Here is an 86,058-nt window from a genome sequence, read left to right as displayed (position 1 = left end):
GCCCCACAACCCCCGAACCGTCACCCAAGTCCTGACACATCAACCGTCACCGATGTCCTGACGCAGAACTGTCACCGGAGTCCTGAGACATCACAGGAGTGACGCCTCGGCGACCTTGCTCTGTTCGAACAAATGTTCGATACTCATTGAGTGGGAGTGGTAGCGGGGATCGAACGACACCAGAAGCTGGCTCAGATCGAGCAGCTTCGGTCCAAGGTGCGGCGGCTGGAGCAGAAGCCGGGCATGGGGGCGGAGCTGGCGACGCACGAGGCGCTGGGTGGGGTGGTGCAGCTGCGGGCAGGTGGGACGTACGCGGCCGACTCGCTGTCGCTGGCGATGCTGCTGCTCGCGGGACCGTCGGGGGCGGGGGAGTGGACCGCGGTCGTCGGGATCGAGGACTTCGGCGCCGAGGCGGCGGCCGAGGCGGGGGTCGACCTGGAGCGGACCATCCTGGTGCCGCGACCCCAGGACTCCTGGCTGGAGGCGACCGCGGCGCTGGTCGATGTGACCACGCTGGTGCTGGTCCGGCCGACCGGTCGGGTGACCCCGAGCGTCGCCGAGAAGATCGGCGCCCGGCTGCGCACCCGCGGCGCCGCGCTGGTCGCGCTGGGGGAGTGGCCGAGAGCAGACGTACGTCTCCGGGCGACCGAGCCGCGCTGGGTCGGTCTGGGCAACGGCGACGGCCATCTCCGGGCGAGACGGATGGTGGTCGAGGCGGTGCGCGGGACGGCTCCGCCGCGGCGTACGGCGCTCTGGTTCCCGGCCGAGGACGGCGGTCTGCGGCGCGTCCTGGAGCCCGTCGCGGACCTCGCTGACCTGCGGAAACAGGAGTCCGCATGAGCCGCACGATGGTGGTCTGGTGCGCCGACTGGCCGGTCGCCGCGGCGCTGGGTGAGCAGGGGCTGCCGCGGCACCTGCCGGCGGCCGTGTTCGCGCAGAACCGGGTCCAGGCCTCCAACCAGGCGGCGCGAGAGTTCGGGATCAAGCGCGGGATGCGGCGCCGCGACGCGCAGTCGCGCTGCCCCGAGGTGCAGGTGCTCGCCGCCGACGACGCCCGCGACGCGCGGGTGTTCGAGGAGGTGCTGGCGCGCCTGGAGGAGCTGCGCCCCGGCGTCATGCCGCTGCGCCCCGGGCTGGTCGCGCTGCGCTCGCCGGCACGCTTCTACGGCGGCGAGGCCGAGGCCGGCGCGGCGATCGCCGAGTGCGTGGTCGGGCTGGGGATCTGGGACGTACGGATCGGCATCGCCGACGAGCTCTTCACCGCCGAGCAGGCCGCGCGGAGCGCCGGGCTGCAGGAGACGTACGCCGTCCCGGCCGACGGCGGCTCGACCGCGTTCCTGCGCGCCCTGCCGGTCCACGTCCTCGAGGACGCCAACGCGGTCAGCCTGCTGCAACGTCTCGGCCTGACCACGCTCGGCGGCCTCGCCGACCTGCCCGGCGCCGACGTCAAGGCGCGCTTCGGGGCGCAGGCCGCCTGGGTCCGCCGGGTGATCCACGGTGAGGGTGCGCGGCCGGTGACCGGGCGTACGCCACCGCCCGAGCTCACCACCGAGGTCGCCTTCGAGCCGCCGCTCGACTCCGCCGAGGCCGTCTGCTTCTCGGCACGACAGGCGGCGGAGGGGTTCGTGAAGGGCTTGGCGACGCGTCAGGAGGTCTGCACCGAGGTGCGGATCGAGGTCGCGATGGAGGACGTCGTGGACTCCTGCCGCACCTGGGCGCACCCGCGCTGGTTCTCTGCCGTCGATCTCATCGACCGGCTGCACTGGCAGCTGGTCGGCGCGGTCTCGGGCGGACGCGGAGGAGCGGTGACCCGGGTCCGCTTCGTCCCCGAGGTCGCCGTCCCCGAGGCGGTCCACGCCGACGGCCTCTGGGGCGGCACGGACGAGCGCGTCGACCGCGGCATCGCCCGGGTGCAGGGGCTGCTCGGCCACGAGGCCGTCGTCGCCCCGGTGCTGCAGGGCGGCCGGAGCCCGCGCGACCGGCAGGCGTACGTCCCCTGGGGCGACCGCCCCACCACTCTCCGCGACCGCGCGCTGCCGTGGCCGGGCTCGATCCCGCCGCCGGCCCCGGCCCGGGTGCTCGCCGATCCGTGGCCGGCGGAGGTCTGCGACCAGGCCGGACGGCAGGTGGTGGTGCTCCCGCGCGGTGGAGTCTCCGGTGACCCCGTCCGCTACCGGCCCTCGGCGGGCCAGCCCTGGCAGCGGGTCGCCTCCTGGGCCGGTCCGTGGCCGGTCACCGAGGCATGGTGGGAGCCCGGGGGCGGGCGGCGGGTCGCCCGCTTCCAGCTCGTCGGGGTCGACGGCCGCGCCTGGCTGGCCACCTTCGACACCGATCACTGGCTCACGGAGGCGTCCTATGACTGAGCGGCTGTGTGCTCCTTCATCAAGGTATGCAGGTGAACAAACACATCCCTCGCGGAACTCCGCCGGGGATGTGAGCCTTCGGCTGCATACCTTGATGGAGGTCCGAGGTGCCTGATGGGCTGGAACAACCCCGAGATCCCGTGGAAGGAGCTGGAGCGGCGGCTCTCGGGCCGTCCGCCGAGCGACCCCTACGGTGACGCCCCGATCTCCCGGCGCAAGAAGCGGCTGACCGAGGAGGAGGTGCGCGGGCCGGAGGGCCCGGTGGTGCCGTACGCCGAGCTCCACGCCCACTCCGACTTCTCCTTCCTCGATGGAGCGAGCTCACCCTCGGCACTGGTCGCCGAGGCGATCCGGCAGGGGCTGCGCGGGATCGCGATCACCGACCACGACGGGTTCTACGGTGCCCCGGCCTTCGCCGAGGCGGCTACGACGCTGGGTCCAGTCGGCGAGAGCGACCGGTTGCTGACCGTCTACGGCGCCGAGCTGTCTCTGGGCCTGACCAAGCCGCAGAACGGGATCGCCGACCCCGAGGGCAGCCATCTCCTGGTGCTGGCCCGGGGAGTCGCGGGCTACCGGCAGCTGGCCGGCGCGATCACCGAGGCGCAGTTGCGCGGCGACGAGAAGGGCCGGCCCGCCTACGACCTCGACGAGCTCGCCGACCGGGCTCGGGCCGGCAACTGGCTGATCCTGACCGGGTGTCGCAAAGGCGAGGTGCGCCAGGCTCTCACGACCACCGGCCCGATCGCCGCGGCCCGGGCGCTGCGGGGTCTCGTCGATCGGTTCGGCAAGGACAACGTCGTCGTCGAGCTGACCGACCGCGGCCACCCGACCGACTCCTACGACAACGACCTGCTCGCCGGCATCGCCCGCGAGGCCGGTCTCCCGACGGTCGCCACCAACAACGTCCACTACGCCACGCCCGACCGGCACCGGGTGGCCGACGCGCTCGCGGCGGTCCGCGCGCGCCGCACCCTGAGCGACATCGCCGGCTGGCTCCCGGCCGGGCCGGTGGCGTACGTCAGGTCGGGGGAGGAGATGGAACAGCTCTTCCGGCGCTACCCGGGCGCGGTGGCACGCAGCGTCGAGATCGCCGAGGAGTGCGCCTTCGACCTGCGCAAGGCCACCCCGAAGCTGCCCAAGCGCGGGATCCCCGAGGGCGAGACCGCCGCGAGCCGGCTGCGACACCTGATCGAGGAGGGCTTCGAGGAACGCTATGCGCAGGCGTACGCCACCGACCCGGAGTTCGTCGAGAAGGCCCGTCAGCGCGTGGAGCACGAGCTCGACGTCATCGAGAGCAAGGACTTCCCGGGCTACTTCGTGATCGTGCACGACATCGTCGAGTTCGCTCGTGGGGAGGGGATTCTCTGCCAGGGGCGAGGATCGGCGGCCGCCTCCGCGGTCTGCTACGCGCTCGGGATCACCGCGATCGACCCGGTCTTCTACGAGCTTCCGTTCGAGCGGTTCATCTCCGTGCATCGTGAGGAGGAGCCCGACATCGACGTCGACTTCGACTCCGACAAGCGCGAGAAGGTGATCCAGTGGGTCTACGACACCTACGGCCGCCGTAATGCCGCGCAGGTCGCCAACATCGTCGGCTACCGGCCGAAGATGGCGGTCCGGGACGCCGCCAAGGCGCTCGGCCACAGCCCCGGGCAGCAGGACGCCTGGTCGAAGCACGTCGGCTACTCACGCGTCGAGGCGCCCGACGACGTGGGCATCCCCGCGCCCGTCCTGGCGCTGGCCGCCGAGATCCATGGAGCCCCGCGCCATCTCGGCATCCACTCCGGCGGGATGGTGCTGACCGAGGAGCCGATCGGGGAGGTGGTGCCGATCGAGCGGGCGCGGATGGAGAAGCGCACCGTGATCCAGTGGGACAAGGACGCCGCCGAATACATGGGCCTGGTGAAGTTCGACCTGCTCGGGCTCGGGATGCTGGCGGCCCTCGACCACATGATGCATCTGGCTGCGGAGCACCTGGGGGAGGGCTGGACCCTGGCGACCATCCCCAAGGAGGAGCCGGCGGTCTACGACATGCTCTGCCGGGCCGACTCGATCGGGGTCTTCCAGGTCGAGTCGCGCGCGCAGATCGGCACCCTGCCGCGCCTGCAGCCACGCTGCTTCTACGACCTGGCCATCGAGATCGCGCTCATCCGGCCCGGCCCGGTGCAGGGTGGAGCGGTCCATCCCTACGTACGCCGGGCCACCGGGCGCGAACCCGTCAGCTACTCCCACGAGCTGCTGATCCCGGTGCTGAAGCGGACCCGCGGGGTGCCGCTGTTCCAGGAGCAGCTCATGGAGATGGGCCGGGTGCTCGGCGACTTCTCGCACGACGACGCCGACCTGCTGCGCCGGGCGATGGGCTCCAAGCGCGGCGTCGAGCGCATCGACTCGCTCAAGGAAAAGCTCTACCGGGGCATGCGCGCCAAGGGGATGACCGAGCAGACCGCCAAGGCGGTCTACACCCAGATCCTCTCCTTCGCGAACTTCGGTTTCGCCGAGTCCCACGCGCTCAGCTTCGCCAAGCTCGTCTACGCCTCGTCGTGGTTCAAGCTCCACTACCCGGCCGCGTTCCTGGCCGGCCTGCTCCGCGCCCAGCCGATGGGCTTCTACTCACCGCAGTCGCTGACCCAGGACGCCCGCCGCCACGGAGTGGAGGTACGCCGTCCCGACCTCGTCCGCAGCCAGGCCGCCGCCGACCTGGAGCCGCTCGACGACGACGTGTCACCGACGGGGAAGGACGACTGCCGGCTGGACGGGACCCGGACCGAGTGGGTGCCGGGCACCCCCGACCCCACCCCGGAGCACCGCCGCGACGCCAACTTCGCGGTGCGGCTGGGCCTGGATTCCGTACGCGGCATCGGCAAGGACGTCGCCGAGCGGATCGTGAAGGCCCGGTCCGAGGCGCCGTTCAAGGACTCCCTGGATCTGTCGAGACGTGCCGGTCTGGAACGGGCCCAGCTCGAGGCGTTGGCCACCGCTGGATGTTTGGAGGTGTTCACATCGAGCCGTCGCCAGGCGCTGTGGCAGGCGGGCTGGACCGAGACCGAGGACCAGCTCGAAGGGGTACGGTTCACCGCCGAGACGCCCGCGCTGCCCGGCCTCGACCCGGTCGAGGAGACCCTCGCCGACCTCTGGGCGACCGGGGTGACTCCCGGCAGCCACCCCTTTGCCCACCTCCGGGCCGGCCTGACCGCAGCGGGGCTCCCGAAGATCAGCGACCTCCCCACCGCGGAGCCCGGCCGGCGCATCACCGTCGCCGGCCTGGTCACCCACCGTCAGCGCCCCGGGACCGCGGGCGGCGTCACCTTCATCAACCTCGAGGACGAGACCGGCATGCTCAACGTCGTCTGCTCCGCCGGCCTGTGGAGGAAGCACCGCAAGATCGCCGTCTCCACCTCGGTGATGCTCATCCGCGGCATCCTCGAGCGCAACGACGGCGTGACCAACCTCGTCGCCGACCGGCTCGCCCCGCTCGAGGAGATCCACCCCGAGGCCGCCAAGGCCATCGCCGCCCGCCACCGCTCCCGCGACTTCCACTGAGGCCCCAACCGCCGAGTCCGCAGAAATGGCGGGCCGACTCTGTAGAAGTGGGCGACGAAAGTAGAGACTCGTCGCCCACAACCGCAGACTCGACCGCCAGAACTACAGGTTTCGCGCGACAGAACTGCAGTTTCGCCAGGGTCAGGCGGGAGCGCGGAAGAGTTCGAAGGTCGTACGCCGCCGCTCCTCGAACCCGAGCCCGAGGTAGACCGAGATGGCGCCGGTGTTGGCGACCGAGGCATGCATCAGGGCACGGGAGCCGCGGGCGTGGACGTCGGCGGTGACGGCGCGGACGAGGCGACTGGCCAGGCCGCGGCCGCGGGCCTCGGGGGCGGTGCAGACGGCGCTGATCTCGATCCATCCGCCCGGGTGCATCCGCTGGCCGGCCATCGCGACGAGCCGGCCCTCGTCGCGCAGCCCCAGATACGTACCCATCGTGTAGGTCGACTTCTCGAACGGCCCGGGCTCGGTGCGAGCGACCAGGTCGAGCATCTCCGGCACGTCGGCGACGCCGAGCACGACCGCCTCGGGATCGGGCGCGGCCGCGACCCGCGAGGTCTCGACGAGCTGGACCCCTTCCCCGCCCCCGACGACCGACCACCCGTCCCCGCAGACACCCGCCGCCCCGGTGATCAGCGCCGTGCCACCGGGGCCGACGGTCGCGGCCAGATCCCGCCACGCCTGCGGATCCCGCGGGTCGGAGACCGCGGCGAACGGCGAGACGTCGGGCCGGTAGCGACGCCCGAGTCCCGTGCCTTCGGCGAGCGAGGCGTGCGCATCGGTCAGCGAGTGCCAGACCGGGTTGTCGAGAACATCGTCGAGCACGCCGAAATCTTCGCACCCCGCTCCAGGCACGGTTAACCCTTTTCGACAGGTGGATCCGATAATGGACGGGTGCCTTCCGCTCTGCCTCCCGGCGATCCCGCTCCCACCGACGGGTCGCTTCCGGCCGACTCGCTGAGCACGCTGGGGGAGAAGGGCCTGGGCTTCTACGTCCACGTCCCGTTCTGCACGGTCCGGTGCGGCTACTGCGACTTCAACACCTACACGGCGATCGAGCTCGGCGAAGGCGTGAGCCGGCAGACGTACGCCGACCAGGCCATCGAGGAGGTCAGGCTGGCCCGCCGGGTGCTGACCGAGAGTGACAAGCCGGTCGACACGGTCTTCTTCGGCGGTGGCACCCCGACCCTGCTCCCGGCCCAAGACCTCACCGGGATCCTGACCGCGATCAAGGAAGAGTTCGGTCTCGCCGGCGACGTCGAGGTGACGACCGAGGCCAACCCCGACTCCGTCGACCTGGACTACCTGCGCACGCTGCGCGAGGGCGGCTTCACCCGGCTCAGCTTCGGCATGCAGTCGGCGGTCCCGCACGTGCTGCACACCCTCGACCGCACCCATGATCCCGAGCGCGTCCCGCTGGTCGTCGAATGGGCCAGAAGAGCCGGCTTCGAGCAGGTCTCCCTCGACCTCATCTACGGCACCCCGGGCGAGTCGATCGACGACTGGCGCACCAGCCTCGACACCGCCCTGGCCAGCAACCCCGACCACATCTCGGCCTACTCCCTCATCGTCGAGGACGGCACCGCCCTGGCCCGAAGGGTCAGGAGGGGCGAGCTCGAGATGCCCGACGAGGACGATCTCGCCGACAAGTACGAGCTCGCCGACGCCACCCTGCAGAAACACGGTCTGACCTGGTACGAGGTCTCCAACTGGGCCACCGACGACACCCAGCGCTGCCGCCACAACATGCTCTACTGGCAGGGCGGCGACTGGTGGGGTGTCGGCCCCGGCGCCCACAGCCACGTCGGCGGCACCCGGTGGTGGAACGTCAAGCACCCCAAGGCGTACGCCGACCGCATCAACGCCCACCAGAGCCCCGCCCACGCGCGCGAGATCCTCGCCGCGGAGGACCGTCGGGTCGAGCGGGTCCTCCTCGAGCTGAGGCTCAAGGACGGCCTCCACACCGACACCCTCGACGACGAGGGCCGCGCCGCCCTCCCCGAGCAGGTACGCCGCGGCCTGGTCACCGTCGACGGCGACACGATCGTCCTCACCGATACCGGCAGGCTCCTCGCCGACGCGGTGGTCCGGGACCTGCTCCCCTGAGGAGCCCTGAGTCCGGGATCTTCGTCCTGACCGAAGGATCAGGGGTGATCCTGATTGGTAAAGAGCGCCCGACGGGGGAGAGTGGAGTCATGGCAACCACAACTCTTTCCCGTCCCAGCAACGACAAATGGATCGCCGGCGTCTGCGGCGGTCTCGGCCAGCGTTTCGGCATCAACTCGAACCTGATCCGGCTGGCCTTCGTCATCTCCTGCCTGCTTCCCGGACCGCAGTTCATCATCTACATCGTGCTGTGGATCATCATGCCGAAGAAGTCGTCCTACTGATCCTCGCGTCGTCCCGCCTCGGTGAGAAACCGACTAGGCCGAGGTGGGTCAAGTGTGGTGTCGTTGCGCACCATGCAGGTCATTGCAGCGAGCCTGATCGCGATCCTCGGGACGCTCCTGGGCTCCGGGGCGACGTACGTCATCCAGCGAAGCACCGCCCGCCAACAGCAGCTCCTCGCCCGAACCGAGCAGCTGCGCCAGGAGCGGGTCGATGCGTGCGCCTCCTATGCGAGCGCACTCCTCGAGCTGAGGACCAGCCGGATGGACCGGTATCACGCCTTCGCCGCCGACCGTGAGGATCGCGAGCACGCGCGCCGTCGCTCCTACGAGGTCCGCGCGATCGCGCAGGGCGCCAGGATGAAGGTGCGGCTCCTCATCCCGGACCCGGCGCTCATCGCCCTCGCCGACGACGCGATCGAAGCGGCCCTGGCGATCAAGCCCCAGGAGCCGCACCCCGACTTCCTGAAGCGGATCGACGCGTCCCAGGACGCCGTCGACAGGTTCATCGACGCCTGCCGGGAGAGTGTCGCGCTCGAGTGAGCGGGCGAGGCCTCAGGCCGGCTCGGTGACGAAATCGATCAGCTCCTCGACCCGCCCGAGCAGGGCCGGTTCGAGGTCGCCGAACGAGTTGACCCGTCCCAGGATCGTCTTCCACGCCCGGGCGATGTCGGCCTGGTCACGGTGGGGCCAGCCCAGGTGCTGGCAGATGCCCTTCTTCCACTCGATCGAGCGCGGCACGTTCGGCCAGGCCTCCAGCCCGACCCGGGCCGGCTTGACCGCCTGCCACACGTCGATGAACGGGTGACCGACGATCAGCACGTGCTGGCCGACCGCCGAGCGCCGGATCGACTCCGCGATCCGGGCCTCCTTCGAGCCCTTGACCAGGTGGTCGACGAGCACCCCGACCCGCCGCTCGCGGCTGGGACGGAAGTCGACCAGGTGGTCGGCGAGGTCATCGACCCCGCCCAGGTATTCGACGACGACCCCCTCGATCCGCAGGTCGTCACCCCAGATCTTCTCGACCAGCTCGGCGTCGTGACGCCCCTCGACGAAGATCCGCGACTCGCGCGCCACCCGCGCCTTGACGTCGGAGACGGCCACCGAGCCGGAGGCGGTGCGGGTGGGCTTCGCCGGCGCCGCGCGGGTCACCGGGGGAGTGAGGATGACCGGCTTGCCCTCGAGCCAGAAGCCCGGCCCGAGCGGGAACGTACGCCGCTTGCCCTTCCGGTCCTCCAAGGTCAGCGTGTGCAGGTCGCGGTCGATCCGCACGATCTCGCCGACGAAGTCGGTCTCGACCTCCTCGACCACCGCGCCCAGCTCGGCGGGAGTCTCGACGGCACGCCCGTGCTTGGGCTTCTTCCAGTCGCCGGCCAGGACGTCGGAGCCGTAGCGATCGCTCATCCGGAGAACGTTAATGGAGTCAGCAGCGAGAACCGGTGAGCACGCGCCCGAGCTGCTCGAGAACCTCGTCGGGGGTGGCCGCGGTCTCCGGGAACCGGAAGGTCACGTGGTGGCCGCCGTCGAGGGTGATCCAGGAGACGTCGACGCTCTCCGCGGTGAGGTGGGAGAGGCGTACGCCCACGATGTGACGCGGCCGGAGCCCGAGCCTTGCGGAGAGCGAGCGGCATAGGTCGGCCTGGTGCTCGTCGTTGGCGTGGGTCGCGATGCGGACCAGCAGATCGTCGGCGATCATGGGAATCTCCAGTGGGGCGGGAGCAGAGAGACAATGACTCTAAGGTCAGCCTAACCTAAGGCTGTCTCGATGGCGAGAGAAGTAACCCGTTCCACAGAAGGAAGCGGCCACCGGAAACTGGTTCCTGTGACGCAAACCGGTAGGATTGGCACTCGCACGGAATGAGTGCCAGGCAGCCAGGACGATAGGAGCGCACATGCAGAACGAACGCAGGCTCTCCGTCCTCCGGGCGATCGTCGAGGACTACGTGAAGACCGAGGAGCCGGTCGGCTCCAAGGCCCTCGTGGAGCGTCACGGCCTGGGCGTCTCGCCGGCGACGGTACGCAACGACATGGCCGCGCTGGAGGAGGAGGGCTACATCACCGCCCCCCACACCAGCGCCGGACGGGTGCCCACCGACAAGGGCTACCGGCTCTTCGTCGACCGGCTGACCACGGTCAAGCCGATGACGGCGGCGGAGAAGCGGGCGATCGCCGGTTTCCTCGACGGCGCGGTCGACCTCGACGACGTCGTCAGCCGTTCGACCCGCCTGCTCTCCCAGCTGACCCGCCAGGTCGCGGTGGTGCAATACCCGACCCTGAGCCGCTCGACCGTCCGCCACGTCGAGCTGGTCGCCCTGGCCCCGACCAGGCTCCTCCTCGTGCTCATCCTCAGCACCGGTCGCGTCGAGCAGCGGCTGCTCGAGGTGACCCAGGAGGTCTCCGAGGAGACCCTGGCCGGGCTGCGTACACAGGTCAACGCCGCCGTGGACGGCGTCATCATCGGTGAGGCCTGCCAGGCGCTTCGCGCGATCGCCCAACCCGAGGCCGACGCCTCGAAGGACGACCTCGCCAGCAGCGTCGCCGAGGCCCTGATCGAGGCGATGAGCGACCACCGTTCCGACGAGCGGATCTCCATCGGCGGGACCAGCAACCTGGCCCGTTTCGGAGACAGCTTCGACACCGCCGTACGCCCGCTCCTGGAGGCCCTCGAGGAGCACGTCGTCCTGCTCAAGCTGATGGGTGAGGCGACCGCGGGCGGACTGGTCACGGTGCGGATCGGTGCCGAGGGCCCCTACCAGGAGCTGTCGCAGACCAGCGTGGTGGCGACCGGCTACGGACCTGGTGACGAGGCGCTGGCCACGCTGGGCGTGGTCGGGCCGACCCGGATGGACTACCCCGGATCCATGGCTGCGGTGCGCGCGGTGGCGCGTTACCTCTCCCGGATCCTCGACGAGGCGTAAGAGAGAACGACGAACTCCGATGGCAGGAAGACCGACGTTGGACCCCTATGAGCTCCTCGGTGTCGACAAGGACGCCGACGACGCAACCATCAAGAAGGCGTACCGGAAGCTGGCGCGCCAGTACCACCCTGACGTCAACCCCGACGCCGAGTCGCAGGAGAAGTTCAAGGAGATCTCCCACGCGTACGAGGTGCTGAGCGACCCGCAGAAGCGGGCTGCCTACGACCGCGGCGGTGACCCGTTCGGGGGCGGCTTCGGCGCGCAGGGTGCGGGCTTCTCGTTCACCGACATCATGGACGCCTTCTTCGGCGGCGCCGGTGCGGGCACAGGCGGCGCCGGGCGTGGCCCCCGTCCTCGCGTACGCCGCGGCCAGGACGCCCTCATCCGGCTCGACATCGACCTGGCCGAGGCCGCCTTCGGCGTCACCCGCGACCTCAAGGTCGACACCGCGGTCGTGTGTGACACCTGTGGCGGCGAGGGGGCCGCGGAAGGCTCCCACCCGATCCCCTGCGAGACCTGCCACGGACAGGGTGAGGTCGCGGTCGTGCAGCGCTCCTTCCTGGGCGAGATCCGCACGCTGCGCCCGTGCTCGGCCTGCAACGGCTTCGGCACCGTCATCCCCGACCCCTGCCGCGACTGCGGCGGCGAGGGCCGGGTGCGCTCCCACCGCACCCTGACCGTGAAGATCCCGCCGGGCGTCGACGACGGCACCCGGGTGCAGCTCGCCGAGCAGGGCGAGATCGGTCCCGGCGGCGGCCCTGCGGGCGACCTCTACGTCGAGATCCACGTCGCCAAGCACCCCACCTTCACCCGCCGCGGCAACGACCTGCACTGCACCGCGAAGGTGCCGATGACCGCGGCCGCGCTCGGCACCACGCTCAACCTGCCGACGCTGGAGGCCGACCTCGTCGGCGACGGCGCCGACCAGATCGACCCCGAGGACGCCTCGATCCAGATCGACCTCAAGCCCGGCACCCAGTCCGGCACCGACCACGTCCTGCGTGGCCGCGGTGTCCCCGGGCTGCGTGGCGGTCGCGGTGACCTGATCGTCACCATCAACGTGGAGACCCCCACCAAGCTCGACCTCGAGCAGGAGGCGCTGCTGCGCCAGCTCGCCGAGATGCGGGGTGAGGAGTCCGTCCAGGGCCAGCTCAAGGCGGCCCACAAGGGCGGCGTCTTCTCCTGGTTCAAGGACACCCTCAACGGGCACTGATCCACGATGACCCTTCCCGTTCACCTCGTCGAGTCGCTCGTCGGCACCCGTGTCGGCGACGCCATCGAGGTGAGCGGTGACGAGGGCCACCACGCGGTCGTCGTACGCCGCCTCCGGGTCGGCGAGGAGGTCGTGCTCACCGACGGCGCCGGTGAGGGCGTCACCGGCACGATCACGCAGACCACCAAGAAGTCGATGACCGTACGCGTCGACGAGATCATCCTCGGCGATGCGCCGCCCGAGCCGTCGCTGACGGTGGTCCAGGCGCTGCCCAAGGGCGACCGCGGCGAGCTGGCGGTCGAGATGCTCACCGAGATCGGCGCCGCCAGGATCGTCCCGTGGGCGGCGGCCCGCTCGGTCGCTGTCTGGAAGGGGGAGCGCGCGGTCAAGTCGCTCGCCCGCTGGCGGGCCACCGCCCGTGAGGCCGCGAAGCAGTCTCGCCGGCTGTGGCACCCCGAGGTCGAGCCGCTGGCCACCACCGACGCCGTCATGGCGATGATCGATGCGGCCGACGTCGCCGTCGTGCTCCACGAGGAGGGCACCCTCCCGCTCGGCGCCGTCCCCGTCATCGACGAGGGCACGATCCTCGTCGTGGTCGGCCCCGAGGGCGGTCTGACCGAGGACGAGATCGCCCTCTTCGAGAAGGCCGGTGCCACCACCATCCGCCTCGGTGGCGAGGTCCTGCGCACCTCGACGGCCGGCGTCGCCGCCTGCGCCGCCATGCTGGCCCGCACCCGTCGCTGGGACTAACCCCGAGAAGTCGAAATCTGACGCCGAGAGGTCAGTTTGTGACGTCGAGGAGTCACTTCTCGGCGACGAGTGTTGACCCGGAAACTTGACTTCTCGTCGTCAGGGGTCGACTTCTCGCCGTCAGTTTCTGACCTCTCGCGGTCAGAAACTGACGTCTCGGCGTGGGGGGTTTCTCTGTCGGGGGTCGCGGGTGAGTATGGGGACATGAGGAGCACACGTACGCGCCCGGCGGGCGCCATCATCGCTCTCGCGCTCTGTGGCGTGCTGGCCGCCGGGTGTGGCGACGAGGATGCCGTCGCCGAGGACCCGAAGACCTCGGCCCAGCCTTCCGAGCAGCCGTCGACGCTGCCACGCACCTCCGAGCTGATCATCCTGGCGGCCCCGGCCGAGGGAGCGACGGTGTCGGGCGGCTTCGAGGCCTCCGGCAAGGCCAACTCTCCCGAGGCGAACGTTCCGTGGGAGGTCCGCGACACCACCGGCGAGACGGTGCTCGAGGGTCACGCAACGGCCGAGGGCTGGATGGACAAGCTCTACCCGTGGACGACGACGGTCGACGTCTCCGACCTCGAGCCCGGGACGTACGTCTTCATCGCCCGCACCGACGACACCTCCGACGGGGAGGGGAGGCCTGCTGAGGAGGTCGGCGCCCACATCACCGTCGAGTAGGACATCATCGCTACCGTGATCCTCACCGAACGGCAGCTCAACCGGACCCTCCTGCTCCGCCAGCATCTGCTGTCGCGGGCGTCGCTCACCCCGGCCGAGATGATCGAGCACCTGGTCGGTCTGCAGGCGCAGGACCAGCTGCCGCCGTTCATGGCGCTGGCCGCCCGGCTCGAGGCCTTCGACCCCTACGCGCTCAGCGCCCAGCTGGAGTCGAGCGCGCTGGTCCGGCTCTCCTCGCTGCGCTCCACGATCCACATGCACACCGCCGCCGACGCCGCGCTGATCAGAGCCTGGACCCAGCCGGTCCACGACTTCTACACCCAGCGGATCGAGATCGTCCGCCCGGCGGCGCAGCTGGTGGGGTTCGCGGCGGCCGTCGAGGACGTACTCGCTCTCGGGGCCCTGCCCAACGCCGCTCTCGAGGCAGGTCTGGTCGAGCACTTCCCCGGCATCCCGGCCAAGGCCCTGGGCCTGCGGGCGCGCAACGAGCTTCCGCTGGTCCAGCTGCCGCCGCGAGGCCTGTGGAAGGGCTCCGGCGGGCTCGTCTACGACCTGCTGCCGCGCTGGACGGGCGTGCCCCCGGTGGCCGTGGACGATGTCGTCCCGACGCTGGCGCCGCAGATCGTACGCCGCTACCTGCTCGCCTTCGGGCCGGCGACCGCCGCCGACATCACCACCTGGTCGTCGTTGACCCGGCTGGGCCCGGTGATCAAGCAGATCGAGGGGCTGGTGACCTATCGCGACGAGGCCGGCAAGACCCTCTACGACGTCGCGGACGCACCGCTCGCCACCGGCGAGGAGCACGCGCCGGTGCGGCTGCTGGGGAAGTTCGACAACGTCTGGCTCTCGCACGCCAACCGGGAACGGATCACCGCCAAGGGCACCCGGAAGGAGTGGGGCATCGGGGGCGGCGGCTCGGTGATCATCGCCGGTGGCCACCTCATCGGCCTCTGGAAGCCTGTCGACGGCAAGGTCGAGGTCGTCAAGCTGCTCCGCGACCTCACCCCGGACGAGCACGACGAGCTCGCCGAGGAGACCTCCCGGGTCGAATCGCTGCTCGTGAGCTGAGCCCGGAACTATCCAGTAGGAGCGGGACGGCGCGCCCGCGTACCATGGACATCACCAGCGCCACGACGAGAAAGGGCCCGCCCGGGCATCCATGACCGACCGAGAACCAAGTCCGCATCCGATCGAGACCGCTACGGCTCAGCACATCGTCTCGGGCTCCGCTTCGACCAAACACACCGTGGTCGTGCCGAACAGCGTCGACATGGTGACCGTCCTCGGCCCGGCCGATGAGCACCTCGGGATCATCGAGGCCCACTTCGACGCCGACGTGCACGTGCGCGGCAACCGGATCACCCTCCACGGCGCCCCCAGCGAGATCGCGATGATCGAGCGGGTCCTGGAGGAGCTGGTCCAGATCATCCGCACCGGCCAGGGCGTCAGCGGCGAGACCGTCGAGCGCGTGATCGGCATGCTCCAGGCCGACACGACCGAGAAGCCGGCCGACGTACTGAGCCTCAACATCCTCTCCAACCGCGGCCGGAGCATCCGTCCCAAGACGCTCAACCAGAAGCGCTACGTCGACGCGATCGACAAGCACACGATCACCTTCGGGATCGGCCCGGCCGGCACCGGCAAGACCTACCTGGCGGTCGCCAAGGCGGTCCAGGCGCTGCAGACCAAGCAGGTCACCCGGATCATCCTGAGCCGCCCGGCGGTCGAGGCCGGCGAGAAGCTCGGCTTCCTGCCCGGCACCCTGACCGAGAAGATCGACCCCTACCTGCGCCCCCTCTACGACGCGCTGCACGACATGATGGACCCGGAGCTGATCCCCAAGCTGATGGCGTCTGGGACCATCGAGGTCGCCCCGCTCGCGTTCCTCCGTGGGCGTAGCCTCAACGACTCCTTCATCATCCTCGACGAGGCGCAGAACACCACGCCCGAGCAGATGAAGATGTTCCTGACCCGCCTCGGCTTCGGCTCGAAGATCGTGGTCACCGGCGACGTGACCCAGACCGACCTCCCCAACGGGCAGATGTCCGGGCTCCGGGTCGTGGAGGGCATCCTCGACGACGTCAAGGACATCAGCTTCAACAATCTGACCAGCCACGACGTCGTACGCCACCGACTGGTAGCCAAGATCGTCGCCGCCTACGAGGCGCACGACGTGCAGAGCCAGACTCAGCGCGAGCGGGCCGCAGGGGAGAGCCGGGCATGAGCGAGCGCCAGCGAGCGACCACAAGCCTCAGGCCGCCGCGTCCGTATGATTGCGCTTGCGCTACGGAGGCGGCGGCGTGAGCACGGAGATCATCAACGAGTCCGAGCAGGAGATCGACGTCGAGCACGTCGCCAAGCTCGCTCGCTTCCTGCTCGAGCAGCTGCGCGTGCACCCGCAGGCCGACCTGCGGATCAAGTTCGGCGACGAGGCGACGATCACCGAGCTCAACGAGCGCTACTTCGACACCGAGGGACCGACCGATGTGCTCTCCTTCCCCGGTGACGAGCTCCTCCCCGGCCGCCTCGACGAGGAGCCGGAGGAGGGCGACCTGGGCGATATCATCATCGCCCCGACGATCGCGGCCAAGCAGGGCGAGGCAGCTGGTCACGGCACCGTGGCCGAGATCGAGCTGCTGACCACCCACGGCATCCTCCACCTGCTCGGCTACGACCACGTGGACCCTGATGAGCACGCCGAGATGTTCGGGCTGCAGGCCAAGCTGCTCAAGGCCTGGGGCTCGTCGGCGACACCACCCGAGTAGGAGCTCGACCAACAACGATGGACGATGCGAGGCTGCTGATCGCAGCCGCAGTTCTGGTCCTGATCGCCGGCATCTTCTCCGCCGCCGACGCGGCGCTCAGTGCCTTCTCCCGCGCCCGGGCCGCCGAGCTCGTCTCCGAGGGCCGGGCCGGCGCCAAGCGCCTGGTGGCGGTGGTCGGCGACCCCGCCCGCTACGTCAACACGGTGCTGCTGCTCAGGATGCTGTGCGAGATCGGCGCGACGGTGCTGGTCGCGCTGTGGGCGTACGACCTCTACCAGGGGCGCTGGTGGCCGACCGTGCTCACCACGACCGCGACGATGACCGTGGTCTCCTTCGTCGTCATCGGCGTCGGCCCGCGCACGCTGGGGCGCCAGCACCACGAGGGCATCGCCCTGGCGGTCGCCGGCCCGATCCGCGTGATCACCGCGGTCCTCGGCCCGTTGCCGAGCCTGCTGATCATGCTCGGCAACGCGCTCACTCCCGGCAAGGGCTTCCGCAAGGGCCCGTTCTCGACGGAGACCGAGCTGCGCGAGCTGGTCGACATCGCCGAGGCCTCCGACCTGATCGAGGCCGACGAGCGCCGGATGATCCACTCGGTCTTCGAGCTCGGCGACACCCGCGCCCGCGAGGTGATGGTGCCTCGCGGTGACATCGTCTTCCTCGAGCGCCGCAAGACGCTGCGTCAGGCGCTGTCCATGTTCCTGCGCTCGGGCTACTCCCGGATGCCGGTGATCGACGAGAGCCTCGACGACATCATCGGCATGGTCTACCTCAAGGACGTCGTCGCCCGCGACTTCGAGGCGCCGGAGGTGGAGACCACCCAGCGGGTCGAGTCGCTGATGCGCAAGCCGACCTGGGTGCCCGACTCCAAGCCGGTCGACGAGCTGCTGGCCGAGATGCAGCAGCACCGGCAGCACATCGCGGTCGTCGTCGACGAATACGGCGGCACCGCCGGCCTGATCACCATCGAGGACATCCTCGAGGAGATCGTCGGCGAGATCACCGACGAGTACGACGTCGAGGACCGCGAGCCGCTCCACCTCGGCGACGGCTCCTGGCGGGTGCCTTCCCGCTTCCTGGTCAGCGACCTCGAGGAGCTCATCGGCTTCCCCGTCGAGGAGGACGACGTGGACTCCGTACGCGGTCTGATGGCCAAGCATCTCGGCCTCGTGCCGATCCCCGGCTCCGAGGTCGAGGCCCACGGGCTCCGCTTCGAGGCCGAGGAGGCTGCCGGCCGGCGGAACAGGATCGGTACCGTACGCATCAGCGCCGTCGTCCCGGCCGAGACCGAAGCCGACGATGACGAGCAGAGCGAGAAGGCGGACCGGGTGAAGGCGGAGCGAATCAAGCCGGACCGCGTGAAGACGGACAGGACGAAAGAGGCCCATGCCTGAGCAGAGTGAGCTGTCGGCGGAAGACCGCAAGCTGGTGACCCTGGCCCGCGCGACCCGTGCCCGCACGGGCGCGGCCGAAGGAGCAGCCGTACGCGACCTCGACGGCCGCACCTACGCGGCCGCCACCGTGGACCTGCCCTCGCTCCAGATCTCCGCGATCGGTGTCTGCGTGGCCATGGCGGTTGCGTCGGGATCGAAGGGTCTGGAGGCGGTGGTCGTGCTCGGTGACTCCGAGGTGTCGTCCGCAGACGACCTGGCGGCCGTCAAGGAGTTCGCCGGCGAGGACGTCCCGGTCCTTGTCGGCGACCCGCGCGGCACGCTGGTCGCCTCGGTGCGCTCATAGGCCCGAGGCGGTGCGGCGCGCGGTGAGGGCCGCGTGCAGCAGCGGCAGGTCCTCGGCACGCGTCGCGTCGAGCCCGGTCAGCTCGCTCACCCGCCGGATCCGGTTGTCGACGGTGTTGGGATGGACGTGCAGCGTCGAGGCGGTCCGGCGGCGGTTGAGCCCGCTCGCGAGGAAGACCTGCAAGGTCTCGCCGAGGCCCTCGTGGTCGTCGAGGGGATCGAGCATCGTCTCGAGCAGGTCCCGGCCGGCGCCGGCTCGTGACAGCTGGTGTTCGAGCACCACGTCGGCCAGACGGTAGAGACCGGGCGGCCTGCCCATCAGCAGCGCCACCTCGAGCACCTCGCGCGAGAGACGTGCCGCCTCCGGCACCCCGGACGGTGCCGCGACGGTGACACCGACGTGGATCTCCGCCCCGGCGGCCCGGCGTACGTCGGCCAGGATCCGCTCCAGTCGCGCGATGCCTGCCGAGGAGCTCTCGTCGGCGGCCGTCGTGAGCGGGATCAGCGCCTGACCACCGTCGGTCGCCGGGATCCAGAGCACCGTCTCCCGGTAGTGCCTGCTCAGCTCCTCGTGGATGCGGCGCAGCTTCCAGCGCGCGGCCACGAGCGGGTCGGTGCCCGGGTCGGACTCGTCGGGGTGGGCCCCGGCCGCCAGCGTGGCGACCAGGTAGGACACCGGCAGCGGCACCCCGGCGCGGCCGGCCGCCTCGTGGATGTCGCCACCCTCCACCAGGGTGTTGACCAGGAGCGTTCGTGAGGCCGCCTGCTCGGCCAGCGCCGTCCTGCTGTGCTGGGCATAGCCGCTCGCCACCGCGACCGCGGTGTGCTCGAGGAAGCTCATCGTGGTGCGGAGGACGGCGCGAACCGTGTCGACGTCCTCAGGCTCTGCACCGGCGAGCGCCGTGTCCGCGCACACCCGTGCTCCTCGGTGATAGGCGGCGACCACCATCTCGAACGGGACCCCCTCCTCGGCGCGACGTGCGGCCGACTCGGCGAGGTCCGCCAGCGCCGCGTCGTCGGGCCGCCCGTCGGTGTCGAGGGTCGTCACGAAGAGCCGGATCGCACGCGCGACCACTTTGCGTACGTCCCCGTGGAGCAGGTCCGCGGGCAGGCGGGCGTAGACGGGCAGCTCTGCGGTGAGGACATGGAGGACCTCGTCGGTGAGGTCGGGGATCCGGGTCGACAGGATCTGCGTGACCTCGTGCCCGCCGATGAGCCAGCTGCTGGGACCTGTCACACGCCAATCGTGGCAGACGCCAGCGGCCGCCGGCCCCAACGTTGTGACCTGTCACAGTCGTCGTCGCGAAACTCTGGCTCCGCTCCCACACCCGAGCGCCGGCCCCGTGCCCGAGCATCGTGGAGACGGCTCATCGGCCGTGGCGACGATCTGGGAGGAAGAGATGAGACGGTACGTACGGCGTGGTGCGGCCCTGCTGGGAGCCGGTGCGGCGATGGTCATGCTGGTCATCGGACCAGGACCGGAAGGCGCGGAGCCGGCCTCGGCCGCCGGCTCGCTGAAGATGGTGGCCCTCGGTGACTCCTCGGCCGCGGGCCCGCTGGTGGGGACCCAGAACAGCGTGGACTGTCTGCGCTCCGGCTCGAACTGGCCGGCGATCGCCGCCCGGGCACTCGGCGCGCAGCTGACCGACGTCACCTGCTCGGGGGCGACGACCGCCGACCTGACGGGGAAGCGATTCGGTTATATCGCCCCGCAGCTCGACGCGGTCACCTCCGACACCGACATCGTCACGCTCGCCATCGGCGCCAACGACATCAACATGGGCGGCACCGTGCTGGGCTGCACCCAGCCGCTGCCCGAGCCGCTCGGGGTCTCCTGCAAGTCGTGGATGACGGCGGGCGGCGACACCACCGACTCCCAGCTGGCCGCGGTCCGGCCGAAGATCGTCGACGCGGTGGGACGGATCCACGCCAAGGCGCCCGGGGCCACGGTCCACCTCGTCGGCTACCTGCGTTACTGGGACGAGACCGGCTGCTATCCGACCGACCCGATCTGGGCCGTCGACGCCGAGTGGCTGCAGTCGATCTTCGACCGGACCAACGCGATGATCCGGCAGGCCGCAGCGGAGAGCGGCGCGACCTACATCGACATCGCGACGCCGAGCGCCGGCCACGGCGTCTGCGCGCCCTACGCGAGCAAGTGGGTCGAGGGTCTCGTCCCGACCAGCGTCGCGGCGCCGTACCACCCGAACCAGAGCGGCATGGACGCCGCCGGAGCCGTCATCGCCTCGGCGATCGGCCAGTAGGTCGGTAGGTCCTAGCGAGCGGCTCGGTGCCCGCCTGCTCCGCCGGTCCCGCTGGACTCGGCGAGGAGCGGGAGGGTGCCGAGCTCGATCGTGACGTGGATGCCGTCCTCGTCACGGTAGGCCGTCAGGCCGTTCATGGTGGCCATGTCGACACCCTTCTCACGCATGTGCACGACGATCTGGTCGATCGCCAGGGCGAGCCGGGCCTGAGACACGGACTTGTTGCGCCACTTGACCTGGTTCTCGGTGAAGTAGGGGGTTGCCTTCTCGGCGAGCGTCGACACAGCGTCACGATGAGCAGCACTGGACATGAGGACCCTCCAGGGTGCGCGAGATGGGGGAGCCGACGGGAGCAGTCGACGCTTGGCGACTGTAAGCGAACTAACCAAGAAATCGAAACCCGAGATCCCAACGCGGGAGTAAAGTGCGTCGAGTGACGGGTGAGACTGGTTGGGAACGACACAACGAGGCCGTCGAGCGACTGACGACCTCCTACCGACAGATCCCTGACGGCGCTCCCGTCAGGCTCGCCAAGCGCACCACCAACCTCTTCCGGGCCCGGGCCGCGTCCAGCGCGCCGGGCCTCGACGTCTCCGGCCTGGGCGGCGTGATCGAGGTCGATGCCGCGGCGGGCACTGCCGACGTACAGGGGATGTGCACCTACGAGGACCTCGTCGACGTCACCCTGGCCTACGGGATGATCCCCTACGTCGTCCCGCAGCTGCGCACGATCACGCTCGGTGGCGCGGTGACCGGGATGGGCATCGAGGCCACCTCGTTCCGCAACGGGATGCCGCACGAGTCGGTGCTCGAGATGGACATCCTGACCGGGTCCGGCGAGGTCGTCACGACGAGGCCTGGGGACGATCTCTTCGACACCTTCCCCAACTCCTACGGCTCGCTCGGCTACGCCACCCGGCTCAAGATCAAGCTGGAGAAGGTGCCGGGATACGTCGCGCTGCGCCACGTACGCTTCGACGACCTCGGCCTGCTCACCAAGACGATCGCGCAGATCACCGAGACCAAGACGTACGAAGGGGAGCGGGTCGACGGGCTCGACGGGGTCGCCTTCGAGCCGGGGGAGTACTACCTGACCCTCGCGACCTGGACCGAGAAGGCCGGGCAGACGCCCAGCGACTACGGCGGCCAGCAGATCTACTACCGCTCGATCCAGCAGCGTGACACCGATGTGCTGACGACCTACGACTACCTGTGGCGCTGGGACACCGACTGGTTCTGGTGCTCGGGCGCCTTCGGCGCGCAGAACAAGTACCTGCGCCGCGTCTGGCCCCGCCGGCTGCGCCGCTCCGACGTCTACATGAAGCTCGTCGGCCTGGACCGCAGGTTCGGCATCGCCGACAAGCTCGACGCGCGCGCGGGTCGGCTGCTGCGGGAGCGGGTGATCCAGGACATCGAGGTCCCGGTGGAGAACCTGCCGGCCTTCCTGGAGTGGTTCGACGCCGAGATCGGGATGCGGCCGGTGTGGCTGTGCCCGCTGGTCTCCCAGGGGACGAGCGGGGGCGGGAAGTGGCCGACCTACCCGCTCGAGGCGGGCCGGACGTACGTCAACGTCGGTTTCTGGGGCACGGTCCACGTCGGCCCGAGCGCGGTCAACGCGCCCAAGAACCGCGCGATCGAAACACAGGTCCACGAGCTCGGCGGGCATAAATCGCTCTACTCCGAGGCGTTCTATGACAAGGATGTCTTCAACGCTCTCTACGACGGGGACAACCTCGCTGCCGTGAAGGCGAGGTATGACCCCGGCAACCGGTTGACCGATCTGTACAGCAAGGCGGTGAAGAGACTGTGAACCATATTGCAGAGACCATCAACGAACTCTTCGACGGTGGGCTGCCTATCAAGCTCACCGCATACGACGGCAGCGTCGCCGGCGACAAGGACTCCGACTACGGGATGGAGATCCTCAACCCGCGCGGGCTCGCCTTCCTGCTGACCGCGCCGGGCGACCTCGGCCTCGCCCGCGCCTACGTCAGCGGCGACATGGCCCTCCACGGCATCCATCCGGGCGATCCCTACCCGCTCCTGGACCTGATCCTGGACAAGACCGACTTCAAGCGGCCCAGCCCGCGCGAGACGATCGAGATGGTGCGCGCCCTCGGGGTGAAGAACTTCGTCCCGCCCAAGCCGCCGCCGCAGGAGCACCTGCCCGCGTGGCGTCAGCGGGCCGAGAACGTACGCCACCTCTCCGGCCTCGCGATCGGCGCGCTGCCGTGGACGCGCCACTCGCCCGAGCGCGACGCCGACGCGATCCACCACCACTACGACGTCTCCAACACCTTCTACGAGTACGTCCTCGGTCCGTCGATGACCTACACCTGTGCCCTCTACCCGACCGAGGACGCCACCCTCGAGGAGGCCCAGGCGGCCAAGTACGACCTGATCTGCCGCAAGCTCGGCCTCGAGCCCGGGATGCGGCTGCTCGACATCGGCTGTGGCTGGGGCGGGATGGTGCGCCACGCCGCCCAGCACTACGGGGTCAAGGCGCTCGGTGTCACGCTCTCGCGCGAGCAGGCCAACTGGGCCCAGAAGGCGATCAAGGCCGATCGTCTCGACGATGTCGCCGAGGTGCGCTTCTCCGACTACCGCGACGTGGTCGAGGGGGACTTCGACGCGGTCAGCTCCATCGGGCTCACCGAGCACATCGGCGTGGCCAACTACCCGGCCTACTTCGGTTTCATCAAGGGCAAGCTGCGCGACGGTGGCCGGCTGCTCAACCACTGCATCACCCGCCCCGACAACGTCTCGAAGGCGAACGCCGGGGCTTTCATCGACCGCTACGTCTTCCCCGACGGCGAGCTGATCGGCTCGGGCACGATCGTCTCCGCGATCGAGAACACCGATCTCGAGGTGCAGCACCACGAGAACATCCGGGTCCACTATGCCAAGACGCTCACGGCGTGGAACGACAACCTCCGCGACAACTGGGAAGCCTGCGTCAACGAGGTCGGTCTCGGCACCGCGAAGGTCTGGGGCATCTACATGGCCGGTTCCCGGATCGGCTTCGAGCGCAACAACATCCAGCTCCACCACGTGCTCGCGACCAAGACGGTCGACGGTCGCTCGGGTTACCCGCTGCGGCACACCTTCTGATCAGGATGAAGTTCAAGTGGGCGAAAGTGGCAGGTCAGGCGGCGATCTGACGGCCACTTTCGCCCACTTGCTCATCCGGCAGTCGCCAGATGCGTCGCAACGCGGCGGTCCCGGGCTTCGAGAAGAGTGAGGCCTCCAGGAGCCTCCACCACGGCCGGACGTCGTCGACGGTGAGCTCTCGGCCGAGCGCGTCCGTCGCCGCCCGCAGGATCTGCCAGCCATCGTGACGGACCTGGCTGGCCATCCAGCCGTGGCGTACGTATCCCGCCTTGGCGAGGTCGGCATCTCGGGTGCGGTCGCGGCGGTACTGGCCACGCTCGCGGTGCTGGGCGCCGTCGTACTCCTGCAGCGTTCTGGTCCCGGTCACCACGAGGTCGGCGCGTCCGATGAAGACTCCACGAGCGTCATGGATGTCGACCTGGGGCTCGACCTCGATCCCGCAGGCGGTGTGCAGGATCCGCAGGACCGATTCCCAGGCCGACTCGGCGCGCTGATCGCACGAGCGTGATGCCTCGCGCAGCCGAGGTGAGCCCGGCCGTCCGGTAGCGGCGACGGCCTCGAGGTCGGTGAGGGTGCACTTCTCCAGATGGAGAGCGCCGTCGATCAGCACCACCAGGTCGAGCATGCCGAGGTCCCGGGCGCAGGCCAGGATCGCCTCGGCCACCGGCGCGACCCGCAGACCGTCGATCTCGGTCGCCGCCGGCGCCTGTCGATGCCGAGTGATGCGCAGCTCGGGCCGGCGGATGCGTAGGGACGACTCGAACAGCGCGACGAAGGTCGGGACGTCGTCCGGGAGCGGCGGAAGCCAGAGACCGTGGAGCCGGGCCGCGGTCAGCCCGGTGAATGTAGCCGAAGGCGGAAGCGTCTCGGCCCATGCTGCGAGCCCGGCGCGCCAGCGCTCGTCTCCGTCGAGGCCGGCCGGTACGTATACGCCATGGCCGATCCGCTCCCAGGCCGGCCCCCGGCGCCGCGGCTGCCGAGGCCGCCGCCGCTTTCCCTTCGTGGTCATGCCTCCAGCATTCCCGCGAGCACCGACAACACTGGCCTGACCAGCAAAAATGGGCGAAAGTGGCGGTGAATTCTGCGATCTGGGTGCCGCTTTCGCCCACTTGCTCGTGAAGCGGGTGTCGGAATCGGCGCATCCTGTTCGTGGAGTAGGTGAAACATCCTTTCCAACCGAAGGAGACACCGCCATGGAGATCAACAACCTCGCCGAGATGTACGACGCCCCGCCCATGTCGTGGGCGGAGGTCACTGCTCGCCTCGACCAGGGGTTCAACCAGGGACCCGGGTCGCAGGAGGGCGAGCCCGGGCGCTACACGACGTGGGTGAGCACGATCAACGCCGACGGCGGTCCGCACGTGAACGCCGTCGGTGCGGTCTGGCTCGACGGCAGCTTCTACCTGGTCACCGGGCCGGGGACGCGGCGTGGCCGCAACCTGGCCCGTGATCCCCGCTGTGCGCTGTCGCTCTCGGTGCGCGAATTCGACCTGGTCGCGGAGGGCCGCGTGGCGCGGGTGCTCGGCGACGAGCTCGAGCGCGTGGCCAAGCACTACCACGACGACGAGGGCTGGCCCGCCGAGGTCGACGATTCCGGCGAGGCCGTCACGGCGCCGTACAACGCGCAGAGCGCGGGCCCGGCTCCCTGGCACGTCTTCCGCATCGACGCGACCTCCGCCCACGCGGTCGCGACCGTCGAGCCCTACGGTGCGACCCGCTGGAGGTTCTGAGATGACCGACCTGTTCGCCGGGCTGCCGGTCGCGGACCTGGCCCGAGCGGCCCGCTGGTACGAGGCGCTGCTCGGCGGCCCGCCGGCCTTCTATCCCAACGACGTCGAGGCCGTCTTCGAGGTGGTCGAGCACGGGTACGTCTACATCGAGGTGAGGCCGGAGCTCGCGGGCCGTGGCTTCGTCACGCTCTTCGTCGACGACCTGGACACCCGCCTCGCCGCGATCGCCGAGCGCGGCCTGCGCCCGGAGTCGACCGAGACGTACGACAACGGGGTCCGCAAGATCATCTTCCGCGATCCCGACGGCAACGAGATCGGGCTGGGCGGCGGCCCCGCCGAGGCCAGCGATGCAGGCGGGGGCGCCCAGCGCGGATAACCTTGATCCGATGAGTGTCAAGGCCCAGCAGTACGCCGCGGAGGTGCTGCGGCGCGAGCAGATCACGCCCCACCTGGTTCGTCTGGTGCTCGGCGGTCCCGGCCTGGCCGGGTTCGAGTCGACCGGGATCCCGGACGAGTGGGTCGGGCTGATCGTGCCGGGACAGTTCCAGTCGCGCTACTACACCGTGCGGTCGTGGCAGGGTGGTGAGCTGACCCTCGATGTCGTCGTCCACGACGTCGGGCTGGTGACGGAGTGGGCCACCCGCCTCGACCCGGTGGGGCAGACGGTCACGATCACCGAGCCCAAGGGCTCCTACGCAGCGCCCGACGGCGCGCAGTGGCTGCTGCTGGTCGGCGACCTGACCGCGATGCCGGCCATGGCGCGGATCGCCGAGACCACCACGCTGCCGACGCGGATCTGGGCCGAGACCACCGACGACCTGCCCGGCTACCTTCCCGACACGGCCGAGGTGACCTGGTCCGCGCCGCCCTCGGAGACCGCCTCCGACCTGGCCGCGGCCGTGGAGAAGATCGAGTGGCCCGCGGGCGACGGCTACTTCTGGATGGCCGGTGAGTCCAGCCAGATGCGGGCGATCCGCAAGCATCTGATGCGTGAGCGGAAGCTCGACTCCCACGCCTACGACGTGATGGGCTACTGGCGGGGAGGCGGCCAGAAGCGTCAGCCGCGCGCGGTCGATCCCGGACCGGTGTGGCGCGAGGGCAAGGCCCAGGGGCTCACCGACGAGCAGATCTGGCAGCGATACGACGAGCAACAGGAGCAGCAACAGTGACCGAGCCAAGCCCGGCGCCGCCAGCACAAGAATTTCGGAGCGGCTTCGTGTCGTTCGTCGGACGCCCCAACGCGGGCAAGTCGACCCTGACCAACGCGCTGGTCGGCACCAAGGTGGCGATCACCTCCGACAAGCCGCAGACCACCCGTACCGTGGTCAAGGGCATCGTCCATCGCCCCGACGGCCAGCTGATCCTGGTCGACACCCCGGGCATCCACCGGCCGCGTACGCTGCTCGGCGAGCGGCTCAACGACCTGGTCGAGGCCACCTGGACCGAGGTCGACGTCGTCGCGATCTGCTTCCCGTGCAACGAGAAGATCGGTCCCGGTGACCGCCGGATCGCCGAGAACGCCAACAAGCTCAAGAAGGGCATCAAGCGGGTCGCGGTCGCCACCAAGACCGACCTCGCCACCCCCGAGCAGATCGGCGAGCACCTGATGTCGATCCAGAAGCTCGGCACCGAGCTCGGGATCGAGTGGGCCGAGATCGTCCCCGTCTCCAGCGTCGGCGACGACCAGGTCGATCTCCTTGCCGAGCTGCTGATCAAGCTTCTCCCCGAGGGCCCGCCGCTCTACCCCGACGGCGAGCTCACCGACTCTCCCGAGGAGATCATCGTCGCCGAGCTCATCCGCGAGGCGGCCCTGGAAGGCGTACGCGACGAGCTACCGCACTCCATCGCCGTCGTCGTCGAGGAGATGCGGCTGCGCGAGGACCGTCCGGAGAACAAGCCGCTGATGGACATCCACGCCTTCCTCTACGTCGAGCGCGACTCCCAGAAGGGCATCGTGATCGGCCACAAGGGCTCACGGCTCAAGGACGTCGGGCAGCGCGCGCGCCTGCAGATCAAGGAGCTGCTCGGCATGCCGGTCTACCTCGACCTGCACGTCAAGATCGCCAAGGACTGGCAGCGCGACCCGCGGCAGCTGCGCAAGCTCGGGTTCTGAACTACAGCGCGCTTACGCAGCCTTCCAGAGGTCGTCGCACCTTGCGTCGGGCTTTCGCCGAGTCGGCGCAAACGTCCCACCTCCGCTAGCGCTCCGGCGTGACATTTGCGCCGACTCGGCGTTTCCCGGCTCCGCTTCGCTACGCCGGCGCCCAACAAATCCCGTACGTCTGACCGCTCTGCCACTGCTCGGCGCTGGGGAACTCCCAGGACCACTCGTACTTGAGCGGGTCATCGGCGACCTCGGCGGCAGCGGCCTTGCAGTCCTCGGCGCCGGCGTTGTTGACCTTCGACTCGCCGGGGTACTTGCCGGAGCCGAGGTCGATGACCGACAGCGCCCGCCAGCTGTGCTTGAGGGAGCACGGGACGCGCTTGAAGGAGTCGGACTTCGGCGAGGCGGTGCCGCACATCCGGAACGGCTCTGCCGTCCGGGAGCTGCCCAGGACGCCCTTCATGTTGCCCTTGAGCGTCATCAGGGCCTTCGGGCCGGCGATGCCGATGACGTCGCAGCGGAACCAGTTGGCGCCGGCCTCGGACTCCTTGATCGTCGGCGTGAACCAGACCGGGCGCAGCATCGAGAGACGCAGGTCGTCGGCGTTGCCGCCGAGATACTTGGTCACCTTGTTGGGGCACGCCTCCGCGACCTGGGCCGCGACCTGCTCGGAGTCGACCGCGAGGAGATGGCCGTCGACGACGTTCCGCAGCCGGCCCACGGCGTAGGTCTGGGTGGTGTGCTTGCCCTTGCAGGCCACCGCGGTGCCGCCGGCGGTCGGCGCGAGGGCCTCGTCGTAGGTGAGGTTGTAGCAGGTGCCCTCCTTGGGGGAGGGGGCTGGGGAGGCGGAGGGGGACGGAGGCGCCGACGAGGCCGACGGCGCCGCCTCGGGGTCGCCCCCGCCACAGCCGGCGAGCACGAGGGCTCCGACGACGACAAGAGCCCCCCACAGCTTGTTGGAAACCATGCTCACTCCTCGGTCACCGCCCAGCAGACCGCCCAGCGGTTGCCGGCGTTCCACTCCTTCTCTCCGAACCATGTGTACCCGTAGTCGAAGCTTTCCGGGTAACCCAACCAGGCCTGGACCGAGCCCTTGCAGTACTGCGAGGCCTTCTTCTTGGACTCCGCGACACCGAGGAACTCAGTCTTGTCCTCGCCGAGCTTGATGGTCGTCACCGCGCGCATCTGGTGCGGCTCGGAGCAGGGGACCTTCGCGGAGGCGACGGTCTTGCCCGAGGCGCACACCATCCAGCGGTCCTCGATGTCCTCGACCTTCTTGACCTTGAGCAGGTTGCGGGTCGTGGTCGGCAGGTCGACGTACTCCGCGCCCTGCTGGCCGCCGCCGACCACGTCGCAGCGGATCCAGCGCGCGCCCTCGTCCCAGGCTTTCTCCGAGGGCCCGAAGTAGACGTGGGAGAGCATCGAGCGCATCAGCAGGCTCTGGTCCGAGCCGACGTACTTCTCCAGCAGCTTGCGGCACTGGCTGAAGGCCCACTCGTTGACCTTCTCGTCGCCGTACTCGGCGTCCTTGAACTCGTCCGGGAGCGGTCCGGCGCCGAAGGTCTCGGCGTTGTGCGGCTCGTCGCAGGGGACGTACTTGTCGAAGTTGTAGGCCTCGGCGACATCCTCGTGGGAGAGGTTGCGGCACTTGCCGACCTCGGGCAGCGCGGTCGAGTCCACCTGCTTCGGGTCCTCACCCTTGGCGGCCGCCCGATCACTGCCGCACCCGCTGAGCGCGAGAACGGCGAGCACCACGATCACGAGGGACAACGACGTCGAACGTCTGGGGGTAAGGCCGATCACGGGGGTCGACTCTACTGGCGCATCCATGAGCGGGCCGAAAGCACAGATCAGCCGAGGACGGCCGCCAGGGTGGCTCCCAGCTCGTACGCCGCCTCGACATGTGCGTCCTCGACGTCTCCCAGGACGTCGAGGATGTCGTAGGCCTGGGCCCACCCCAGGGCGCCGACGATGGACTGCACCGAGCGGATCGCGCCGGTCGTGTCGTAGCGGCCGTGGACGTAGAGACCGTAGGGCCGTTTGGCGGTCGCGCCGGCAGACTCACCAGCGCCTCCTGAGGCGTCGAGCGCGCCGCCCACGGCCAGGAAGGTCGAGTCGAAGAAGTGCTTGAGCGCACCCGACATGTAGCCGAAGTTCGCCGAGGTCCCGAGCACATAGCCGTCGGCGGCCAGGACGTCCTCGGCGCTCGCCTCCAAGGCAGGACGGACGACGACCTCCACACCCTCGATCTCGGGATCCCCGGCGCCGGAGACCACCGCATCGGTCAGCCGCTGCAGGGAGCGGGTCGGGGAGTGGTGGACGATCAGCAGCCGAGGCATCAGGCGTCAGCGACCAGTCGACGGCCGGTGACCTCCTTGGGCTGCAGCCGCACCCACAGCGGACGGGGGCCGGCGGGCCAGGAGTGGAGGTCCTTGACGACCTCGGGGATCTGGTCCTCGCGGTAGAGGATCTCGGCGCGCCCCTTGAACTGAACCGACCAGCCCACGTGCGTGTCGGGGTCGAGGTCGTCGACCAGCAGGGCGACGGCGCTCTCGTCGACCTGCTCGGCCATCGAGGAGTGCGCCGAGGTGCGGATCCAGACCGACTCGTCGTGCACGACGTGGTTGACCGGCAGCACGACCGGCCCGCGCGGGCCGTTCCAGCCGATCCGGGAGATCTGGGTGTCGGCCGCGAGTCGCCAGGACTCCTCGACCGTGAGCTCTTCCAGGTGGGCCACGCCCGTTCCTCCGCTTCGTCGTCGCTTCTGTGTCTCAGTCTTGAGGATGAATCGCCTGCGCGGTCAGTCTGCCAGTTCTGTTCTGTTATTGTTACCGAGTCATGATGCGCAGCCTCCTCCTTAGCTGCCGCAGCGGGGTCTGAGAAGCCGGACTCCCTCGCTGCGGAGGTTCGACGTGCGCCGGCACTCGCTCCCATCTGATGAGGAATCCGCATGACCAACCTGAGCAACTCCAGCAACCAGCAGAAGCCGTCGGGGATGCCGTTCGAGCGCTACCGCGCGTTCGTGCCCGTCGACGTCCCCGACCGCACCTGGCCCGCCAAGAAGATCACCAAGGCTCCGCGCTGGCTCTCCACCGACCTGCGTGACGGCAACCAGGCCCTGATCGACCCGATGACGCCGGCCCGCAAGCTGCGGATGTTCGAGCTGCTGGTCGCGATGGGCTACAAGGAGATCGAGGTCGGCTTCCCGAGCGCGAGCCAGACCGACTTCGACTTCGTGCGCAAGCTGATCGAGGAGGACCGGATCCCCGATGACGTACAGATCTCGGTCCTGACCCAGGCCCGCGAGGACCTCATCTCGCGCACCGCCGAGTCGATCGCCGGCGCCCCGCGCGCCACCATCCACCTCTACAACGCCACCGCCGAGCTGTTCCGCCGGGTCGTGTTCAACGTGACCCCGGCCGAGTGCATCGGGATCGCGGTGCGCGGCACCGAGATGGTGATGAAGTACGCCGAGGAGCACGTCCCCGAGCTGATCGGCACCGAGGACTTCGGCTACCAGTACAGCCCGGAGATCTTCACCCAGACCGACACCGACTACGCGCTCGAGGTCTGCGAGCGGGTCTCGGACGTGTGGCAGCCGGAGGCCGGCCGCGAGATCATCCTCAACCTGCCCGCCACCGTGGAGATGTCCACGCCGAACACCTACGCCGACCAGATCGAGTACTTCGGTCGCGGGCTGACCCGCCGTGAGCACTCCGCCATCTCGCTGCACCCGCACAACGACCGCGGCACCGCGGTCGCGGCCACCGAGCTCGGCCTGATGGCCGGCGCGGACCGCGTCGAGGGCTGCCTCTTCGGGCACGGCGAGCGCACCGGCAACGTCGACCTGGTCACCCTGGGCATGAACCTCTTCTCCCAGGGCATCGACCCGCAGATCGACTTCACCGTCGGCGGTGGCATCGACGAGATCCGCCGCACCGTCGAGTACGTCACCAACATCAACGTCCACCCGCGTCACCCCTACGCCGGCGACCTGGTCTACACCGCCTTCTCCGGCTCCCACCAGGACGCCATCAAGAAGGGCCTGGAGGACCTCGACCGGATCGCCGCCGAGGCCGGCAAGGACGTCAGCGAGATCCCGTGGGAGGCGCCCTACCTGCCCATCGACCCCAAGGACGTCGGCCGCACCTACGAGGCCGTCATCCGGGTCAACAGCCAGTCCGGCAAGGGCGGCGTGGCCTACCTGCTCAAGACCGAGCACTCCCTGGACCTGCCGCGTCGTGCGCAGATCGAGTTCTCGCGCGTGGTCCAGCAGCACACCGACACCGAGGGCGGCGAGGTCAGCCCTGAGGAGATCTGGTCGATCTTCTCCGCCGAGTACCTCGAGCGCGAGGAGCCGTACGCCCTGGAGAGCTGGTCCTCGGTGACCGATGCCGAGGGTGGCGACGAGCAGGTCGTCGACCTCCGCGTCCGTGGCGAGAAGCGCACCTACAAGGGCGTCGGCAACGGCCCGGTGGCCGCTTTCGTCGACGCGCTGAAGGAGGCCGGCGCCGAGATCCGGGTCCTCGACTACGCCGAGCACGCGCTCTCGTCGGGCGGCGACGCCAAGGCGGCGGCGTACGTCGAGTGTGAGATCGCCGGCGAGATCGTGTGGGGCATCGGCATCCACGAGAACATCGTCACCGCCTCCCTGCGGGCCGTCGTCTGCGCGGCCAACCGCGCCCAGGCGGTCACGATCCCGCGCGGCTGAGGTTCTGCCGGGACCTGCCGAGTCGGCGCGTTCGAACGCGCCGACTCGGCGTCCCGCGCAGCCCGATCAGCAGGCCCAGCGCGACCACCGCCGTGCCCAGCCACACCATCGGGCCGGGCACGATCCCGTTGAGAGGTACGCCGAGGCCGGCCGCAGCCACGGGCACGACGCCGGTCAGCAGGCCGGCGCGCCCGGAGCCGAGGCGCTTGACGGCGGTGAACCAGAGCAGGAACGCGAGCGTGGTGACGACCGCGGCCAGGTGGAGAGCGGCGAACAGGTCGACGGCGTCGAGCGTGGTCACCGCGGCCGGTCCTTCGGAGACGACGCCTATGACGGCCATGCCGGCGGTCGCCATCCACACCGAGTGGAACGAGACGCCGAAGGCGCCCAGGCGGGGGAGGACCGGCACCGCCAGGAGCGTGAAGCCGGCTTCGCAGACCAGCACCAGGAGGGCGTAGCCGACCCCGGCCGCATCGGTCCTCCCGAAGCCCTCGACGAGCACCGCTCCCGCCGTCACGACCATGGCCCCGATGACCACCGCGCGAGCCGGGAGGGTGCGGGTCGCGATCGCCGGGACGACCGCGAGCAGCATCGGCACGGTCGCGACGGCGACGCCGATCACCGCCGGTTCGGCATGGGCGACGCCGCGGACGACGCCGACGTTGAAGAGCACCAGGCCGGCGGTCGCCACCCCAGCCAGCCAGAGCCACTCGCGACCGCGCGGACGCGGCACCCGCCAGCCGGTGACACGCGCGACCAGCAGCAGGAGCAGGGCGGCGAGGGCGTACCGGACGGTCTGCAGGGTGAAGAGCGGGGCATCGGTGATTGCGGCGGAGACGGCGACGCTGCTGCCGACGCAGACCATCCCGGCCGCGGCGAAGACGATGCCGAACAGAGTGCCGCGGTGGGACGTCGCTCCGCCGGAGGTGGCGGTGTCGGGTCGAGAGAGGGCTTCGGTGGTCATGGCTACGAGACTGGCCGCAGCTTGGTCTGGCTGACAGATCCAAATCAGGCATGACAGAGTGGACCAAATGACGGGAGCGGACTTCCTCCAGCTCGACCCGAACGGGGTGCCGCCGGGCGGGCTGGCGATCTGGCTCACCGGCACCCTGCGCGACGCCGTGGCCGACGGCCGCCTCGCGGTCGGCGCCCGGGTGCCGGCCTCGCGCACGCTCGCCACCCAGCTCGGAGTCTCGCGCGGGGTGGTCGTCGAGGCGTACCAGCGACTCACCGACGAGGGGCTGCTCGCGGCGCGCAGCGGCGGCGGGACCCGGGTGAGCGCGGTCCCCGGAGCCGTACGCCGCCTCGGCGCCGCCACGCGGCTGCCGACCCCCGACCTGGACCTCTCCCCGGGAGTGCCCGACCTCTCGGCGTTTCCACGGGCAGCCTGGGCCAAGGCGTCACGGGAGGTGATCGCCGAGATCGGCAGCGCCGACCTCGGCTACGGCGACCCGCGCGGTGTGCCGGCGCTCCGGGAGGCGCTCGCGGTCTGGCTCGGCCGCACCCGCGGCATCACGGTCTCGCCCGACGAGGTCCTGGTGGTCAACGGCGTCGCCCAGGGTCTCGTGTTGCTCGCGCGCTGGCTGGTGGAGCGCGGCCGGACCACGATCGGTTTCGAAGAGCCGGGGTCCTACGGCGCCCGGGTGCACCTGCAACGGTGGGGCCTGGACACGGTGCCGGTGCCGGTGGACGGTGGCGGTCTGGACGTGGCGGCGCTCGGCGCCACCGGTGTGGATGCCGTCGTGGCCACTCCCGCGCATCAGTTCCCGACAGGAGTTGTGCTCTCCCCGCAGCGGCGACGGGAGCTGGTCGAGTGGGCCAGGGCGGCGCCGCAACGGCTGGTGATCGAGGACGACTATGACGCGGAGCACCGCTACGACCGACCGCCGGTTGCGGCCGTGAAGGTGCTCGTCCCTGATCGGGTCGTCCATCTCGGCAGCGTGTCCAAGACGCTCGCGCCGGCGATGCGGATCGGCTGGCTGATCGCGCCACCCGGCATGCACGAGGAGCTGGTCGAGGCCCGCTACTGGCTCGACCTGGTCAGCCCGGCACTGCCTCAGATCACCTTGGCGCGGATGCTCACCTCTGGCGCCTTCGAGCGGCACCTGAGGCTGGTGCGGCAGCGACACAAGGCTCGACGCGACGCCCTGCTCGAGGCGCTCGCCGAGCATTTGCCGGCCGTTCGGGTCCGAGGCGTTGCGGCCGGACTGCACGTGCTGGCGACCCTCCCCGACGGGACCGATGACACCGCGATCGCTGAGGCCGCGCTCGAGGCGGGCATCGCGGTCCACCCGCTGTCCCGGCACCGGCAGGGCGAGGGCGGCCCTGGCCTGGTGATCGGTTACGCGGCGACGACCCCCGACCGCCTCCGGGAGGCGGTCAGGCGGCTGGCGCCGCTGATCACCCAGCCTGCCTAGGAGCCGACGTCGTACTTGGCGCAGAGGCCGATACGACTGCCGGAGTTCCACGCAGACTCGAACGGCGGCTTGAACATCGTCGCCTCCGTCGGGCAGCCGCCCAGACCCTGGGCGTTCGTCTCGCTCTGGTCCGGATAGCTGTCGCCGGTCATCTCGAAGGTGTCGAAGACGACGTAGTCGTGGGTGGTCCCGCACCGGACGATCTTGTCGACGGTGCTGTCGATGCACGCGCGCAGGTCGCCCGGCGCCGGCACCGGGTCCTCGGGCAGGTCGATCAGCGGCGCCTTCAGGACCGTCACGACGATGTCGCACCTGACGTAGCGATCGCCGTCGTTCCAGGTCGACTCCTTGGGCCAGTACCAGTTGACCAGGTAGGCCGTACGGGCCATCATCTCGGGGCGCAGCCCGAGACCGGTTTCGATGCGGCTGTAGCAGGCTTCGCCGGCCGCGGTGTTGTCGTTGTAGTCCTTGACGTCGGTGGCAACGTGGAAGGTGTAGAGCGTGTGCGGCTCGGCACAGTCGACCGGGGCGGTCTCGTCGACGAACGTGTTGCCCGAGTCGAAGTCGAGGTCACGGCACTCGCCGGCCACCGGGAGGTCGCTTCCGCCGTTGCTCACGACGTAGGCGAGCCCGGCGATCACCCCGATGACCGCGACCGCCGCCACAGCGGCACCGACGAGCAGCCCGGTGCGCTTCTTCTTCGGCGCCGACTGGGTCCCGAGACCGGTGGGCACCTGCGTGGGCTGATCGAAAGGTGATCGGGGCGGCGGTCCGCTGGGAGGCCCACCGACGGGGGCTGCGGACTTCTGCCACGGAGAGGTCGGCGGCGGGGGCTGAGGTGCGGAACGGGCCGGTGGCGTGCGAATGCCCTGGGCCGCGGCGCGAAGGGCATCGCCGAACGAGCGCGCGTCGGGCCAGCGGTCCTCGGCCCGGGGCTCCAGCGCCCGGGAGATCGCCTGGCTGATCGAGGCCGGGAGAGGACGTACGGAGCCTGCCTCGGGCACGCGTGAGGTGAGTCCCAGAGCGGGGGAGGGGGAGCGGCCCGCGAGGAGGGCCCAGGCGACCGCGCCGAGGGCGCGCACGTCGGCGCGATGGTCGATCGGCAGCTCGGGATCGAGCTGCTCGGGCGCCATGTAGGACGGGGTGCCGATGTCGCGGGTGACCTCGTTGAGCGAGTCGAGCGAGCGAGCCACGCCGAGATCGGCGATCATCACGCGGCGGGCGCCGGCGGTGCCGCCGGAGGTCTCGGAGGTGAGCAGCAGGTTGGCCGGCTTGATGTCGCGGTGGATCACGCCGCGGGCCTTCAGGGTCATCAGCCCGTCGGCGGCCTGCGAGACGATGTCGGCGACCTCGCGTACGTCCAGGCCACCCGGCGAGCCCTTGAGCAGGTCGGCGACAGAGCCGCCGTCGGCGTACGACATCACGAAGAACGGGATGCCGGTCGAAGTCTGGCCGATGTCGTAGACACGTACGACATGGGGTGAGTCGACCGAGCGGAGCAGCCGCGCCTCCTGGAGGAAGCGCTTGTGGATCTCCGGGTTCGACACCCACCCGGGGGAGAGCGCCTTGACCGCGACGTGGGAGTCGAGATCGGGGTCGTAGTAGAGCCACACGGATGCGAATGCGCCGGCGCCGATGTGGCGGATCTGCTGCAGCCGTCCCAGATGTGTCGGGAAGGTCGTGCTCATCGCTCCCGTCCCCGAGAGTCGTGCCGGTCAGTCATGCCCGAATCATGCCCTGAATCCGCTGGGACGGGCTGCGGTGACACCTATTTCAGGCGGTTTCGCAAAGAAAACGAGACCTACTTCCCGAACCGCTCCTGGTCACGCTTGACCGCGGCGTACTCCTCCGAGCCGATGTTCTCCCGCAGCTCCTTGGCGGACTCACGGATGGCGTCGGAGATGATCTCGTGGACCCGCGGGTCGGCCAGGCCCTCGTCGACCAGGCGCAGCACGGTGTCGGCCACCAGGCGGACCACGTCGTCGTGGAAGGGGAGGTAGCGCAGCTTCCCGACCGCCTGGTCCTGACGGATGAGGTCGATGATGAGGGTGTCGATCTCGGCCCGGTTCTCCTCGATCGCGCTGGAGATGTGCCGGGTGTAGTTGCCGGTCTGGATCACCGCGATCACCTCATCGAGCACCGCGACCGTGATCGGCTTGCGGATCGCGTTGACGATGGCCCCCGAGAACCTCCCCACCACGTACGCCGAGACGCGGTCGCCGAAGGCACGGTCGGCGGCGCGCATCAGCCTGAGCAGGATGAGCACGATCCGGAGCAGCCGGAAGCTACGGAAGGCCGGGCTGGCGGCGAGTCCGAGCGGGATCATGCCGAGCAGCTCGTACCAGTAGATCAGCGGGAACTTCCAGCCGAGCCCCGAGCGGAGCCAGCGGACCAGGAACTCGATCGCGAAGATGCCGCAGACGATGTAGTCGGCGATGACGACCCGGTCGTACCAGGTCTGCGACACATCCCAGAACGTCACCCACACCACTGCCGCGACCGAGGCGATCGCGAGTGCCAGCATCAGCCAGTCGACGACGGTGACCGGCGGTCCGGCGGCGGTGCCGGTCTCGCGGCCGTCGCGCGCGGGGCGGGTCGGCACGGTGGCGATGCCTGGTGAGCTCATGACCGGCACGATAGGAGACGAGCAGACCGATCACGATCACCCACACGCGTCGTTGCCGTTGTGTGGCCGCGACGTGAGGTCGGCAAGGTCACTGGGTGCAGGTGACCTTGCCGTCCGGGATCGTGCGGAACGACATCACCCTGCCCAGGAACGGGGTGTAGGAGAACTGGGGTTCATATCCGGTGAACTCGCCGTCGACCTTCTCGATGCGACGGATCTGCCCATAACAGCTGCACTCCACGGAGATGTCGTCCTTCTGGCTCAGCGCCCGCTCGAACTCGAACCGGGTCAACGAGTGCCCGGCGTCAGCGATCTCGGCGAGCTCGGGGTCATCGGTCTCGATGATCGTGACCAGGTCGCCCTGATAGTCGCCGAACTGGATGGCCGGGCTGATGAACCAGTGGTTCGTCCGGCCGTCCTCGGTCCACAGGTTGCTGAACATCGTGAACGATGTCTGCGTCTTGAAACCGAGGTAGGGGAGGCTGCCGTTCACCAGGACGAGCAGCGTCACGGCCCACAGCACGGGCGACCCGGTGAACAACGGGTCGGAGACGGCGACGGCACGCGGCCCCTCGCGGCGCACCACCGCAAGCATGGACCGGAAGTAGACGACGACGAGAACCACGAGGCCGAGGAACCACAGACCCACCCGGGCATAGGTGAAGGCGTCGTCGGACCCGAGGGCCCTGGAGGCGACCGTCACCGCGACCACCAGGACACCGACCGCCGCCGCACCGCTCGCGACGGTTGCGATCAGGTGGCGTCGTAGCCGACGGAGGCTGTTGCCGATCAGGTCGCCGGCCGCGGCGGCGACCTCGGGGCTGAGAAAGAGGGCGTACGTCGCGATGGCGGCGTAGCTGAAGGCCTGGATCGCCGCGATCGGGACCATCGCGAGGGAGAGGTGGAACAACAGCCCGATCGGAATGGCGATGAACCGCGTTCTGCGGAAGGCGAGCAGCAGCCCCAGGCCGATCTCGGTGACCAAGGTGCCGGCCGCGGCAGGAGTCGCGAGCCATGCCACGATCGCGCTGTTCTGCTCGGCATGGAGGGCAGTGCCGAGCAGCGTGGCCGCGCAACCCACCATCGGGTCGAAGAAGTCGGTGTTGGCCTTCGCGATCCCCGACCACACGTACACGACGACCAAGGCACCGCGGGCCGGACCCGCGAAGGCCTCGTACGTCGCCGAGCGGATGCCGATGTCTCGACCACGTCTGCGCCGGATCCACGCGATGACCAGCGCGCCGAGCAGGATCAGATTGATGCAGTCCTCGAGCAGATGATGATTGACCTGGTAGGGCAGGTGTGCCCAGGAATAGGCCAGGTTGAGCACGAGCATCGTCGCGAGCGCCGGGGTGCGGTTGGGGAGGACGATCGCCACGAGCGTTGCCACCAGCAGCAGACCGAACAGGGCGTCGTGGGGAAAGTACTCATAGGTGAGGAGCTGGATCAGACCCTGTCCCGCCCAGAGCATGGTGAACAGGCTGAGCCGGTCGAAGGTCAGCTCTCGGATCCGTACGTCGGGCACCGCGGCATTATCATCTGGTTTCTCCACGGCGTGTCGTCGTTCTCTCAGACGAGTGCTGCAGAATGGGACCGTGCCCCTCTACCGCGACGAGGCCATCGTGCTTCGCACCCACAAGCTCGGTGAGGCCGATCGCATCATCACCATGCTCACCCGCCACCACGGCCGGGTGCGTGCGGTGGCGAAGGGCGTGCGGCGCACCACCTCGCGATGGGGCTCACGGCTCGAGCCGTTCACCCACGTCGACCTGCAGTTCGCCGAGGGACGCAACCTCGACACGATCACCCAGGCCGAGACGCTCACCCTGTTCCACGCGGGGATCGGGCTCGACTACGACCGCTACACCGCCGGCACCGCGATGCTCGAGACCGCCGACCGGCTGGTCCACGAGGAGGGCGAGCCCGCGCCGCAGCAGTACCTGCTGCTCGTCGGTGGGCTGCGGGTACTCGCCCAGGGCGATCGACTTCCCCGGCACGTGCTCGACTCCTACCTGCTCCGGTCGCTGGCCGTCGCCGGCTACGCGCCTTCTTTCGAGGCGTGTGCGAGGTGTGGTCTGGAGGGTCCGCACCGGTGGTTCAACGTGTCCATGGGTGGCGCGCTGTGCACGACCTGCCGGGTGCCGGGCTCGGCGACGCCCTCGCCCGAGACGCTCACCCACCTCGGTGCGCTTCTCTCAGGTGACTGGGATACCGTCGGCCGCGCCGAGGACCGGACCAGCAGGCAGGCGAGCGGGTTGGTCGCTGCGTACCTCTCCTGGCATCTGGACCGCAACCTGCGGTCGCTCGAATACGTCGAGAGCTGAGGACACGATGGGCCACTCCCACGGCCACTCGCACGGTCATTCGCACGGCGGGCACGACGCCGAGGTGGAGGTCGAGTCGCTGCCGCGGACGGTGCTGGTCGGCTCGCTGGTGCTCGTCGCCGTCCTCACCGTCGTCGGGGTCGCGATCTGGTGGCCCGACAGCGCTGCCGTCGACAAGCTCCAGGGATCGCAGCAGTTCATCGCCAAGGGCGTCGTCTTCGAGACCGCCGACGTGATCTCGGTCTCCGAGCCGTGCACCGCCGAGGGGAAGCCGGAGGGCTGCGACACCGCGACGGCGAAGCTCACCAGCGGACCCGACACCGGCACCGAGGTGGCGGTCAAGATCTCGACGCCGATGGCCCGCTCCGGGCTGGAGGCCGGTGACCAGGTGGAGCTCTCGCGCACCGAGAAGGAGGGGGAGGCGGCGTACGCCTTCTTCGACGTCAAGCGCGGACCGCCGCTGCTCCTGCTGGTCGGTCTCTTCGTGGTCTGCGTCGTGGCCGTCGCGCGGATGCGCGGGCTGATGGCGGTGCTCGGCCTGGGGTTCGCGGGGGCGGTGGTGTGGCTGTTCCTGCTGCCCGCGCTGCTCTCCGGCGAGCCCGCGGCGTGGGTCGCGCTGGTCTCCTCGGTGCTGATCCTCTACGTGGTGCTCTACACGACCCACGGACTCTCGGTGCGTACGTCGGTGGCGCTCGCCGGCACCCTGGCCGGGGTCACGGTGACCGCGCTGATCGGCACCTTCGCGATCGGCGCGAGCCGGCTGTCCGGCCTGGGCTCGGAGAGCGGTCAGACGCTCTCCTCGCTCGACACCGCGCTCGACCTGCAGAGCCTCCTGGTCGCCGCGGTGATCATCGCCGGTCTCGGTGCGCTCAACGACGTCACCATCACCCAGGCCTCCGCGGTGTGGGAGCTGCGCGCCGCCGGCCCGCACACGTCGCGCTGGGACGTCTTCCGGGGTGCGATGCGGATCGGCCGCGACCATGTCGCCTCGACCATCTACACGATCGTGTTCGCCTACGTCGGCAGCGCACTGACCCTGCTGCTGGTGATCCAGCTCTACGACCGCACTTTCTTCTCGCTGCTGACGACCGAGCAGATGGCCGGCGAGATCGTCGCCACCATGGCCGCGGGCATCGGGGTGGTGCTGGCGATGCCGATCACCACGATCATCGGCGCGATGACCGTCCCCGGCCCGGCCGGACGCCCGGAGGAGATGGAGTACGACGCGCCCCGGCGCCCGCTGCCCCCGCCCAGGCCGCAGCCGCCGAGGCCGCAGCCTCCCGGGCCGCAGCCGCCTCCTGGCTATCGTCCGACTAGGGTTGCACCTCGTGAGCAAGCCGGTCCGTACCCCAACACCCCACCCGTCCGGGGCTACCCCGCCCCCGGTCCCCAAGGACCTCGTCCCGGAGCACGTGGCGATCATCATGGACGGCAACGGCCGATGGGCCAAGGAGCGTGGCCTCCCCCGGACCAGGGGCCACGAAGAGGGTGAGTCCTCGCTCTTCGACGTCGTCGAAGGTGCCATCGAGATCGGCGTGAAGGCCATCTCGGCCTACGCGTTCTCGACCGAGAACTGGTCGCGCTCGCCCGACGAGGTGAAGTTCCTGATGGGCTTCAACCGCGACGTCATCCGCCGCCGCCGCGACGAGATGAACGAGCTCGGCGTCCGGGTGCGCTGGGCCGGCCGCGCGCCACGGCTGTGGAAGTCGGTCATCAACGAGCTCAAGGTCGCCGAGGAGCTGACGCGCCACAACACGGTGTGCACCCTGACGATGTGCGTCAACTACGGCGGCCGTGCCGAGCTCACCGACGCGATGCGCCGGATGGGGGAGGACGTCGCCGCGGGTCGTCTCCGGGCGGACAAGATCACCGAGAAGACGATCGAGAAGTACCTCTACGTCCCCGAGCTCCCCAACGCCGACCTGATCTGGCGCACCTCCGGCGAGCAGCGGCTGTCCAACTACATGCTCTGGCAGGCCGCCTACTCCGAGTTCGTCTTCACCGACGTGCTCTGGCCCGACGTCGACCGCCGCCACCTGTGGCATGCCATCGAGACGTACGCCTCCCGGGACCGCCGCTACGGCGGCGCCCTCCCGAACCCCGTCTGACCCACCCTCCCCGAGGCGTCAGTTCTTGACGCCGAGGAGTCGGTTTTTGACGCCGAGATGTCGGCGTCAAGAACTGACCTTTCGCGCTCAGAAACTGACCTCTCGGCGCCAGAAACTGACCTCTCGGGGAGGAGGGATCAGCGGCAGTCGGTGCAGGTGCCGAAGATCTCCAGGGTGTGGGAGACGTCGGTGAAGCCGTTCTCCTCGGCCATGGTCTTGGTCCAGCGCTCGACGGCGGGGCCCTCGACCTCGACGGTGCGGCCGCACTGGCGGCAGACCAGGTGATGGTGGTGGGTGTCGGAGCAGCGGCGGTAGATGGTCTCGCCGTCCTCGGAGCGCATCGCGTCGACGGCACCGGCCTCGGCCAGCGCGGTCAGCGTCCGGTAGACGGTGGCCAGGCCGACGGTGCCGTCGAGGCGGGAGTGGATCTCCTGGGCGGAGTGGAAGCCGTCGTACGTCTCCAGGGCCTCGGCCACCGCGAGCCGCTGCTTGGTGGGGCGCAAGGTGTTGGGGGGATCAGTCGCCAAAGGGTCAGTGTTCGTCATAGTGCTCTCCCTCCGCGCCGACGTGCGCCGCGTGCCGGTGCCCATCGTGGATGTAGTCGACGTGGTCGCCGTGCTCGACCGCGACGTGGCCGCACTTCTCGCCGTGATGGTGCGGGTGGGCCTCGTCGACGGGCTTCTCCTCGGGCGAGGTCTCCGGGAACGGAGCGACGAGCGCCCGCCGGCGGCGCAGCCAGGCGCCGAGCGGCCAGACCATGAAGAAGCCGGCCAGTGCGACCAGCACGATGCTGGGACCGGGCTGGACGTTGGCGCCGGTGCGGGAGAGCGCAGCGGCCAGCACCAGCCCGCCGACCGAGGCGGCCAGCCCCGCGCCCATCGCGCCGAGCAGCGTCATCCGGAACGACCGGGTCAGCTGCTGCACGATCGCGACCGGCACGACCATGAGCGCGGAGACGAGCAGCAGGCCGACGGTGCGCATCGCGATCACCACGCTCAGGGCCGCGAGCACGGCGACCAGGATCGAGTAGAACCGCACCGGCAGCCCGGCGACCTTGGCGTAGTCGGCGTCCTGGGAGACCGCGAACAGCTGCGGCGAGAGGCCGACGCAGATCACGATCAGTACGACCGCGAGTGCCATCGTCACGAGCAGGTCGTCGACCGAGATCGTCAGGATCGAGCCGAAGAGGAACTCCTGGAGCCGGGAGGCGCCGGTGCCGGCGAGCCCGGTGACGAAGACGCCGCCAGCGAGCCCGCCGTAGAAGAGCATCGCCAGGGCGACGTCGCCCTCGGCGTGGCCGCGCTCGCGCACGACCTCGATGACCACAGCGCCGGCGATCGCGACGATCACCGCGGTCCAGGTCGGGGAGGTCTGGGTCCACAGACCGATCGCGACGCCGGTGACGGCGACGTGGCCGATGCCGTCACCCATCAGGGCCAGTCGGCGTTGGACGATGTAGGTGCCGACGGCGGGCGCGGCGATCCCGACGAGGAACGCCGCGATCAGGGCCCGTTGCATGAACGGGACCGAGAAGAGTTCGAGGAGTGTCATCACAGCTCCTTCAGTGGGGTGGGGACCGCGGGGTTCACCGAGGGCGCCGAGGCGTCGTCGCAGTGGACGTGCCCGGCGTCGAAGCCCTGGGCGTGGACGTCGGCGTCGGAGAGCGGCGGACCGTCGTACGCCTTGCGCCCGTCGCGCATGACGACGGCCCGGTCGACGAGCGGAGCCAGCGGCCCGAGCTCGTGGGCGACCAGCACGATGGTGGCGCCGTCGTCCTTGAGCCGGCTGAGCGCCGCGGCCAGCGCATGCTGGTTGGGCAGGTCGACGCCGGCGGTGGGCTCGTCGAGCAGCAGCAGCTCGGGACGGCCGGCCAGCGCCCGCGCGATCAGCACCCGCTGGTGCTGACCGCCGGAGAGCTGGGCGACTCCGCGGTTGGCGTACGCATCCATCCCGACCACCTCGAGCGCGGCCCGGATCGCGGCCCGGTCGGCGCTGCGCAGCGGCCGCAGCAGCTTGCGGTGGGTGAGCCGACCGGAGGCGACGACCTCCCACACCGAGGCGGGTACGCCACCGGTGGCGGTGCTTCGCTGCGGGACGTAGCCGACCCGGGACCAGTCGTGGAAGCCGCCCAGGGCGCGGCCGAAGAGCTCCAGGCGACCGGCCGAGAGCGGGTTGAGGCCGACCAGGGTGCGTACGAGCGTCGACTTGCCGGAGCCGTTGGCACCCATCAGCGCGACGAACTCACCGCGGTTGACCGTCAGGTCCACCTCGCGCAGGACGGGGCGCCCGGACAGGGCGACATCCCCGTGCAGGAGCTGCACGGGGACATCGGCCGGGACTGTTCTCTTCCCGTTGGGATTCACTGACAACCGTTGGCCGCCTTCAGGGCGTCGAGATTCTGCCGCATGAGGGAAAGGTAGTCCTCTCCCTCGGTGTCTGCCGAGAGCCCCTCGATCGGGTCGAGCACGGCGGTCTTCAGGCCGAGGTCGCCGGCGAGGGTGTCGGCGAGCGCCGGGCTGACCAGACGCTCGGAGAAGATCGTGGTCACGTCGTGCTCCTTGGCGTGCTCGCCGATCTCGGCGAGCTGGGCCGGGTTGGGCTCGGCGTCGGGGGTCAGGCCGGCGATCGGCTCGAACTCCAGGCCGTACTTGTCCAGGTAGGTGAAGGCGTCGTGGGAGACCACCACATCCTTGATCTTGCACTGGGCCAGCCCGGTCTTGAACTCCTCGTCGACCCCGGTGAGGTCCTCGGTCAGGGCCTTGGCGTTGGCCGCGTAGGTCTCGGCGTTGTCCGGGTCGGCCTTGGCCAGCGCGGCTCGTACGGCCTCGGTGTAGTCGGCCATGAGCGCCGGGTCGTGCCAGAAGTGAGGGTCGAACTCGCCGTGGCTGTGCTCCTCCTCGCCCGAGGCGGCCTCCTCCTCGTGACCGTGCTCGTCCCCGCCCTCCTCGGCGGGGCGGAGCTTGACGACCTTCTCGACGTCGACGACGTCACCCTTGACGTCCTGCTCGATCGCGTCGTCGACGGCGGGCTGGAAGCCGTGCTCGGTGAGGATCACGTCGGCGCTCTGCAGCGCCGCGGTCTGGTTGATGCTGAGCTCGAGGTCGTGGGGCTCGACGCCCGGCTTGGTGAGACCGGTGACGTCGGTGAGGTCACCGCCCACGCGTTCCGCGACGAACTGCAACGGGTAGAACGCGGCCGCGACCTGAACCTTCCCCGAGTCCGAGCCGGAGGAACCGGAGTCGTCGGAGAGGGCGGCACAGCCGGAGGTGAGCAGGAGCGCGCCGGCAGCGAAGACACCGGCGTAGCGGATCGTGGGGGCCATGAGAACCATTCTCAGCTTAGTTGAGAATGGTTGTCAATTCCTTCCGGGATGCCGAAGAGCAGGGGTACGCCGGTCACCCGGGGCAGGTCGATGCGGTTGCATCGCTCGGCGAGCCCTGGATCGCCCGGCCAGGAGCCGATGATCAGCCCGTCGGGCTCGTATCCGCGGGCGCGCAGCGCGGCCACGGTCAGCTCGGTGTGGTTGAGGGTGCCCAGGCCGGCCGAGGTGATGACGACGAACGATGTCGGTGTGCCACCCACGAGGAGCGCGTCGGCCAGGTCCAGGAGGGTGCCGCCGTCGGTGTCGAGGCGCACCAGCAGACCGCCGGCGCCCTCGACGAGGACGAGATCGTTGTCCCTGGTCAGGGCCGAGATCGTCGGAGCGTACGCAGCGACCGGCGGGATCTTCACCCCGGCCCGCCGGGCCGCGGTGTCGGGTGCGAGCGGCTCCCCGAGCCGGGTCAGCTCGTGGACCTCGATCCCGGTCAGCCGCTGGATCTCGGCGGCGTCGCAGTCGCCGTCGTCGGTGCCGGTCTGGACCGGCTTGACGACCGTGACCTTCTCGCCGTTCGTCCGCGCCCGGGAGGCCAGCGTCGCCGTCGCGACGGTCTTGCCGACGCCGGTGCTGGTGCCGGTGACGATCACCACCCGCCCGGTCATGCCGTGCCTCGGGATGCCGGCCGAGTTACCTCGGTGTCGATGCACTTCCTTCGTGGAGTTCCGCGAAGGAAGTGAGCGCTGACCGAGTTACCTCGGTGAACATTCCGCCGCTCGCTCACCGGACCTCACCCACGATCGTGTCGATGGCCTTGGCGGCCCGGTCCCAGTCTTCGTCGGTGACGCCCGCCCCGGCGGTGACCCGCAGCCGGGAGACGCCGTCGGGGACCGACGGTGGGCGGAAGCAGCCGACGCGTACGCCCTCGGTGAGCAGCTCCGCCTGCGCCGCGACCGCAGCCTCGGGCGACGCCATCGGCACCGACAGCACCGCGCCGGCAGGGGCCGGGATCCCGAGCGTCTTGGCCAGCCCGGTGACGCGAGCGCGGATGGTGCCGGCCAGGTCCGGGCGCGACCGCGCGACCCGTGCCGCGGCCAGCGCCGCGGCGGCCGAGGCGGGCGCCAGGCCGGTGTCGAAGATGAACGGCCGGGCGGTGTTGACCAGATGGTCGAGGACCGCTCGCGGTCCTAGCACCGCCCCGCCCTGGCTGCCCAGGCTCTTGGAGAGCGTCGCGGTGACGAGCACGTCGGGTCGTCCGGCGAGCCCGTGGCGGTGGACGAGCCCCGGCCCGTGCACGCCGACGCCGTGCGCCTCGTCGACGACCAGCAGGGCGCCGTACGCCGCGCACACCTCGGCCAGCTCGACGAGCGGTGCCTCGTCGCCGAGCACCGAGTAGACGGACTCGGCGAGCACGAGGGTGCGTACGCCCGGCCGGGCGGCCAGCGCCGCGCGCACCGCGGTCACGTTGTTGTGCGGCACGACGGTGAGCTGGGCGCGGGAGAGCCGTACGGCGTCGATCAGCGAGGCGTGGATGTGCGCGTCGGAGACGACGTGAGCGCTCCTGTCGGCCAGGGCGCTGACGATCGAGAGGTTGGCGTGATAGCCGCTCGAGAACGTCAGCGCCCCCGGCTGCCCCAGCCAGTCGGCGAGCTCGGTCTCGAGCTCGCAGTGCAGCGTCAAGGTGCCCGTGACCAGCCGGGACGCACCCGCGCCCCCGCCCCAGAGCATCGCCGCCTCGGCCGCGGCTCGGCGTACGTCGGGATGTCCCGACAACCCCAGGTAGTCGTTGCCGGCCAGGTCGACGACATCGTCATGAGGGCCGCGCGGCCGCAGCCGCCGGGTCAGCCCGGCCTCCTCCCGTGCCGTGGCCGCCGCGTCCAGCCAGGTCTGCCAGCTCATCTCAGGCCACCTCCGCGGCGGCCGCGACGGCGCGGCAGATGCGGGCGAGGTCGTCGGTGCCGGTGACGTAGGGAGGCATGGTGTAGATCAGGTCGCGGAACGGCCGGATCCAGACCCCCTCGCGCAGGGCGGCATCGGTCGCCTTGGCGACGTCGACCGGATGGTCGAGCTGGACCACGCCGACGGCGCCGAGGACGCGGACGTCGCTGACGCCCGGCCGTCCGGCGAGAGGGGAGAGGCCCGCCGAGAGTGCGCCGGAGATCCGGGCGACGTCCTGCTCCCAGCCCCGAGCCGCCAGCAGGTCGAGCGAGGCCAGCGCCACCGCGCAGGCGAGCGGGTTGCCCATGAAGGTCGGGCCGTGCATGAGCACACCGGACTCGCTGCGCGAGATCGCGTGCGCGACCTCGGAGGTGGTCAGCACGGCCGCCAGGGTCATGTAGCCACCGGTGAGCGCCTTGCCGAGACAGAGGATGTCGGGGATGACCTGCGACGATACGAACAGCGATCCGGTGCGGCCGAGCCCGGTGGCGATCTCGTCGAAGATCAGCACCAGCCCGTGCTCGTCTGCGATCTCGCGGAGCACGACCAGGCAGCGGTCGTCGTAGACCCACATCCCGCCCGCGCCCTGGAGCCGTGGCTCGACGATGATCCCGGCGAGCTCGTCGGCGTGGGCCTCCGCGACCAGGCGTACGCCGTCGGCCCAGGCTTCCACGTCGCCACCCGGCGCCGGCGGACGCTCGGCGAAAACCTGCGGGGCGAGCATCTCGGTGAACATCGAGTGCATCCCGCCGACCGGGTCGCAGGTGCTCATGCAGCCGAACGTGTCGCCGTGGTAGCCGCCGCGCACGGTCAGCAGCCGGGTCCGCTCCGGTCGCCCGCGGCCGCGCTGGGACTGCAGCGCCATCTTGATCGCGACCTCGACGCTCACCGACCCGGAGTCGGCGAGGAAGACGTGCTGGAGGGGTTCCGGTGTGATCGAGACGAGCCGCTCGGCGAGGTTGATCGCCGGGGCGTGGGTCAGGCCGCCGAACATCACGTGCGCCATCCGGCCGGCCTGCTCGGCCAGGGCGGCGTCCAGCTCGGGCACCCGGTAGCCGTGGACCGCCGACCACCACGACGACATCGCGTCGACGACCTCGAGGCGCTCGCCGTGGTCATCGAGGTGGAGGCGTACGCCCTCGGCGCCGGTGACGAGCCGCACCGGCGCCGGGTCGGTCATCGAGGTGTAGGGGTGCCAGATGTGCTCGCGGTCGAAGGCGAGCAGATCGGTGCCTCGATCAAGATCAAGCGTTGGCAGCGACATCGGTCCCCGCTCCGCGGCGCCGGATCACCGGGCCGTCCTGCTCGTCGTGACCACCACAGGCCCCGCCAGAGGTCCCGCCGCAGCCGTCGCCGCAGCTGCTGCCGCAACCACCCGCGACCCGGGCGGCGGCCTTGGCGCGGTGCTCCTCGATCAGCTCGCCGAACGCGGTCTCGTCCATGCCGAGGATGATGAAGCCGTTGTCGCGCAGCATCTCCAGGTCGGCCAGCGCGTCCTGTCCCTCCGAGGTCAGGTAGTCGCCGAGGAAGATCGAGTTGGCGATGTGGAGGGCGGTGGCCTGCAGCGAGCGCAGGTGCATCTCGCGGCCGCCGGCGATCCGGATCTCCTTGTCGGGGCAGACGAAGCGCGCCATCGCCAGGATCTTCACGCATCGGGCGGGGGAGAGCTCCCAGGTGTTCTCGTACGGCGTCCCGTCGAACGGCATCAGGAAGTTCACCGGGATGGAGTCGGCATCCAGCTCCTTCAACGCGAAGAGCGCCTCGACGAGCTGCTCGTCGGTCTCGCCGAGCCCGGCGATCAGGCCCGAGCACGGCGAGAGGCCGGCGTCCTTGGCCTTGCCGATGGTGTCGACGCGGTCCTCGTAGGTGTGGGTCTGGACGATGTTGTCGTGGTGGGACTCGGCGGTGTTGATGTTGTGGTTGTACGCATCCACCCCGGCCGCCTTGAGCCGCTCGGCCTGCCCGCCCTTGAGCAGTCCGAGGCAGGCGCACACCTCGACGCCCTCGTGCGCATCCTTCAGCGCCGAGGTCATCTCGACGACCTTGTCGATGTCGCGGTCCGAGGGTCCGCGGCCCGAGGAGACCATGCAGACCCGGGTGGCGCCACCGCGCAGCCCGGCGCCGGCCTGCTCGAGGGTCTCGTCCTTGGAGAGCCAGGAGTACTTCAGCACCGGCGCCTGCGACCCGAGCGCCTGGCTGCAGTAGTTGCAGTTCTCCGGGCACAGCCCCGACTTGAGGTTGACCAGGTAGTTCACCTTCACGGTGTTGCCGAAGTGCTCGCGCCGCAGCCGCCCCGCCGCGGCGACGACGCTCATCAGCTCCGTGTCGGACGTACGAAGCACCGCCACCGCATCCTCGGCGGTCGCGGCCCCGCCGGACAGGATCCGGTCGGCAAGCTGGTCGAAGGCTGTCGTCATGCGGGGAGTCTCCTCGGGATGGCTACCTGAACGTCGTTCAGTTGAACGGTGTTCAGGTTAGGTTGTGTCGGCCGGTACCGCAACGCCGACGTCCATCGGACCGGCACTACGATCGGCCCGTGCGCATCGAGACGATCCCCGGACTGGTCCTGATCGAGCACGAGATCGAGGTGCCGCTGGACCATCTCGGCGGCGGCTCCGAGACGCTGACGGTCTTCGCCCGCGAGGTGCGCCGGCCGGGCGATCGCGACGACCGGGACGCGCTGCTCTTCCTCCAGGGTGGGCCCGGCGGGGAGAGTCCGCGCCCGATCGACCTCCCGATGGTGCCGGGCTGGCTGGAGCGGGCGCTCCAGGACTATCGGGTGATCCTCCTCGACCAGCGGGGGACCGGCCGGTCGACGCCGCTCACCGCGATGACCGGGATGAGTCCGCAGGAGCAGGCCGACCACCTGGCCCACTTCCGCGCCGACTCGATCGTCGAGGACGCCGAGCTCCTCCGGGACCACCTGGGGATCGAGCGGTGGTCGCTGCTGGGCCAGTCCTTCGGCGGCTTCTGCTCGCTGCGCTACCTCTCGACCCATCCCGAGTCGCTGCGCGAGGTGCTGTTCACCGGGGGAGTGCCGCCGGTGGGCCTGCCCGTCGACGACGTCTACGCCGCGACCTTCGCCCGCACCATCGAGCTCACCGAGCGCCACTACGCGCGCTTCCCGGGCGACCGCGACCGGATGCGGGCGCTGGTCGAGCGCTGTGACGCCGGTGAGGTCCGGCTCCCGCACGGCGGGGTGCTCTCGTCCCGTCAGGCCCGCTCCATCGGCAGCCTGCTCGGGATGACGGGCGGCTCCGAGCGGATCCACTACCTCCTCGAGCGCGACCCGGCGGGCCTCGGGTTCGGGCACGAGGTCGCGTCGCTGCTGCCGTTCAGCGGACACTCGCCGCTCTACGTACTCGTCCACGAGGCCTGCTACGCCGATGGCCAGGCGACGCGCTGGGCCTCCGCGCGGGTCCAGCCGGCGGCGTACGAGGATCCGACGCTGTTCACCGCCGAGCACCTCTTCCCGTGGCACCTGAGCGAGGATCCGCTGCTGGCTCCTTTCGCCGAGGCCGCCGACCTGCTCGCCGAGCGCGAGTGGCCCCGCCTCTACGACCCGAGCGCGCTCGCCGCCGTCGACGTGCCGTGCGCCGCAGCGGTCTACTACGACGACCCCTACGTCCTGCGCGAGCACTCCCTCGCCACCGCCGACCTCGTCCCCACCCTGCGCTCGTGGATCACCAACGCCCACCTCCACAACGGCGTCCAGGTCGCCCCCGAGGAGGTCCTGGACCGCCTCATCGGGATGGTCCGCGGGCGCGTCTGATCGTCCGGAGAGGCCTGCGCGCGGGTGGCCGCGGCGGTCAGGTCTTCGGCAGCCAGGCCGTGGTCAGTCGCTGCATCTCGTCGCGGCCGAGGACGATCCCTGCGGCTGCCACGTTGGCGCGAACGTGGCCCGCGCGCGTCGTCCCGGGCAACGGCACCACCTCGAGGCCGTGCAGAGGCCCGCGGCTGTGGACCCACGCGATCGCGAGCTGACCTGCCGACACCCCGTGCGCTGCGGCGATCTCGCGGAGGACCACCTGCTTCTCGTCGGCCGGGGCCGCGTCGTCCGTGGCACCGTGCAGCACACCGTGCGACGTGGGCGAGTGGGCGACGAGCGCGACGCCCAGCTCGGCGGCGGCCGGCACGAGGTCACGTTCGACCGTGCGTTCGGCCAACGACCAATGCTCCTGGAGCGCCGCCACCGGGTGGACGGCATGGGCGCGTCGGAGATCCTCGGCGGTGACGTTCGAGAGCCCGATCGCGCCGACCTTTCCCTGCCGCACGAGTTCCGCCATCGCTCCGACCGTCTCCTCGATGGGGACCGTCTCGCTGCGGTGGTGCAGGTAGTAGAGGTCGATCCGGTCGGTCCGGAGTCGGCGAAGGCTGGCCTCGCAGGAGCGCCGAACCTGCCCGGCGTCCGCTCGCACCTCGAAGCCGTCGGGAGGGCCATCGGGACGGCCGTCGGTCCGGACGACTCCGAACTTGCTGGCCAGCACCACCTCGTCGCGTCGGCCGGCGATCGTGCGGCCGACCAGCTCCTCGTTGCCGTACAGCTCAGCCGTGTCGATCATCGCGACTCCCTCGTCCAGGGCCGTGTTCACGACCCGGAACGGGTCCCGGTCCGGGTCGCCCGACTCGTTGTCGCGCAGCCGCATGGCACCGAACCCCTGCCGGCCGAGCTGGATGGGGCCGGCGGTCGCGATCTGGCTCATGCCGAGATCTTAGAAGCTGAAGCAGGCTTGAGATCCACTCGTCTGCGGCGGTCCGCGGACACCTCGATTGACCAACGAGACATCCATACCTCGCGCCTGCGGCGTCGGGCTCCGGCATCATTGACCCATGAGCCTGCCTGCGATCGCGATCCGCACCGCCTCGTTCGCACTCACCCTGGCGATCTCGTGGCTCGCCTACCCGCTGCTCGCTGCCGTGGTCTACCTCGGCTTCCTGATCGTCGCGGCGTTCGGTGACATGGGGCTGGGCGGACCGCTCGCGGGGCCGGTGCTCGTGCTGCTCGCCGCCCTCGCCGGGGCCATCTGTGTCGCCGTCGCCGCACCCGCAGCGATCGCCGTCCGAGCCGTGCGCGGGATCAAGGGCATCCTCGCCGGCGCCGCCGTCCTGGTGTTCCTCGCCGGAGGTACGACCGGGCTCGCGTGGGTGCTGTTCGACCTCTCCGGGCACCCGCTGGTCGGGGGAGCGGTCCTGGTCGCCGCCGCCACCCCCGCCGTGCTCGTCCTCACGCTCTCGGAGGTCGTCGCCCGCCTCGTTGCCGACCGGGTCACCCACCTGCCCGGACGGGCAGGCGCCCGGACCGCCGTCATCGAAGGCTGAGGCGGACCGTGGGCATCGAGGTCGTGGCGTACGACCCTGCGTGGGCGAGTCGCTTCGAGGAGGTCGCCGAGACGCTGAGGAAGGCGCTGACGGACGGCCCGGAGGCGATCGTCGAGCACGTCGGCTCGACGTCGGTCCCCGGACTTGCGGCCAAGCCCATCCTCGACATCGACGTGATCGTCGCGCCGGAGGACCTGTCCGCGGCGGTCGCGGCGCTCGTACGCATCGGCTACCGCCACCGCGGCGACCTCGGCGTCGCCGGGCGCGAGGCGTTCCATGCCCCCGACGACGATCCACGGCGCCACGTCTACGTCTGCGCGGCCGGCACCATGAACGTACGCAACCACCTCGCCGTGCGCGACATCCTGCGCCGCCGCGACGACCTCCGTGACGAGTACGCCGCCGTCAAGCTCGCCCTCTCCGCCGATCCGGACATGGACATCGACACCTACCTCGCCCGCAAGTCCGACGTCCTCCAGAAGATCCTCGCCGCCTCCGACCTGACCGACGACGAGCGTCGCCAGATCCTCTCCCTCAACGACCCGAGCCGCTGACGACCGTGCTCGGTCAGAGGCGAAGGGCGTGGGCGGCCATCCGGTAGGCCACGGCGGCCGCCTCGGGATCGTGCAAGGAGGTGTCGGCGAGGGTCAGCTCCGCATGTGCCCGGATGCTCGCGGCGGGGTCGCCGGCGAGCAGGTCGGCACACAGACCGGCGACCACGGCTTCGGCGTCATGGGCGTCGAGCTCGTCGAGGACGTTGCCGAGGTCGAGGAGCATCGCGGCCTCGACGAAGATCTCCCGGAGGGTCTCGAGGTCGGCCTCGGTCTCCGGGCGCGCGGCCGCCTCCTCGGCCAGGCCGAGGATCGGGTGGAGGCGGGGGTCGAGGTCCTTCATCGGTCGAGGTCGTCGAGGTCGAGGCCCATCGGCGACTGGCCGGGGATCTCACCGGAGGCGATGACTGCCTTGGTCAGCGGGCGCAGCAGGGTGATCAGCTCCTCGACCTCGGCCGGCTCCAGCGACGCGTACGCAGAGGCAGCGAGCTCATCGGTCCTCGACTCGATCCCGGCCTTGGTCTCCCGCCCGGCATCGGTGAGGGAGCGGCCGTCGTCGGTGACGAGCCCACGGGAGCGCAGGCCGGAGACGAGGGCGGACCACTCGGCCTCGTGGATGTTGCGCGAGGTGGCGTAGACCGACGGGGAGAGGCCGGTGGCGAGGGCGTGGAACACGTGGGACTCGCGGCCACCGATCCCAGCGGTCAGCAGGGCGGCGACGTGGCCGTCGCCGCGATGCTCCCGAAGCAGCGTCGCCGCGCCCCACAGCAGGGTCAGCGGGTCCTCGGCGACGGGGAGCGAGCGCAGCGCGGCGTACAGGGGCCGGCCCTCCAGCGGGGCGCCGAGAGCGGCCCGCGAGGCGAGCGAGGCGGCCCGAGCGACGTCGTCGGAGTCGACGAGCGGCCCGAGCTGACGGCGGAGCGCGGCGACCGAGCCGGAGCGCCGGGCATCGTGAGCGACCTCCGGCGGAGCGAAATCCCAGGCGTCGGGCAGTGCGCGGGAGACGTGTGAGAAGGCGAAGTTGTAGAAGACCGCGTGCACCACCTCCGGCGCAACAGCCCCCAACGGAGCGGACCGGGCGGCGAAGTAGCCCATCCAGTAGCCGCGGTAGCCGGCCTCCTTGAGCAGGGCGATCGGCTCGGGGGAGAAGTAGCCCACCGCATGGATCGGTTCGAGCAGCTTCCACAGGCGACGCGCGTTCGACTCCATGCCCAGCGACGTTATCGGCACAGGTCCGGAACGCCGAGCGAATTGGCCCCGCGGGCGGCGTACATAACAAGATGACGCCACGGATACGATTTACCCGATCCCCCAAGCACAGCCCCTCACCACCAGGCCCGGCAGCCGGCCGGGCTCACCTCGAGCAGAGAGCATTCATCGTGGCAAAGCCGCCAGCATCGACCCTTGACCTCGTCGTCTCCCTCGCCAAGCGGCGCGGATTCGTCTACCCCTGCGGCGAGATCTACGGCGGCACCCGGAGTGCCTGGGACTACGGCCCCCTCGGTGTCGAGCTCAAGGAGAACATCAAGCGCCAGTGGTGGAAGGCGATGGTGCAGCAGCGCGACGACGTCGTCGGCCTCGACTCCTCGGTGATCCTGCCCCGCCAGACCTGGGTGGCGAGCGGCCACGTGGAGACCTTCAACGACCCGCTGGTGGAGTGCCAGAGCTGCCACAAGCGGTTCCGCTTCGACCACCTCCAGGAGGAGTACGCGGAGAAGAAGGGTCTCCCCAACCCTGACGACGTCGACATCAACGAGTCCGTGGCCTGCCCCAACTGTGGCACCCGGGGCGCCTGGACCCCGCCGCGCGAGTTCTCCGGCATGCTCAAGACCCACCTCGGTGTCATCGAGGACGAGTCCGGCCTCCACTACCTGCGTCCCGAGACCGCGCAGGGCATCTTCATCAACTTCGCCAACGTGGTCACGAGCACCCGCCAGAAGCCGCCGTTCGGCATCGCCCAGACCGGTAAGAGCTTCCGCAACGAGATCACGCCGGGCAACTTCATCTTCCGCACCCGCGAGTTCGAGCAGATGGAGATGGAGTTCTTCGTCAAGCCGGGTGAGGACGAGGAGTGGCACCAGTACTGGATCGACGAGCGCACCCGGTGGTACACCGACCTCGGCATCAACCCCGACAACCTGCGCCACTACGAGCACGCCAAGGAGAAGCTGAGCCACTACTCCAAGCGCACCGTCGACATCGAGTACCGCTTCAACTTCCCCGGCAGCGAGTGGGGTGAGCTCGAGGGCATCGCCAACCGCACCGACTTCGACCTCGGCACCCACATGAAGCACTCCGGCGCCGACCTGCAGTACTTCGACCAGGCCAACAACGAGCGCTACCTGCCCTACGTCATCGAGCCCGCGGCCGGCCTGACCCGTGCCCTGATGACCTTCCTCGTCGACGCGTACGCCGAGGAGGAGGCGCCCAACGCCAAGGGCGGTGTCGACAAGCGGGTCGTGCTCCGTCTCGACCACCGCGTCGCGCCGGTCAAGATCGCCGTGCTCCCGCTCAGCCGCAACGAGGCGCTCTCCCCGAAGGCGAAGGCGCTCTCGGCCGAGCTGCGGGCCAACTGGGCCGTCGACTTCGACGACTCCCAGTCGATCGGCAAGCGCTACCGCCGCCAGGACGAGATCGGTACGCCGTACTGCGTGACCGTCGACTTCGACACCCTCGAGGACAACGCGGTCACCATCCGCGAGCGCGACACCATGAAGCAGGAGCGCATCCCGCTCGAGGGTGTGACCCGCTACTTCGCCGAGCGTCTGATCGGCGCCTGAGCAGGACCGTTACCGCGCCGTAAGCGTTGCGTGGGGCATCCTGTCGCACCCTTCCCAGACGGGTGGGGCAGGATGTCCCCATGCAACGAGCGGGGTCCGTACTCGCCGCATCCGTCACCGGTGCGGCCATCGCCATGTCATTGATGGGGTGCAGCGGCACCGCGCCGAGGACGAATCCGCCCAAGGCATCCGAGAGCGCCTCCGCCTCTGCGTCGTCCTCGCCCTCGGCTTCGGTCGAGCCGTCGCCCGGTGCGCTCACCGAGCCGGGCGCCGACCGCAGGCTCGGTGAGACCGCGACGGTCGAGTGGGCGCCCAAGGAAGGTGTCGACGGCAAGCTCTCGATCACCGTCGCGAAGCTCGAGTCGACCTCCTACAAGCAGACCTTCTCCGGCTGGAAGCTCGACGAGGCGACGCTGGAGCGTGCTCCCTACTTCGTACGTGCCACCATCAAGAACGAAGGCGAGACCGACCTCGGGGGCTACGACGTGCCGCTGTGGGGCCTCGATGACGAGGGCAACCTGGTCGAGGCGGCCGCGTTCAAGGAGCCGTTCAAGCCCTGTGACCCCAAGACCTTCCCCAAGCCGTTCGCTCCCGGCGCCAGCGTCAACGTCTGCCTGGTCATGCTCGTCCCCGACCAGGGCAAGCTCGTCGGGGTGAGCTTCCGGCCCTACGAGGAGTTCGACCCGATCACCTGGGAGAGCGAGCCGACGCCGTACGTCGCGCCCAAGCCCTCCCGCTCCCCATCCGAGCCTTCCGAGGGGTGAGGAACGAACCCCGCGGAAACGCGAGGAGGCCGAGCGAGTGCAGCGGGTGAGCTTGCGAACCCGCGAAGCGGGTCGAGACCCAGCCGTGACAAGGAATCACCGATTCGCGCGTCCGTACGCATCCGCCGGACAATGGGAGGCATGTCTCTCCCCGGCCCCCTGAAGCTCGGCAGCCTCACCGTCGACACCCCTGTGGTGCTCGCGCCGATGGCCGGTGTCACGAACGCCGCCTTCCGGCGCCTGTGCGCCGAGCAGGGCGCGGGTCTCTACGTCTGCGAGATGATCACCTCCCGCGGCCTGGTCGAGGGCGACCAGCACACCAAGGACATGCTCGTCTTCGACGAGGCCGAGACCGTACGCAGCGTGCAGCTCTACGGCACCGACCCGGTCTACGTCGGCAAGGCGACCGAGATCCTCTGCGCCGACTACGGGGTGGCGCACGTCGACCTCAACTTCGGCTGCCCGGTGCCCAAGGTGACCCGCAAGGGCGGCGGGGGAGCCCTGCCCTACAAGCGCGGTCTTCTCGGCGAGATCCTCGAGCACGCCGTGCGGGCGGCGGAGCCCTACGACGTACCGGTGACGATGAAGACCCGCAAGGGCATCGACGACGCCCACCTGACCTACATGGATGCCGGGCGGATCGCCCAGGAGAGCGGCGCCGCGGCGATCGCGCTGCACGGGCGTACGGTCGCCCAGGCCTACTCCGGCACCGCCGACTGGGACGCCATCGCCGAGCTCCAGGCCTCCGTCGACATCCCGGTGCTCGGCAACGGCGACATCTGGGAAGCCGGCGACGCGATCCGGATGGTCGAGGAGACCGGTGTGGACGGTGTCGTCATCGGCCGCGGCTGCCTCGGGCGTCCCTGGCTCTTCCGTGATCTGGCGGCTGCATTCGCCGGTGACAGTGTCAAGGTGCTGCCCACGCTGGGTGAAGTGACCGACATCATGCGGCGCCATGCCGAGCTGCTCTGCGAGCACATGGGCGAGGAGCGCGGTTGCAAGGAGATCCGCAAGCACATCGCGTGGTATCTCAAGGGCTTCGGGGCCGGTGGCGAGCTACGCCGGACCCTCGGTCTGGTGAACAGCCTCGCCGACCTCGACACGATGCTCGCCCAGCTCGACCGGAACGAGCCTTTTCCCTCGTCACAGCTGGGTGCGCCGCGTGGGCGGCAGGGTGCGCCGCGCGACAAGGTGGTCCTTCCGGAGGGGTGGCTGGACGACGCCGACGGGCGTGGCTGCGGGTTCGCCGAGAACGTCTCGGAGACCTCCGGCGGCTGAGGCTCCGGGGCCTGTTCGGATGGGTCCGAATGGCCGTTTCAAGGCTTCGGAATCAGTCGCCCGACAGGTACAAAACAACGCAAAAACTCGGTAAGGGAATTGGAATACCCCCTCTCGTGTGTGCTGTACTCATGGGCGTGCCGAGCCCCCACCAGCACAACCCTCGACGAGTTTCATGCGTTGAAACCGTGGGAAACGCTCGGGCACAGACCATGTAGTCGAGCAAAGGAATTGCGTGTGGCCGGCAGCCACAGAGGCGACACTCGGGCCGTCCGTAAGACCAAATCAATAGTTGCCAGCGCAGGGGTCGCGGTCCTCGCGACAGGCGTCGCAGTCGGCGCCGGAGCCGCATTCGCGGAGCCGACCTCCCTGATCGCCAAGAGCGCCGGCGCTTCCCTCTCCTCGACCAAGGCCGATGTGCCGAGCACCCGTGACGACGCCCGCGTCGCCGGAGACCGTCGTGAGACCGTCGTCAGCCGTGACGGAGGCGACCGCGAGTCGGTCTCCTCGGTCGAGACGCTGACCAAGGGTCCCGAGCAGGTCGAGACCGGCACCGCCAAGGCGCTCAAGCGCTGGACCGACGACACGCTCAACCTGTGGTCCGCCTACGGCAAGCACGCCACCCAGGCCGGTGAGATCGAGGCCGGTGAGGTGGTCTACGCCACCGGCCGCACCGAATCGGGCCGTGACGAGATCATCTACGACGGCGAGGTCGCCTGGGTGACCACCGGTCACCTCACCGACGAGAAGCCCGAGACGACCGGCGTCGCGGCGGGTGTCAGCACGGCGGCCTGCGGCGACTCCTCGGTCGAGAGCGGCCTGGTCGCCGACGCCGTCACCGTCTACCGCGCGGTCTGCAACGCCTTCCCCGAGGTCGCCTCCATGACCGTCGGTGGCTGGGACGCCCACGGCGAGCACTCCTCGGGCAAGGCGCTCGACTTCATGACCGGCGACAAGGCGCTCGGTGACGCGATCGCCGCCTACCTGCAGCAGCACGCCGCGGAGCTCAATCTCTACGACATCATCTGGTATCAGCGGATCTGGACGCCGGTGCGTGCCTCGGAGGGATGGCGCTACATGGAGGACCGCGGGTCCACCACCGCCAACCATTACGACCACGTCCACGTCTCCACCAACTGACGAGACTGATTTCGTACGCAGGTCGGCCCGGGCTCCAACAGCTCGGGCCGACCTGCGTTCTTGGCCTTTCGGTCGATCAACAACTTCGCAAAAGTCTCCGGACGATCGTGGGATACCCCCACAGGTGTGTGCTTGACTCGGTGCCCCCCACGTAGTCGAGCGAAGGATTGCGCAGTGGCCACCAGCCACAGAGGCGATTATCGAGCTGTCCGTAGAACCAAGAATGCCGTGGCGACCGCAGGGATCGTGACGTTCGCGACCAGCGGTGCGATGGCCGCCGGGGCGGCCGCGGCCAACCCCGGCACCGTGATCTCCCAGGTGGAGGAGAGGTCCGGGCTCCGGCTGCCCACGCCGGCCGAGCGGCGTATCGAGGCCGAGGCCCAGGCTGTGGCGAAGATCCCGGCGCTCCCGACGACCCGGGAGGACATCCGGATGTCGAACGACCGCCGGGAGATCACGGGCCGGGAGACGACGGTCAGCCGCGGCGGCGACCGTGAGGCCGGGGCGACCACCGACGCGCTGAGCCAGGTCCCGACGATCGAGTCGCTGATCGAGCGGCCGACCTCGGTCAGCGGCGGTGCCCAGAAGGCGGTGCTGCGCTACGTCCAGGAGGATGTCACCGTCTACGCGTCGTACGGAAAGCGCGCCAAGGAGCTCGGTGTGCTGAAGCTCGGTCGTGCGGTCTACTACACCGGGCGCGACGAGGGCGGCCGCCAGGAGATCGTCCTGGAGGGCACCCCGGTCTGGATCCCGGAGGGCAACCTCGGCCGGAGCGAGCCCGAACCACCGCCCGAGCCCACACCCACGCCGACCCCGACGCCCTCGCCGTCACCGTCGGAGGACGCCCCGGCAGGGCTGGACTTCTCCGCCTGCGGCGACGCCTCGGTCGAGGTGGGCCTGGTCCCCGACGCGGTCGACCTCTACCGCGCGGTCTGCAACGCGTTCCCCGCGGTCGCCTCGGGCACCACCTACGGCTACGACCCGCACGGCGAGCACGCCGACGGCAAGGCGCTCGACTTCATGACCGACGACAAGGAGCTCGGCGACGCCATCGCCGCCTTCGTCCAGGAGCACGCCGCGGAGCTGAACATCTACGACATCATCTGGTACCAGCGCATCTGGACGCCGGTCCGCGCCGACGAGGGCTGGCGGCTGATGGAGGACCGCGGCGACCCGACCGCCAACCACTACGACCACGTGCACGTAGCGGTCAACTGAATCGCCGAGCCGGCTCGTCCTGACCGAGTACGCCGCCGAGTCGGCGCGTCATGACGCGCCGACTCGGCGGGATTTGTGGTCAGTTCGAGCCGACTCGGCGGGCAAGGCCTCGAAGAACGTGATCAGCTCGTCGGCGACCGACTCGGGCGCGAGCACCGGTGCTAAGTGCCCGGCCCCAGGCAGCTCCCAAACCTGCGAGTCGGCGACGTGGCGGGCGATGAACTCCGCCGCCGCGGCGAAGAACTGCCGCAGCCGAGTCTGCTGGCCGAGCAGGAGCAGCACCGGCACGGTGATCCGGGCGAGCTGGTCGGGATCGGTGGACCGGGGCCCGACGTACGACCCGTCCTGCTCGACGAACCGGAGCATCGCCGGCACCCTGTCCGCCCACCTCTCGTAGAAGTCCGTACGCTGCAGGGCGGTGATCTCCTCCTCGGTGCAGATCCACGAGGCGAATGCCCGAGTCGCGTCGCGAAGTCGGCCGTCAGCCACCGCCACGCCCATCCCCTCGAGTGTGCTGAGCGTTCGGGAGAGGTCGTCCGGCCCCATCAGCGGGACGATGGTCGGTTCGTAGACCGAGACGGTGACGACGGCGTCGCTGCGCTCGGCCGTACCCAGAACCCACGCCCCGCTGCCCGACCAGCCGACCAGGTGGACCGGCTCGCCGATGCTGTCGACGAACGCCGTCACGTCGTCCCCCAGGCGCGCCGGCGAGTGGTCGGGGTTGTCGTCGGACAGGCCGCGGCCGCGGGTGCTCGGCAGGTAGCAGGTGAACCGGTCGGTGAGGTGGGGCAGCATCGCGTCCCAGGCGATCTCGCCGTCGCCGATGCCGCCGTGGACCAGGACCAGCGCCGGCCCGCCGCCCTGTACTCGTCCGGTGATCTCGGTGCCGTCGGCGGACACCGCTCGGTGAACCCTCGTGTCGGTCATGGTGATCTCGCTCCTCATGCATGCGCCGCGGATCGGCGCGTCTACAGCGATGCTCGGTCGCGCGGCGACCGGCCCGCATCGGCGCGATTGACCAACTTGCGGCGGCGGCTACGCGGTTCTACGTAGCCGCTTCATCGGGTCACGCCGAGTCCGTGGTCGATGGCGTAGCGGGCCGCCTGGGTCCGGGAGGTGACCCCGATCTTGTGGAAGATGTTGGTCAGGTGCCGGGCGACCGTGCGATCGCTGATGAAGAGGCTCTCGCCGATCTCGCGGTTGGAGCGGCCGTCCGCCACCAGGGTCAGCACCTCACACTCGCGCCGACTCAACCCGTCGGGAGGGGTGGGCGACGGCGGAGTCGCACCCAGGCGTGCGAATCCGGCCTCCGCCTGCTCGGTCTCCGCCGCCGCGGACACCTCGTCGCCGAGGGCTCGATAGGTCCGGGCCAGGAGAGCACAGGTGCGGGCGGCGTCGTACGCCGCACCCAGCTCGTGCCAGCGCCGGCAGGCGTCGCGTAGCACCGGGAGGGCTTCCTGGGCACCGCCCTCGGCCAGGAGCACGGCCCCACGCGCCGCGGCCGCCATCGCCTCCAGCCCCGAGGTGGCGTACGTCGTCGCGGTCTCCGCGAGCTCTGACGCGGCCGCCCTCGCGTCATCGAGTCGCCCTGCGGCGAGCGCGATCTCCACCGCGGCGGCGCACAGCGGCGCCCGCCGCAACGGGTCGTCGCCGACCGCGGTCACCGCGGTGAGCACCGCTGTCGCGGCCCCTGCCGCGTCGCCTCCGGAGAGCTGCAGGAGCGCTCGACCCGGCTGGGGATCCCGACCACGGGTGTGCGCCTCGCCGTAGGCCTGGGCGGCGGTCGGGTCGCTTCGCAGCCGGCGAGTCTCGCCGATGACGTACCAGGCCTCGGCGACGTAGTCGACCCGCATCGCAACGTCCGCCACGACCTTCTGCGCAGAGCGCTCGGCCTCTTTCCAGCTGCCGTGGAGGAGGTGGAGCTGCGCCCGGTGGACGGCACACAGCCCGCCGAAGACCCCCACAGCGGCGAGCGTGGACAGCCAGCGCTCGGTCAGATCGGTCCAGCGGGTCATCCGGTGGAGGTCGCCGACCTCGTGACAGGCAGCGATCGTGTGGCAGTAGAGGGTGCCCGTCATGAACGGCGCGAGACCGCTGCCTGGCGCGGCGATCATGGCCTCGTCGAGCAACGCCAGTCCGTCGATGACCTGGCCGGCCCGGATCAGCGCGCGTCCCTCGCAGTTGAGGCCCAGCAGCACCAACCAGCGTTCGGTGAAGCGGTTGCCGAGGTCCTGCATCCGGCGGGCCGCGTCGACCGCGGCCGCCGGCTGCCCTGCCTGCAGCCTCGGCTCGACCTCGGTCACCTGGATCAGCAGACCGTGCGCGGGGCACTCCGGGAGCTCTTTGAGCAGGCGCCCGGCCCGGCCGATCCATCCCATGCCCCCTGGTACGTCGCCCCGGCCCATGTGGAAGATCCCGAGGCGCAGAGCGGCCCACGCGGCGTCGGCCGACCGGGAGTCGCTCACGAAGGCTTCGAACGCCGCGGCCTCCAGCCGCAGATTGTCCTCGACCCGGCCGAGCCACCACAGGGAATCCGCATAGGCGGCGAGGTCGTCGGCGGTGAGCCGCTCGTCCTCGACGGCGTTGAACCGCGCCGCGGCTTCGGCCCAGTCGTGTGCCCTGTGAGCCTGCTGCGCCAGCCCCAGGATGTCCGCCGCTTCGTTCATCGCCCGTCCCATCGACGAACAGCAGTCTATCGATCGCGGACGGGGCCTGACCCTTCCGCACCGACGCGTCGCTCTGAGGCCGGAGGAACTCGTCGACGCTGGTCGGTCAGCGCAGGCCGTGTTCGTACGCGTAGGCGGTGGCGGCGGCTCGGTTGGGGAGGTCCAGCTTCGTGAGGATGTGGCCGACGTGGGTCGCCACGGTCTTCTCGCTGACGACGAGACGCTCGGCGATCTGACGGTTGGTGAGCCCCCTGGCGATGTGGGCCAGGACTTCTTCCTCGCGGTTGGTCAGACCGTTGGACGGCCGGGCTGCGAGGTGCAGCCCCGCCCTGGCAGCGGCTGCGTCGCGGACCGCGCCCAGGCGGTCGAAGACCGGGATGGCACCGGCGAGCTCCATCTCGGCGCCGTCGTCGTCGCCAACCGCTCGGCACGCAGCCGCGATCAGCAGCCGCGTGCGGGCGGCGTCGTAGGCCGCCTCGAGCTCGTGCCAACCGGCCGACGCTTGCCGTAGGGCGGACAGGGCGGGTGCGGGCTGATCCTCCGCCAGCAGCACGGCACCCAGGACCTGTAGGTGCAGCGCGGTCGCCAGGGGCCGTCGGAGCTTGCCTGCCACCGTGCCAAGCTCCTCGACGGCCGATCGCGCGGCGGCGACATCACCGTCGGCGAGGGTGATCTCGACGTAGCCGGCAGCCAGTCGCGCGCGGGACATGGGGTCACCGGCCTCGTGATATGCCCTCCGGATAGACGCGGCGGCCGCCTCGACCTTTCCCGTGGCCAGGCGCAGCAGCGCGAGCCCGGGCTGCGGATCGCGACCGAGTTCGTTGGCCAGTTGGAACTCGGCCTCGGCGGCGCTGTCCTGGCCACGGAGCCGGCACAGTTCGCCCTTCAGGTACGCGGCGGCGCCCCGCGACAGTTGCCCCACCGGACCGGCCAGGCGGCGGTAAGCCTCTTCGATCTGATCGGCTGCGGCGTCCCAGTCGCCGCGGAGGTACAGCATCTCGGCGCGATGGATCAGACACTGACCTCGGTACAGCATGAGCTCTGGCTGGCTGTCGACCCAGCGGCTCAGTGCGGCTGTCCACGTGTGGGCGCGGCGGACATCGAACAGCTCGGTGCAGCCCTCGATGGCGGTGCAGTAGGCATCGCCGATCGCGATCGCCGAGACGTCGTTGGCCTCGAGGGCGACCATCCCCTCGTCGAGCAGGGCGACACCTTCGTCCACTCGGTCGAGCCAGATCAGGCACCTGCCTTCGCCGATCCGTGCCAGCGCTGCGAGTTCGGGGTCCCGGAAGAGGACGCCGGTCTCCGCCGCCGCGTGAAACGCCTCGTGCCCGGCGCGTACGTCACCGGAGAACGCCGCGCGCAGCCCCGCCGCGTAACGCAGGTAACCGCGTTCGACGCAGTCGATCTTGCGGTCGTCCAACAGCCGCTGCGCGCGGTCGACCCAACCGCCTCCGCGCGACAGGTCGCCGGCGTTCAACAGCCCGAAAGCCAGCCAGAAGGCGCACCGAACCGCCCGTGCGACGTCGCCGAGGTGGGCACACTCCTCGTGCGCACTGATCCAGGCGGACCGGCTCTCGTCGCTGAGCCCGGCGAGATACGCGGCGGACGCCAGCCGCTCGAGATCGTCGACCTCCAGCGGCTCCGCGACCGCGGCCGCGGACAGCTCGTCGTACGCCCGCCGCCAGGCCTGTCGGTTGAACGCCTCGCGTGCGCGTCCGATTCCGTCACCCATGGGCTCATTGTCGCGCGAATTGAGAAGAGCGAGGCCTACCCTTCGCGCCGCCTCGCCGTCGTGAGGACGGCGATCCCGTCGAACACCAGCTCCCCGCCCCTGACGAAGGACTGCCATCCGGCCACGACGTCGTGCTCCAGCGCGGCCAGCCTCGCGTCGTCGAGCGGCGCGATCGCGGCGACCAGGGGGGTGCTGTGGACGTACTGCCAGAGAAACTCCGCCGGGGCGGGCAGGGTAACCGTCAAGACCCTCGTCCGGACGTCGATGTCGTCGAACCCGCTGTCGGTCGCCAGCGTCCGGAGCTGCTCCGGGTCGTACAGCGAGAACACCGCGCGCATGAAGCCCGCCACTTCGGGCGACACGTGCCGCGCGAGCGCCTGCTCGAGGACCGCGAACAGTGGCTGAGTCGGGCCGCCGCCCGTTGCGATGGCGACACGCCCGCCGGGTGCGAGGACGCGGTGCATCTCGCGAAACGCCGATTGCTTGTCCTCGACGAACTGCATGCCGAGTGAGCTGACGACGACGTCGAAGGCGCCATCGGGCAGCGGCAGCGCTGCTGCGTCCCCCTCGTGCCAGTCGATCTCGGCAGTGCTCGCGCGCGCGATCTCCAGCATGCCGGGGCTGAGGTCGAGGCCGGCCACCGATCCGGTCCGCCCGACCTGTTCGGCGGCGCGCCGAGCCACGACGCCGGTGCCGCATGCGATGTCGAGCACCCGCTCACCGGCGCGCAGGTCGGCCGTTTCGAGCAGGGCGCTGGCCCAGGCGGTCCCGATCGTCGGGACGAAGAACCGCTCGTAGTTCTCGACGGGGTTGCCGCTGTGCTGCTTCCACAATCCCGTAATCGTGCTGGTCATCTCCATGCACCTCCTGATTGCGCTTTCACGCGACTGATAACACAATCGATTGTGGTGGCCAGGCCGGCCGCCAACCATGACGGTTAAGCCGAAAGACCTGATGAAAACGCCGAGGTTGGTGGGGCGATGAAAGAGGGCGCAAGCGCTCCCGTCGAGCCGCTGAACGACGCGCTCGAGCGAATCCGCCTCGAGGGCGCCATCTTCATGCGCTGCGAGTTCACCGAACGCTGGGCGCTGTCCGACCTGGGTGGCCCGATGTTCGCCGCGATGATGCATCCCGGCGCCGAGCGCCTGGTCCTGTTCCACGTCGTGGCATCGGGGCGCTGTTGGGTGTCGACCCCCGGCGGCGAGCGCACCTGGGCCAACGCCGGCGAAGTGATCGTGTTCCCGTACGGCGACGAATTCCTTGTCGGTGGCGAGGACCCGGTCGAGCCCGTGCCGGTCATGACCGTCGTCCCCCCGCCGCCGTGGCACGAGATGCCGACGCTCCGCCACGGCGAGGGCGGCTCCCGGACGGACATCGTGTGCGGGTGTTTGTACTCCGAGGACCCGCTGTTCGACCCCGACTTGAAGGCATTCCCTCCCGCGTTCGTCGTGCGTGCGACGGAGGGCCCTGCGCGATCGTGGTTCGACGCCAGCATCGCCTACGCCCTCGAGCAGGCTCCCGGTGGCGGGGGGATCCGACGGACGAAGCTGCCCGAGATGCTGATCATCGAGGTACTGCGCCTGTACCTGTCAACCGCGCCCGGGGCTGACCGGGGCTGGCTCGCGGCCGTGCGTGACCCGGTGCTCGCCCCCGCGATGAAGGCCATCCACGGGCACCCTGGCCGCAGGTGGACCGTCGAGGACCTCGCCAGGGAAACGGCGGTCTCGCGGTCATCGCTCGACGCTCGCTTCCGCGAGGTCCTAGGCCTGTCGCCGATCCGCTACGTCAACGAGTGGCGCATGCGCGTCGCTCAGGACCTGCTCGCCACGACCGAGATGACGGTCGCCGCGATCGCGAGGCGCATCGAGTACGAGTCCGAGGAAGCGTTCAGCCGAGCGTTCAAGCAGGCCAACGCACAGTCGCCCAGTGTTTGGCGGACAAGAAGATCGGCTGGCGGGCCGTCCGTGTCCAGCTAGGCCCAGAACGACGCGTCCTCGGCTGGTCCCGCCGCGATGAACCACATCTCGCGGATTCGACCGTCGTTGAACCGGTAGACGAAGGAGTTGTTCATCTCCAACGTCCGCCCGTTGCGGCCGAAGACGGCGTGTTCCCACTCCGCCCCCCACTCGTCCTCAGCCAGGCAGAACAGCTGCTCGAGCTTCACGTCCCCGTCGGTCAGCTCGAAGACGGTGCCAAGGGCCGCCAGCAGGCCGTCGACTCCGTCGTGGTCGCCTGCGAACGGAATCGGACCGCGGCCGTGGAAGACCATGTCGTCGGTGAAGATTCGGCTCAGCGTCTCGCGGTCGTTCTCGACGATCGCCTGGGTCATCCGCTCGATGACCGCAACATTGGGGTGGTTGCTCATGATGTCCTCCATGTCTCGGGCCTGCTCATGAAAGCGACGGTAGGACGTGGGAACGGCTGCCACATCGGGCGGATTGACGATCCTGCCGCGGGGCGGGGTCAGCAATTCCACTGATCTCGGCAGGGCCTGACAGCTCAGAGGACCGCGCCGCGTGGCGCCACCTCCACCGTGGCGACCCCGCGGGCGTACAACAGCAGCAGCCGATCGCCGTGCCTGCAGCGGATGACGCCGGTGTCGCGCGACAGCGCGGCGGCGACGTGATCGACCGTCTCGGCCTCGCTCGCGGTCTCCGTGTCGTCGTAGATGACGTCCATGCTGTCACCGCTGACGAGCCGGACGCGGAGGACGATGCCGGCCATGGTCACAGGCCGATCTCTCGCGACGAGGACTCGGATCGGGGAGTGGGACCGTTCGACGTCGACATGATGTCCGCCTCTCGACCGGGACGAGCGGAGTCCGGATGGAGGCCTCGTCCCCGGTCAGTCACCCCAAATCTACGCTTGGCCACCAAGACGAACTCCTCGCCCATCCACGAAACCGCTGCGTCGTCAACCTTCGGGAGCAGTCGGTTTCCACGGTCCCTCGATCACGGTCGCTTCTTTGTCGCCGGGCCAGCGCGGCATGGAGACGCACAGGAACCGGAGCGGGTCGGGACCGGTGCAGCGATACTGGAACGCCGTCCCAACGGGAATGTCGATGGAAACGCCGCTTTCCAGAACGGTCGTCTCCTCACCGGTAGCGTCTCGTCGCCAGATCTCCCCCTCGCCCGAGAGAACATGCCAGAACTCGCTCACGGTGGCGTGGACGGTCGCTCGATTCACCTGACCTGGCGGGACGGTCGAGTGGATCATGCCGCCGGTCTCGCCTTCGATCAGGTGCCGGATCTCGGCCCCGGCGGGGGAGCGGCCATCCGGGGCAGCGGGGAACGAGCGGGTTTGCATGGAGAACCTCCTCCTACTTCCCAGCAGCATCCACTTTACGACCAGGCTCGGGGCCACTTCAGAAGTCGTACGATGGCGGTCGAGAGGAGATGGACGCGATGGCCGATCCGGTGGGCGACATCCTCGGGGACTATCGGGCGTTCGCCGCGCAGCAGCACGACCGCCTGCTCGCCCGGGGCATCGACATCCGCCCGTACGCCCTCAGCCACCTGGCGTTCCGCGAGCCGGAATGGGACCAGTACGTCCACGTGCGGACCCTGCTCGAGCGGCACGCGAGTGCGAGCGTCGAGAACGTCTGGAACGGACGTCCGATCTCCCTGATCGTGCTCGCCGAGCCGCTCGAGGTCCTCGACGGAATGTCCGTCTCGCTCATCGAGCTCATTCCGCCCGTTCACCAGCGCGTCTACAAGATGGGCCTCGAGCACCTAGGGGTCGTCATCGGCGATGAGGTGGATGCCTTCTCACGGGAGCACCGCGCCGTCTTGACTGGGCAGCAGTTCCAGAGTCCCGACGTCGAGCCGTACTACGTCCTCTTCGAGGACTTCACTCACGTGAAGTTCTACCGACTGTCCTTGCACGACGGTGTCATCCTCCAAGGAGCGCGGTTCGGCGGGTTCGTCCACGTCGATGACTGGGTCCCGCAGCGCCTCGTGACGGCGACCGGTCCAAATCCTCTGCCGCGGTGAGCGACCGGCGCCTCTATGGGCGCGGCAGCATCCCCAAAACCGGCGGTGCGAGACAGCAGCCACGGCGCATACGCTCGACGTGGCTGTCGGGTCGGTCCTTGCGACCACGAGCATCCGGTCCAGCCCCGCTGGGAGGCCTCATGAAGACATCTTTGCTCCAGCGTCGAGCCGTTGTTGCGGCGGCCGCACTCGCGGCATCACTCGCCTTGGCGGTGTCTCCTGCGAGCGCCGAGCGACCGACTCGAGACAACAACTGTGTCCACCCAACATCCGGGGTCAGTTTCAACGAGCTCTTCGGCGTTCCGGAGCAGTTCGTGAACCCGGTCTGTGAGGGTCTCACGGCGGGTGAACACTGGCGGCCGACGAATTCCTACTTCGGGGCCGAGGCCGCCGACGCCGTCTACCCGCCAGGGTATGTGCCACTGCACGCCTACCCCGTTGACGACGTCCTCGCCAAGCTCACGGTCAAAGTGGTGATCGATGGCGGCACCAGCCAGCAGCAGACCTACACATTCTCCCCGGCGGACAAGGATGCGTTCCGCACAGATGTCAGGATCCACGACCTCAACCCGTCGTTCCCCGACATCCCGTCGTTCTTCGTCATCCCCCGCATGGCGCCGCTGAGCGTCGGACACCACACCCATGAGCTCATCTGGGTGCTGACCGCCCAGCACTGCGACGGAATCAGCACTGACCCAGACGTCAGCTGCCTCCCCGCCGGCGAGTTCTCGGCATTCGTGCGACCAGCGGACGTCTCGATCCCCGAGCCTGTTCCCGCTGGCTGAGCCGGCGCAACTGTCCCAACCAGAACCGCCGAGTCGGCGCAACTGCCCCAAGACGCTGGGACAGACACGCCGACTCGACGTCGTGAGGCGGGACAGTTGCGCCGGCTCGATGGGAGGGAGGGTCAGATCAAGGCGCTCAGCGGGGTGGGCTTGCGGCCGCCGATCTGCTCGACGACGTCGGTCAAGGTGGCGAGCTTGCCGAGCCGGGTCGCGGTGCCGAACGAGGTGAGCAGCGGAGCGATGAAGTCCGGGAGGCCCGCGGCGACCAGGCCGGCGGTGTAGGCCTCGTCGTCGACCTGGACGACTTCGACCGGCTTGCCGGACTGCTGGGTGGCGAGCTCGGCCAGGTCGGCCGCGGTGTAGGCCTGCGGGCCGGTGACGTCATACGCCTTGCCCTCGTGACCCTCGCCGGTCAGCACCCCGACGGCGACGGCCGCGCAGTCCTCGCGGGTGACGTAGGCCGCACCGCCGTCGCCGACGTTGGTGACCAGCTGACCGCTCGCGGCGGCCTGGGCGATGGTGTCGACCTGCATGTCGGCGTAGAGGTTGTTGCGCAGCATGGTCCAGGCCAGGCCGCTCTCGCGCAGCGCCTCCTCGGTGGCGGCGTGGTCGGCGACGACGCCGGCGGGGTTGTCCGCGGTCGGCTCGGACACCGAGGTGTAGGCCATGTGGCTCACGCCCGCCTTGACGGCCGCGCCGATGGCGGCGAGGTGGCCCTCGACGCGGGCGCCGACGGCGTCGGTCGAGATCAGCAGCACGCGGTCGGCGCCGTCGAAGGCGTCGACGAGCTCGTCGGGCTTGCTGAAGTCGGCGGCGCGTACGTCGGCACCGCGCTCGGCGTAGTCGGCGAGCTTGGCGGGGTCGCGGGTGAGGAGCACGACCTCGGCGGGGTCGACGGTGGCGAGGAGCTGGTCGGCGACGAGCCGGCCGAGCTGGCCGGAGGCGCCGGTGATGGCGATGGTCATGAGAGTCCTATCTGTAGTCACAGCGATGACGGTTTCATAAATGTAGTCATACCGATGGCAATAAGGCAAGATGGGACCATGGCCAGTCCGACGAACACCCGTTTCGCGGTGGCCGTCCATGTCCTGACCTACCTCGCTTCGTGTGCTGCCGCCGGCCGCACGACGCCGGTCAGCTCGGACGAGCTCGCCGGCAGCACCGCCGTCAACCCGGTCCACGTACGCAAGGTGCTGGGGCCGCTGCGTACGGCCGGTCTGGTGCGGTCCCGTCCCGGCGCCCACGGGGGATGGGATCTGGCGGCCGACCCCGGGACGGTGAACCTCGCCCAGGTGTGGCAGGTGCTGCAGGGTGACGACCCGGTCCTCGGGATCCACGGACCCAACCCCGCCTGCGCGGTGGGTGCCAGCATCCAGGGCGTTCTCGTCGACCTCGACCGCCGGGTGGCCCGGGCCGTCCTCGACGAGCTCGCCGGGATCACGCTCGACGAGGTGATGTCGACGGCCGGTTTCGACGCGGAGGACTTCGCGGCCCTGCTGCCCTGAGGGGCGTCTCGCGCTTGACCGCAACGTCCACAACGTCCGTTACGTCGGCAACGTTGACCTGTGGCGCGCGTCACCCGCAGTCTCGGGTGTCACCACGTGACGGTCAGCACACCGCGTACAGAACCAGGATCGGCAATGCTCGTAGCACTCGGCTTCATGATGGTCGCCCTCTTCATGTTCCTGATCATGTCCAGACGGGCGACCCCGGTCGTCGGACTCATCGCGGTGCCGGTGGCGTTCGGCATCGCCGCGGGCGCCGGCCTGGGTATCGGCGACATGATCGTCGATGCCGTCAAGGAGCTCGCGCCGACCGCGGCGATGCTGTTCTTCGCGATCATCTTCTTCGGGATCATGATCGACGTCGGCCTGTTCGACCCGCTGGTGAAGCTGATCCTGCGGATGGTCGGCCATGACCCGATGCGTCTGGTCGTGGGGACCGCTGTCCTGGCGATGGTGGTCTCGCTCGACGGCGACGGGTCGACCACGTTCATCATCGTGACCTCCGCGCTGCTCCCGCTCTATCTGAAGCTCGGGGTCAGCCCGGTCGTGCTCACCGTCGTGGCCGGCCTCGCGAACGGTGCGATGAACATCTTGCCGTGGGGTGGCCCGACCGCCCGCGCTGCCGCGTCACTCGGGGTCTCGCCCTCCGAGGTGTTCGTGCCGATGATCCCGTCGATGATCGCCGGCCTGGTCGTCGTGCTGGCCTTCGCGGCCCACCTGGGCTACCTGGAGCGTCGCCGGATCGGCTCGCTGGAGCTGGCCGAGGTGACCGCGTCCGCCGAGGAGCGTGTGCTCGTCGGCGCCGGTGCGCCGGTGAAGGTCTCCGGCGGAGCGGGCGGCGGAGCCGGCAGCACGGGGCGTGAGGACGACGAGAACGACGAGGACGGCTCCGACTGGTTCGCCGAGGGGCTCGACCCGAAGCGCCCGACGCTGCGACCGCGGCTGTTCTGGTTCAACGGGCTCCTGACGACCGCGCTGCTGGTCGTGCTGGTGCTCGACATCCTGCCGATCCTGGTGCTCTTCATGGTCGCCGCCGCCATCGCGCTGGTCGTGAACTTCCCACAGGTCAAGGAGCAGCAGGAGGCGATCACCCGGCACGCCCCGAGCATCGTCTCCGTGGTGGCGATGGTGTTCGCCGCGGCCGTGCTGACCGGGGTGTTCCAGGGCACCGGCATGGTCGAGGCGATGGCGCGGTGGCTGATCGACATCATCCCGCCCGCGCTCGGCCCGCACATGGCCGTGGTCACCGGCCTGCTCAGCCTCCCGTTCACCTTCTTCATGAGCAACGACGCCTTCTACTTCGGCGTCCTCCCGGTCCTCTCCGAGGCGGCCTCGACCTACGGCATCACGCCGGCCGAGATGGCGCGCGCCTCGATCACTGGTCAGACCTTCCACATGCAGAGCCCGCTCGTGCCCGCCATCCTGCTGCTGGTGACTCTGGCGCGGGTGCCGCTCGCCGATCACCACAAGAAGGTGCTGTGGCGTGCGGCGGCGGTCTCGGTCACGATGCTGGTCATCGGGGTGCTGACCACGGCGATCCCGCTGTAGCCCGCTAGCCTCGGGGGCGTGGAGCTATACGGGGCCGCCGACCGCGAGCGGATCGTCGCCGAGCCGCCCAAGCGGGTGGCGGCGCCGGAGCGTACGCAGTTCGAGCGCGACCGCGCCCGCGTGGTGCATGCCGCCTCGACCCGGCGGCTGGCGGCGAAGACGCAGGTCGTGGGGCCGCAGGCCGACGACTTCGTACGCAACCGGCTGACCCACTCCCTCGAGGTCGCCCAGGTCGCGCGGGACCTGTCGCGTGCCCTCAACGGGCCGGACTCGCCGCAGCCAGACATCGCCGAGACGGCGGCCCTCGCGCACGATCTCGGGCACCCGCCGTTCGGGCACAACGGCGAGAACGTGCTCGCCGAGCACGCGAAGGGGATCGGCGGGTTCGAGGGCAACGCCCAGACGCTGCGGATCCTGACCCGGCTCGAGGCGAAGACCTTCGACGCCGCGGGGCGCTCGGTCGGGCTCAACCTGACCCGGGCCACCCTGGACGCGTGCACCAAGTACCCGTGGGGATTCGGCGAGCGGAAGGGTTCGAAGTTCGGGGTCTACGAGGACGACCTGCCGGTCTTCACCTGGCTGCGCACCGCGGACGCGGGGGAGCGGCAGTGCGTCGAGGCGCAGATCATGGACCTCTCCGACGACGTCGCCTACTCCGTCCATGACGTCGAGGACGGCATCGTCGCCGGAAAGATCGACCTCGCCCGGCTCGACCTCGACGGCGTCGCCGAGACGGTCGCCGACTGGTACGTCCCCGGCTTCGACCGCGCCCTCGCGGTCTCGACCATCGCCGACCTGAGCGCCGCCGGCTGCTGGATCCCCGAGGGTGCTGCGTACGACGCCTCTCGTCGTTCCCGGGCCATGCTCAAGAACCTGACCTCCGACGTCATCGGCCGGTTCTGCGGGGCCGTGAAGGAGGCGACGTACGCCGCCGGCGGCGGTCCCTACGTCCGCTACGGCGCCGACCTGGTGGTGCCGGAGCAGACCCGGACGGAGATCGCGCTGCTGAAGGGGATCGCGGCGCACTACGTGATGCGCACCGACGAGCGCGCCGCGAAGATGGACCGTCAGCGAGGTGTTCTCGGTGAGCTGGTCGAGCACCTCGTCACCACCGCGCCGACCGACCTCGACCGCCAGTTCGCCGACGACTGGCGTGCCGCGGCCGACGACGCGGCCCGGCTCCGCGTCGTGATCGACCAGGTCGCCTCGCTCACCGACATCACCGCGCTGGCCTGGCACGAGCGGCTCTGCCGGCGCCTATGACCACCCCTTGTGGGCACGACATTTAAGCGTTACCTTAAATGTCGTGACCGATGTCTGGTACGCCGTCTCCGACTCCACCCGCCGCCAGGTCCTGGCTCGGGTGGCCGCCGGGCCGTGCTCGGTGGGAGAGATCACCGACGCGCTGCCGGTGAGCATGGCCGCGGTGTCCCAGCACCTCAAGATCCTGCGTGAGGCCGGCCTGGTGTCGATGACCCCGGCCGGGCGGCGACGGATCTACCAGGCCCGGCTCGAGGGCCTGGCCGAGCTGCGCGCCGAGCTGGAGACCTACTGGACCCAGGCGCTGCATTCGTTCAAGCAGGTGGCTGAGGCCAGCTACCGGGCAGAGCAGGAGCCGCAATGAGCATCACCCGTGAACCCACGTCCGTGGACCTGGAGATCACCGTCGACGTCCCGGTCGAGCACGCCTTCAAGGTGTTCACCGAGGACTTCGACCGGATCAAGCCGCGCGACCACAACATGCTCCCCGTCGAGATCGCCGAGACGGTGCTGGAGCCTCACGTCGGCGGCCGCGTCTACGACCGCGGTGTCGACGGCAGCACCTGTCAGTGGGCGCGCGTCCTGGTCGTCGAGCCGCCCCACCGCCTGGTGATCTCCTGGGACATCACTCCGGCCTTCCAGCTCGAACCCGACCCGGCGCGGTGCAGCGAGGTCGAGTTCACCTTCACCTCGGTGGGGCCCGAGCAGACCCACGTACGCCTCGAGCACCGCCACCTCGACCGGCACGGCGCCGGGTGGCAGGGGTGGCGCGACCGGGCCGCCGGAGCCGACGCCTGGGGGATCTACCTGGAGCGCTTCCGGGCTCTCGCGGAGGCGTGATTGGGCGTGAACCGGACCGCGCTCGCGACCGCCGAGAGACACGATCTCGCCGACTTCCTCGAGACGCTGACGCCGGAGCAGTGGGATCGGCGGTCGCTGTGTCAGGGCTGGACGGTGCGCGACGTGGTCGCGCACCTGATCAGCTACGAGGAGGTCGGGATGCTGCGCTTCATCGGCGGGTTCGTGCGTCACGGGTTCAGGTTCGGGAGCATGAACGAGCGTCGGCTGGAGGAGTTCGGGTCCAGGACGCCCGCCGAGCTCGTCGCCTATGTGCGTTCCCATGCGAAGCCGTCGGGGCCGACGGCGGTGGCGGACGCCCGGATCGGGCTCACCGACGGCCTCATCCACCACCAGGACATCCGGCGCGCGCTCGGACGTCCTCGGCAGGTGCCGCCCGAGCGGCTCGCCCCGGTCCTCGACTTCGCGATGATCGCGCCGCCACTGCCGGCGAAGCAGAACGTCCAGGGGCTGAGGCTGATGGCCACCGATCTCGACTGGTCGCACGGGAGCGGTGTGGAGGTCACCGGCCCGGGCGAGGCGTTGCTGATGGCGGTCTGCGGACGGGCGCACGCGCTGCCCGAGCTGATGGGGCCCGGCCTGAGGACGCTGGAGAGCAGGGTGCGGCCCGCGCAGTGAGCCGCGGTCGGCCGTTCCATGAGAGTCTCCCGGTGTGAGCGATCCCCTCGTCTGGCTGCCCTTCGAACCGTCCGAGCTGGGCACGGTGCCCACAGGTCTCCGTTTCGAGCTCTTCGACCACACCCGCTTCGCCGGCTCCCACGTGGAGGTGCCGGACTCGGTCGGCGAGGTGGCCTTCTACCTGCCGCCCTACATGCTCGGCTCGCGCATCTTCGACGTCGTCAGCCAGATGAAGTCGCTCCAGGTGGTGCAGCTGCTCACCGCGGGGGTCGACGCCGCCCGCGGTCACATCCCCGAGGGCGTGACGCTGTGCAACGGCCGCGGCATCCACGACACCTCGACCGCCGAGCTCGCCGTCACGCTGATCCTCGCCTCGCTGCGGGGCATCCCCGGTCACGTACGTCATCAGGACGAGCACGCCTGGCGGCCGGGCTGGTTCCCGTCGCTCGCCGACAAGCGGGTCCTGATCGTCGGCTACGGAGCCATCGGCCGGGCCATCGAGGCGCGGCTGCTGCCGTTCGAGACCGAGGTGGTCGGGGTCGCCCGGACGGCCCGTGACGGCGTGCACGCCTTCGACGAGCTCGCCGACCTCGTGCCCGAGGCCGACGTGATCGTGCTGGCCACGCCGCTGACCGATGAGACCCGTGGCCTGGTCGACAGCGAGTTCCTGGGCCGGATGAAGGACGGCGCGCTGCTGGTCAACGTCGCCCGCGGTGGTGTGATCGCGACCGGCGACCTGGTCGCCGAGCTCGCCACCGAGCGGATCCACGCGGCCATCGACGTCGCCGAGACCGAGCCGCTCCCGGCCGACAGCCCGCTGTGGAGCTCGCCCAACCTGCTCATCACCCCGCACGTCGGTGGCGCCTCGAGCGCGATGTGGCCGCGCGCCTATCGGGTCGTCCGCGAGCAGCTCGAGCGGTTCGCCGCGGGTGAGCCGCTGGCCAACGTGATGTCGGGGGACTACTGATGCTGCGGATCGCGGTCGTCCAGGAGACGGCGGTGCCGGGCGACGTGGCAGCCAACGTCGCGACGGCCGCGGACCGGGTCCGCGAGGCGGCCGCGAAGGGTGCCCGGCTGGTCGCGCTCCCCGAGACGTTCACGACCTCCTGGGACCTCGACGCGTTCGACGGCCCGCTGCCCACGCTCGACGACACCGGCTGGCTCGCCCCGGCACAGGCCGCGGTCGACGAGACCGGCGCGGTGCTCGTGCTCAACTCGCCCCTCGCTCGAGCCGGAGACGGACGGCGGGCGATCACCAGCCTGGTGATCGCGCCGGGGGAGGAGCCGGTCGCGGCGTACGACAAGCAGCATCTCTACCCGCCGGAGGTCGAACGCTTCGAGCCCGGCGAGCACGGCACCACGATCGAGATCGACGGGATCCGGGTGGCGCTGTCGGTCTGCTACGACGCCAACTTCCCCGAGCACGCCGCCGCGGCGGCCGCCGACGGCGCGATCCTCTACCTCAACACCGGCGCCTACTTCCCCGGCGGAGGTCACCGGCGCGACCTGCACTACGCCGCGCGGGCGCTGGACAACTCGATGTACGTCGCCTTCGCCGGTCTCGTCGGCGGGCCGCTCGGCCTGATCGGCGGCTCGGCGGTCTACGACCCGGTCGGGCGGCCGCTCGAGCGGCTCGACGACGCCACGCCCGGCATGGTCGTCGCCACGATCGACCCGGCCGAGGTGGCGCGGGTCCGCGACGAGCAGCGGATGTGGGCCGACCGCCGAGCGGACCTCGGGCCGCGGCGTACGCTCCGGGTCTAGGCCGAAGGTTCCTCGGCGACGAGCTTCCCGAAGGCGATCATCCGGTTGTCGGTGTGGAAGAGCTCGGAGCAGGTGGTCAGGGTGATCAGGCGCTGTCCCTTCCGCTGCGCGGGTTCGACCCCGCCCGGCTCAGGGTTGTCGGGAAGCCGGTCGGTGACCCAGACCGAGGTGAACGGCACGACCAGGTCGTCGCCGTCGCTGGTGAGGGCATAGACGTACGTCTTCTCCCTGGTCAGCACGCGGATCTTGTCGCCTTCGCGGAGCTTGGGGAGGTCGCGCAGCGGCTCGCCGTGGGTGATCCGGTGGCCGGCGAGCGCGAAGTTGCCGACCTCTCCGGGCCCGGCGGTGCCATCGAGGTGACCGAAGCCGGCGCCGAGCGCCCGGTCGGAGGTGCCCTCGAGGACCGGGATCCGGTAGTCCTCGCCGAAGCGCGGGATCTCGACGAGAGCCTCGGCCGAGCCGAACTCGGTGCTCACCTCGGTCCGCCCCGACCCCCAGGCCTCCTCGATCTTCGAGGTCGCGTCCTGCTGGCGTTCCCTGCTGAGCACGGTGGTGCCGTAGAGCTCCCAGGCGACGTACCCGATGACCCCGGCACCGGCCAGGATCATCGCGATGCCGAGCCAGAGGACCGCCCGGCGTACCCCGGCGCGAGGGCGAGTGGTGGTGGACATCAGGTCAAGCATCTCAGCCTGATCCTCCGCCCCGTAGGATCAGGCGTTGTGGCGGGCCGCATCAAGGAGACGAGCATCCAAGAGGTGCGCGAGAAGGCGCGCCTCGACGACATCGTCTCCCAGTATGTGACCCTTCGCCGCGCCGGGCCGGGGACGTACAAGGGCCTGTGCCCGTTCCACGACGAGAAGTCGCCGTCCTTCAACGTCAACCCGAGCCGCGGGTTCTACAAGTGCTTCGGCTGCGGCGAAGGCGGCGACGTCATCGACTTCGTGATGAAGCTCGACGGGCTGAGCTTCTTCGAGGCGGTCGAGCGGCTCGGCGACAAGGTCGGCGTGCAGGTCCAGCGCGAGGAGGGCGACGAGGCGCCGGTCCGGCGAGGACCGGGTCGCGGCAAGCTGGTCGAGGCCCACAAGGTCGCGGCCGAGTTCTACGCCGAGCAGCTGCTGACCCCCGACGCCGTCGTGGCGCGCCAGTTCCTCGACGAGAAGGGCTTCGACCGGGATGCGGCGGCGCACTTCGGGGTCGGGTTCTCGCCGCGCGGGGGAGAGGACCTCTACCGCCATCTTCGGGCTCGAGGCTTCAGCGACGAGGAGGTCGTCACCGCCGGCCTGGTGGCGCAGGGACGGTCCCACTACGACCGGTTCCGCGGCCGGCTGATGTGGCCGATCCGGGAGTCGGGCGGCGACGTCATCGGCTTCGGCGCGCGCCGCCTCTTCGACGACGACCGCATCGAGGCGAAATACCTCAACACCTCCGAGACGCCGATCTACAAGAAGTCGCACGTCCTCTACGGCATCGACCTGGCCCGCAAGGAGATGGCCCGCACCCGCGAGGCGGTGATCGTGGAGGGCTACACCGACGTGATGGCCTGCCACCTCGCCGGGATCACCACCGCGGTCGCGACCTGCGGCACCGCGTTCGGCGACGACCACGCGAAGGTGCTGCGCCGGTTCATCTCCGACGACCAGCAGCTGCGGGGCGCGGTGGTGTTCACCTTCGACGGTGACGCGGCCGGCCAGGCCGCGGCGCTGAAGGCGTTCAAGGGCGACGGCAACTTCACCTCGCAGACCTACGTCGCCGTCGAGCCCGACGGCCTCGACCCCAACGACCTGCGGATCAAGAAGGGCGACGAGGCGGTCCGCGAGCTCCTCGTAAACCGCGTCCCGCTCTACGAGTTCGTGCTGCGCAACGTCGCCTCGAAGTACGACCTGGACCGTGCCGACGGGCGGATCGACGCGCTGCGGGAAGCGGCGCCGCTGGTCGCCTCCGTGCGCGACGAGTCCAAGAAGATGGGTTTCACCCGGGACCTGGCGCGCTTCCTCGGTGTCGACCCCGACGAGGCCGCCAGAGAGGTACGCCGCGCCGCCGGTCGTCCGGCGCCATCGGCTGCTCCGTCACGGCGTGAGCCCACCGCCTCCCCGGAGGCGCCGGCCGCGCCGCGCCGTCCACCGATGCCACACCCGCGCGAGCCTCGCTTCACGGTCGAGCGCGAGACCCTGAAGCTCTTCGTACAGCACCCGGTCGCCCTCGGCCGCACCACCGGCGAGATCACCCCCGAGGCCTTCACCCACCCGCTTTACCGGGCGCTGTGGGAGACCATCGCCGGCCTCGGTGGCCCCGGCGCCGGCACCGGTGATGCCGCCTGGGCCCAGAAGCTCGGCGCCGCCGCCTCCGACCCGCTCGTCAACCGCATCCTCGCCGAGCTCGCCGTGGAGCCGATCCCGTCCGCGAAGGAGCCGGATGCTGCGTACGTCCTGCAATATGTCGTACGCCTCCTCGAGTTCCTCGACCAGCGCCGCATCGCCGACGTGAAGAGCCGTCTGCAGCGCTCCGACGCGGCCGCCGACCCCGAGGGCTACAACCGTCTTTTCGCCCAGCTCGCCGCCCTCGAGCAGCACCGTCGCGGCCTCCGCAACCTCGTCGCCGAATGAGGGCATGCCGATTTCCGATCGCCGCTTCCGAGTTGCTAAGGTTTCACCCGCGCCGCAAGGTGCAATTCCCCTGTAGCTCAATTGGCAGAGCATTCGGCTGTTAACCGGAGGGTTGTTGGTTCGAGTCCAACCGGGGGAGCAAGAAAACTCCGTCTGAACTGGTCAAACAGGACAGGCGGAGTTCGTCGTTCCAGCTGGCGCCTCCGTGCTCGCAGTGGGCGTCCGGGCGTGATGCTCAGTCCGGTTGGCCGGCCTGCCGTGGGCCGATGCGGTAAGGCCGCATCATCTCGTTGTCCTCGTGCTCGACGATGTGGCAGTGCCAGACGAACTGGCCCGCGTTGTTGAACTGCGCCTTCAGCCGGGTGACCTGGCCGGGGTAGGCGATGACGGTGTCCTTGAAGCCCGATTCGCCGGCCTCCGGTGGCGTGGCGTTGCCGCTCAGCCGAATCGGCAGAGCGACCTCGCCTTCGCCTTCCTCGTCCAGGACCAGGTCCTCGCGGTCGACCACCTGGAAGGCGACCTCGTGCACGTGCATGGGGTGAGCGTCGGCGGTGGTGTTGTAGAACTCCCAGATCTCGGTGCTGCCTCGTGCCGGGTTGTCGGTGATCTCGTGTGCCCAGGGCCGTGGCACCGGCAACCTGTCGATGAGGTTGCCGAGCTGGGCCTCGACCGGGCCCTCGATCTCGATGGGCTCCGGGGGCTCGCCCTCCTCGCCTACGCCGACTGCCGCCTTCTCGATCATGGCCAAGGGCCGGGTGGTCGTCGCGGGTGGGAGGGGCGTGATGGCCGGCAGGACGAGGTACTGAGGAGGCGTGGTCGGGTCGGGTGCCACCGAGGGGCGAACGCGGAACTCCAGGACCTGGCCGGTGGACTCGGGATCAGAGGGCTCGAAGTCCTCGCCGGGGATGCCGCCGCCGAACGGTTCGTCAGGACCGATGTTGCCGAGTATGTAGCTGCCCACCGGCACGTTCGTGAAGTCGACGACCACATCGGCACGCTCGGCCGGTCCCAGCAGAAGGTGGTTGTCGTGCCCCGCTGTCAGGTTCACGGGGGCCGCCAGGAAGCCACCCTCGTTGCCGATGTGCCAGACCTCGACGCCAGGGATGTTGCTGAAGTCGAGGATCAGGAAGCGCGATTGGCACCCGTTGAGGAACCGCAGTCGGTATCTCCGCTGCTCGACGACCTGGAACGGCCAGGTGTTGCCGTTCGCGATGATCATGTTGCCGAAGAACTCCGGGTTCCAGATCGGGGAGAACTCGCTGTCCGGGATGTAGGGACCGGTGACGCCGTCGAAGAACTCCCTTGTGCCGGGGTAGAAGAGCGAGCCGTCGGTGTTGAACGACCGGTCCTGCACGGCGATGGGGATCTCGTAGTAGGTCTTGTTCGGCGGGGAGCTGTCACCGTCCTTCGGTGCGGGCCCGGGCAGCACGGCCGTCTTTCCGGAGCGGGCGTCGAGCACGGCCTTGTCGCCGGCGGGCCCGCCGCGGATCAGGAAGAAGCCGGCGGGCCCGGCGTACACGTTGAGTCGGGTCATGCCCAGGGTGTGGTCGTGATACCAGATGGTCGACTCGCGCTGCGTGTTCGGATACTGGAACGTCGCGTAGCCCGGTCCCCACGTGGCATCGAACGACGCTGACGCCTTGCTCGCGAAGAAGTCGTACCACGTGCCCTCGGTCGCGTAGCCCTCCGGGATGTTCGTCGCCGCCGGGAGGTACCAGGCTTCCGGGTAACCATCGCTCTCGTCGCCCACCCCGACGGAACCATGGACATGTGTCACGATCGGCACCGGACCGGTGTAGCGACCGGGTGTCTCGGTGAACGTGGGCCGATCGTCGCGACCCACGGTTCCTCCTGGTGGGTTCGCCCAGTGCAGTGTCGGGTCGACCGGCAGCAGGTGCGGCAGGTACCCACCCTGCTCGTCCAGCAGCTCGTTGATCCACTTGACCCGGACCGGACGTCCCCACTTCGCCTCGATCGTCAGCGACGGTGCGTTGTGGATCAGGAGGCCACGGCGGCTCTCCGACTTCACGGCGCCGTACCCCCAGACCGTCGTGGCCGGCATGCCGCTCGGCAGGATCTGCTGCGAGAACTGCCGCATCGAGATCTCGTAGTAGTCCACGGGCTTGCCGCCCGGACTGGTGAGGACGCCGGCCCGCGGCATGACCGGCGGGATGAGCAGGGGCGTACGGTACTTCGGCACCGACAGAGCCGCGAGCGTCCCGCCCGGGATATCGGCGAGCGCCCGTAGGGTGCCGCCCGGCAGATAGGCGTACAGGACGAAGCCGGTGCCGGCTGCCCCCGCTGCCTTGATGAAGGTGCGACGGGTCATCGGCCGACCCACCGCAAGGTTGACTACCATGCGCTTCCCCCGACTTCGGCGTTACTGACGAAACCCTGATGAACCCTCCGAGTACGTCGCCGCGAAAGTCCCCCGCATGAACTTGACGGTCGACAGGGGTGACAAGACCAGGCTAGGACGGTTGCACATCCTCGCCAATGGGCAATACGGGTCATCGGGACGTCCGGCTGCGCCGGGTGGGCTCACCGTCGCAGCCCGACGTCATCGCCTCAGGCGTACCTCGGACCAGTCCAGGCCCTCGAGGTTGACCACGATGGCCTCCTGGGTGGTGCGGGCGATGACGACGACGGCCTCGGAGTCCGGGTCGGGGTTCTCCTCGCGGTGCGGCACCCACGGCGGGACGAAGACGTAGTCGCCGGGCGAGGTCTCGACGCGGGTCTCGACGGGCTCGTCGCCGTCGGTGTCGAGGAAGACGAAGACCGGGTGGCCGGAGACGATGTAGATGGCGGTCTCGGAGTCGCCGTGGTGGTGGTTGGCCGAGGCGGTGGAGGCGGGCACGTGGGTCTGGCCCATCCACAGGTTGCGTGCCCCGACGGTCTTCCCGCTGATCGCCTCTGCGCGACGCATCCCGGCGGTCTGCGTCGTCTCCTCGATCAACGCGCTGGGGGCGATGTGGTGCAGGTGTCGGTGGAACGGGTCGATCTCGGCAGGCACGAGCACGCCGCTGGGCGTACGGATGAACTCCTCGTCGGAGGAACCGGCAGGCACGTGGGTGGCGGACACATCAGCATTGTCACACCGCATGCGAGGCCTGAAGCCGAGCCCCCTGACTGAGGCTGATCCCGCGGCTTCAGGGGTACCGGTGAGGAGCCGGATCCCTATCAGCGCAGAGGAGAGCTGCCGTGTCCGAGGACGTGACCGACCTGATCATGCAGGACCACCGTGAGGTGGAGACCCTGTTCGAGAAGCTCGAGCGAGAGCCGGAGGTACGTGCCGGGCTGACCCCGGTCCTGGTGACGCTGCTGTCCGCACACAGCCGTGCCGAGGAGGCCGAGGTCTACCCGGTCGCCCGCGACGAGGCGGGGGAGGCGAAGGACGTAGCCCACAGCCAGGAGGAGCATCTGCTGGCCGACCGCCTCCTCGCCGAGCTCAGCGAGTGCGACCCCTACTCGACGGCGTACGAGAACAAGCTCGCGGAGGTGGTCGACGCGGTCAGCCACCATGTCGAGGAGGAGGAGAGCACCGTGCTCCCGGGCATCCGCGACCGTCTCGATGACGCGCGCCGTGCCGAGCTGGGCCACGCCTTCCTGAAGAGCCGGCAGGAGCACCTCGGCGAGATGCCCCAGGACATCACCCGTGACGAGATGCGCCGCCAGGCCGCCAACGCTGACATCCCTGCCGGCGACAAGGACAAGGAGGCCCTGCGGCGCACACTCGATCAGCACGCGGACAGCTGACGTACGGACAGAGAGCCGTCAGCCGCCCGCGATGATGAGGCAGGTCGCGATGGCGTGGCCGATCACGCGGCCGGTCTTGTCGGTGGTGGCGAAGAGCTGTGGATCGGCCCATGAGTAGGTACGTTCGCGCACCGCTCGGGACTCCTCGGTGGTCGTGTTCTGGGTTATGGAGGCTCAGATCCGCTCGATGATCGTGGCGTTCGCCAGACCTCCGGCCTCGCACATGACCTGCAGGCCATAACGGCCGCCGGTCTGCTCGAGGTTGTTCAGCAGCGTGGTCATCAGGCGGGCGCCGGATCCACCCAGCGGGTGCCCGATCGCGATGGCGCCGCCGTTGATGTTGACCTTGGCGAGGTCGGCGCCGGTCTCCTTCTGCCAGGCGAGCACAACGGAGGCGAAGGCCTCGTTGACCTCGAAGGCGTCGATGTCGTCGATGGAGAGCCCGGCGCGGGCCAGCACCTTCTGGGTCGCCGGGATGATGCCGGTGAGCATGAAGATCGGGTCGTCGCCGGCGACCGCGAAGGAGTGGACCCGCGCCCTCGGGGTCAGGCCGAGGCGTGCGGCGGCCTCCTCGGAGGTGACCAGGAGCGCGGCGGAGCCGTCGTTGATGGGGGAGCTGTTGCCGGCCGTGACGCGCCAGTCGATATCGGGGAACCTGGCCACGGAGTCCTCGTTCTTGAAGGCCAGGCGAAGACCCGCGAGCGAGTCGGCCGAGGTGGTAGGGCGAATCGTCTCGTCGATGCGCAGGTCGTTCACGTAGGTGACCTGGGAGTCGAAGTGTCCGTTCTTCCACGCCGTCGCGGCACGCTGGTGCGATTCTGCCGCGAACTCGTCCAGCTCGGTGCGCGACAGGTTCCACTTGTTCGCGATCAGCTCGGCCGAGATGCCCTGGAGGACCAGGCCGCCGTCGTAGCGGGCGTTCACCTTGCTGCCGTAGAAGTCCTTGCCCAGGAACTGCGACCCCATCGGGACCCGGCTCATGGACTCCACGCCGGACGCGATGGCCACGTCGTACGCACCGGCGATGACGCCCTGTGCGGCGAAGTGGAGTGCCTGCTGGGAGCTGCCGCACTGCCGGTCGACCGTGACGCCGGGAACCGACTCCGGGAACCCCGCCCCGAGCAGGGCCCAGCGTGCGGTGTTGCCCGACTGCTCGCCGACCTGTCCGACCGCGCCGCTGATCACGTCATCGACGACGGCCGGGTCGATGCCGGTGCGCTCGACCAGCGCGGCGAGCGCGTGGGCATGGAGATCGACGGCGTGGATCTCGGAGTAGGCGCCGCCGGGCTTGCCCTTGGCAACGGGGGTGCGGACGGCATCGACGATCACTGCGTTCGGCATGGTGGTTCTCCTACGGGTTCGAGGTGTTGGTTGATGATCAGCGGGGCGCAACCATCAGCGGCTGCGTGACCGTGGCGAAGGTGCCGTGCTCGTCGGCCATGTCGCCGTGTGCCTGCCCGATCCCGTCGGGACCGATGGTGCTGCGGGCGTCGAGCAGCATCCACTCGCTCGTGGGCGGTCGCTCGACGGTGACGGTCACGGTCGGCGGGATGAAGTACCACTCGTTCATCGGCAGGGAGCCGGACAGGCCGTTGGTGGAGTCGGCCAGGGTGAGGAGACGCTGCACGGGGGAGGGCTGCTCACCGGCGACCAGCGGGACCCGCAGGCGCGCCCAGACCGTTGCCGGACCGGGCTCGTAACCCCCGCTGACGAACCGCCAGTCGAGAGCGCGGCCGTAGCCCCAGTCCGGGCTCACGCCCTCGAAGAAGCGCTCGGAGGAGGTCGGCGGGATGTCGGGAACCTTCTCCTCCGGACGCCAGTGCTCGCGGGTCGACCCCGGCGTGGACCGGATCAGCCAGGCGCTCGCCTTGACGGCGAGCCGGTCACCGGCCCACAGCGAGGCCTCGACGAGCTCGACGCGGCGACCCGGCCGCACCACGTTCGCCTCGACGCGCATGGTGCCCTGGGGAATGCCGCCGAGCATGTCGGCCGTGAACCGGGCGATGGACAGCGCCGGGTCGGAGCGCACCGATTCGATCGCCCGGGCCAGCAGGGCGGCGGGAGGGCCACCGTGCTGCAGCGAGTGGTCCCACGGGCTGGCCGTCGCCGGGGTCGACTCGAACGTGCCGTCCTCGTCGGTCGGCAGGTAGAAGGCGTCGAACTCGAGCGTCATCAGCGTCTCCTCAACCGCGGGTCAGCGGCTCAGCTGCGGGTAGAGCGCCTCGATCGGCTGGGCGAGACCGGCCTTGACGTCGGCGCTCACCTGGTCGGCGAGGATCTCGTACGCATCGCCCTCGAGACCGTCGTAGGCGCTGCGGACCACGTCGGCCGGGTCGTTCTTCGGCTCGGTGACGCCGACCGTCATCGGGGTGTCGGTGTAGCCCAGGTGCAGGGAAGCGACGTGGATGCCGTCGCCCGCCAGCGCGAGGCGCTGGGTGTTGGTCGCCGACCACAGCGCGGCCTTGGTGGCGCTGTAGGCGTCGCCGATGCCGTACCAGCTCAGGACCGAGAGCACGTTGAGCACGACCCCCTTGCTGGCGCGCAGCGACGGCAGGAAGGTGTTGGTGACGTCGAGCGCTCCCCAGAAGTTGGTCTCGAAGAGGTCGCGGGCGGCGCGCGGGTCGCCGCCCAGCACGCTGGCGCCGTTGGAGCCGCCGGCGTTGTTGATCACCACCGTGACGTCATCGGACAGCCTCGCCGCCTCGACCACGGAGTCGTGGTCGGTCACGTCGAGCCTCAGCGGCACGATCCGCGGGTCGTTCCACTCCCGGGGCTTGCGGGCCGCGGCGTACACCTTGGCGGCACCGCGCTCCAGAGCCTGGCTGACGAAGTGCGTTCCGAGGCCGCCGTTGGCTCCGGTCACCAGGACGACCGCGTTCGCGAGAGTGGGCATGTGGTTCTCCTGTTCGAGGGCGCGGGCGCCGCTCTCCG

At 69.9% G+C, this 86,058-nt stretch carries 86 protein-coding genes, 1 tRNA gene and 1 pseudogene; 49 read left to right on the top strand and 39 right to left on the bottom strand.

Annotation, left to right across the window (positions count from 1 at the left end; all coding sequences use genetic code 11):
• Positions 1–150: 150 nt before the first annotated feature.
• The 3 genes from ACIA03_RS27235 to ACIA03_RS27225 all read left to right on the top strand — a co-directional run bounded on the left by ACIA03_RS27235 (position 151) and on the right by ACIA03_RS27225 (position 5,903).
• Positions 151–840, top strand: coding sequence for a hypothetical protein (locus tag ACIA03_RS27235; RefSeq protein ID WP_396988456.1), 690 nt, complete (start codon positions 151–153; stop codon positions 838–840).
• Positions 837–2,363: a DNA polymerase Y family protein gene (locus ACIA03_RS27230; RefSeq protein WP_396988454.1), complete on the top strand. Its 1,527-nt coding sequence runs from the start codon at positions 837–839 to the stop codon at positions 2,361–2,363. The genes ACIA03_RS27235 and ACIA03_RS27230 overlap by 4 nt, the downstream gene beginning before the upstream one ends.
• Before the next feature lie 114 nt (positions 2,364–2,477).
• Positions 2,478–5,903, top strand: coding sequence for an error-prone DNA polymerase (locus ACIA03_RS27225; protein ID WP_396988452.1), 3,426 nt, complete (start codon positions 2,478–2,480; stop codon positions 5,901–5,903).
• 141 nt (positions 5,904–6,044) lie between these two features.
• On the opposite strand, the gene ACIA03_RS27220 is transcribed toward ACIA03_RS27225, so the two are convergent.
• On the bottom strand, positions 6,045–6,728 hold the full coding sequence (locus ACIA03_RS27220) for a GNAT family N-acetyltransferase (protein ID WP_396988450.1): 684 nt from the start codon (positions 6,726–6,728) through the stop codon (positions 6,045–6,047).
• Between the two features lie 69 nt (positions 6,729–6,797).
• Between ACIA03_RS27220 and hemW the strand changes: the two genes are divergently transcribed.
• The 3 genes from hemW to ACIA03_RS27205 all read left to right on the top strand — a co-directional run bounded on the left by hemW (position 6,798) and on the right by ACIA03_RS27205 (position 8,833).
• Complete coding sequence (gene hemW / locus ACIA03_RS27215) at positions 6,798–8,009, top strand: radical SAM family heme chaperone HemW (protein WP_396988448.1); 1,212 nt, start codon at positions 6,798–6,800, stop codon at positions 8,007–8,009.
• A gap of 89 nt (positions 8,010–8,098) precedes the next feature.
• Positions 8,099–8,293: a PspC domain-containing protein gene (locus ACIA03_RS27210; RefSeq protein WP_396988446.1), complete on the top strand. Its 195-nt coding sequence runs from the start codon at positions 8,099–8,101 to the stop codon at positions 8,291–8,293.
• A gap of 57 nt (positions 8,294–8,350) precedes the next feature.
• A complete protein-coding gene (locus ACIA03_RS27205) occupies positions 8,351–8,833 on the top strand; it encodes a hypothetical protein (protein WP_396988444.1) in 483 nt (160 codons plus the stop codon).
• 12 nt (positions 8,834–8,845) lie between these two features.
• Here the strand turns inward: ACIA03_RS27205 and ACIA03_RS27200 are convergent, their stop codons facing one another.
• Both ACIA03_RS27200 and ACIA03_RS27195 read right to left on the bottom strand, forming a co-directional pair.
• Positions 8,846–9,694, bottom strand: coding sequence for a DUF3097 domain-containing protein (locus ACIA03_RS27200; RefSeq protein ID WP_396988442.1), 849 nt, complete (start codon positions 9,692–9,694; stop codon positions 8,846–8,848).
• 19 nt (positions 9,695–9,713) lie between these two features.
• The gene (locus ACIA03_RS27195) at positions 9,714–9,986 is read right to left on the bottom strand and encodes a hypothetical protein (protein ID WP_396988440.1); all 273 of its coding nucleotides are present in this window, start codon (positions 9,984–9,986) and stop codon (positions 9,714–9,716) included.
• A gap of 196 nt (positions 9,987–10,182) precedes the next feature.
• On the opposite strand from ACIA03_RS27195, the gene hrcA reads away from it, so the two are divergent.
• The 9 genes from hrcA to ACIA03_RS27150 all read left to right on the top strand — a co-directional run bounded on the left by hrcA (position 10,183) and on the right by ACIA03_RS27150 (position 18,339).
• Entirely contained in the window at positions 10,183–11,208 is a 1,026-nt protein-coding gene (gene hrcA / locus ACIA03_RS27190) for a heat-inducible transcriptional repressor HrcA (protein WP_396988438.1), read from the top strand.
• Positions 11,209–11,227: 19 nt separating this feature from the next.
• Positions 11,228–12,421, top strand: coding sequence for a molecular chaperone DnaJ (gene dnaJ, locus ACIA03_RS27185; RefSeq protein WP_396988436.1), 1,194 nt, complete (start codon positions 11,228–11,230; stop codon positions 12,419–12,421).
• Between the two features lie 6 nt (positions 12,422–12,427).
• Positions 12,428–13,171 (top strand): 16S rRNA (uracil(1498)-N(3))-methyltransferase, encoded by a 744-nt coding sequence (locus ACIA03_RS27180; protein WP_396988434.1) that lies wholly within the window; start codon positions 12,428–12,430, stop codon positions 13,169–13,171.
• A 204-nt stretch (positions 13,172–13,375) separates the two neighbouring features.
• Positions 13,376–13,837 (top strand): Gmad2 immunoglobulin-like domain-containing protein, encoded by a 462-nt coding sequence (locus tag ACIA03_RS27175; RefSeq protein ID WP_396988432.1) that lies wholly within the window; start codon positions 13,376–13,378, stop codon positions 13,835–13,837.
• 15 nt (positions 13,838–13,852) lie between these two features.
• Positions 13,853–14,905 carry a winged helix DNA-binding domain-containing protein gene (locus tag ACIA03_RS27170; protein ID WP_396988430.1) on the top strand — a complete coding sequence of 351 codons (1,053 nt, stop codon included), beginning with the start codon at positions 13,853–13,855 and terminating at the stop codon, positions 14,903–14,905.
• 202 nt (positions 14,906–15,107) lie between these two features.
• Positions 15,108–16,061 (top strand): PhoH family protein, encoded by a 954-nt coding sequence (locus ACIA03_RS27165; protein ID WP_396988458.1) that lies wholly within the window; start codon positions 15,108–15,110, stop codon positions 16,059–16,061.
• A 76-nt stretch (positions 16,062–16,137) separates the two neighbouring features.
• Complete coding sequence (ybeY, locus tag ACIA03_RS27160) at positions 16,138–16,602, top strand: rRNA maturation RNase YbeY (protein WP_396988427.1); 465 nt, start codon at positions 16,138–16,140, stop codon at positions 16,600–16,602.
• 17 nt (positions 16,603–16,619) lie between these two features.
• Complete coding sequence (locus ACIA03_RS27155) at positions 16,620–17,996, top strand: hemolysin family protein (RefSeq protein ID WP_396988425.1); 1,377 nt, start codon at positions 16,620–16,622, stop codon at positions 17,994–17,996.
• Entirely contained in the window at positions 17,989–18,339 is a 351-nt protein-coding gene (locus tag ACIA03_RS27150) for a cytidine deaminase (protein WP_396988423.1), read from the top strand. The genes ACIA03_RS27155 and ACIA03_RS27150 overlap by 8 nt, the downstream gene beginning before the upstream one ends.
• Here the strand turns inward: ACIA03_RS27150 and ACIA03_RS27145 are convergent.
• Positions 18,334–19,575, bottom strand: coding sequence for a PucR family transcriptional regulator (locus tag ACIA03_RS27145; protein ID WP_396988421.1), 1,242 nt, complete (start codon positions 19,573–19,575; stop codon positions 18,334–18,336). The genes ACIA03_RS27150 and ACIA03_RS27145 overlap by 6 nt on opposite strands.
• Before the next feature lie 163 nt (positions 19,576–19,738).
• On the opposite strand from ACIA03_RS27145, the gene ACIA03_RS27140 reads away from it, so the two are divergent.
• Complete coding sequence (locus ACIA03_RS27140) at positions 19,739–20,602, top strand: SGNH/GDSL hydrolase family protein (protein WP_396988419.1); 864 nt, start codon at positions 19,739–19,741, stop codon at positions 20,600–20,602.
• Positions 20,603–20,613: 11 nt separating this feature from the next.
• Here the strand turns inward: ACIA03_RS27140 and ACIA03_RS27135 are convergent, their stop codons facing one another.
• Positions 20,614–20,913, bottom strand: coding sequence for a hypothetical protein (locus tag ACIA03_RS27135; protein WP_396988417.1), 300 nt, complete (start codon positions 20,911–20,913; stop codon positions 20,614–20,616).
• Positions 20,914–21,035: 122 nt separating this feature from the next.
• On the opposite strand from ACIA03_RS27135, the gene ACIA03_RS27130 reads away from it, so the two are divergent.
• On the top strand, positions 21,036–22,412 hold the full coding sequence (locus ACIA03_RS27130; protein ID WP_396988415.1) for an FAD-binding oxidoreductase: 1,377 nt from the start codon (positions 21,036–21,038) through the stop codon (positions 22,410–22,412).
• A complete protein-coding gene (locus tag ACIA03_RS27125; RefSeq protein WP_396988413.1) occupies positions 22,409–23,713 on the top strand; it encodes a class I SAM-dependent methyltransferase in 1,305 nt (434 codons plus the stop codon). Before ACIA03_RS27130 ends, ACIA03_RS27125 begins: the two co-directional genes overlap by 4 nt.
• 34 nt (positions 23,714–23,747) lie before the next feature.
• Here ACIA03_RS27125 and ACIA03_RS27120 read toward each other — a convergent pair whose 3' ends face one another.
• Positions 23,748–24,722: a hypothetical protein gene (locus ACIA03_RS27120; protein ID WP_396988411.1), complete on the bottom strand. Its 975-nt coding sequence runs from the start codon at positions 24,720–24,722 to the stop codon at positions 23,748–23,750.
• Between the two features lie 184 nt (positions 24,723–24,906).
• On the opposite strand from ACIA03_RS27120, the gene ACIA03_RS27115 reads away from it, so the two are divergent.
• The 4 genes from ACIA03_RS27115 to era are packed head-to-tail and all read left to right on the top strand — an operon-like array spanning position 24,907 to position 27,556.
• The gene (locus tag ACIA03_RS27115) at positions 24,907–25,443 is read left to right on the top strand and encodes a pyridoxamine 5'-phosphate oxidase family protein (RefSeq protein ID WP_396988409.1); all 537 of its coding nucleotides are present in this window, start codon (positions 24,907–24,909) and stop codon (positions 25,441–25,443) included.
• A gap of 1 nt (position 25,444) precedes the next feature.
• Entirely contained in the window at positions 25,445–25,819 is a 375-nt protein-coding gene (locus ACIA03_RS27110) for a VOC family protein (protein WP_396988407.1), read from the top strand.
• A gap of 10 nt (positions 25,820–25,829) precedes the next feature.
• Complete coding sequence (locus ACIA03_RS27105) at positions 25,830–26,612, top strand: siderophore-interacting protein (protein ID WP_396988405.1); 783 nt, start codon at positions 25,830–25,832, stop codon at positions 26,610–26,612.
• Positions 26,609–27,556, top strand: coding sequence for a GTPase Era (gene era, locus ACIA03_RS27100; RefSeq protein ID WP_396988403.1), 948 nt, complete (start codon positions 26,609–26,611; stop codon positions 27,554–27,556). Before ACIA03_RS27105 ends, era begins: the two co-directional genes overlap by 4 nt.
• A gap of 139 nt (positions 27,557–27,695) precedes the next feature.
• Here the strand turns inward: era and ACIA03_RS27095 are convergent, their stop codons facing one another.
• From ACIA03_RS27095 to ACIA03_RS27080, 4 genes are read right to left on the bottom strand one after another with little or no spacing between them, the layout of a single operon-like run.
• Complete coding sequence (locus tag ACIA03_RS27095; RefSeq protein ID WP_396988401.1) at positions 27,696–28,514, bottom strand: septum formation family protein; 819 nt, start codon at positions 28,512–28,514, stop codon at positions 27,696–27,698.
• A 2-nt stretch (positions 28,515–28,516) separates the two neighbouring features.
• Complete coding sequence (locus ACIA03_RS27090) at positions 28,517–29,350, bottom strand: septum formation family protein (RefSeq protein WP_396988398.1); 834 nt, start codon at positions 29,348–29,350, stop codon at positions 28,517–28,519.
• Between the two features lie 47 nt (positions 29,351–29,397).
• Positions 29,398–29,886, bottom strand: a complete 489-nt coding sequence (locus ACIA03_RS27085) for a flavodoxin family protein (RefSeq protein WP_396988396.1) — start codon at positions 29,884–29,886, stop codon at positions 29,398–29,400.
• Positions 29,886–30,284, bottom strand: coding sequence for a pyridoxamine 5'-phosphate oxidase family protein (locus ACIA03_RS27080; RefSeq protein ID WP_396988394.1), 399 nt, complete (start codon positions 30,282–30,284; stop codon positions 29,886–29,888). Before ACIA03_RS27080 ends, ACIA03_RS27085 begins: the two co-directional genes overlap by 1 nt.
• A 213-nt stretch (positions 30,285–30,497) precedes the next feature.
• Between ACIA03_RS27080 and leuA the strand changes: the two genes are divergently transcribed.
• A complete protein-coding gene (gene leuA, locus ACIA03_RS27075) occupies positions 30,498–32,258 on the top strand; it encodes a 2-isopropylmalate synthase (RefSeq protein ID WP_396988392.1) in 1,761 nt (586 codons plus the stop codon).
• Here the strand turns inward: leuA and ACIA03_RS27070 are convergent.
• A complete protein-coding gene (locus tag ACIA03_RS27070) occupies positions 32,239–33,222 on the bottom strand; it encodes a DMT family transporter (protein WP_396988390.1) in 984 nt (327 codons plus the stop codon). The two genes, leuA and ACIA03_RS27070, sit on opposite strands and share 20 nt — an antisense overlap.
• A 67-nt stretch (positions 33,223–33,289) precedes the next feature.
• Between ACIA03_RS27070 and ACIA03_RS27065 the strand changes: the two genes are divergently transcribed.
• Positions 33,290–34,675, top strand: a complete 1,386-nt coding sequence (locus ACIA03_RS27065; RefSeq protein ID WP_396988388.1) for a PLP-dependent aminotransferase family protein — start codon at positions 33,290–33,292, stop codon at positions 34,673–34,675.
• Here ACIA03_RS27065 and ACIA03_RS27060 read toward each other — a convergent pair.
• The 3 genes from ACIA03_RS27060 to ACIA03_RS27050 all read right to left on the bottom strand — a co-directional run bounded on the left by ACIA03_RS27060 (position 34,672) and on the right by ACIA03_RS27050 (position 38,826).
• Entirely contained in the window at positions 34,672–36,363 is a 1,692-nt protein-coding gene (locus ACIA03_RS27060) for a protein kinase (RefSeq protein ID WP_396988386.1), read from the bottom strand. The genes ACIA03_RS27065 and ACIA03_RS27060 overlap by 4 nt on opposite strands.
• Positions 36,364–36,476: 113 nt before the next feature.
• A complete protein-coding gene (locus tag ACIA03_RS27055; protein WP_396988384.1) occupies positions 36,477–37,301 on the bottom strand; it encodes an ion transporter in 825 nt (274 codons plus the stop codon).
• A gap of 88 nt (positions 37,302–37,389) precedes the next feature.
• Positions 37,390–38,826: an HTTM domain-containing protein gene (locus tag ACIA03_RS27050; RefSeq protein WP_396988382.1), complete on the bottom strand. Its 1,437-nt coding sequence runs from the start codon at positions 38,824–38,826 to the stop codon at positions 37,390–37,392.
• Positions 38,827–38,896: 70 nt separating this feature from the next.
• On the opposite strand from ACIA03_RS27050, the gene recO reads away from it, so the two are divergent.
• The 3 genes and pseudogenes from recO to ACIA03_RS27035 all read left to right on the top strand — a co-directional run bounded on the left by recO (position 38,897) and on the right by ACIA03_RS27035 (position 41,733).
• Positions 38,897–39,625: a DNA repair protein RecO gene (gene recO / locus ACIA03_RS27045; RefSeq protein ID WP_008363785.1), complete on the top strand. Its 729-nt coding sequence runs from the start codon at positions 38,897–38,899 to the stop codon at positions 39,623–39,625.
• A 7-nt stretch (positions 39,626–39,632) separates the two neighbouring features.
• Positions 39,633–40,790 (top strand): annotated as a pseudogene (locus ACIA03_RS27040) (YibE/F family protein); the annotation flags it as partial.
• A gap of 154 nt (positions 40,791–40,944) precedes the next feature.
• Positions 40,945–41,733 (top strand): isoprenyl transferase, encoded by a 789-nt coding sequence (locus ACIA03_RS27035; protein WP_396988379.1) that lies wholly within the window; start codon positions 40,945–40,947, stop codon positions 41,731–41,733.
• Positions 41,734–41,870: 137 nt separating this feature from the next.
• Here ACIA03_RS27035 and ACIA03_RS27030 read toward each other — a convergent pair whose 3' ends face one another.
• The 8 genes from ACIA03_RS27030 to bioB all read right to left on the bottom strand — a co-directional run bounded on the left by ACIA03_RS27030 (position 41,871) and on the right by bioB (position 49,404).
• Positions 41,871–42,278, bottom strand: a complete 408-nt coding sequence (locus tag ACIA03_RS27030; RefSeq protein WP_396988377.1) for a Fur family transcriptional regulator — start codon at positions 42,276–42,278, stop codon at positions 41,871–41,873.
• Entirely contained in the window at positions 42,265–43,284 is a 1,020-nt protein-coding gene (locus ACIA03_RS27025; protein WP_396988375.1) for a metal ABC transporter permease, read from the bottom strand. The genes ACIA03_RS27030 and ACIA03_RS27025 overlap by 14 nt, the downstream gene beginning before the upstream one ends.
• Positions 43,284–44,054: a metal ABC transporter ATP-binding protein gene (locus ACIA03_RS27020; protein WP_396988373.1), complete on the bottom strand. Its 771-nt coding sequence runs from the start codon at positions 44,052–44,054 to the stop codon at positions 43,284–43,286. Before ACIA03_RS27020 ends, ACIA03_RS27025 begins: the two co-directional genes overlap by 1 nt.
• A gap of 38 nt (positions 44,055–44,092) precedes the next feature.
• Entirely contained in the window at positions 44,093–45,055 is a 963-nt protein-coding gene (locus tag ACIA03_RS27015; protein WP_396988371.1) for a metal ABC transporter substrate-binding protein, read from the bottom strand.
• Positions 45,056–45,066: 11 nt separating this feature from the next.
• Positions 45,067–45,714: a dethiobiotin synthase gene (bioD, locus tag ACIA03_RS27010; RefSeq protein WP_396988369.1), complete on the bottom strand. Its 648-nt coding sequence runs from the start codon at positions 45,712–45,714 to the stop codon at positions 45,067–45,069.
• 115 nt (positions 45,715–45,829) lie between these two features.
• Positions 45,830–46,948 carry an 8-amino-7-oxononanoate synthase gene (locus tag ACIA03_RS27005; protein WP_396988367.1) on the bottom strand — a complete coding sequence of 373 codons (1,119 nt, stop codon included), beginning with the start codon at positions 46,946–46,948 and terminating at the stop codon, positions 45,830–45,832.
• Position 46,949: 1 nt separating this feature from the next.
• Positions 46,950–48,251: an adenosylmethionine--8-amino-7-oxononanoate transaminase gene (gene bioA / locus ACIA03_RS27000; protein WP_396988365.1), complete on the bottom strand. Its 1,302-nt coding sequence runs from the start codon at positions 48,249–48,251 to the stop codon at positions 46,950–46,952.
• Entirely contained in the window at positions 48,232–49,404 is a 1,173-nt protein-coding gene (gene bioB / locus ACIA03_RS26995; RefSeq protein WP_396988363.1) for a biotin synthase BioB, read from the bottom strand. The genes bioA and bioB overlap by 20 nt, the downstream gene beginning before the upstream one ends.
• 119 nt (positions 49,405–49,523) lie before the next feature.
• Here bioB and ACIA03_RS26990 point away from each other — a divergent pair, with 119 nt between their 5' ends.
• Positions 49,524–50,759 carry an alpha/beta fold hydrolase gene (locus ACIA03_RS26990; RefSeq protein ID WP_396988361.1) on the top strand — a complete coding sequence of 412 codons (1,236 nt, stop codon included), beginning with the start codon at positions 49,524–49,526 and terminating at the stop codon, positions 50,757–50,759.
• A gap of 37 nt (positions 50,760–50,796) precedes the next feature.
• Here ACIA03_RS26990 and ACIA03_RS26985 read toward each other — a convergent pair whose 3' ends face one another.
• Complete coding sequence (locus ACIA03_RS26985) at positions 50,797–51,690, bottom strand: aldo/keto reductase (protein ID WP_396988359.1); 894 nt, start codon at positions 51,688–51,690, stop codon at positions 50,797–50,799.
• A 127-nt stretch (positions 51,691–51,817) separates the two neighbouring features.
• On the opposite strand from ACIA03_RS26985, the gene ACIA03_RS26980 reads away from it, so the two are divergent.
• Both ACIA03_RS26980 and ACIA03_RS26975 read left to right on the top strand, forming a co-directional pair.
• Entirely contained in the window at positions 51,818–52,306 is a 489-nt protein-coding gene (locus tag ACIA03_RS26980) for a hypothetical protein (RefSeq protein WP_396988357.1), read from the top strand.
• An 8-nt stretch (positions 52,307–52,314) separates the two neighbouring features.
• Entirely contained in the window at positions 52,315–52,860 is a 546-nt protein-coding gene (locus tag ACIA03_RS26975; RefSeq protein ID WP_396988355.1) for a GrpB family protein, read from the top strand.
• Positions 52,861–52,873: 13 nt separating this feature from the next.
• Here ACIA03_RS26975 and ACIA03_RS26970 read toward each other — a convergent pair whose 3' ends face one another.
• Together ACIA03_RS26970 and ACIA03_RS26965 are read right to left on the bottom strand one after the other, a co-directional pair.
• Positions 52,874–53,200, bottom strand: coding sequence for a hypothetical protein (locus ACIA03_RS26970; RefSeq protein ID WP_396988353.1), 327 nt, complete (start codon positions 53,198–53,200; stop codon positions 52,874–52,876).
• Positions 53,197–54,066 carry a hypothetical protein gene (locus tag ACIA03_RS26965; RefSeq protein WP_396988351.1) on the bottom strand — a complete coding sequence of 290 codons (870 nt, stop codon included), beginning with the start codon at positions 54,064–54,066 and terminating at the stop codon, positions 53,197–53,199. Before ACIA03_RS26965 ends, ACIA03_RS26970 begins: the two co-directional genes overlap by 4 nt.
• Positions 54,067–54,236: 170 nt before the next feature.
• On the opposite strand from ACIA03_RS26965, the gene ACIA03_RS26960 reads away from it, so the two are divergent.
• The 5 genes from ACIA03_RS26960 (at position 54,237) to ACIA03_RS26940 (ending at position 60,037) form a co-directional block, all read left to right on the top strand.
• On the top strand, positions 54,237–55,637 hold the full coding sequence (locus tag ACIA03_RS26960; RefSeq protein ID WP_396988349.1) for a glycine--tRNA ligase: 1,401 nt from the start codon (positions 54,237–54,239) through the stop codon (positions 55,635–55,637).
• A gap of 80 nt (positions 55,638–55,717) precedes the next feature.
• On the top strand, positions 55,718–56,401 hold the full coding sequence (locus ACIA03_RS26955; protein WP_396988347.1) for a hypothetical protein: 684 nt from the start codon (positions 55,718–55,720) through the stop codon (positions 56,399–56,401).
• Between the two features lie 141 nt (positions 56,402–56,542).
• Positions 56,543–57,679, top strand: a complete 1,137-nt coding sequence (gene dusB, locus ACIA03_RS26950; protein WP_396988345.1) for a tRNA dihydrouridine synthase DusB — start codon at positions 56,543–56,545, stop codon at positions 57,677–57,679.
• A 237-nt stretch (positions 57,680–57,916) separates the two neighbouring features.
• Positions 57,917–58,819, top strand: coding sequence for a mucin-2 protein (locus ACIA03_RS26945; RefSeq protein WP_396988343.1), 903 nt, complete (start codon positions 57,917–57,919; stop codon positions 58,817–58,819).
• A 228-nt stretch (positions 58,820–59,047) separates the two neighbouring features.
• On the top strand, positions 59,048–60,037 hold the full coding sequence (locus ACIA03_RS26940; RefSeq protein WP_396988341.1) for a mucin-2 protein: 990 nt from the start codon (positions 59,048–59,050) through the stop codon (positions 60,035–60,037).
• Positions 60,038–60,085: 48 nt separating this feature from the next.
• On the opposite strand, the gene ACIA03_RS26935 is transcribed toward ACIA03_RS26940, so the two are convergent.
• From ACIA03_RS26935 to ACIA03_RS26920, 4 genes are all read right to left on the bottom strand, one after another.
• Complete coding sequence (locus ACIA03_RS26935; RefSeq protein ID WP_396988339.1) at positions 60,086–60,964, bottom strand: alpha/beta fold hydrolase; 879 nt, start codon at positions 60,962–60,964, stop codon at positions 60,086–60,088.
• 131 nt (positions 60,965–61,095) lie between these two features.
• The gene (locus tag ACIA03_RS26930; protein ID WP_396988337.1) at positions 61,096–62,703 is read right to left on the bottom strand and encodes a LuxR C-terminal-related transcriptional regulator; all 1,608 of its coding nucleotides are present in this window, start codon (positions 62,701–62,703) and stop codon (positions 61,096–61,098) included.
• A gap of 106 nt (positions 62,704–62,809) precedes the next feature.
• Entirely contained in the window at positions 62,810–64,438 is a 1,629-nt protein-coding gene (locus ACIA03_RS26925) for a LuxR C-terminal-related transcriptional regulator (protein ID WP_396988335.1), read from the bottom strand.
• Positions 64,439–64,473: 35 nt separating this feature from the next.
• Positions 64,474–65,298, bottom strand: a complete 825-nt coding sequence (locus ACIA03_RS26920) for a methyltransferase domain-containing protein (protein WP_396988333.1) — start codon at positions 65,296–65,298, stop codon at positions 64,474–64,476.
• 120 nt (positions 65,299–65,418) lie between these two features.
• On the opposite strand from ACIA03_RS26920, the gene ACIA03_RS26915 reads away from it, so the two are divergent.
• Positions 65,419–66,414, top strand: coding sequence for an AraC family transcriptional regulator (locus ACIA03_RS26915; protein WP_396988331.1), 996 nt, complete (start codon positions 65,419–65,421; stop codon positions 66,412–66,414).
• On the opposite strand, the gene ACIA03_RS26910 is transcribed toward ACIA03_RS26915, so the two are convergent.
• From ACIA03_RS26910 to ACIA03_RS26900, 3 genes are all read right to left on the bottom strand, one after another.
• Positions 66,411–66,803 (bottom strand): nuclear transport factor 2 family protein, encoded by a 393-nt coding sequence (locus ACIA03_RS26910; RefSeq protein WP_396988329.1) that lies wholly within the window; start codon positions 66,801–66,803, stop codon positions 66,411–66,413. The two genes, ACIA03_RS26915 and ACIA03_RS26910, sit on opposite strands and share 4 nt — an antisense overlap.
• Before the next feature lie 134 nt (positions 66,804–66,937).
• Positions 66,938–67,162, bottom strand: coding sequence for a hypothetical protein (locus ACIA03_RS26905; protein ID WP_396988327.1), 225 nt, complete (start codon positions 67,160–67,162; stop codon positions 66,938–66,940).
• 189 nt (positions 67,163–67,351) lie between these two features.
• The gene (locus ACIA03_RS26900; protein ID WP_396988325.1) at positions 67,352–67,744 is read right to left on the bottom strand and encodes a cupin domain-containing protein; all 393 of its coding nucleotides are present in this window, start codon (positions 67,742–67,744) and stop codon (positions 67,352–67,354) included.
• 98 nt (positions 67,745–67,842) lie between these two features.
• On the opposite strand from ACIA03_RS26900, the gene ACIA03_RS26895 reads away from it, so the two are divergent.
• Positions 67,843–68,430, top strand: coding sequence for a VOC family protein (locus tag ACIA03_RS26895; RefSeq protein WP_396988323.1), 588 nt, complete (start codon positions 67,843–67,845; stop codon positions 68,428–68,430).
• Positions 68,431–68,744: 314 nt separating this feature from the next.
• On the top strand, positions 68,745–69,215 hold the full coding sequence (locus tag ACIA03_RS26890; RefSeq protein WP_396988321.1) for a hypothetical protein: 471 nt from the start codon (positions 68,745–68,747) through the stop codon (positions 69,213–69,215).
• A 122-nt stretch (positions 69,216–69,337) separates the two neighbouring features.
• On the opposite strand, the gene ACIA03_RS26885 is transcribed toward ACIA03_RS26890, so the two are convergent.
• Complete coding sequence (locus ACIA03_RS26885; RefSeq protein ID WP_396988319.1) at positions 69,338–70,180, bottom strand: SDR family oxidoreductase; 843 nt, start codon at positions 70,178–70,180, stop codon at positions 69,338–69,340.
• A 78-nt stretch (positions 70,181–70,258) separates the two neighbouring features.
• Between ACIA03_RS26885 and ACIA03_RS26880 the strand changes: the two genes are divergently transcribed.
• From ACIA03_RS26880 to ACIA03_RS26845, 8 genes are all read left to right on the top strand, one after another.
• Entirely contained in the window at positions 70,259–70,720 is a 462-nt protein-coding gene (locus ACIA03_RS26880) for an Rrf2 family transcriptional regulator (RefSeq protein ID WP_396988317.1), read from the top strand.
• A gap of 135 nt (positions 70,721–70,855) precedes the next feature.
• Complete coding sequence (locus ACIA03_RS26875; protein ID WP_396988315.1) at positions 70,856–72,268, top strand: CitMHS family transporter; 1,413 nt, start codon at positions 70,856–70,858, stop codon at positions 72,266–72,268.
• Between the two features lie 18 nt (positions 72,269–72,286).
• Positions 72,287–73,531 (top strand): deoxyguanosinetriphosphate triphosphohydrolase, encoded by a 1,245-nt coding sequence (locus ACIA03_RS26870; protein ID WP_396988313.1) that lies wholly within the window; start codon positions 72,287–72,289, stop codon positions 73,529–73,531.
• Between the two features lie 43 nt (positions 73,532–73,574).
• Positions 73,575–73,892 carry a metalloregulator ArsR/SmtB family transcription factor gene (locus tag ACIA03_RS26865; protein ID WP_141795774.1) on the top strand — a complete coding sequence of 106 codons (318 nt, stop codon included), beginning with the start codon at positions 73,575–73,577 and terminating at the stop codon, positions 73,890–73,892.
• Positions 73,889–74,368, top strand: coding sequence for an SRPBCC family protein (locus tag ACIA03_RS26860; RefSeq protein ID WP_396988310.1), 480 nt, complete (start codon positions 73,889–73,891; stop codon positions 74,366–74,368). The genes ACIA03_RS26865 and ACIA03_RS26860 overlap by 4 nt, the downstream gene beginning before the upstream one ends.
• Positions 74,369–74,374: 6 nt before the next feature.
• Positions 74,375–75,004 carry a maleylpyruvate isomerase family mycothiol-dependent enzyme gene (locus ACIA03_RS26855; protein WP_396988308.1) on the top strand — a complete coding sequence of 210 codons (630 nt, stop codon included), beginning with the start codon at positions 74,375–74,377 and terminating at the stop codon, positions 75,002–75,004.
• A 34-nt stretch (positions 75,005–75,038) separates the two neighbouring features.
• Entirely contained in the window at positions 75,039–75,971 is a 933-nt protein-coding gene (locus ACIA03_RS26850) for a 2-hydroxyacid dehydrogenase (protein WP_396988306.1), read from the top strand.
• Complete coding sequence (locus ACIA03_RS26845) at positions 75,971–76,768, top strand: carbon-nitrogen hydrolase family protein (protein WP_396988304.1); 798 nt, start codon at positions 75,971–75,973, stop codon at positions 76,766–76,768. The genes ACIA03_RS26850 and ACIA03_RS26845 overlap by 1 nt, the downstream gene beginning before the upstream one ends.
• Here the strand turns inward: ACIA03_RS26845 and ACIA03_RS26840 are convergent.
• On the bottom strand, positions 76,765–77,439 hold the full coding sequence (locus ACIA03_RS26840; protein WP_396988302.1) for a class E sortase: 675 nt from the start codon (positions 77,437–77,439) through the stop codon (positions 76,765–76,767). The two genes, ACIA03_RS26845 and ACIA03_RS26840, sit on opposite strands and share 4 nt — an antisense overlap.
• A 48-nt stretch (positions 77,440–77,487) precedes the next feature.
• On the opposite strand from ACIA03_RS26840, the gene dnaG reads away from it, so the two are divergent.
• Together dnaG and ACIA03_RS26830 are read left to right on the top strand one after the other, a co-directional pair.
• Positions 77,488–79,371, top strand: a complete 1,884-nt coding sequence (gene dnaG, locus ACIA03_RS26835) for a DNA primase (RefSeq protein WP_396988300.1) — start codon at positions 77,488–77,490, stop codon at positions 79,369–79,371.
• A 66-nt stretch (positions 79,372–79,437) separates the two neighbouring features.
• Positions 79,438–79,510: transfer RNA gene (locus ACIA03_RS26830), tRNA-Asn, on the top strand.
• Positions 79,511–79,606: 96 nt separating this feature from the next.
• Here the strand turns inward: ACIA03_RS26830 and ACIA03_RS26825 are convergent.
• Positions 79,607–81,700 (bottom strand): multicopper oxidase family protein, encoded by a 2,094-nt coding sequence (locus ACIA03_RS26825; protein WP_396988298.1) that lies wholly within the window; start codon positions 81,698–81,700, stop codon positions 79,607–79,609.
• Between the two features lie 231 nt (positions 81,701–81,931).
• Positions 81,932–82,453, bottom strand: coding sequence for a cupin domain-containing protein (locus ACIA03_RS26820; RefSeq protein ID WP_396988296.1), 522 nt, complete (start codon positions 82,451–82,453; stop codon positions 81,932–81,934).
• A 119-nt stretch (positions 82,454–82,572) separates the two neighbouring features.
• Here ACIA03_RS26820 and ACIA03_RS26815 point away from each other — a divergent pair, with 119 nt between their 5' ends.
• Positions 82,573–83,127, top strand: coding sequence for a hemerythrin domain-containing protein (locus ACIA03_RS26815; RefSeq protein WP_396988294.1), 555 nt, complete (start codon positions 82,573–82,575; stop codon positions 83,125–83,127).
• A 174-nt stretch (positions 83,128–83,301) separates the two neighbouring features.
• Here ACIA03_RS26815 and ACIA03_RS26810 read toward each other — a convergent pair whose 3' ends face one another.
• The 3 genes from ACIA03_RS26810 to ACIA03_RS26800 are packed head-to-tail and all read right to left on the bottom strand — an operon-like array spanning position 83,302 to position 86,020.
• The gene (locus tag ACIA03_RS26810) at positions 83,302–84,468 is read right to left on the bottom strand and encodes a thiolase family protein (protein WP_396988291.1); all 1,167 of its coding nucleotides are present in this window, start codon (positions 84,466–84,468) and stop codon (positions 83,302–83,304) included.
• A 37-nt stretch (positions 84,469–84,505) separates the two neighbouring features.
• A complete protein-coding gene (locus ACIA03_RS26805) occupies positions 84,506–85,300 on the bottom strand; it encodes a thioesterase family protein (RefSeq protein WP_396988289.1) in 795 nt (264 codons plus the stop codon).
• A gap of 21 nt (positions 85,301–85,321) precedes the next feature.
• On the bottom strand, positions 85,322–86,020 hold the full coding sequence (locus tag ACIA03_RS26800) for an SDR family oxidoreductase (RefSeq protein ID WP_396988287.1): 699 nt from the start codon (positions 86,018–86,020) through the stop codon (positions 85,322–85,324).
• Positions 86,021–86,058: the final 38 nt, after the last annotated feature.

Source organism: Nocardioides sp. NPDC051685 (assembly GCF_044453405.1).
Classification (GTDB): domain Bacteria; phylum Actinomycetota; class Actinomycetes; order Propionibacteriales; family Nocardioidaceae; genus Nocardioides.
Note: the sequence above shows the minus strand (reverse complement) of the source record. Positions and strands in the feature narration are given on the sequence as shown.

What these genes read in the sequence shown, in the direction of transcription:
- ACIA03_RS26910 (WP_396988329.1), bottom strand. Translation starts at nt 66,803, where the DNA reads ATGAGCAACCACCCCAATGTTGCGGTCATCGAGCGGATGACCCAGGCG.
- ACIA03_RS27030 (WP_396988377.1), bottom strand. Translation starts at nt 42,278, where the DNA reads ATGACGAACACTGACCCTTTGGCGACTGATCCCCCCAACACCTTGCGC.
- ACIA03_RS27070 (WP_396988390.1), bottom strand. Translation starts at nt 33,222, where the DNA reads ATGACCACCGAAGCCCTCTCTCGACCCGACACCGCCACCTCCGGCGGA.
- dnaJ (WP_396988436.1), top strand. Translation starts at nt 11,228, where the DNA reads ATGGCAGGAAGACCGACGTTGGACCCCTATGAGCTCCTCGGTGTCGAC.
- ACIA03_RS27195 (WP_396988440.1), bottom strand. Translation starts at nt 9,986, where the DNA reads ATGATCGCCGACGATCTGCTGGTCCGCATCGCGACCCACGCCAACGAC.
- ACIA03_RS27105 (WP_396988405.1), top strand. Translation starts at nt 25,830, where the DNA reads ATGAGTGTCAAGGCCCAGCAGTACGCCGCGGAGGTGCTGCGGCGCGAG.
- ACIA03_RS26810 (WP_396988291.1), bottom strand. Translation starts at nt 84,468, where the DNA reads ATGCCGAACGCAGTGATCGTCGATGCCGTCCGCACCCCCGTTGCCAAG.
- ACIA03_RS27065 (WP_396988388.1), top strand. Translation starts at nt 33,290, where the DNA reads ATGACGGGAGCGGACTTCCTCCAGCTCGACCCGAACGGGGTGCCGCCG.
- ACIA03_RS27180 (WP_396988434.1), top strand. Translation starts at nt 12,428, where the DNA reads ATGACCCTTCCCGTTCACCTCGTCGAGTCGCTCGTCGGCACCCGTGTC.
- ACIA03_RS27155 (WP_396988425.1), top strand. Translation starts at nt 16,620, where the DNA reads ATGGACGATGCGAGGCTGCTGATCGCAGCCGCAGTTCTGGTCCTGATC.
- ACIA03_RS27095 (WP_396988401.1), bottom strand. Translation starts at nt 28,514, where the DNA reads ATGGTTTCCAACAAGCTGTGGGGGGCTCTTGTCGTCGTCGGAGCCCTC.
- ACIA03_RS26860 (WP_396988310.1), top strand. Translation starts at nt 73,889, where the DNA reads ATGAGCATCACCCGTGAACCCACGTCCGTGGACCTGGAGATCACCGTC.
- ACIA03_RS26845 (WP_396988304.1), top strand. Translation starts at nt 75,971, where the DNA reads ATGCTGCGGATCGCGGTCGTCCAGGAGACGGCGGTGCCGGGCGACGTG.
- ACIA03_RS26925 (WP_396988335.1), bottom strand. Translation starts at nt 64,438, where the DNA reads ATGGGTGACGGAATCGGACGCGCACGCGAGGCGTTCAACCGACAGGCC.
- ACIA03_RS27110 (WP_396988407.1), top strand. Translation starts at nt 25,445, where the DNA reads ATGACCGACCTGTTCGCCGGGCTGCCGGTCGCGGACCTGGCCCGAGCG.
- ACIA03_RS27135 (WP_396988417.1), bottom strand. Translation starts at nt 20,913, where the DNA reads ATGTCCAGTGCTGCTCATCGTGACGCTGTGTCGACGCTCGCCGAGAAG.
- ACIA03_RS27060 (WP_396988386.1), bottom strand. Translation starts at nt 36,363, where the DNA reads ATGAGCACGACCTTCCCGACACATCTGGGACGGCTGCAGCAGATCCGC.
- leuA (WP_396988392.1), top strand. Translation starts at nt 30,498, where the DNA reads ATGACCAACCTGAGCAACTCCAGCAACCAGCAGAAGCCGTCGGGGATG.
- ACIA03_RS27225 (WP_396988452.1), top strand. Translation starts at nt 2,478, where the DNA reads ATGGGCTGGAACAACCCCGAGATCCCGTGGAAGGAGCTGGAGCGGCGG.
- ACIA03_RS26825 (WP_396988298.1), bottom strand. Translation starts at nt 81,700, where the DNA reads ATGACCCGTCGCACCTTCATCAAGGCAGCGGGGGCAGCCGGCACCGGC.
- bioD (WP_396988369.1), bottom strand. Translation starts at nt 45,714, where the DNA reads ATGACCGGGCGGGTGGTGATCGTCACCGGCACCAGCACCGGCGTCGGC.
- ACIA03_RS26920 (WP_396988333.1), bottom strand. Translation starts at nt 65,298, where the DNA reads ATGGAGATGACCAGCACGATTACGGGATTGTGGAAGCAGCACAGCGGC.
- ACIA03_RS27200 (WP_396988442.1), bottom strand. Translation starts at nt 9,694, where the DNA reads ATGAGCGATCGCTACGGCTCCGACGTCCTGGCCGGCGACTGGAAGAAG.
- ACIA03_RS26840 (WP_396988302.1), bottom strand. Translation starts at nt 77,439, where the DNA reads ATGTCCACCACCACTCGCCCTCGCGCCGGGGTACGCCGGGCGGTCCTC.
- ACIA03_RS27120 (WP_396988411.1), bottom strand. Translation starts at nt 24,722, where the DNA reads ATGACCACGAAGGGAAAGCGGCGGCGGCCTCGGCAGCCGCGGCGCCGG.
- ACIA03_RS27230 (WP_396988454.1), top strand. Translation starts at nt 837, where the DNA reads ATGAGCCGCACGATGGTGGTCTGGTGCGCCGACTGGCCGGTCGCCGCG.
- bioA (WP_396988365.1), bottom strand. Translation starts at nt 48,251, where the DNA reads ATGTCGCTGCCAACGCTTGATCTTGATCGAGGCACCGATCTGCTCGCC.
- ACIA03_RS26905 (WP_396988327.1), bottom strand. Translation starts at nt 67,162, where the DNA reads ATGGCCGGCATCGTCCTCCGCGTCCGGCTCGTCAGCGGTGACAGCATG.
- ACIA03_RS27165 (WP_396988458.1), top strand. Translation starts at nt 15,108, where the DNA reads ATGGTGACCGTCCTCGGCCCGGCCGATGAGCACCTCGGGATCATCGAG.
- ACIA03_RS27115 (WP_396988409.1), top strand. Translation starts at nt 24,907, where the DNA reads ATGGAGATCAACAACCTCGCCGAGATGTACGACGCCCCGCCCATGTCG.
- ACIA03_RS27055 (WP_396988384.1), bottom strand. Translation starts at nt 37,301, where the DNA reads ATGAGCTCACCAGGCATCGCCACCGTGCCGACCCGCCCCGCGCGCGAC.
- ACIA03_RS26965 (WP_396988351.1), bottom strand. Translation starts at nt 54,066, where the DNA reads ATGGAGTCGAACGCGCGTCGCCTGTGGAAGCTGCTCGAACCGATCCAT.
- ACIA03_RS26800 (WP_396988287.1), bottom strand. Translation starts at nt 86,020, where the DNA reads ATGCCCACTCTCGCGAACGCGGTCGTCCTGGTGACCGGAGCCAACGGC.
- ACIA03_RS26880 (WP_396988317.1), top strand. Translation starts at nt 70,259, where the DNA reads ATGGCCAGTCCGACGAACACCCGTTTCGCGGTGGCCGTCCATGTCCTG.
- ACIA03_RS26930 (WP_396988337.1), bottom strand. Translation starts at nt 62,703, where the DNA reads ATGAACGAAGCGGCGGACATCCTGGGGCTGGCGCAGCAGGCTCACAGG.
- hrcA (WP_396988438.1), top strand. Translation starts at nt 10,183, where the DNA reads ATGCAGAACGAACGCAGGCTCTCCGTCCTCCGGGCGATCGTCGAGGAC.
- ACIA03_RS26895 (WP_396988323.1), top strand. Translation starts at nt 67,843, where the DNA reads ATGGCCGATCCGGTGGGCGACATCCTCGGGGACTATCGGGCGTTCGCC.
- ACIA03_RS27140 (WP_396988419.1), top strand. Translation starts at nt 19,739, where the DNA reads ATGAGACGGTACGTACGGCGTGGTGCGGCCCTGCTGGGAGCCGGTGCG.
- ACIA03_RS27210 (WP_396988446.1), top strand. Translation starts at nt 8,099, where the DNA reads ATGGCAACCACAACTCTTTCCCGTCCCAGCAACGACAAATGGATCGCC.
- ACIA03_RS26875 (WP_396988315.1), top strand. Translation starts at nt 70,856, where the DNA reads ATGCTCGTAGCACTCGGCTTCATGATGGTCGCCCTCTTCATGTTCCTG.
- ACIA03_RS26980 (WP_396988357.1), top strand. Translation starts at nt 51,818, where the DNA reads ATGAGCCTGCCTGCGATCGCGATCCGCACCGCCTCGTTCGCACTCACC.
- ACIA03_RS27005 (WP_396988367.1), bottom strand. Translation starts at nt 46,948, where the DNA reads ATGAGCTGGCAGACCTGGCTGGACGCGGCGGCCACGGCACGGGAGGAG.
- ACIA03_RS27175 (WP_396988432.1), top strand. Translation starts at nt 13,376, where the DNA reads ATGAGGAGCACACGTACGCGCCCGGCGGGCGCCATCATCGCTCTCGCG.
- ACIA03_RS26985 (WP_396988359.1), bottom strand. Translation starts at nt 51,690, where the DNA reads ATGAGCCAGATCGCGACCGCCGGCCCCATCCAGCTCGGCCGGCAGGGG.
- ACIA03_RS26900 (WP_396988325.1), bottom strand. Translation starts at nt 67,744, where the DNA reads ATGCAAACCCGCTCGTTCCCCGCTGCCCCGGATGGCCGCTCCCCCGCC.
- ACIA03_RS26805 (WP_396988289.1), bottom strand. Translation starts at nt 85,300, where the DNA reads ATGACGCTCGAGTTCGACGCCTTCTACCTGCCGACCGACGAGGACGGC.
- ACIA03_RS27085 (WP_396988396.1), bottom strand. Translation starts at nt 29,886, where the DNA reads ATGCCTCGGCTGCTGATCGTCCACCACTCCCCGACCCGCTCCCTGCAG.
- ACIA03_RS26955 (WP_396988347.1), top strand. Translation starts at nt 55,718, where the DNA reads ATGCAACGAGCGGGGTCCGTACTCGCCGCATCCGTCACCGGTGCGGCC.
- ACIA03_RS26970 (WP_396988353.1), bottom strand. Translation starts at nt 53,200, where the DNA reads ATGAAGGACCTCGACCCCCGCCTCCACCCGATCCTCGGCCTGGCCGAG.
- ACIA03_RS26935 (WP_396988339.1), bottom strand. Translation starts at nt 60,964, where the DNA reads ATGACCGACACGAGGGTTCACCGAGCGGTGTCCGCCGACGGCACCGAG.
- ACIA03_RS26885 (WP_396988319.1), bottom strand. Translation starts at nt 70,180, where the DNA reads ATGACCATCGCCATCACCGGCGCCTCCGGCCAGCTCGGCCGGCTCGTC.
- ACIA03_RS27015 (WP_396988371.1), bottom strand. Translation starts at nt 45,055, where the DNA reads ATGGCCCCCACGATCCGCTACGCCGGTGTCTTCGCTGCCGGCGCGCTC.
- ACIA03_RS27025 (WP_396988375.1), bottom strand. Translation starts at nt 43,284, where the DNA reads ATGACACTCCTCGAACTCTTCTCGGTCCCGTTCATGCAACGGGCCCTG.
- ACIA03_RS26915 (WP_396988331.1), top strand. Translation starts at nt 65,419, where the DNA reads ATGAAAGAGGGCGCAAGCGCTCCCGTCGAGCCGCTGAACGACGCGCTC.
- ACIA03_RS27150 (WP_396988423.1), top strand. Translation starts at nt 17,989, where the DNA reads ATGCCTGAGCAGAGTGAGCTGTCGGCGGAAGACCGCAAGCTGGTGACC.
- dusB (WP_396988345.1), top strand. Translation starts at nt 56,543, where the DNA reads ATGTCTCTCCCCGGCCCCCTGAAGCTCGGCAGCCTCACCGTCGACACC.
- bioB (WP_396988363.1), bottom strand. Translation starts at nt 49,404, where the DNA reads ATGACGACAGCCTTCGACCAGCTTGCCGACCGGATCCTGTCCGGCGGG.